We start from the raw sequence: 111,826 nt of genomic DNA, 5'->3' as shown, positions 1-111,826 counted from the left end.
CTGGCGGCAGTACTACGGCAACCTCAACTACACCCTGGCCATCGACGACGAGCAGAGCCTCAACTTCGACTTCAACCTCTACCGCACCAACGACCATGGCGAGGCCCTGGCCGGCGAGATCGACAACACCACCTTCAGCCTGGCGGCGGTGTACAGCATCGGTGCCCACTCCTTCGCCCTGGCCTACCAGAAGGTGGATGGCGACACGCCCTTCGACTATGTCGGCGGCGACTCGATCTACCTGGCCAACTCGGTGCAGTACTCCGACTTCAACGGCGCCCACGAGAAGTCCTGGCAAGCGCGCTACGACCTCGACATGTCCAGCTTCGGCGTGCCCGGCCTGAGTTTCATGGCGCGCTACATCACCGGCGACAACATCGACGGAACCCGTGCGGAACAGGGCGGCGCCTACAACCCCTTCGACGAGGACCTCGGCGAGTTCGTGCCGCTGCAGGGGGCCGACGGCAAGCACTGGGAGCGTGACCTGGAGGTGAGCTACGTGGTGCAGGAGGGGGCGGCCAAGGACCTGTCGTTCCGCGTGCGCCAGGCGACCCATCGGGCCAACGCCGACCAGGGCGAGGGCAGCATCGACGAAGTGCGCCTGATCATCGAGTACCCCCTGGAAATCCTCTAGACCGCCCGCCGCCGGATGGCGGCGCTCCACCACGGCAAACGCCTTAGCTCGACCGAGGAGCTGCAATGAACCCGATCGTCAGACTTGCCCCGGACTTCTGTGCCGACCCCACCAACGCCTACACGCTGCCCGCGCCCTATTACACCGACGCGGGGGTGTTCGAGCGGGAGAAGGAACGCATCTTCGCCAACAGCTGGGTCTGCGTGGGGCACCGCAGCGAGGTGGCCGAGAACAACGCCTACATCACCCGCGAGTTCATCGGCGAAAGCATCATCATCGTGCGTGGCCGCGACGCCGAGCTGCGCGCCTTCTACAACGTCTGCCCGCACCGTGGCCACCAACTGCTGCAGGGCGACGGCAAGGCCAGGAACGTGATCACCTGCCCCTACCACGCCTGGACCTTCAAGCTCGACGGCGAGCTGGCCCACGCGCGCAACTGCGACCAGGTGGCCGACTTCGACAAGGCCAATTCCAGCCTGGTGCAGCTGCGCGTGGAGGAGTACGCCGGCTTCATCTTCGTCAACATGAACCAGGACGCCGGCCCGGTGGCGGAGCAGTTGCCCGGCCTGGAAGCGCGTTTGCGCCAGGCCTGCCCGGTGGTGGACGACCTGCACCTGGCCGCGCGCTTCGTCAGCCAGACCCCGGCCAACTGGAAGTCCATCGTCGACAACTACCTGGAGTGCTACCACTGCGCCCCGGCGCACCCGGGCTTCTCCGATTCGGTGGACGTCGGCCAGTACAGCCACAGCCTGCACGGCAACTGGTCGTTGCAGTACGGCGTGGCCAAGCCGTCGGAGAAGTCCTTCAAGTTCGACGAGTCGGTGAAGGACCCGTCCTTCGCCGGTTTCTGGGCCTGGCCCTGCACTATGTTCAACGCGCCGCCCGGCGGCAACTTCATGACCGTGATCTACGAGTTCCCGGTGAGCGCCGAGGTGACCCTGCAGCACTACGACATCTACTTCCTGAACCAGGACCTCACCGCCGACCAGCAGTCGCTGATCGAGTGGTACCGCAACGTCTTCCGCCCGGAGGACCTGCGCCTGGTGGAGAGCGTGCAGAAGGGCCTGAAGTCCCGTGGCTATCGCGGCCAGGGCCGGATCATGGTCGATCACCAGCGCAGCGGCCTCAGCGAGCACGGCATCGCCCACTTCCACCACCTGGTCGCCCAGCAGCACCAGGACTGAGCCCAGCGGAGACGAACATGAACAACCTGCAGCAGATTATCGCGGTGCGTGTGGCCGCGGTGGAACAGATGACTCCGCAGATCAAGCGCTTCACCCTGGCGGCCTGCGATGGCCGCCCCTTGCCCGGCTTCACCGGCGGCAGCCACGTACTGGTGCAGATGACCCAGGGCGAGCGGCGCTTCACCAATGCCTATTCGCTGATGAGTTCGCCGGCCGATACCCGCCACTACCAGATCGGCGTGCGCCGCGAGGAGAACTCCAAGGGCGGTTCGGCGTTCCTCCACGAACAGGTGGCGGTGGGCAGCGAGCTGCGCATTTCCCTGCCGAGCAACCTCTTCGCCCTGGCGCCCGAGGCCGGTCACCATGTGCTGGTGGCCGGGGGCATCGGCATCACGCCCTTCCTTTCGCAGCTTCACGACCTGCGCCGCCTGGGCGCCAGCTATGAGCTGCACTATGCCTTCCGCGCGCCGGAGCATGGGGCCTTCCGTGAGGAACTTGTGGCCGGGCATGGCCCGCAGTGCCGCTTCTACATCGACAGCGAAGGCCAGCGCCTGGACCTGGACGCGCTGTTGGACGGCATGGCTCCCGACGCCCATGTCTACGTCTGCGGCCCGCGCCCGCTGATCGATGCGTTGATCGAACGGGCCCGCGCCAAGGGGATCGAGCAGGCGCGGGTGCACTGGGAGCAGTTCGCCGCCACGCCGGCCGAGGGGGGCGCCTTCACCCTGGTGCTGGGTCGCTCCGGGCGCGAGCTGCAGGTGGAGGAGGGCAGCAGCATTCTCCAGGCCATCGAGCGCAGCAACGCCGCCCAGGTGGAGTGCCTGTGCCGCGAAGGCGTCTGCGGCACCTGCGAGACGCGCATTCTCGAGGGCCAGGCGCAGCACTTCGACCAGTACCTCACCGACGAGGAGAAGGCCGCGCAGCAAAGCCTGATGATCTGCGTCTCCCGGGCGGCGGCGGGCAGCCGGCTGGTGCTGGACTTGTAGGGAGCTGGCCTCTTCTCGGCCGGGCGGGGCTGTTCGTCCTGGTTGCCTTCGCTGTACCGTGCATGCCCATGACCGACTCCTCCTGGCAGGGGGCGTTCTGGCTGGCCGGCGATTTCTGCCTGATCGCCGGTGCCAGCGGCGCCACCCATTCCCATGCCCACTACGCCCACCAGGTCCTGCTGGCGCGGGACGAGCCCCTGCACCTGCAGGTGGAAGGGAAACCGGTGAGCGGTCGCGTGGTGTATGTGGAATCGATGCGCAGGCACGCGCTGGCCGATGCCAGCCAGCCCATGGTGGCGGTCTATGCCGAGCCATTGGCATTCAGCCTGCCGAGCTTGCGGGAGGCCCTCGACCCGGCCGGAACGGACCTCCAGGAACTGGCCGAGCGCCTGCTCCATGCACCCAGGCAGGCGCTGGATGGACGCGTCGCCCGGGCGCTCGAGGCCGTGGACCTGCTGCTGGCGGAGAAGGTCAGCGCGACCGCGCTGGCGCAGGAGGCGTGCCTGTCCCTCAGTCAGCTGGAGCGGCTGTTCGGCGAACAGGTCGGTCTGTCGGTCCGCCGCCTGGTGCTCTGGCGTCGGCTGCGGCTCGCCCTGAAGCTCGCCATGGCCGGGGAGACGCTCACCCGTGCCGCCCATGCCGCCGGCTTTGCCGATGCCGCGCACTTCTCGCGGACCGTGCGCGCCACCTTCGGCGTGCGTGCCGATCGGACCCTGCGCAACTTTCAGCTAAGGCTGCTTTAGCAAAGCATCCGGCGCGCTGGGGCTGGGCTGCCCTGGCTCTTCCGCCTGGAAGGGCGCAACCAGTTGGGCGAGGTAGGCGCTCGGGTAGTCGGGCTGGCTGCCAATGCCCAGGTCATCACCGCCGATGCGGTAGTTCGGGTTGTAGAAGGCAGTCCCCAGCAGCCTGTCCCAGAAACTGAAGAACAGGGCGAAATTCACATCGCCTGCGGTGCCGTATTTCATGTGGTGAAAACGGTGCACGGGCGCCCAGGCGAAGAGGTGGCGTAGCGGGCCGATGCGCATGTCGACATTGCTGTGCTGGAGCAGGAGCTGGATGGCGATGGCGAAGGCCAGCAGCGCGGCCACTTGCGTCGGTATGCCGAGGATCAGCAGCGGCGTGATCGCGGCGATGGTTTCCACGGCCAGGTGCAGCGGGTGTTTCATCAGGCCGTTGAAGCCGTACATGCGCCGCACGCTGTGGTGAATCGCGTGCAGGCGCCAGAGCCAGGGCAGGCGGTGGCTCAGCAGGTGCATGAGGGTCAGCCCCAGGTCCGCCACCACCACGCTCACCAGCAATTGCAGCCACAGGGGCCAGGCATGGGGCCAGAGGCCGGTATCCGGGAGCAGGGCGGCCAGCAGGGGAACGGCCAGCAGGCCGAGCGCGCTCAGCCCTTCGTTGACCAGGGCATGCAGGGCGTCGCGCCAGCGGTCGTCATGGTCATGGTTCCAGTCCGGGCGGTAGGGCAGCCAGGCTTCGGCCAGGAAGGACAGCCCTATGGCCAGCGCCAGCAGCACCAACAACCAGCCGGGTTGCTGCGGGTAGGCCTGGGCCAGGCCGAGCGCGAGGGCGATGAAGCCGAACAGAAAGCAGGGGGCGAAAAGCCGGGCGATGAGAATACGCATGAGGCACTCCTGATGTGGGGTGCCTCAGCTTCTCTTCGATGCGGAACAGGGGCTTGAAGAAACGGCGCAAACTCAGTCGGCGGCCGGCAGCTCCAGCTCGGCCAGCGCATCGGGCTGGTTCTTGAAGGCCCGGGCGAAGGTATCGCGGTGCTTGGCCATGAAGATGCCGATGTCTTCCACCTGCTGCTCACTCAGGGAAGGCACCGCCTTGTGCAGGACCTCGCCCAGGGACTCGGCCAGTTCGAGCATCTTGTCGTAACGGTCGGCTTCGGCCTTATCCATGAACAGGCGCTCCGGATCGCGGCTGCTGCGGTACACCACTTCGACGGCCATTCATCACCCCTCACCTTTGATCATTGGGTTAAAAATACTGGATGCGCGTACAGTATTCGGAATGATGGCAAATGGAAATAGCCCGTCGGAAATTTCCATTCGCCGACTGTGCCTCGCGTTCGTTGCGAATCGGTCAGAAACCCGCTGGAAACCAAGCATAGCCCGTGCCCGAACCCCTGCGACATCCTGCCTCGTAGCGCCGGGGCGGTTGCGGCCCCCATCCTGCATAACCCCACTGTCACCTTGCCCCATTACCGTCGGGGCCGTCGTCGCAAGGAGTTTTATCGTGAAGATCAACTGGGCTGAAAGACTGCGCGAGAACGTGCATGGCCTGGCCGAGTCGCTGGGAAATCTGCTGGTGGAGAGCTTCCACTACCTGGCGCTGTTCGCCATCGGCGGGATCACCGCCTGGGCTGCGGTGGTGGCCTTCCTGGGGATGGTGGAGAAGGGGCACATCACGGTCGATGACATCCTGCTGCTGTTCATCTACCTCGAACTGGGTGCGATGGTCGGCATCTACTTCAAGACCAACCACATGCCGGTGCGCTTCCTGATCTACGTGGCGATCACCGCGCTGACCCGCCTGCTGATTTCCGATGTGTCGCATCACCACCGGCCGGACCTGGGCGTCGTCTACGTCTCGGGCGCCATCCTGCTGCTGGCCCTGGCGATCCTCGTGGTGCGTTATGCGTCCTCGCGCTTCCCTTCGGTGCAGACCGACGCCCCGCCGCGCCGACGCAACCCAGGTCCTCAGGTCGAGGCGGAAGAAGAGGCCTGACCCCGTGCACGGTTAGCGTGCATCAGATGCGCGCTATCCGTGCAACGTTGACCTGGCCGGAGCGTACCGGCGCCACGTGGCCGCCGGTCATGCTGGTGAGCAGTTCCCCGACCTTGTGGCCGTTCTCGATGGCTATCCCCAGGCGGATGCTCTCGATCACCCGCTTCAAGCGCACCGGGTCGTTGCGCTGGGCCGCACTGATCATGCGTCGCGCCACCACGCCGCGGTCGTTGGTGAGGGTCAGCATGATGTTGCCACCCGGGCCTTCAAGGCTGAGGTTGACGCGGTATTCGGCCTGGAAAGCGTCGGTGAGGATCTCGAAGGGGTTGTACATGGCCATTCACCTGGTTGGTCGAGCGATGAGTCGATGGACGCCAGAACAATTGCAAAGTTCGAACCGCAATGACCGACGGAGCCACGTTGCCCCGACCAACTGTCGCGGACAGGCGTGATCGGGGTCGTACCGCACGGGCCGATAGAAATTCTCTGTTGCAATCCGAGTGGGCATGTAAATAATTCTCAGAATTATTTCCCGGATTCCTTCGCCTCGTCGGACAAATGGCCGACAGAGGCTTCCTCGACCAAGGTAGCAACGTGAGCAAAGCCAAGACTTCCACGCGCTGGGACCTGACCGCGCGCGTGCTGGCGGCGATTCTCGGTGGCTACGCGGCGGCCTATGCGGCCACCGCGTTCCTTTCCGTCTATCTGCCGCTGATGCGCAGCGACCGGGTGGTGTTCGCCAGCCTGGCCTGCTTCGTCGTCTACACCTTCGCCATCATCTACGCATTCGCCGCGCGCTCGGCCCTGCGCGTCTGGCTGGTGCTGGCCGGGGCGACCGCCTTGATGGCCCTGGCGGCCTACCTGCCCAGCGACTTCGGAGTACGCCCATGAGCCTGCGTCAATCCATGGCGGGACTGCACACCTGGGGCGGCCTGCTGCCGTCCTGGCTGTTGTTCGTGATCTTCTTCGCCGGCAGCATCGCCTGCTTCGACAAGGAGCTGGAGCGCTGGATGCGCCCGGCCGTTCACGAACCCGCCGGCCACAGCCTGAGCCTGGACCAGGTGCGCGACATCCTCCTGGCCAAGGCGCCGGACGCCCACGCCATCTGGATCCGCCCGCCGAGCGAGCGTGAACCCTTCTTCTGGGCGGGCTATGAGCCGGCCGACGAAAGCGAGTTCGTGCGCCTGGCGCTGGACCCGGCCACCGGTGAAGTCATGCCGGAAACCGTCGGCGGGCTGTTCTTCTTCACCCTCCACTACGACCTCAACGCCGGCATGATCGGCATGTACATAGTAGCCATCGCCGCCATGTTCATGCTGGTGGCGCTGATCAGCGGAATCATCATCCATCGGCGCATCTTCAAGGACTTCTTCACCCTGCGCCCGGACGCCAACGGCCAGCGCGCCTGGCTCGACGCCCACAACCTGTTCGGCGTGGTGGGGCTGCCCTTCCACCTGCTGATCGCCTACACGGGCCTGGCGATCTTCGTCGTCTTCTATATGCCCGCCGCCATCCAGCAGGCCTACAAGGGCAACGCCGAGGAGTTCTTCCGCGACGTGATGGGCGCCTACGAGCGCGAGGATGTGAAGCGCCCGGCACCGCCGGCGGCTTCCCTCGACGCCCTGGTGGCCGAGGCCCATCGCCACTGGGGCGGCAACGAGACCGGCTGGCTAAGCGTGCATCACCCGGGGGACGAGGCGGCCGTGGTGGATATCCGCCGCTACAACCGCTCCCAGATAGTGGACTTCCAGTGGACCTTGTCCTTCGACGCCGCCAGCGGCGAACTGCTGCATGAGCAGAAGCCCTACAGCGCCGGCTACGCCAGCTATGCCTGGTTGACCAACCTGCACATGGCGCAGTTCGGCGGGCAGATAGTCCGTGCCCTGTACCTGCTGCTCGGCCTGATGGGCTGCGCCATGCTGGTGTCGGGCCTGCAGGTCTGGCTGCGCAAGCGCGAGGCGCGCGGCGGCTACGGCATCGGCCTGGTGCGTGCGCTCAACGGCGCGGTGGTCGGCGGCCTGCCGGTGGCCAGCCTGGCGCTGCTCTACGGCAACCGGCTGATCCCGGCGGACATGGCGGCGCGGGGCAGCGCGGAAACCTGGGTCTTCGTCGGTGCCTGGCTGCTGGTGGCGGTCTGGGCGGTGCTGCGTCGCAACAGCGGCAAGGTGGCCCGCGACGTGCTGCTGGCGCTGGCGGTCCTGGCCCTCGGCCTGCCGCTGCTCAACGCCCTGGTCACCCCCCAGGGCAGCCTGCTGACGACCCTCGGTCGTGGCGACTGGGACCTGGCCGGGATCGATCTCGTCCTGCTGTTCTCCGGCGTGGTCTGCGCGCTAGCGGCCAGGCGCCTGTCGCTGCCGCAGGTGGAAAAGGCACCGCGTCGCCGCCGTCTGGTGGAGGAGAGCGCGTGATGCTGGTCCTGAGTTTCGCCTTCTGCTACCTGGCCATGGTCTGCCTGGCCCTGGCCATGTCGCGCCAACACAAACTGGTGTTCAGCGGCGCGCCGAGCGAGTCCCGCAGCCGTCTGCTGCGTATCGGCGCGGTCCTGGCCATGGCCGTCGGCCTGGCCCTGGCCATGGTCCAGCTCGGCGGCGAGATCGGCGGCGTGATCTGGCTCTGCCAGCTGATGCTCGCCGGCCTGCTGCTGGTTGCCCTGCTGGCCTGGAAGGCCCGCTGGGTGCTGCCGCTGGTGGCCGTGCTGCCAGTGACCGGTGGCCTGCTGGCGCTGGTCTGAACCACCCGCCTGAAGCTGCTTTCCGTTCGCATTGGCAGGCGTACACTGACCCTGGCGGTGCCCCGCATCACCGTCAGGAGGTGTTCCATGCGACCCACGTTGCTCCTCGTCGTGCTCGCCGTGGTGATTATTTCCCCGGCCGCGCTGGCAGCCACCACCGAGGTCAGCTTCACCCATCCGGAGAAATTCACTGACGCGCGCCTGAACCGCGACCGTGGCCGTGGCGCTGACGATTTCGTCCTGAAGGACCTCAAGGCGCATATCGAGAAGCTGGGCGGTCGCTACCTGCAGCCGGGGCAGACCCTCAAGGTGGATATCCGCGACATCGACCTGGCCGGCCAATACGAGCCCTGGCGGGTGAACTTCCAGGATGTGCGTGTGCTGCGCGGGGTGACCTGGCCGCGCATCAAGCTGCATTACAGCCTGGAGCAGGATGGCAAGGTCCTGTCGAGCCGGAATGTCGCGGTGATCGACCAGACCTACCTGCAACGCGCCAACCGTTACTTCAGCAACGACCGCCTGCGCTACGAGAAAACCATGCTGGATGACTGGTTCCGCTGGAACATCGGCCCGCAGCGTCGCACGGCTGCCTATTGATTGAGGAGGGGCCTGTAGGTTGTGGCTGAGCCATGCGAAGCCCAACGTTCGGCCTGGCCGGGAATCGTTGGGTTTCGCTGCGCTCTACCCAACCTACAGTACTCATGACCACGGCCTAGCGACGTAGGATGGGTTGAGCCTGCGATACCCATGCTGTTCGTTGGAGCCGATGGGTATCGCTGCGCTCAACCACATCCTACGAGTCGCACCCGGATAGCTGGCAACTCACTCGTCACATCCACCAACGGAGTCGAGCTGATCTCCGAATGGTGGACAGGAAAGCCGCGCACACCGGGCGCGATGCCCGTCAGAACTCCAGGCTGTAGCTCAGGCTGTAGGTACGGCCGCGACCACGGTAGTCGAACAGTTCGGCGGGGATGTTGGCGCTGTAGAACACCTGCGCACGTTGGCCCCAGACGGTGGTGTAGTCCTTGTCCAGCAGGTTCTGGATGCCGAAGTTGAGGGTGCCCACCGGCAGGGCGTGGCTGCCCAGCAGGTCGAAGGTGGCGTAACCGTCGATCTTGTGGTCCTTGCCGTCGAACTGGCCGTTGGCGAGCACGTTGCCGTCGTCGGAGAGGTTGAAGGTGCGCACGCCCTGCAGGCGCAGGCTGGTGTCGCCGCCCTGCCAGCCGACGAAGGCGGTCAGCTTGGAGGGGCTGGCGGCGGTCACGTCCTGCTTCTGCCAGCGGTCATCCACCTTTTGCTGGGAGCGGATGGCCAGGGCGCTGGTGCCCACCTGCCAGTTCTCGGTCAGCCAGTAGTTGGCCTGGCCTTCCAGGCCGTAGTTGCGCTTCTTGTTGTCCAGCTGTTCCACCAGCAGGGTGGTGCGGTTGTAGGTGATGCTCTTGTCGGACCAGGCATAGAAGGCCGCCAATTGGGCGTCCAGGCCGCCGTCGTAGTGGCGCCAGCCCAGTTCCACCTGCTTGGTCTTGATGCCGTCCAGGGCCGAGTCCTTCACGTTGACGCCGCGCTGCAGCACCCAGTGACCGTTGACCGGTGCCGCGGAATAGCTGCCCTGGCCGTAGTACTTGGCCGGGTCGGGCAGCTCGAAGCCTTCGGAGTAGTTGGCCCAGACCTGCTGCGCCTTGTTCAGCTTGTACACCGCGCCGAAGTTGTAGAGATCGACCTGGTAGTCCTTCTCGCCGCCGGGGATGGCGTCGGCGCTGGTGCCGTTGCCCTTGCTGATCTGGATCTGCTGGGCGGCCGCGACGAAGTCGCCGACTTCGTTGTTGGTGCGCTGGCGGCGTACGCCACCGGACAGGGTGAGGTCGTCGGTGGCTCGCCAGCTGCCCTGGGCGAACAGCGAGTTGCTGTCGGTGTCGATGCCCGGGTAGCGGCCGACCTTGGCGTACTCGTCAGCAACCAGGCCGCCGGTCTGGGCGGCGGTGCCGAGGTCGAACAGGGCCTGGTCGGAGTCGAAGCTCTCCCGCTCGATGTCGGCGCCGTAGGTCAGGGTGAAGCGGTCCCACTCCTTCACCAGCACCGCTTTCAGCCCGTAGTAGTCGGTGTCCTGCTGGGACGCGGAGTAGTAGGAACGGCTCGGGTTGATGGCACCGGCGCCGGTGAAGACGATGTTCGGGTAGGGCTGGAAGGCCATTTCCTCGCTGCGGTAGTAGGCCTGCAGGTAGAGGTCGTGGCCGAGCACTTCGGGGGCGTGGTAGGTGGCGTTGAACTGGCTGCGCTCGGTGCGCGGCTCGCGGTCGAAGCTGGCGCCGCCGCTGATCTCGAACGGCTGCTCGCCGCGCAGGGCGGAGAAGTTGCGGCCCATGTCGACACCCTTGTCACCGTCGTAGCCGGAGTCGTACCACTGGGCGCCCAGGCTCAGGCTGTGGCCGTTGGCGAAGGCGAAGTCGAGGCTGCCCATGACATCCACCGCCTGGTTGTACTGCAGGTCGGTCTGGGTGATGTCGAGCATCACCTGGTCGCCGTTGCCATCGTAGGCGGCGCCGTTGTTCTGGTAGGCCACCGAGGCGCGGCCCTTGAGCTGCTCGCTGCCGCCACTGACCGACTGGGCCACGCGCCAGTCGTGGTCCTGGCTGGATTGGAAGCCGCTGCGCACGCCCACTTCGCTGTTGAACCGCGCCGGGCCTTCTTCGCCCTTCTTGGTGACGATGTTGATGATGCCGCCGGTGGCGCCGCCACCGTAGACAGCGCTGGCGCCGGACAGCACTTCGATGCGCTCGACGTTGAACGGGTCGATGGAGTCGAACTGGCGGCTGATGCCACGGGAACTGTTCAGGGACACGCCGTCGATCATCACCAGGGCACTGCGGCCGCGCATGTTCTGGCCGAAGTTGGTCCGGCCCTGGGGGCCGATGTCCAGGCCCGGGATCAACTGGCCCAGGGCTTCCTTGAAGGGCACGCCGGCCCGGGTCTGCTCCTGCAGCTGGGGCGCGTCGATGATCCACACGGTGCCCGGCAGCTCGCTGATGCTGGTGGGCGCGCGGGAGCCGACCACCACCTGGCGGTCCACCACCAGGGCGGCGCCGGTGGATTGCAGGCTGTAGCCGCCGTCCTGGGCCGTGGCATCCAGGCCGCTGCCGGCCAGCAACTGGCGCAGGCCGTCGTCGATGCCGAACTGGCCATGCAGGCCCTGGGTCGTGCGGCCGTCGGTCAGCTCGGGGCTGAAGGACAGCAGTACGCCGGCTTCGCGGCCGAACTGGTTGAGCGCGGCTTCCAACGGCCCGGCCGGGATGTCGAAGGCCTGGCGCTGGCTCTGCGCGCCTATTTCCAGCGGGGCGGCGAAGCTCTGGGCGGGCAGGGCGGCAGCCAGGCCAAGGCCCAGCAGCAGGGCGCGGGCGAGGGGCGTGCGGGTGAAGGGGCGGAGGCGTTGCGGGTACTGCATGGCGGTGTCTCGCAAGTGAAAAGGGAGGGTCTCTGCCTGCCTTGTCACGCGAGGTCGGAAAAAAGGCTCAGCTTTCGCAAAAAAATTTGAGGCGTTCAATCGTAGGGTGGATGGCGCTTTGTCCATCCACCAATGTGTTCAGCCTCGGCACCGCTGGTGGATCGGTGAAGCGTGATCCACCCGATCCCAGTCGGCTCGGTCAACCCGTCGCGCGCGGATGCACCTTGACCCAGTAGCGGGTCAGGCTGTGCACCTCCACCGGCAGCGCCTTGGGCAGCATGGCGAGGATGCGTTCGGTGTGGTCCAGGGGATAGCTGCCGGAAATCAGCAGCCCCGCCACCTGTGGGTCGCAGCCGAGGTGGCCGCGACGGTAGCGGCCGAGTTCGGCGAGGAAGTCGTCCAGGCGCATGCCGCTGGCCACCAGCATGCCCTGGGTCCAGGCGACGCTGTCCTCGCTGGCGCTGCCCGCGGTTTCGATGCGCATCGGACTGAGGTTGGCCCGCTGGCCGGGTCGCAGCGACTGGCGCTGGCCGTCTTTGATCAGGTCGGCGTCGCCGTCGAACAGGCTGACCTGGCTGCTGCGTCCGAGGATGCGCACGTTGAGGCGGCCGCCCATGGTCTCGATCAGCCCTTGGGGGGTGTGGATGCGCAATGGGCGCGAATCCCTGGCGCCGTCGAGGAGGATTTCGCCCTGGCGCATCTCGATCCAGCGCTGGCCGGCATCGAAGCGGATATCCACGGCGCTGGCGGTGTTCAGCTCCAGCCGCGAACCGTCCAGCAGGCGCAGGGCGCGGCGCTCGCCGACGTCGGTGGCTTCGTCGCTGCGCAGGGCCAGCAGGGGCTCGCTGTCGCGCAGGCCGATGACGCCGCCACCGGCCAGGGCGCAGAGCATCAGCAGCTTCAGGGCATCGCGGCGGCTGCGGCGCGCCGGCGCGCCGAGGGCAGCCATGGCGAGCGTTGTATCCAGGCCGCGCAGGCCACGGTTCACCGACTCGATGCGTTGCCAGGCGCGTTCGTGTTCGCTGTCGGCTGCGCGCCACTCCTGCCAGGCCTGGCGGCGGGGCTCGCTGAAGTCGCCGCTCTGCTGTTCCACCAGCCACTCCACCGCCTGTTCGGCCGCGGCCGGGGCGATGCGGCTGCGATCCACTGCGTGCAGGCTCATCTCAGCAGCTCTCCGCGAAGTAGCAGCGCTGCGCGGCCTTGACCATGTGGCGCTTGACGGTGGACAGGGAGATATCGAGTTGCTCGGCGATTTCGGCGTAGGTCATGCCATCCACCTGGGCCAGCAGGAATACGCGCTTGGCCACGGCGGGCAGGCCATCGAGCAGACGGTCGAGCTCCACCAGGGTTTCCAGGACGATGGCGCGCTCTTCCTCGCTCGGGGCCAGGATTTCCGGCTGCGCGGCGAGGGCTTCGAGGTAGGCGCGTTCGATGTCCTGGCGGCGGTAGTGGTTGGCCAGCACGCGCTTGGCCACCGTGGTGAGGAAGGCGCGCGGCTCGAGGATGACCGGCTTCTCCCGTGCCAGCAGCACGCGCAGGAAGGTGTCCTGGGCGAGGTCGGCGGCATTCTGCGGGCATCCGAGGCGCCGCCGCAGCCAGCCCGTCAGCCAACCGTGGTGGTCGCTGTAGAGGCGGTGCAGGGAGTCGGCCGGCGGGGGCGGCAGGGCGTCGGCGCCGTGATTCAAGAGTTGGACTCGGAAGCAAATGGGAATGTTTCGCATTCTATAGTTGCCGGCCGGCATTCAGCAACCAGCAGCGGAACGCGACGAATTCCACAGCTTCAGCAGATCGCTGGAACCGTGCAAAACGCCCTGTGGTCTATTGCGGACAATTCTGGAGAAACCACCATGCTCACACCTTCCTGCAACCGCCGCCTTGCCTCCCTGCTGATCGCAAGCCAGTTCGTCTTTCTTGCCCAGATGCCCATGGCACAAGCCGCCATGATTGGTACGCCGCAAGCCGTGGAGGCGCCGCAGGCGGCGCAGCAGCAGCCGGTGGACCGCGAGCAGCTGCGGGCCATGCTCGATGACCGGGCGGTACAGCAGAAGCTCGAATCCCTCGGCGTCCCGCGCGAGCAGGTCGAGGCGCGGATCGCCAGCCTGACCCCGGCCGAACTGCAGCAGTTCAACCAGCGCCTGGAGCAGGAGCCGGCGGGTGGCTGGGTCGGCATCATCGTGCTGTTCCTGGTGATCTTCATCATCACCGACATGCTCTGCGCCACCGATATCTTCAGCTTCATCAAGTGCATCAATTGATGCGCGTCTGGCTCGCCGTGCTGGTTCTGGCGCTGGCGGGCTGCGCCGGGCAGGGTCCCATGCTGCCCGCCGATAGCGAGCGGCTGCCCGAGCGGGTGGAGCTGACGCAGACGCCGTTCTACCCCCAGGAGATCTACCAGTGCGGCCCGGCCGCACTGGCCACCCTGTTGGTCCAGCGCGGGGTGGATACCTCGCCCGAGGCGCTGGTGCCCAAGGTCTACCTGCCGGGACGCCAGGGCAGCCTGAAGCTGGAACTGGTGGCGGCGGCGCGTCAGAACGGGATGCTGGTGTATCCGCTGGAACCCGAGCTGGATGCCTTGCTGGCCCAGGTGGCGGCGGGCAACCCGGTGCTGGTGATGCAGAACCTCGGCCTCGATTGGCTGCCCCGCTGGCACTTCGCGGTGGTGGTGGGCTATGACCGGGCCAAGGGCGAGCTGGTGCTGCGTTCGGGCACGGAGAAGCGCTGGGTGACCGACCTGCGCAGCTTCGACCGCACCTGGCAGCGTGCCGAGCGCTGGGCCGTGGTGACCTTGCCGCCGGAGCAACTGCCGGCCGAGGCGCGCCTGGAACCCTGGATCAAGGCCGCCAGCGACCTGGAGGAAACGGCCCAACGGCCGGTGGCCGAGCGCGCCTACCGTACGGCGGCGAAGCATTGGCCGCAGGAACCGTTGCCGCTCTTCGCCCTGGCCAATGCCCGCTATGCCGACGGCGACCGCGACGGCGCCGAGCGCGCCCTGCGGGAAAGCCTGGGACGCAAGCCGGATTACGCCCTGGGCTGGTTCAACCTGTCCGAGTTGCTCAACGAGAAGGGTTGCGCGGCCCAGGCCGGCCAGGCCCGAGCTTGTGCGCGGCAGCTGGCGCCGAACGATCCGCGCATGGCCGCTCCCCTGGGGGCAACGCCCGCGGGCAAGGCGCAGTGCCAGGCAGTGCCGGTGTGCGGGTTGACGCCCTTGTAGGTTGGTGCTGAGCCTGCGAAGCCCAACGAGGGACTATGCCTGGCTTTGTTGGGCTTCGCTTCGCTCAGCGCCAACCTACCGGGACGGAAACGAAAAAGCCCCGCGAATGCGGGGCTTTTTCATGGGGCGGGGCGCTTACAGGCGCAGGCCGCCGTCCAGTTCCAGGACACGACCGGTGTAGTAGTCGTTTTCCAGGATGTAGGCCACCGAGTGGGCGATTTCCATCGGTTTGCCCAGGCGACGCAGGGGGATACCGGAGGTCATCTTCTCCAGGGCTTCGGGTTTCATGCTGGCGACCATGTCGGTCTCGATGAAACCGGGAGCCACACCCGCCACGCGGATGCCGTAGCGCGCCAGTTCCTTGGCCCAGACCACGGTGTCGGCGGCGACCCCGGCCTTGGCCGCGGAGTAGTTGGCCTGGCCCATGTTGCCGGCGCGGGAAATGGAGGAGATGTTGATGATCGCGCCCTGGTTCTCCAGTTCGATCATCTTGGCGGCCACTTCACGGGTGCAGAGGAACACGCCGGTCAGGTTGACGTCGATCACCGCCTGCCACTGGGCCAGGCTCATCTTGGTCATTTCGCCGTCCTTGACCTTGATGGTCAGGCCGTCGCGCAGGATGCCGGCGTTGTTCACCAGGCCATTGATGGCACCGAAGTCCTCGGCCACCTGGGCGACCATGTGGGTCACCTGCTCTTCGTTGGCCACGTTGCACAGGTAGGCACGGGCGTCGCCACCGGCGGCCTTGCAGGCGGCCACGGCCTCATCGAGCTTCTCCTGGTTCAGGTCCACCAGGGCGAGTTTCGCGCCCTTGGCCGCCAGGTATTCGCCCATGGCGCGGCCGAGGCCCTGGCAACCGCCGGTGATGATGATGACCTTGTCTTTGAGTTGCATGAGTGTCCCCCTCGAATAACTGTCGCTTTGCCCCCGCTGGCGCCGTTAAACCGCTATTCTGGGCGCTCGTCCGTTTTCGACGGATTCTTTGCGAGGAGTCATAAGGTGAGCGTGAAAGCCGCAAAGCATGCACGAGAATTGCTGCTCAAGGAATACCAGGGGGTGCTCTCCACCCACTCCAAGGCCATGCCGGGCTTCCCTTTCGGATCAGTGGTGCCCTACTGCCTGGATGCCGAAGGACGGCCGCTGATCCTCATCAGCCGCATCGCCCAGCACACCCATAACCTGCAGAAGGACCCGCGCTGCTCCCTGCTGGTTGGCGAACGCGGCGCCGAGGACGTGCAGGCCGCCGGCCGCCTGACGCTGCTGGCCGAAGCGCGGCAGATCAGCGCCGCCGACGAAGTGGACGCCGCCGCCAGCCGTTACTACCGCTACTTCCCCCAGGCGGCGGACTACCACAGCACCCATGATTTCGATTTCTGGCGCCTGGAACCGGTGCGCGCCCGCTTCATCGGCGGTTTCGGCGCCATCCACTGGGTTGACCACCTGGTGCTGGCCAACGCCTTCGCCGGCGACGCCGAAATCAGCATGATCGAGCACATGAACAGCGACCACGCCAACGCCATCGCCCACTACGTGGAGCTGGCCGGGCTGCCCCGGGAGTCGGCGGCGGAGATGGTCGGGATCGACACTGAAGGATTCCACCTACGTATCGGTCAGACAGTTCATTGGCTGCCCTTCCCAACATCCTGTAACAACCCTGGCGCAGTCCGTCAGGCCTTGGTACAGCTGGCGCGCGCTGAAGTCTGGCCGACCAGTGGCGATGCCGTGGCTTGAATTGGGCCGTGGGCGGCTTCATGTAATGGATTATCGGAAGCCGTTCTTCCGCCAAGGAAACCCCTGATGCGCGCGTTCCTCTTTCTGTTCCTGCTCTTTCCGCTGATCGAGCTGGCCGTCCTGATCCAGGTCGGCAGCGTGATCGGCGTTCTGCCGACCCTGTTGCTGGTGGTCGGTACCGCCGTGCTCGGCAGCGTGCTGCTGCGGGTGGCTGGCGTGGCCACCGCCTGGCGGGCCCGCGAGCGCCTGGCCCGTGGCGAAGTCCCCGAGCAGGAAGTGCTCGAAGGCCTGCTGATCGCCGTCGGTGGCGGCCTGCTGTTGCTGCCGGGCTTCATCAGCGACATCTTCGGCCTGCTCTGCCTGATTCCCTTCACCCGCCGCCTGTTCATCCGCAATCTGCGCCAGCGGGCCCAGGACCAGGCCTTGCGCCAGCGCGCATTCGCCGACGACCTGGCTGCGCGAACCGGCCAGACCCGCCCGAATGTGATCGAAGGCGAGTACGAGCGTCGCGACCGATAAAGTGCATTTATTTTGCGGTCGACCCTTGAAATGCCTCCTGGCGCCCCTATGTATCGGTCACCGCAAGGTTCCTGTTCAACGACAGGTCTGATTCCAGCGGCGCGCCTGATGCGCCGCAACCGGCTCCGCCGGACATTACCAACCCACCGGTGCACGCACCGGCCGAAAGACAACACTATTGGGAGAGATCGACAATGAAGCTTCGTCCTCTGCATGACCGCGTCGTCATCCGTCGCAGCGAAGAAGAGACCAAAACCGCTGGCGGCATCGTGCTGCCGGGCTCGGCCGCCGAGAAGCCGAACCGTGGCGAAGTCGTCGCTGTAGGCACCGGTCGCCTGCTGGACAACGGCGAAGTACGTGCGCTGGCCGTCAAGGTCGGCGACCAGGTTGTGTTCGGCCCGTACTCCGGCAGCAACACCATCAAGGTCGATGGCGAAGAGCTGCTGGTGATGGGCGAGAGCGAAATCCTCGCTGTCGTCGAAGCCTGAGTTCCGCGAATCTCCGCCCAAATACCAAAGAATTGAGGATCAGTTAAATGGCTGCTAAAGAAGTCAAATTCGGCGATTCCGCCCGCAAGAAAATGCTGGTTGGCGTGAACGTACTGGCTGACGCCGTCAAGGCCACCCTCGGCCCGAAAGGCCGTAACGTGGTTCTGGACAAGAGCTTCGGCGCTCCGACCATCACCAAGGACGGCGTTTCCGTTGCCAAGGAAATCGAGCTGAAAGACAAGTTCGAGAACATGGGCGCCCAGCTGGTGAAAGACGTTGCCTCCAAGGCCAACGACGCTGCCGGTGACGGCACCACCACCGCTACCGTTCTGGCCCAGGCCATCGTCAACGAAGGCCTGAAGGCCGTTGCCGCCGGCATGAACCCGATGGACCTGAAGCGCGGCATCGACAAGGCCACCATCGCCATCGTTGCCCAGATCAAAGAGCTGGCCAAGCCCTGCGCCGACACCAAGGCCATTGCCCAGGTAGGCACCATCTCCGCCAACTCCGACGACTCCATCGGCAACATCATTGCCGAAGCCATGGAGAAAGTTGGCAAGGAAGGCGTGATCACCGTTGAAGAAGGCTCGGGCCTGGAAAACGAACTGTCCGTCGTTGAAGGCATGCAGTTCGACCGCGGCTACCTGTCCCCCTACTTCATCAACAAGCCGGACACCATGGTCGCCGAGCTCGACGGCCCGCTGATCCTGCTGGTGGACAAGAAGATCTCCAACATCCGCGAAATGCTGCCGGTCCTGGAAGCAGTCGCCAAAGCCGGCCGCCCGCTGCTGATCGTCGCTGAAGACGTCGAAGGCGAAGCCCTGGCTACCCTGGTTGTGAACAACATGCGTGGCATCGTCAAAGTCGCAGCTGTCAAGGCTCCGGGCTTCGGCGACCGCCGCAAGGCCATGCTGCAGGACATCGCCATCCTGACCGGCGGCACCGTGATTTCCGAAGAAGTCGGCCTGTCCCTGGAAAGCGCCTCCCTGGAGCACCTGGGCAACGCCAAGCGCGTTGTGCTGAGCAAGGAAAACACCACCATCATCGACGGCGCCGGCGCCCAGGCTGACATCGAAGCCCGCGTTGCCCAGATCCGCAAGCAAGTCGAGGAAACCACCTCCGACTACGACAAGGAAAAACTGCAAGAGCGTCTGGCCAAGCTGGCCGGCGGTGTTGCCGTGATCAAGGTCGGTGCGGCTACCGAAGTCGAGATGAAAGAGAAGAAAGCCCGCGTTGAAGACGCCCTGCACGCTACCCGTGCCGCCGTCGAAGAAGGCGTGGTTCCTGGCGGTGGCGTAGCCCTGGTACGTGCTCTGCAGGCCATCGAAGGCCTGAAGGGCGACAACGAAGACCAGAACGTCGGTATCGCCCTGCTGCGTCGCGCGGTAGAAGCTCCGCTGCGCCAGATCGTCGCCAACGCCGGTGACGAGCCGAGCGTGGTAGTCGACAAGGTCAAGCAAGGTTCCGGCAACTACGGCTTCAACGCCGCTACCGGCATCTACGGCGACATGATCGAGATGGGCATCCTGGACCCGGCCAAGGTCACCCGTTCCGCGCTGCAAGCCGCTGCCTCCATCGGCGGCCTGATGATCACCACCGAGGCCATGGTTGCCGAAGTGGCTGACGACAAAGCCGGTCCGGCCATGCCGGACATGGGCGGCATGGGCGGCATGGGCGGCATGATGTAAGCCACCCGGCCATCCGGTCTGAAGAAGCCCCGCCTTGTGCGGGGCTTTTTTATTGGTTTTTTGCGGAGAGGGCCCGATGCGCACTAATCACTTGCAAGCCTGCTGTTCGTAGGATGGGTTGAGCTTGCGATACCCATCAGCCCTGTCCGCATGGGTATCGCTCCGCTCCACCCATCCTACGAAGTGATGCCCAAACCGGCCTGATATCGAGCAGGAAAGATGACGCCGCGCTAACCGCCCCTTCGCGGCGGCCCCGGAGCAGGGATGGAAGGAGGGTACCCGGCGAAGCCGGGCCGGATGTCGGGGCAAGCGGTTTTGGTTACTTTTGCCGGGGCCGGCCATCCCGCGATTGGCAAAAGTGACTCGCCCGGGAAGGCGAAACAGAAACCCGCAGCCCGCTCGGCAATGAGCTGGGCGAACAGGCCTCAGGCTGAATCCCGCAATGCCGCTTTTCTTGCCCGCGAGAATGCGCGACTTCACATGGCATGGGTATGATCGGGAGTCTGCGCCGACGGGAACCGTAAGCTGACTCCCGGTCAAAAGGTGCTCAGCCTGGCAACTGGTCATCCGCCGTTTGATGAATGGAGTTCACCCGATGCGCATCCTGCTGGTCGAAGACAACAACGACATCCTGGCCAACATGGTCGATTTCCTCGAACTCAAGGGCTACAGCGTCGATTGCGCACGGGACGGCCTGTCCGGCCTGCATCTCGCCAGCAGCGAGCATTTCGACCTGATCGTGCTGGACATCATGTTGCCGGGGCTGGATGGCTACAACCTGTGCCGGCGCCTGCGCGAAGAGGCGCGGCGCGATACCCCGGTGATCATGCTCACCGCCCGCGATGCCCTGGACGATCGTCTGCAGGGCTTCAAGTCCGGCGCCGACGACTACCTGCTCAAACCCTTCGCCCTGTCCGAACTCGCCGCCCGCATCGAGGCGGTTCTGCGTCGCTCCCAGGGCGGCGGCAAGCGCAGCCTGCAGGTGGCCGATCTCAGCTATGACCTGGACACCCTGGAAGTCAGCCGGGGTGGCAAGTCGCTCAAGCTCAACCCCATTGGCCTCAAGCTGCTCGCCGTGCTGATGCAGAAGAGTCCCCACCTGGTGCGTCGCGAGGCGCTGGAAGAGGCCTTGTGGGGCGACGACTGCCCCGACAGCGACAGCCTGCGCAGCCACATCCACCAGTTGCGCCAGGTGATCGACAAACCCTTCGCCAAGCCGTTGCTGCATACCCTGCACGGGCTGGGCTATCGCCTGGCGGAGTCCGCCGATGGAGTTTAAGCAGAGCCTGGCACGACGGATCCTCATCGCCTTCGTGCTGATGACCACCCTGGTGGCGGGCGCCTTCGCCGTGGGCATCATCGCGGTGGTGCACCTGATCGAAGAGCAGTTGATCTCCCGTGACCTGAACAACGAACTCAACCGCGTGCTCACCCAGAACATCGCCCAGGGCCGGCCGCCGAGCCTGGACAGCGACACCCGCTTCTACAGCAGCGAGGGGCCCGCCGGCCATGCCATACCGGCCAACCTGGCGAATCTGGCGCTGGGTTTCCACGAGGTATTCGAGGGCGAGAGCTCCTATCACGCGCTGGTGCGCGAGGTGGACGGCCGTCGTTATGTGATGCTGCAGGACCAGAGCGAGTTCGAGGCCCGCGAACAGGTCCTCTATCGGGTGGTGATGGTGGGCTTCGGGCTCAGCGTGGTCCTGGCCCTGCTGTTGGGCTGGGTCCTGGCGCGCAAGGTGATAGAACCGGTGGTTCGCCTGGCCGGCCAGGTACGCCACCGCGACCAGCTGCTGGGCATGGCGCCACCGCTGGCGCCGGACTACGCCTCCGATGAGGTCGGGCAACTGGCCCTGGCCTTCGATGACACGCTGGGTCGTTTGCACGAGGTGCTCCATCGCGAGCGACTGTTCACCAGCGACGTCAGCCATGAGTTGCGTACGCCGCTGATGGTCCTGGCCAGCTCCTGCGAACTGCTGGTGGAGAACCCCGGCCTCGACGCCCGTGGCCGTGCCCAGGTGCAGCGCATGGCCCGTGCCACCGAAGAGATGCGCGACCTGGTGCAGACCTTCCTGTTCCTCGCGCGTTCCCAGCACGAAGAGGTCAGCGCGGCGCCCCAGGCGAGCCTCAGCAGTGTGGCCGACGAGCTTGCCAGCTAGTGGCGCGATGCCATCGAGCGCAAGGGGCTGCATTTCGAGTACCAGCCCGGCCCACGCCAGGAGCAGCGTTACAATGCCTCCTTCCTGCGTTCGGTGTTGGGCAACCTGCTGCGCAACGCCCTGCACTACACCGACAGCGGCAGCATTCGCCTGGTGCTCACGGACCAGGGCTTCGTGGTGCAGGACAGCGGCGTGGGCATTCCCGAAGAGGACCGCGAAGCCATGTTCCGGCCCTTCGTCCGTGGGCCGGCCAGGCGCGGTGATGGCCTGGGGCTCGGGCTTTCGCTGGTACAGCGGATCTGTGACAACCAGGGCTGGAAGGTTGGCTTGAGTGCGGTGGAGCCCACCGGTTGTCGCTTCGAAGTGCTGCTGAAGGGCCGACCGGGGGCTTGACGTTTTTTTCACCTGAACTTGACCACTTCTTGACCAGGCGCTGGTTAATTTAATGACCATCTTCAATCCGGAGGTGGTCCATGACCCGCCCGATCAATCTCGAATTCTCCGACAAATACGACCGCCAGCACGCCGAAGCCTACTTCCGCAAACACCAGGCCGGCCTGTCGCGGCGCTTGTCCAACTGGCGCGACCTGCAGCTGGCGCGGCGTGCCCTGGCGCTGGCCGACGAGCCAGGCCTGGTACTGGACCTGCCGTGCGGCGCCGGCCGTTTCTGGCCGCTGCTGGCCGAGAAACCGAACCGGGTGATCATCGGCGCAGACAACTCCGAGCAGATGCTGCGGGTGGCCGCCGAGTTCCAACCGCCGGAAGTGGTCAGGCGGGTGCGCCTGCTGCAGACCTCGGCCTTCTCCATCCAACTGCCCGAGAACGCGGTGGACAGCATCTTCTGCATGCGCCTGCTGCACCACATCGGCGAGCCCGCCAACCGCCTGACGCTGCTGCGCGAGTGTCACCGGGTCACCCGCGACAGCCTGATCGTTTCCCTCTGGGTCGATGGCAACTTCAAGGCCTGGCGCCGCCAGCGCCTGGAAAACCGGCGTCAGGCACGGCGCAAGGAGCAGGGCTACCAGAACCGCTTCGTGCTGCCGGTGGCCACCGTCGAGGCGGAGTTCCGCGAGGCCGGTTTCGAGATCCAGGAGCACCTGGACTTCCTGCCGTTCTATGCGATGTGGCGGGTCTACGTGCTGCGCAAGGTGCCAGGCCATGGCCGTTGATTGGCTGGGTTCGGTCGAGCCCCGGGCGGACGAGGAATTCCGCCGTTTCTGGTCGCTGCGGGGCGACTGGGTGGAGGCGCCCAATCGTCGCCGTGGTGGTGTGAGCGGTGTGCAAAGGGTCCAACTGATGGACGGTCGGCAGCTGTATCTCAAACGCCAGGTCGGGCACCTCTACCGCAGCCTGCGCCATCCCTTCGGCCGACCCACCGCGCTGCGCGAACGGGACGCCCTGCTCGCCATCGAAGGCCTGGGCGTACGGGTACCACATCTGGTCTATGGTGGCGCCAGCCATCGCCCCGGCAACGGCTGGCAGGCGCTGCTGGTGACCGAGGCGCTGGAAGGCTTCATCGAGTTCGGCAGCTGGTACGCCTCGCAGCCCGACGAACGGGCCAGGCACCTCGTTTTGCAACAATTGGCCGTTACCCTCTGCCGCCTGCACCAGGGTGGCTGGCAGCACGGTTGTCTCTACGCCAAACACGTTTTCGTGCGCCCGAAAGGGGAGGGCGGCCTGCCTGAAATAGCCCTGCTCGACCTGGAAAAAGCCCGGCACCGGCTGTCGAGCAAACGGGCGGCGAGGCGCGACCTGTGGCAGTTTAGGCGCCACTCGTCGCTGAGTGAGGCGGATTGGAAGTGTCTGATCTACGGTTATGAAGCAGCGTTTGGCAGCGCTATCAAGGGGTTGCGATCATGAAGTTAGAAGTAACGCGAGCTTTGTTTCTCGTCGGTGCACTGGGGGTGGCCTCCCTCGCAGCGGCTGCCTGGCATGAGCCTTCACCCTCTGTGGTTAGCGTCAATGGCCTGGGTTACTGCCCCCTGCCGCCCAATGCGCGGCTGAAAGCGCAGATCCAGCCGGACCAGAACCTGTTGCTGGTCATGTTCGGCCTTTCCCAGGGACTACGAGGCCAGGAATGAGCACAGGAACCACAGGAAACCCCGCGAGAGCGGGGTTTTTTGTGGGCGCGCGATTTGCGTAGGTTGGTTGCCGAGCGCAGCGAAGCCCAACGATTCACGGGCCAGTCGCCCCGGGGGCATGAAGCACCAAAGAAAAGCCCCGCAATCGCGGGGCTTTCTTCATCGGGCCGGGGCTCAGTGGCTGGCAGCCGTTTCGCCGGTCGGCTGCGGGTCCTTCTTCGCCAGTAGCGTGTAGACGCAGGGCAGGACGAAGAGGGTGAACAGCGTGCCGATGGACATGCCGGTGGCGATCACCAGGCCGATGTCGAAGCGGCTGACCGCGCCGGCGCCGGTGGCGAGGATCAGCGGCACCATGCCGAACACCATGGCCGCGGTGGTCATCAGGACCGGGCGCAGGCGGATGGCGGCGGCTTCTTCCACGGCCTCGCGGGGCGAGAGTCCCTTGTCGCGGCGCAACTGGTTGGCGAACTCCACGATCAGGATGCCGTGCTTGCTGATCAGGCCGATCAGGGTCACCAGGCCCACCTGGGTGTAGATGTTCATGCTCGACCAGCCGAGGAACAACGGGATCAGCGCGCCGCAGATCGACAGCGGCACCGTCACCAGGATCACCAACGGGTCGCGGAAGCTCTCGAACTGCGCCGCCAGCACCAGGAAGATGATCGCCAGGGCCAGGGCGAAGGTCACGTAGAGCGCGCTGCCTTCCTGCACGTACTGGCGCGAGGCGCCGGCGTAGTCGAAGCCGTAGCCCCGTGGCGCTTCCTCGCGGGCGATCTGGGCCACGGTTTCGATGGCGTCACCCATGCTCACCAGCGGGAAGCCCTCGATGATGGCCGAGTTGAGCTGCTGGAACTGCTTCAGACGGGTCGGACGGGCGCTGTCATGCACGCTGATCAGTGTGGAGAGCGGCACCATGGCGCCACTCTCGCTCTTCACGTAGTAGTTGCTCAGCCAGCCTGGGTTGTCGCGGTAGGCGCGTTCCACCTGGGCGATGACCTTGTAGCTGCGGCCGTCGATGGTGAAGCGGTTGATCTCGCCCTCGCCCAGCAGGATCGCCAGTGTCGAGCCCAGGTCCTCCATGGACACGCCCATCTGCGCGGCCTTGGCCCGGTCGATGTCCACCACCACTTCCGGCTTGTCGAAGGCCAGGTCGACGTTGAGGAAGGCGAACTTGCCCGACTCCATGGCGCGGGCCTTGATTCGCTCGGTCACCTGCAGCAACGACTCGTAGTCGTTGGGGGTGTTGATCACGAACTGGAACGGCAGACCCTCACCGGTGCCCGGCAGCGACGGCAGGTTGAAACCGAAGATCTGCAGTCCGGGGATCTCGTTGAGCTTGCCCTGGACCTCGTGGAGCAGCTCCATCTGGGTCCGCTCGCGCTCGTCCCAGGGTTTCAGCAGGAAGCCGCCGATGCCCGATTGCACGCCGTCGAAGCCGTTGATCTGGAACGACGAGTAGTACTCGGGGAACTCCTTGAAGATCTTCACGAATTTTTCCGTGTAGGCGTTCAGGTAGTCCAGGTTGGTCGGCTGCGGCGCCTTGGCCATGATGAAGACGATGCCCTGGTCTTCGTCCGGGGCCAGTTCGCTCTTGGTGAACTTCAACAGCACCGGGATCAGCAGCAGCACGATGAGGGCGAACACTACCACCACCGGCCGCGTGTTCAGGGTGCCGTGCAGGGCACGCTGGTAACGGCGCTTGAGGCGATCGAAGATCATGTCCAGCTTGTGCGCCAGGCCCGAGGGGTTCTCCTCGTGGCGCAGCAGCTTGGAGCACATCATCGGCGACAGGGTCAGGGCGACGATGCCGGAGATGATCACCGCGCCGGCCAGGGTCAGGGCGAACTCGCGGAAGAGGGCGCCGGTCAGGCCTTCGAGGAAACCGATGGGGGCGTACACCGCGGCCAGGGTGATGGTCATGGAGATCACCGGCACGGCGATCTCGCGGGCACCCTCGATGGAGGCGTCGAACGGTGTCTTGCCTTCCTCGATGTGCCGGTGAATGTTTTCCACCACCACGATGGCATCGTCCACCACCAGGCCGATGGCGAGCACCATCGCCAGCAGGGTCAGCAGGTTGATGGAGTAGCCCATCAACTGCATGAAGAACAGCACGCCGATCATCGACAGCGGGATGGTGATCACCGGGATCAGCACCGAGCGGAAGGCGCCGAGGAACAGGAACACCACCACTATCACGATCAGCACCGCCTCGATGAGGGTCTTCACCACTTCGTCGATGGAGGCCTGGATGAAGCGGGTGGCGTCGTAGGCGATGGACACCTTGAGGTTCGGCGGCAGCTGTTCCTCCAGCTCCGGCATGATCGCGCGCACATGCTTGATCACGTCCAGCGGGTTGGCGCTGGGAGTGCCCTTGATGCCGATGTAGACCGAGGGGATGCCGTCGAAGGAGCTGATGGAGTCGTAGTTCTCCGCGCCCATTTCCACCCGCGCCACGTCGCGCAGCAGTACCCGGCTGTCACCCACCGTCTTCACCGGGATGGCGCCGAAGGCCTCGGGGGACTTGAGGTCGGTGCTGGCGTTGATGCTGGTGACCACGTACTGGCCCTTCACCTCGCCGGCGGCGGAGAGGAAGTTGTACTTGCGCACCGCGTCGTTGATGTCGTTGGCGGTGATGCCGTAGGCCGCCATCCGCACCGGGTCCAGCCACAGGCGCATGGCGAAGACCTGGTTGCCGAGGATTTCCGCCTCGGCCATGCCCGGCAGGGTGGCCAGCTTGGGCTGGATCACCCGCGAGAGGTAGTCGGTGATCTGCGGGTTGGACAGCTCATCGCTGTAGAAGCTGATGTACATCAGCGCCGAGGCGTCGGCCGCTTCCTTGGAAAGCACCGGGTCTTCGGCGTCCTGGGGCAGCTGGTTCTTCACCTCGTTGGCCTTGGCCAGCAACTCGGTGAACAGGCGGTCGGAGTTGGCGCCGATGCGCGCGTAGATCTGGATGACCGACATGTTCTGCTGGCTCGACGACGTCATGTAGTCGATGCCTTCGGCACTGGCCAGGCTCTGTTGCAGCGGCTGGGTGATGTAGCCCTGGATGGTCTCGGCGTTGGCGCCCGGGTAGGCGGTGGTGACCGTGATCAGGGCGTTTTCCATCTGCGGGTACTGGCGGATCACCAGCTTGCTGAAGGCCTGGAAGCCCAGCAGCACGATCAGCAGGCTGACCACGGTCGCCAGCACCGGGCGACGGATAAAGGGATCTGTGAAAGCCATGTTCCATTCCTTCGCGCGGGTAACGCTTACTGGGCGCGGGCTTGATTGTCCGGGTCGCTGGACAGGGTCTGGTCGGGCGCGATGGCGACGTGGGAGCCGTTGTCCAGCTTGAGCTGGCCGGAAGTCACCACCTGTTCGCCGGCCGTCAGCCCCTTGAGGACCACGACCTTGCCATCACGACGCTCGCCGGTTTCGACGAAGCGGCGTTCCACCACCAGCTGCGGTTGGCCGTCCTGGCCTTTCTCGGGCTGACCTTCGGCGTTCTTCTTCTCGCCGATCACGTACACCGAGTTGCCGTAGAGGGTGTAGGTGATGGCGCTTTCCGACACCACCACGCGCTCCTGGGCGCCCGGCAGCAGCACCTCGAGGTTGGCGAACATGCCGGGCAGCAGTTTGCCGTCCGGGTTCGGCAGCACGGCGCGCACCTGCAGGTTGCGGGTGGCTTCCTCGACCTTGGGGTTGAGGGCGGCGATGTCGCCCTCGAAGTGCTCGCCGGGGAAGGCCGCAACGCTGATGCGGACCTTCTGGCCCACGGCCAGCAGCGGCGCGGACTGTTCCGGCAGGAAGAAGTCGACGAACAGGGTGTTCAGGTCCTGCAGGGTGGCGATGATGGTGCCCGAGGAGAGGAAGTCGCCGACGTCCACCTGGCGGATGCCGATGGTGCCGGCGAAGGGCGCGATGATGCGCTTCTTGTCCATCAGGGCCTTGAGCTGGGCGACCTTGCCGGTGGCGGCCTGGAGCTCCGAGGACAGGCGGTCGAACTCGCTCTTGGAGATGTTCTGCCGGCTGACCAGGCTGCGGCCGCGCTCGAACTCGACGCGGGCCAGGGACAGTTCGGCTTCGGCGGTGGCCAGGGTGGCGCGTTCCACGTCGCTGTCCATCTGGATCAGCGGTTGGCCCAGCTTGACCTTCTCGCCGGAGAGGAAGAGCACGTCCTGGACGGTACCGCTGGCTTCCACGGTGAGGTCCACGCCCTGGAAGGCCTTCAGGGTGCCGATGGCCGGCAGGAGGCTTTGCCAGGGCTGCTCGGTGGCCTTTTCGGCGGACACACTGATGGGAGGCTGGGGCGCAGAGAACTGCTGGACCTGCTTATAGATGGAGAATCCTTTGTAGGCGGCGAACGCGATTACAACAACGGCGACCGCGCCAAGCATGATGAGCATGCGGCGGAGCAACATATTCCGGTTCCTTGGCAGGGATTGAGTGGCCTGGGAATAGGCAAGGGATGCACCTTAGTACCACTGCCAGACGCAAGTCAAAGCCTAGAAATGTCAGAACATTGCATCCAGGTCGGTAGGCCTTCTACTGGACGGTTGATCGACGGAGATCGAGAAAGTTCGGCAGATTTCGCCAAGCGGTACCTTGGCCTTTCCTGATTGGTGGGGCAGGTCTGCGGGGCACGTCCCTGTGCCCTCGGCGGATCACGCGTGCAGGCGCGCCGTGAGCTGGTTGAGTTCGCCGGAGAGGCCGTGCAGGTGCTGGCTGGCGCCTTGGGTGCGCTGCACGTTGCCCTCGTTGGTGGTGGCGATGGCGGTGATCTCGGTGAGGTTGCGCGAGATGTCCTCGGCCACCGAGGTCTGTTCCTCGGCGGCGGTGGCGATCTGCCGGTTCATGTCGCGGATGGCTTCCACGGCATCGGTGATGCGCTGCAGCATGGCGCCGGCCTCGGTGACCTGGGCGACGCTTTCCTCGCTGCGGTTCTGGCCGCTTTCGATGGCGCGCACGGCGTTGACGGCGCCGGTCTGCACGGTGTCGATGATCAGGTGGATCTCGGCGGTGGATTCGGCGGTGCGCTGGGCCAGGGTGCGCACCTCATCGGCCACCACGGCGAAACCACGACCCTGGTCGCCCGCGCGGGCGGCCTCGATGGCGGCGTTGAGCGCCAGCAGGTTGGTCTGCTCGGCGATGCCACGAATCACTTCCAGCACCTTGCCGATGCGCCCGCTGTCGCTTTCCAGGCGGCGGATGACCTCGGCGGTGTTGGCGATCTCGCTGCGCATGCCGGTGATGCTGAGGATGGTCGCCTGCATCACCGCGTCGCCCTGTTGCGCCGAATGGTCGGCCTGGTCGGCGGCGCCGGCGGCTTCGGCGGCGTGACGCGCGACTTCCTGGGCGGTGGCGGACATCTCGTGCATGGCGGTGGCCACCTGGTCGGTGCGCGAGAACTGTTCGCGGGTGCCTTCGGCCATCAGGCTGGCGATGGCGTGGAGCTCGCCGCTGGCGCTGTCCAGCTGGACGGTGCTCTGCTTGAGGCGGTTGAAGGTGTCGGCGAGGAAGTCGCGCAGGGTATTGGCGGCCACGGCCAGGCGGCCCAGCTCGTCCTGGCGGCTGGCATCCACGCGCTGGCCGAAGTTGCCCTGGCTGAGCTGGGCGATGTGCTCGATCAGTGAGCCGATGGGGGCGATCAGGTTGCGGTTGATCAGCCACAGGCTGAACAGGCCGATACCCAGGCTCGACAGCAGCATCGCCAGGATGCCGAGACTCACCGTGCGATCGGCGCTCGCGCTGATGGCGTCGGACTGCTGCTGGCCACGGGCATGGAGTTCGGCCACCAGGGCGCTCATCTGCTCGCTGGCGGCGCGGTCGATGCCCTTCACCGCGTTGTCGCCGGCCACCGGGTCGGCCCCGGCGGCGATGAAGGCGTCGCGGCCCTTGCGGTAGGCGGTGCCGAGGTTGCGGTGCTCGGTCCGCAGGCTGTCCACCTTGGTCTGCAGGCTCTGGTCCTCCAGGTCATGCGCCTTGTCCAGCAGCTTGCCGAGCACGGCCTGGACCTTGGCCTCCTGGCTCTCGAACTGGCTCCAGTACTTGTTCAGGTTCTCCTGGTCCTTGCCGCGCAGGAGCACGTTCTTCCATTCCTGGACCTGCACCTTGAACTCGAGGTTGGCTTCGTCCACCAGGCTGGAGGCTGCGAGCGTGCCGTTCACCAGGGCGCGGTAGGACTGCACGCCGCCGGACAGGAAATGGAAGCAGGCGAGTGCGCTCAGCAGGAGCAGCAGCAGGCTGCCGCCGAGCAGGGTGAGGATCTGGCCACGCAGGGAGCGTTGCAGAGACATGGTATTGCGCCTCTTGGAGAAGGAAAGGGACAGGGCTCGTCTACCAGTCGGATATTGCAGTTTCGTGACGATTCGACTGCGGCGGGAGCAACCGCTGGATTCCCCCATCTAGTCGGCATCCGGGGCCAGCGCTGAAGGGCTTCGGGAGGGAAAATGTGGGGTACGGGAGTGCCAGTAGAGCCCCGGCTGGCGAGGCTTTGGCGGTGCGTCCGCGAAGGTGCTGCGAGGGGCTTTTGTAGGTTGGCGTAGAGCGCAGCGAAACCCAACATTTCGGTGCTGGGGCTGTCGTTGGGTTTCGCAGGCTCTACCCAACCTACGGATTAGGCGGCTCGGATGTTCAGGCCAGGTGCAGGTGGTTGTCCCAGAAGCTTGCCGGCAGTTGCAGCGGGGTCGCCGTGAACTGCTCGCCACGGCAGTCGTAGAGGCGGCAGCGGCCCTGGCCGGAGGTGACCACGAAGCCGTCCTTCACTGCGCCGACACCGGCGCAGTCCGGCAGGGGCGCGTCCAGGCGCACGGCGCCGCTGTCCAGGTCCCAGATGAAGAAGCGATTGCCCCGTGGTGCGGTCAGGGCCACCAGGCGCAGCTCGTCGTGGATGGCGACGCTGGCGGTGTACTGGACCATCGCCAGGCGCTGCTCGTCTTCCAGCGGGAAGGGCTGGAAGGGCTGGCCGGGACGCTTGATGGCGAGCAGGTCGGCGCGATCGGTGGAATCGCCCATGTACTGCTGGCCGGCGACTATGGTGCCGTCGGCGCCGATGGCCAGGTGGCGGACGCTGTTCATCTGCTGCGGCAGGGTTTCCTTCGACAGCAGGCTGCCGTCGCGGCGCATCAGCACCAGGCTCGGCTCCATGGCGTGGAGGTTCATTTCCACCCGGCTTTCCGCCTCGGTGCGAATGCCACCGTTGGCCACCACCAGGGTTTCGCCGTCGGGCATCCAGGACACCTGGTGCGGGCCCAGGCCATGGGTGGATATCTCGCCTTCGTGGTGCAACAGGCCACCCTGGTAGCGATAGCGGCCGAGCACGCCACGTCCGGGGTCGGTGGTGTCGTTCTCGGTGGCGTAGAGCCATTCGCCACCGCGGTGGAACACTCCGTGGCCGTAGAAGTGGCGATCCTGCTGCGAAGTCAGGGTCTGCAGCAGGCGGCCGTCACGTAGGTCCACCAGGTAGCTCTCGGTGCCCGGACGGCGGGCGACGAAGAGCGCCACGGGCTCGCTGGGGTGCTCGACTATGTCATGGCAGCGCTGGGCGACGCGGGTGGCGAACACCTGGGTGCCGTCCAGCCGGTAGCCCACGGCGTAGTGCTGGCCGTCGGCGTCGTCGCGGGCGGAGAGCAGCAGGGGCGTGGCGCCCTTGCGGCTCAGGGTCCAGCCGCCCAGGCCGACGGCACCGAGCAGCAGGCTGGCGAGCGTGAGGACCTGGCGTCGGAGCATTTCAGTCACCGTCGTTGGCGTTGAAGCCGAGCTGGACGCCGAGGGCCTTGGCCAGTTCGCCGGAGTGCAGGCGCTGGACGCGGTCGAGGCTGTCGTAGAAGTCGTTGACCTGCTTGCTGCCTTCTTCGCTGGCCAGCAGCACGCCGAGCGGCTGCTTGAGTGCGTCGAGCTTGCCGCGCGCCTCTAGGTAACCGGCGTCGATCTTCTCCGCCAGGGCCTTTTGGTCGTCGCCCAGCAGGCTGCGGATGCCGTGCTTGTCGGCGCCCAGCCAGAGGCTTTCGGCGCTGGCCAGGGCGGCGGCGACGTTGTCCAGGGAGGTGTCGCTGCGCCAGGACTCGGCCTGCATCGGTTGCGGCAGGCCCTTGGTCTGGCGGCCCAGCGGGGTGCCGAGCTTCTTCTTCAGGGTATCCAGGGCGGTGACCTGGACCCGCAGCAGTTCGGAGATGGCTTCGTGGGAGTCGGCATAGCGCTGGTTGGGGAAATTGCTCAGTTGGTCGAGCATGCCGTCCTTGCTGTTCCAGCGGGCGAGGATCTCCTCGGCCAGGCCCTTCTGGCGCTCGCCGATGGCTTGCAGCAGCGGGCAGTAGCGCGCTTTCTGGGCGCTGTCGGCCATGTCCAGGTTGCTGTCGAAGAGGATGTATTCGTAGGCGGAGAGGCCTTGCACCACCACGCTGGCCTTGGCCAGGGATGCGGCGTCGACCTGCGGCTGGGCCTTGACCAGTTGCTCCACCTGGCGGCCGACGAGGTTCTTCTTGTCCGGCCAGAACTGCACCTGCCAGGCGCGGTTGCCTTCGGCCAGCGGGCCGACCATCAGCGGCTGCAGCTCGGCCCAGGCCTTTTGCGCGGCAAGGAAGTCGGCGCGGGCCTTGTCCAGGTCCGCCTTGCCTGCGCAGAAGGCCAGGGCGCTGGCGGCCAACTGGCGGTCGGCGTCGACCCAGCGGCTGTAGGTCGGCAGGATCACGTCCTTGGCCAGCGCGGCGGCGGTCTGCGCCTGCTGGTCCTGCGGGGCGCAGGCGCCCAGGGCGAGGGCGGCGAGGCTGGTGAACAGCAGTTTGGGACGGAACATGCGGGGCTCCTTATAGGGAATTCAGGAAGGCCAGCAGCGCGTCGCGCTGCCCGGCGTCGTAATTCAGGACCTTCTGCTTGGCGGCTTCTGCTTCACCGCCGTGCCAGAGAATGGCTTCCAGCAGGTTGCGTGCGCGGCCGTCGTGCAGGAATTGGGTGTGTCCGCTCACCGTTTCGGTCAGGCCGATGCCCCAGAGCGGCGGCGTGCGCCAGTCACGGGGGCCGGCCTGGAATTCGGCGCGGCCATCGGCCAGCCCGTCGCCCATGTCGTGGAGCAGCATGTCGCTGTAGGGGCGGATCAACTGGTTGGCGAGTTCGGGTTCGGCGGCATCGCCAGCCGTGGTGAAGCTCGGCGTATGGCAGCCCTGACAGCCGGCCTGGTGGAACAGGCCCTTGCCCTCCAGTACCTGCGCATCGGCCACCTGGCGCCTGGCCGGTACGGCCAGGTTGCGGGTATAGAACAGCACCAGGGAGAGGATGTTGTCGCTGACTTCCGGCTCGCCACCGTTTACCGCGGCCTTGCAGGCGGTCTGGGCCGCCGTGCAGTCGTCCTTCGGCAGGAAACTGGTGGTCAGGCCCATGTCACCAGAGAAGGCGTGAAAATTCTGTTGGTTCAGATTGGGCTGGCCGGCCTTCCAGCCGAAGCGGCCGAGCACCGGCTTGCCGGCGATATCGTCCCAGACCAGGTTGGCGCGACCGCGAATGCCATCGCCGTTGGCGTCCTCGGGGTCGGCGTTGGCCAGCAGCGCCGCTTCGGGAATCGCCTCCAGCAGGCCCAGGCCGATCATGGGCGGCGCGATGCGCGCGGAGTACAGGGTGTCCGGGTGCATCGGGCCATAGCCGAGCTGGGTGATTTCCAGGCGCGGCTTGCGCAGCTCGACCGTGGTGCCGTCGGCGAAGCGCACCGGGACGGCGTCGTAGCTGACCCGCACCTTGCCTTCGGGCTCGACGCCGGGAATCGACACGTCCTGCAACTGGCCGCCGTAGACCGGCTCGGGCACCACCCCCAGGCGCTGCAGCTGGCGCGCGTGCTCCGCCGAGGCGTCGGCCGGGATCGACAGGCGTACCAGCATCGACACGGCGTTGTTCGCACCGGGCGCGGGCGGGTGGCCGCGACCGTCCTTCACATGGCAGTTCTGGCAGGCGTTGGTATTGAGCAGCGGCCCCACGCCGTCGCGTGCGGTGGTGGTGGCGGGGGCGATCACCCAGGGATTGCGGAAGAAGCTGTTGCCCACGCTGAAGTCCAGGCGGCGCGAGGGCGTCAGGTTGGCCGAGGGCATGGAGAAGGCGTTGTGGTCGAACTGGCGGACCGTCGCGGCGCCACCGGAGAGATGCTCGCCGGGCTCGGCCTGGGTGAATCGCGGTGCGTCGTCACAGGCACTGAGGCTGATGGCCAGCAGCAGGGGCGACAGGCGGCGAAGGGCCGGCGAAGCGAGCATTGGCGGGGTCCGATAGGCGAAAACAGGCGGGCAAGCTTATCAGGACTGGGGTTTCTGAATAAGAGGGATTTGCGTTTGGGTAGGAATCCGTTTACTGGGCCCGGCCGGCTGGTGTGGGGGCGATTTCAATCGCCAAGCAGGACGAAGTCCTGCCGGGAAGGCCCGTACGGGGGCGGCTGCGCCACCTTTGGCGAATGAATTCGCCCCTACAAGGGAATGCGAAATCCCGGGCATGAAAAAAGCGGATGCGGCACTGGGCCGCATCCGCTTCGGGTTACCGCTGCGTCGATCAGAACTGGTGGTCGGCGTTGTCCGGCTTCAGGTCGGTGATGCCGATCTTGCCGGCGGCTTCTTCGATGGCGCCGGTCTGCTTGACCAGGGCGGCGATGGCGTCGCGTACCAGTTGCTGGCCGGCGGCGTTGTCGGCGGCGATCAGCTGGTCGAAGTGCACGCCCTTGTTGGCGCTGTCCACCAGGGCTTGCATCTTGCCTTCGGTGGCTTCCAGGTCGGCCTTCACGGTGCTGTCGGTCTGGGCGTCGATCTTGGCCACCAGGGCGGACAGGCTCGGGCCGGTGAGGGTGGTGCCGTCGACCTTCTTGTACTCGCCCAGGTAGACGTTGCGGATGCCCTTGGCGTTATAGAAGTGCGAGTTGTGGGTGTTGTCGCTGAAGCAGTCGTGCTCGTCTTCGGTGGAGTTGGCTTCCAGGGCGACCTTCATGCGCTCGCCAGCCAGCTCGCCGAGGGACAGGCTGCCCATGCCGAAGAGCATCTTGCGCAGGCCGGATTCGGCCGATTCGGCTTCCAGCTTGGCGCGGTAGTTGTCGGCAACGCCCGATTTCCACTGGCCAACCATGTACTCCAGGTCGGAAACCAGCAGGTCGGTGGCGGCCTTCAGGTACTGGCGGCGACGCTCGTTGTGGCCGCCGGTGGCGCCTTCGCCCACCTTGAAGTCGCTGGCCGGACGGTTGCCGGCGCCCGGGCCGGTGCCGTTCAGGTCCTGGCCCCAGAGGAGGAATTCGATGGCGTGGTAGCCGGTGGCGACGTTGGCCTCGGAACCGCCCAGCTCGTTCAGGCTGGCCAGCTTCTCACCGGTGATCTCGGTGACGTCGATCTTGTCTTCGCCGATCTGGATGGTGGTGTTGGCGATGATGTTGGCGGTGGCGCCGGGGTTGCCCAGGGCGTGCTGGTAGTCGCCGGCGACGTAGTCGATCAGGCCTTCGTCCAGCGGCCAGGCGTTCAGCTGGCCTTCCCAGTCGTCGACCACCGGGTTGCCGAAGCGGAACACTTCGGTCTGCATGTAGGGCACGCGAGCGGCCAGCCAGGCTTCGCGGGCGGCTTTCAGGGTGTCGTCGTTGGGGTTGGCGAGCAGGGCGTCGACGGCCTTCTGCAGGGCTACGCCAGTGGTGTGGGCGTCGGTGAAGACGGCCAGGGCCAGGTCGGCGTAGTGGGCAACGACTTTCTTGGCCTCGGCTTCGTCGACCTTGGCGGTTGCAGCCGGAGCGGCAGCGGTGCTGGTTGCGGCCGGGGCGGCGGCTTGCGTTGCTGCAGCTTCTTTCTTGTCGTCACCGCAACCTGCGAGGGAGATGGCGACGGCGAGCAGGCTGGCGGTGGCCAGGGGCATACGAATCATGGGCGAGGTCCTTTGCTTCTGGATGATGGCAATGTGAAGTTGCGCATGGGAGAACCGGCACATAATGCGAAAGATTTTCATTTTTGGAAAGGTGGAATTCGGGCGTTTTACACGGGCTGCGCACGAGATCTCCACAGCCCTTGGCAAACGCCTCTAGAATCGCCGAAGCCTTTACCCCGCAGCCTGAAGGAGAAGCCTGCATGAGTTTGACCAGCGTCGCCCTGATCGTGGTCCTGTTGCTCGTCGCCGCCTATGCGGTGGTCCTCTACAACGCGCTGGTGCGCCTCAAGCACGGGGTCGGCAAGGCCTGGTCGAACATCGAGGTGCTGCTCAAGCAGCGTCACGACGAGCTGCCCAAGCTGGTGGAAACCTGCAAGCAGTACATGCAGCACGAGCGCACCACCCTGGAACGGGTGATCGCCGCCCGCAATGCCGTGGCCAGCGCCCGCGAGAAGGGTGACGTCGGCGCCCTCGGCCAGGCCGAGAGCGGCCTGCGTGCCGGCCTCGGGCAGCTGTTCGCCCTGGCCGAGAACTACCCGCAGCTCAAGGCCAACGAGAGCTTCCAGTTCCTCCAGCAGCGCGTCGCTGGCCTGGAGAACGGCATCGCCGACCGCCGCGAGCTGTACAACGAGGCGGTGAACCTGAACAACGTGCGCATCGAGCAGTTCCCGGACCTGATCATCGCCGGCCTGTTCGGCTTCAAGGCGGCCGAACTGCTGGAGTTCAGCGAGGCCGAGAAGGCCGACGTCGACCTCAAGACCCTGTTCAGCTGATATGCAGGTGGATATCGCCGGGCTGGCCATCAGCCTGGGGTTCAGTCTCGGCGCCTTCGCCGGTGGTGGCTGGTGGTGCCTGCGCCGGCTGGCCCAGGCCCGGCTGCTGCTGGATACCCCCACCTCGAAGATCCGCTCCGCCGCCCAGGGCTATGTGGAGCTCTACGGCATGCTCCATGTCCAGGGCGACAGCCAGCTGAGCGCGCCCCTGACCGGCAAGCCGTGCCTCTGGTGGCGCTATCGCATCGAGCAGTACAGCGAAAGCGGCAAGAACAAGAGCTGGCGCGTGGTGGACAGCGGCGTCAGCGATGCCTGGCTGCGTCTGGCCGACGCTACCGGCGAATGCCTGATCGACCCCCGTGGCGCCGAGGTGCGCCCGGCCAGCCGCGAGGTCTGGAAGGGCAGCGCCCGCCATCCCCGCGCGGGCCAGGTGCAGGGGGCGCTGGGCGGCTGGCTGTCCAGCGGTGAATACCGCTACACCGAGGAACGCCTGCACGCCGGCGAGCCGCTCTACGCCATCGGCGATTTCCGCACCAGCGGCGGCGGCAGCCAGGGGCTGGACCTGGCGTCGGCCCAGGGGGCGGTGGTTCGCGAATGGAAGAGTGATTTCTCAGGTCTCCTGCGGCGCTTCGACAGCAACGGCGACGGCCAGCTGGACGAGGCCGAATGGGGCCGCGTGCGCCTGGCCGCCCAGCTGGAGGCCGAGGACCGCCATCGCCACACCAGCGCGGCGCCCGCCATGAACCATCTGCGCCGTCCGCGCGAAGCACAGCCCTTCCTGCTTTCCAGCCACGGCGAGGATGTCCTGGCCCGGCAGTTCCGCTGGCAAGCGCTGTTCGGCGCGCTCCTGTGCGTGGGCGGCGCGGTGGCGACCGTCTATGTGCTCAAGGCGACCGGCCTGATGCAGTAGGTTGAGGCTGAGCTACGCGAAGCCCAACACCTGTCGCACGCCATCGTTGGGCTTCGCTGCGCTCTGCCCAACCTACGCGCTGGCCCGGCAGTTCCGCTGGCAGGCGCTGTTCGGTGCGCTCCTGTGCGTGGGCGGGGCGGTGGCGACCGTCTATGTGCTCAAGGCGACCGGCCTGATGCAGTAGGTTGAGGCTGAGCTACGCGAAGCCCAACACCTGTCGCACGCCGACGTTGGGCTTCGCTGCGCTCTGCCCAACCTACTTGCTGATGTAGGGAGTTCGCAGCGGAGGCCCCGCACCGGCTCAGAGCGTGGCGGGGTTGGAGGCGGCGTTGGTCAGCCGGCGGGCCTGCTTGAGGTAGAGGGTCAGTTCGCGGGCCGGCAGGGGCTTGCTGTAGAGGTAGCCCTGACCTTCGTTGCAGCCCTGGGAAATGATGTAGGCCTCCTGTTCGGCCGTTTCCACGCCTTCGGCTATCACTTGCATGCCGAGGCTGCGCGCCAGCTGGATGATGGCGCGGACGATGGTGGCGTCGTCCTCGTCTTCCAGCAGGTCCTGGACGAAGCTCTTGTCGATCTTGATCTTGTCCAGCGGCAGGCTCTTCAGGTAGCTCAGTGAGGAGTAGCCGGTACCGAAGTCGTCGATCGCGATCAGCGCACCGGAGCGGCGCAGGCTCAGCAGGTGCTGGGCGGCGGTGGAGATGTCTTCCATCAGGCCGGTTTCGGTGACTTCCAGCTCCAGGCTGCGCTGGGGCAGGCGGTAGACCTGCAGCAGGTTGTTCACCACCCGGGGCAGCTCGGCGTGGTGCAGCTGCACGGTGGACAGGTTGATGGCCATGCGCAGCTCGCTGAAGCCCTGGTCGTGCCATTCGCGCAGTTGGCGGCAGGCCTGGTCCAGCACCCATTCGCCAATCGGGATGATCGAGCCGTTCTGCTCGGCCAGCGGGATGAACAGGTCCGGCGGCACGAAGCCGTGCTGCGGGTGCTGCCAGCGCAGCAGCGCTTCGACGCCCACCACCCGGTGGTCGCGATAGTCCACCTGGGGTTGGTAGACCAGGTGCAGCTCGCCGCGGTTGAGGGCTTCGCGCAGGTCCTTTTCCAGCTCGCGGCGGCGGCGCATCTCGCTGTCGACGCTGGCGATGTAGAACTGGTAGCGGTTGCGCGACCGGCTCTTGGCCAGGGTCATGGTCTGTTCGGCTTTCTGCAGCAGCTTCTCGGTGCTGTCGCCGTCTTCCGGGAAGAGGGTGATGCCGATGGTGGCGCGCAGGCGCACTTCCTGTTGTTCCAGGGAGAAGGCGACTTCCAGGTCGTCCAGCACGTTCTGGGCCAGCTCGGCGGCCTCGTAGGGCTGCTCGATATCGGCCTGGACCAGGGCGAACTGGTCGCCGCCCAGCCGCGCCAGGGCACCCAGGCGGCCGCTGTGGCCACGCAGGCGGTCGGCCAGGGCGATCAGCAACTGGTCGCCGGTCTGGTAGCTGAACTGTTCGTTGACCCCCTTGAAGTCGTCCAGGCCGACGCAGAGTACCGCCACGCGGCGCTGCAGGCGGCCGGCGTCTTCGAGGATCTGGTCGAGCTGCTGTTGCAGTTGCTGGCGGTTCGGCAGGCCGGTGAGGAAGTCGTACTGGGCCATGCGCAGCAGGCTGTTCTCGGCTTCACGGCGTAGATGGGTGTTGCGCTCGATGGAGGCCAGCAGGTCGTTGGCGGTGTTTATCCACAGGCCCAGTTCGTTCTTCTCGTTGCCCTTGAGCATGGGCAGCTTGTGTTCGCTGGGGCGGTCGGGGTTGATGCTGGAGAGGTGCTCGATGATCTTCGACAGCGGCTTGGTCAGCAGCCAGTGGTAGACGAGGTAGAGCACCAGGCCCATGGCCAGGGCGCGCAGTACGCCGGAGATGAAGATGATCACCGAGCTGGTGACGAAGTCTTCGCCGTAGGGGGCGGTGTCGAGGGTGATGCTGAGGTCGCCGTAGTACTCGCTGTAGGGGCTGCGGCCGACCAGCTGGGTGGTGAAGGTCTGTTCCTTGCCGAGGATCGGGTCGGTGAGCCAGCGGGTGGGCAGCTCGGTCAGCGGCCTGTCCTTCTCCGCCAGCATGGGCTCGTTGGGATGACCGATGGAGGCGTGGCGCACCGATTCGTGCTGGAACAGGCCTTCGATCACCTGCATGCCCATCTCGCGATCCAGGCTGTAGACCGCCTGGGTCGAGGGATCGCGGAACATGCCAAGGATGCGGTTGGCGTCGTTGGACACCGCCTGCCGCGTCTTGTAGACATCGAACACGATCTGCGCGCAGCTCAGCACCACACCGACAACCAGTGCGGATAGCAGCACCACGCGCAGCAGCTTGAGCGACAAGCTGTGTTTGAGATCCAGCTTCAAATGAAGATTCCTTGTTCGATGCCGCCAGGCGTCAGACGGGTGTGAGTATTGGCAAACAGGCCGTGGCCGTCAAAGGGCCAGTATGTGAATGCCACTATTCATTGCGTTGGTCCAGAGCCGGCGACCCACGTTCGATCTCCCTCTATCTGTGTCGGTTCGAACTGGACCGAGCTTGAGAGAGATGTCCGACAATTTTTCCCTTGTACTCCGATAAGGCGACGAACGACGCGCAAAAATGAAGAAACCCGGCTAATGGCCGGGTTTCTCGTTCATCCGAAGCTGGTTCAGGCTGCGTAGTTCTTGGCTACGAAGTCCCAGTTGACCAGGTTCCAGAAGGCCTCTACGTACTTCGGACGCAGGTTGCGGTAGTCGATGTAGTAGGCGTGTTCCCAGACGTCGCAGGTCAGCAGCGGGGTGTCGCCGCTGGTCAGCGGGCAACCGGCACCAATGGTGCTGGCCAGGGCCAGGGAGCCGTCAGCCTTCTTCACCAGCCAGCCCCAGCCGGAGCCGAAGGTGCCGATGGAGGTCTTGCTGAACTCTTCCTTGAACTTGTCGAAGGAACCGAAGGCGGCGTTGATGGCGTCAGCCAGGGCGCCGGTGGGCTGGCCACCGCCGTTCGGGCTCAGGCAGTTCCAGTAGAAGGTGTGGTTCCAGATCTGGGCCGCGTTGTTGAAGATGCCGCCGGAAGAGGTCTTGATGATGTCTTCCAGGCTCTTGCCTTCGAACTCGGTGCCCGGAACCAGGTTGTTCAGGTTTACCACGTAGGCGTTGTGGTGCTTGCCGTGGTGGAACTCCAGGGTCTCGGCGGACAGGTGCGGTTCGAGGGCGTTCTTCTCGTAAGGCAGCGGCGGCAATTCGAAAGCCATGTCTATCTCCTTCATCAGGTCGGGATTTTTGCGCCAGGCGCGGGGCCGTTCACGGTCGGCCGAAGAAAGCGGCTGCGAGTTCAGACTCTTTTTTGCCGCGAAGTCCGGATCATAGCACCGGGCATAGGGCTTAACCACGCAGCAAGTGTGTGGTTAAGCCTTGTCCTACGGCCTTGGCGAGCCGTTCTCGTGTGACCCCGTGAGCTCAGATCCCGTTCAACAATTGCCCCGCCATGGCGAACATCATCAGTGCCACCGCCAGGTCCAGCAGGCGCCAGGTGGCCGGTCGCGCTAACCAGGGCGCGAGCCAGGCGGCGCCCAGCGCGAGGGCGAAGAACCACACCAGGGATGCGCTGGCGGCGCCCAGGGCGTAGGCGCCGGGAGCCGTCTGCTGGGCGCCGAGGGAGCCGATCAGCAGCACGGTGTCGACGTATACGTGGGGGTTGAGCAGGGTCACCGCCAGTGCCGCCAGCAACACCGCCCGGCGTGAGCGCGGCCCGGCCTGGGCGGATTGGTCCAGGGCGGCGGGACTGATGGCCCGGCGCAACGCCTTGATGCCGTACCAGAGCAGGAAGGCGAACCCGCCCCAGCGGGCGATGCCCAGCAGCACCGGGTTCTGCGCCAGCAGGGTGGCCAGGCCGAAGACTCCGGCGCTGACCAGCAGCGCGTCGCACAAGACGCAGAGCGCGGCCACCGGCAGGTGGTGTTCGCGGCGCAGGCTCTGGGCGAGGACGAAGGCGTTCTGCGCGCCGATGGCGATGATCAGGCCGGCGGCCATCAACAGGCCGTTCAGGTAGCTCTGCCACATGGTGCTTACTCCGCTTGGGCGTTGGCCGCCAGGGCCCGCAGGGTGGAGAGGGCGCGTTCGGCGTCCTTGCTTGCGACGAACAGGTGGTCGTGGAAGTAGCCAGCGACCACGTTGCAGCTGATCCCGGCCTGGGCCAGGGCGGCGGCGAAGGCGGCGGTCAGGCCCACGGCGCTGAGGGAGGAGTGCACCTCCAGGGTGATCCAGGCGGCGTGATAGTCGTAGGCCAGGCCGAGGCGGTCGGCTTCGCCGCGTTCGAGTATCGCGGTCAGGCCTTCGCGCTCACGGAAGCTGCCCAGGGGCTCGCAGCCCTGTAGTTGGGCGGCGCTTTCCAGGGTGCAGAACACGTAGCTGCCGGGGTTGAGGATCGGCGACATGTCGCGGATCAGGAGGGAGAGAGTGGTTTCGCCGGCCATGGTGCTGTCCTTCGAGCGGATTCGGATGTGGCGAGTCTGGAGGTGGGCGCTGTATAAGGAAAACGAATCTTCCTGATCTGGCATTAGGAGAACTGATGTTCGACTACAAATTGCTTTCGGCCCTGGCGGCCGTGGTGGAGCAGGGCGGCTTCGAGCGCGCCGCGCAGTTGCTCGGCCTTTCGCAGTCGGCGGTGTCCCAGCGGATCAAGTTGCTGGAGGCGCGGGTCGGCCAGCCGGTGCTGGTGCGGGCCACGCCGCCGGCACCCACCGAGGTCGGCACGCGCCTGCTCAACCATGTGCAGCAGGTGCGCCTGCTGGAGCGCGACCTGCAACGCCAGGTGCCGGCGCTGGAGGAGGGTGGCATGCCGGAACGCCTGCGTATCGCCCTCAACGCCGACAGCCTGGCCACCTGGTGGGCCGTGGCGGTGGCGGATTTCTGCGCCGAGCAGCGGGTGTTGATGGAGTTGGTGGTGGAAGACCAGGAGGTGGGCCTCAAGCGCATGCGCGCCGGCGAGGTGGCGGCCTGTGTCTGCGGGGCCGAGCGGCCGGTGGCCGGCGCCCGCAGCCTGCCGCTGGGCGCCATGCGCTACCGCGCCCTGGCCAGCCCGGCCTTCATCGCGCGGCACTTTTCCTCGGGGGTGACGGCCCAGGCCCTGGCCCGTTCGCCGGCCATCGTCTTCGGCCCGGACGACTCGCTGCAGCACCGCTACCTGGCGACCCTGGGCGTGGAGGGTGGCTTCGTCCACCACCTCTGCCCGTCATCCGAGGGTTTCGTGCGTATGACCGAAGGTGGTCTCGGCTGGGGCCTGGTGCCGGAGCAACAGGTGAGCGCGCAGCTGGCCCGTGGGGTGTTGCGCGAGCTGATTCCCGACCGGCCCATCGATGTGCCGCTCTACTGGCACCACTGGCGCCATGGCGGCGAGTTGCTCGGCCTGTTGACCGACCACCTGCTCGGGGCGGTCGGCCGCTGGCTGGTACCCCTGCAACGCTGAGGCTCAGGAGTCGATACGGATCTTGCTGGAGCCGGGGAGCTGTTCCACGCAGCGCTCGCCCAGCAGTTGCGATGGCGTGAAGTAGCCCCCGGCGCCCTGGTAGTCCAGCAGGTGGCGCACCGCGTGGAGCACGCCATGCATCGTCACCTGGTAGCCGTTGGCGGTTTCCAGGCGGGCCGTGCGCCGTTCGCCGGCTGCGTTGCGTGCTTCGCCCCAGACCCAGGTGGGACGATTCTCGCGGGTGGCCTGGTCGGGTCCGATGAGACGCCGGGCCGCCAGTTCCTTCAGCTTGCGCTGGACCCAGGCGCCACCCAGGAGGCCGCGCAGCGGATCGGCCAGGCGCATGCCCAGGGCGACGGCGGCAGGGGTCGGCAGGTAGACCTCGATATTGGGGATACCGGTGGAATAGAAGGCCGTGGCGACATCGCCCCAGGGGATGGTCACGGCGTCCTTCGGTCCACGGCCGAAGTCGATTTCGCGTCGCCTGTGGCCCAGGGGAACCGGGCGCAGGCGACCGTTCTCGCGCACCTGGCCGCCCATGGCCAAGGCCTCGATGCTGGTCTTGGCGGTACCCGGCGAGAGGCCGCTGTCGCTGTCGAAGCCCAGGGCCAGGTGGCTGGCGTCGGGCAGGGCGGCCTTGAGGCAGGCGGCCACGCAGTCGGTGGGAATCACATCGAAGCCGACACCGGGACAGACCACGATGCCGGCTTTTTTCGCGGCGGCATCCTGGGCATGGGCCAGCGCGAACACGCTGATTTCGCCGGTGATATCCAGGTAGTGGGTGCCACTGGCGAGGCAGGCCTGGAGCATCGGTGTGCTGGTGGCGGAGAAGGGGCCGGCGCAGTGGGCGACCACCTTCACGCCCTCCAGGCGTTCGGCGGCGTGGGCGGGTGTGTCCAGGTCGAAGACCCGGGTCGGCAGGCCGAGGCGCGAGCCCAAGGCCTCCACCTGGGCCGGGTCGCGACCGGCGAGAATCGGCGTCAGCCCCTGGCGCAGGGCCTCTTCGGCCACGAGCTGGCCGGTGTAGCCGTAGGCGCCGTAGATCATCCAGGTGTGTGTGCTCACTGCGTATTCCCTCGGCGGTGGATTCGCAGACAACCTTAGCCCACGGCACCCCGGCGGGGCGGGAACGAAGCGCCACGGCAGCGTTCAGAGTCGTTCTATTGGCTCGCGATGCCACACCTGGCGGCCGCCGGGGCTGCTAGAGTCGCGGGCATTACAAGGCAGACCAAGGGGCCATTGATGAAGATTCTGGTGACGGGGGCGAGTGGATTCATCGGCGGGCGTTTTGCCCGTTTCGCTCTGGAGCAGGGACTCGACGTGCGGGTGAACGGCCGCCGTCCGGAAGGTGCCGAGCATCTGGTCAAGCGCGGCGCCGAGTTCATCCAGGGCGACCTGTCGGATCCGGAGCTGGTGCAGCAGTTGTGTCACGACGTCGATGCGGTGGTGCATTGCGCCGGCGCCGTGGGCGTCTGGGGCAAGTACGAGCACTTCCACCAGGCCAACGTCCAGGTCACCGAGAACGTGGTGGAAGCCTGCCTGAAGCAGCGGGTGCGGCGCCTGCTGCACCTGTCCTCGCCGTCGATCTACTTCGATGGCCGTTCCCATGTCGGGATCAACGAAGAGCAGGTACCCAAGCGCTTCTCCGATCACTACGGCGCCACCAAGTACCTGGCCGAGCAGAAGGTCTTCGCCGCCGAGGAATTCGGCCTGGAGGTCATGGCGTTCCGCCCGCGCTTCGTCACCGGCGCCGGCGATACCAGCATCTTCCCGCGCCTGATCGCGATGCAGCGCAAGGGCCGCCTGAAGATAGTCGGCAACGGCCTGAACAAGGTCGACTTCACCAGTGTGCAGAACCTCAACGACGCGCTGTTCAGCGGCCTGCTGGCCACCGGCCCGGCGCTGGGGCAGGTCTACAACATCAGCAACGGCCAGCCCGTGCCGCTCTGGGACGTGGTCAATTACGTGCTGCGCAAGCTGGGTGAACCCCAGGTGCGCCGACATGTGCCCTATGGGGTGGCGTACAGCGCGGCGCTGCTCAACGAGTCGGTCTGCAAACTGCTGCCGGGGCGCCCGGAGCCGTCGCTCTACCGCCTGGCCGTGGCGGTGATGGCCAAGGATTTCTCCCTGGATATCAGCCGCGCGCGGCAGTACCTGGAGTACGACCCGAGGGTGAGCGTCTGGACCGCCTTGGACGAGTTCTGTGCCTGGTGGGGCGCGCAGCAACCCTGACGTCGGTCAGCCCCGTAGCGGCCCTGCGTACTGGGTGTACTTGCGGATCAGTTCCTCCTCGCTGAGCACCGGCGCCTTCAGGCGCACGCCGGTCAGTTCGCTGAGGCGCTCACCCAGTTCGCGCGTGGCGCCCTGCCGGGATTCGGCACAGGCGTTGAGCATGGACAGGATGGCGTCGGGCTGGCTGAGGCGAATATCCACAGCCTGTTCGTCACGAAGCTGGCGTCGCAGCGTCTGCATGCAATCCAGCACAGCCTTGGTCAGTTCCACTCCTTCTTCCCCCCATCGTCGGTTGAAGAGGGCCCCGACCCCACCTCCTGAGGTGCGGAGCCCAGCGCAGCACGGGCTGCGTCTGGTAATGGCCCCGTGCCGGGGCTGGCAAGTGGCTAGCAAGCCCCGTACCAGGCCGCAAGCCCCGGAACCGTTGGGCCCTGGCGTGGTCAATGAAGGGGTGCTGCTCTCCCGCGGTGCAACCCGCACCGCCCTGGCGCGACGCTGAACACTGTCGTGCGAACCGGTATACTCCCGGCCATTCGCGGTTCTGCGTTTCCCTCCAAAGGTCCCCCCATGCGTAATGACGCTCTCGACGAAGTGGATGATGTCCCCAGCCTGAAAACCGATGCCCGTGATCGCGAGGAGTTCGGTCATCAATCGGCGGCCGAGCCGCTGCATCGCCACGCTGGCTATGCCCCGGCCCCGCAAAAGGCCAAGGGTGCCAGTACCGGTGCGCTCTGGGCGCTGGTGGTGGCCCTGCTGGTGGCGCTGTGCGGCCTCGGCTGGTGGAGCTTCCAGCAGATCAGCCTGATGGAGCAGCAACTGGTCGCTACCCAGGAAAGCTTCGCCCGCATCAGCGAGGAGGCTGCCGGTCGCATCCAGGACATCTCCGGCAAGGTGGTGGCCACCGAGTCCAACATCACCAGCGGCAGCGAGTCCCTGAAGCTGCAGCTCAAGCAAGTGCAGGCCAAGCTGGCCGAACTGAGCAAGCAGCAGCAGAGCGCCAGCGCCCAGCTGGGCAGCCAGGGCAAGCGCGTCGAGCAACTGGCGGCCGAGCTCAAGACCACCCAGGGCGCCGCCACCCAGTTGGGTAGCCAGCTGGGCAGCAAGCTCGATGGCCTGGTCGCCGAGCAGGGCAAACTGAAGGCCGCCCAGGGCGATATCAGCCAGCTCGATGGCCGCCTGAAGGGCCTGGGCAGTGATGTCGAGGCGCTGAAGAAGCAGGGCAACCCGAGCCAGGCGATCAAGAGCCTGGAGCAGGACCTGCTGGTGCTGCGTAGCGAGCTGGACAACCGCCCGGCACCGTCCCAGGGCGCCAGCACCGCGGAGTTCGACGCCTTCCGCGCGCAGATGACCCGCAATATCAGCACCCTGCAGAGCCAGGTGCAGAACCTGCAGCAGCAGATCAATATGCGCTGATTGGTCGCTTGAATGAAAAAAGCTCCTGCATTCAGGGGCTTTTTTGTGGGCGATTGTCGGGGTGGGGGATGAAGGGGGTGTGAGCAGCGGTACAAGGGTGGATGTCGCTTTTCACATCCACCATCGGTGCTTGGCCGAACCTCGCTTGGTGGACCGATGAAGCGTGGTCCACCCTTGGCTGAAACTCCGTGAAGTGAAGTTCAGAACCTGACGACATAGCTCATGTAGAAGCGCTCGGCGTTATGGGTGATGATCCCCGCCGGACCGCGAGAGCTGAAGGTGCGGCGCTCGCCATCCGGCACGCCCTTGGTGTGGAACTCGTTGTGCAGCCAGGCCAGGCTCAGGCCTTTCAGGGCGCCGGTGAAGTTGTATTGCACCAGGCTCTGGAATTCGCGCCGGGAGAACCCGTCATAGCCGTCGGCATGGTCGGAAAATGCATAGTGGACATCCAGCCTTAGTTGCGGGACACCCAGCATCGCGAAGTTGGTTCCGCCCATCAACTTGAACATCTCTTCGTCTTCCAGGCCGAAGTAATAGAACAACTTCGCGCTGCTGTTCCAGGTGCCGTGGTCCTTGCTGAAGAACAGTCTGTCGAAGTCATCGCCGCGAACTTTGTTGTAGGTCATGCCCACATATTGGTTTTCCGTGCGGAACTTGGCGGACAAGTCGGTATATCGGGCATGGTGGGACTTTTCCGCTTCATAGAGCCCGGGTACGCCGGCGTGATCGAACAGGTCACCGGCGTCCTGCTGCATGCCTTCGGTGGCATAGAGCTCGATGGAGCGCCCGGCGTCCAGGGCGATGCTGTGTTCCAGTTTCAGCGAGGCGACCCGCAGGTAGTCCCTGGACTCGGCGTACTCGGCCAGCAGGCGGCTGCCGAAGGGGAGCTGGTAGCCGAGGGCGAAGAGTTGCAGGTTGTCGATGCGCTCGCCGCTGAAGTTGGTCAGTTCGTCGCCCCAGCCGTTCTCGTTGCGCGGGCTGAAGCGGTCGATGTGGCTGTAGCGCAGGGTGAGGTCGCTCAGGCGGTAATCCAGGTCCAGGCCCTGGGTGGCGGCGGGCAGGATGCGGGTGGCGTCATCGGCGTATTGGGCGTAGCGGCGGACCTTCTTGCCGCCGCCCATCACCAGTTCGCCGGCGTCGCCAGCCAGGCGTCCGCGCAGGTAGGCCTCGATGGGCTTGGCCAGGCCGTGGGGCGATTGCACCGAGCCGTCGGGTTGCAGGTTGCTCAGGCTGTTGGCGTCGTCGCCGATGCGCAGGTCGTTGGCCAGACCGTAGCTGTAGTCCAGGCCGAGCATGTCCTTGTACCAGCCGGAGTTGAAACTGAACTGCGTGGCCTGGACCCATTCATCGCGGGTGGGGCCGGTGCCGCCGCCGTCGTTCTCCTTCCAGTAGAACTGGCTATAGCGCAGCGAAGTCAGGCTGTCTTCGAGGAAACCCTGGGCGGCGGCACTCCCGGCCAATAAGCACATGGCAATCCCGGCCAGGTGCCTGCTACGAACTTTGCACATCTCATCACCTTTTATTCTTGTGTTATGACGACAAGGCCGATGTTCGGGCCGGGACCTATTGTCGAATCACGGGAATAAAGGGCAATTCAATTGGGTTCCACACTATGGAATATGGATTCCACTGAAAAAGTGCGCGCAAAGTTGCCGCCGGAATGGTCCGGCGGCAACTTGCAGGTTGTATCGAGGCGTATTCAGACGAGGCTGTTCTGCAACTGGCTGACGGTGGCGGCCAGGCTGCCGAGGTGGCGCTGCTGGACGTTTTCGACGCTGTCGGCGTCCCGTGGCCAGTGCAGGGCGATGCTGCCCACCAGGCGGTCCTGGCTGAGCACCGGCAAGGCGACGGCGCGGATCAGAAAGGGCAGGCGTACCGCGTATTCCCAGCTGCCCTCGGTGCGTTCGCCAAAACCCTGGGTGTGGGTCTGCTCATGGGCCCGCAACAGGTCGTCGCCACTCATGCGGTGGCGCTGGGCCAGGCGCTGGACCTCGGCACAGTCGAGCTCGCCGAGGCAGGCCTTGCCCATGGCCGAATGGAACAGGCTGGCCTGCTGGCCCATGACCAGGCGATTGTTCGGATAGCGCTTGCGCAGCACGTCGGGAATGGCGCTCTCCATCACATGCAGGTCGTCACCGTCGAAGAACGACAGGTCCGCCACCAGCCCGGTGCGCTCGGCCAACTCGCGCAACAACGGTGCGGCCTGTTCCACCAGGTGGCGGCTGAAGCGCTGGTCGGGAGTGCCGAACAGCCGCCGCGCCCGCAGGCGGTAGCGGCGGTCGCACAGGCCACGGTAGATCCAGTCCTGCTCCAGCAGTGTGTGCAGCAGGCGCGACACCGTGGCCTTGGGCAGGCCGGTGAGGTAGTGCAGTTCTTCCAGTCCAAGCTCGTGGTGCTCGCCCAGCAGCTCGACTATGGCCAGTGCCCGTTCCACCGAGCGGACCGTGCCACTCTCGTCTTTGCCCTGCATCTCCGCCCCCTGGTGCGCCGCGCCTCGATCGACCGCAAGCATATTGCAAGATCGGGACCCGAACGCGCCGGGGGCGATTGCCTGCGGCCTAGCCGGCATCATTGAGCAACGGTGGCGGGCAGTTGCGCACCCACTGGGTGAGCTGTTCGTGGGCGTGGGCCAGTTGCAGCACCGCCAGGTCGGCCTGCGCCGGGCCCATGATCTGCAGGCCCATGGGCAGGCCGGAAGGGTTGAAGCCCACCGGCACGCTCATGGCCGGGATGCCGGCCAGGGTGGCGCCGATCACCACTTCCATCCAGCGGTGGTAGGTGTCCATTTCGCGTCCGGCTATGGCTTTTGGCCAGTGCAGCCGTGCATCGAAAGGAAACACCTGTGCGCTGGGCAGGAGCAGGAAGTCGTAACGTTCGAAGAGTTTTTCCACCGCGCGGTACCAGTCGCTGCGATCCAGGCTGGCCCGGAAGACGTCCGCCGCGCGCAGGCCCAGGCCGCTTTCCACTTCCCAGACCGCCTCGGGCTTGAGCAGGGCACGCTTGGTCGGATCGGCATGGGCCGCCGCCAGGTTGCCGGCCACCAGCCACTGGCGATGGACCAGCCAGCAGTTCCACAGGCGCTCCATGCTGTATTCCGGCTGGCAGTCCTCGACCAGGCAGCCGAGGTCGCGAAAGTCCGCCAGGGCGCTTTCGCAGAGGGCCAGCAGGCCGGGCTCCATGGGCAGGTAGCCGTTGAAGTCGCCGAGCCAGCCGATGCGCGCGCCGGCGAAGTCGCGCTGCAGCGGGCCGACCAGGTCCGCCGTGCTGGACAGGGCCAGGGGCGCGGCGCGATGGGGGCCGGCCTGGGTGCGCAGCAGCGCCGCCACATCGGCCACGCTGCGGCCCATGGGGCCCTCGGTGCCCAGTTGCTGGACGAACAGCTCCGGCGTCGGCCCGAAGGGCACGCGGCCCTGGGACGGGCGCAGGCCGTAGACGTTGTTGAAGGCCGCCGGGTTGCGCAGCGAGCCCATCATGTCGCTGCCGTCGGCCACCGGCAGCAGGCGCAGGGCCAGGGCCGAGGCCGCGCCGCCGCTGCTGCCGCCGGCGCAGAGGCCGGGAGCGTAGGCGTTGCCGGTGGTGCCGAAGACGCTGTTGTAGCTCTGCGAGCCGAGGCCGAATTCCGGCACGTTGCTCTTGCCAATGAAGATCGCTCCGGCGGCGCGTACCCGCGACACGGCGATGGCGTCGTGCCGGGCCATCTGCCCGGCGAACAGCGGCGAGCCCATGCTGGTGGGCAGCCCGGTGCAGGCGGCGAGGTCCTTCACCGCCTGGGGCATGCCGTGCATCCAGCCCAGGTACTCGCCCCGGGCCAACTGGCGGTCACGCTCATCGGCTTCGGCCAGTAGTTCCTTGGCCGGGCGCAGCGCGACCAGTGCGTTGACCGCCGGATTGAAGCGCTCGATCTGTTCCAGGTAGGCCTGCATCACCTCGCGGCAGGACAGCTGGCGGCTGCGGATCGCCTCCGACAGCGGCAGGGCCTCGAGGGCGACGATTTCCTGCTGCGGCGAGGTGGAGCGGGGTAGGGCGTTTTCGAAACGGGTCATTCACAGGCTCCGAGCGGAAGTGGCGAGCAGGTTGCGGCGTTTCTCCAGGGCGGCGGGGGCGCCTTCGCGCAGGAAGCCGATTGCGGTCAGGCCGATCAGCGAGGCGAAGAGCACGTAGAAGGCCGGGGCCACCGGCGTGCCGGCCGCCTGGGTCAGCCAGGTGACGATGAAGGGCGCGAAGCCGCCGAACAGCATCACTGCCACGTTGTAGGCGAGGGCGAGGCCGGTGGAGCGCACGCGGGTGGGGAACTGCTCGGCCACGGCGGTGGGCGCCGGACCGTAGGAGACGCCGATCATGGTGCAGAGCAGCAGTTGCATCACCAGCAAGCGTTCGATGCTGGGGGCCTGGGCGACCCAGGAGAACAGCGGGTAGACCAGCAGGAAGAAGGCCAGGGTGCCGGCGAACAGCACCGGGCGCCGGCCAATGCGGTCGGACAGGGCACCGGCCAGGGGAATGATGACGGTCATCAGTGCCACCGCCAGCATCTGCACCATGAACACCTGGTCCAGGGGCAGGCCGAGCTGCTTGTGGGCGAAGGTGGGCATGTTCACCAGCACCACGTAGAAGGACACGGTGCCGCTGATGGTGCTGCCCATGGTCACCAGCACGGCGCGGCGGTGCTCGCGCAGCACCTGCATCAGGCTGAAGGACTCGCCCTTGTGGGCTTCGCGGGCGTCGAGGAAGGCCTCGGTCTCTTCCATGTGGCGGCGCATCCACAGCCCCACCGGGCCGATCAGCAGGCCGAGGATGAAGGGCACGCGCCAGCCCCAGCTGTCCAGCGCTTCGGGCGTCAGCATATGGGTGACCAGGGCGCCCATGCCGGCACCGGCGAACACCGCCAGGCACTGGCCGAACAGCTGCCAGGCGCCGTAGAGGCCGCGGCGGTTGTCGGGCGCGCTTTCCACCAGGAAGGCGGTGGCGCTGGCGTACTCGCCGCCGGTGGCGAAGCCCTGGAGCATGCGTGCCACCACGATCAGCAGCGGTGCGCCGAGGCCGATGGCGGCGTAGTCGGGGGCGAAGGCGATCATCGCGATGGCCAGGGTCATCAGCAGGATGATCAGCTGCATGGCCGCCTTGCGGCCCTTGCGGTCGGCATAGAGGCCGAGCAGGACGCCGCCCACCGGGCGCATGAAGAAGCCGACGCCGAAGGTGGCGAGGGCCATCAGCAGCGAGGTGTATTCACTGTCGGAGGGGAAGAACAGCCGGGCGATGATGCTGGACAGGAAGCCGTAGACGATGAAGTCGTACCACTCGAGGGCGTTGCCGATGACGGCGGCGGTCACCTGGCGGGAACGCGGGGTTCCGCTCTGGGAAGCGTGCATGGGAATTCTCCGGAGACTGGGACGTTAGGCGGCAGTGGCAGAAGCCTGGGAAAGCACCGGCGGAGTCTGGAACCAGGTTTCCGTCAGCGCGGCCCAGTACGCGGCGCCGCGTACCAGGATGTCGTCGTTGAAGTCGTATCCGGGGTTGTGGACCATCGGCCCGCCGGTACCGTTGCCGATGAACAGGTAGCTGCCGGGGCAGCGCTCGAGCATCCAGGCGAAGTCTTCGCTGCCCATCACCGTGGGGGCGTCCTGGACCTGCGCGGCGCCCACCAGTTCTTCGCCCACGCGGCGGGCGAAAGTGGTCTGTTCAGGGCTGTTGACCAGCACCGGGTAGGCCGGTCGGTGGCTGATGCTGGCGCGGCAGCCGTAGCTCTCGGCCTGGCTGTGGATAATTGCCCGCACCCGTTCCAGCACCAGCTCGCGTACCCCCGCGTCGAGGGCGCGCAGGCTCAGGCGCAGCAGCGCGCTCTGGGGAATCACGTTGGCTGCTTCGCCAGCCTGCAGGGCGCCTACCGTCACCACCGCCGCCTGCTGCGGGTCGACGTTGCGGCCGACCACGGTCTGCAGGGCCATCACGGTGCTGGAGGCGGCTACCAGCGGGTCCACCGACAGGTGCGGCATGGAGCCGTGGCCGCCAACCCCTTCGATCACCACTTCCAGCAGGTCCTGGGATGCCATCAGGGGCCCTTCGCGGAAGCACAGGTGGCCGGCGGCGAGGCCGGGCATGTTGTGCATGCCGAACAGGGCCTCGGAGGGGAAGCGTTCCAGCAGGCCGTCGGCGAGCATCGCCTCGGCGCCGCCCTGGCCTTCCTCGGCGGGCTGGAAGATCAGGTTGAGGGTGCCCTGAAAATTGCGGGTGGCCGCGAGGTAACGCGCGGCGCCGAGCAGCATGACGGTGTGGCCGTCGTGGCCGCAGGCGTGCATGCAGCCGCTGTGGCAGCTGCTGTAGGGCAGGTCGGTGGCTTCGATGATGGGCAGGGCGTCCATGTCGGCGCGCAGGCCCAGGCTGCGCGTGGCGTTGCCGTTGCGCAGCACGCCGACCACGCCGGTGCGGCCGATGCCGCTGTGTACCTCGTAACCCCATTCGGTCAGCAGACGCGCCACCAGGGCGGCGGTGCGCTGTTCCTCGAAGCCGAGTTCGGGGTGGGCGTGGATGTCCTGGCGCAGGGCCTTGAGTTCACCGGCGATGTCGTCGAGCCAGGCGTCGATATGGGCGTAGCGGGCCATTGTTGTTGTTCTCCTCGTTGGGGGCGGCTGGACGTCAGCTAACCGCGCGGGTGAGAGGAGGACAATCGAAGGTGGTTCCACTGGGTGGAACAGGGGGCGGGGGCAGGCGTGAGTGACCCCTCTCCCGCGTGCGGGAGAGGGGTCGAGAAAGCGGCTTTCAGGGCAGCGGATCGGCCTCCGGCAGCAACTGGCAGCCCTGCCTCGGGCCGAGCCAGGCGGCGGTGCTGCTGCGGCCCAGGCCGCTGGCGGTCACGCGCTTGCGTTCGGCATCGTCGAGGAAGCCGCTGGTGGGCACGTACTGCTTCACATAGCCCTGGCAGTAGTCGGCGGCGTTGTCCATGACGTAGCGGCAGGAGCAGTACTCCTTGGCCGTGTAGGCGCTGATGATGCCGGGGAAGGCGGCCAGGTAGGTACGGTTCTGCCAGGCCGTGGCGGCCAGCAGCACCAGGGCCAGCACCAGCAGGCTGCGGATGGGGCGGCGGGCGATCATTGCGGCATCTCCGGGGCGAACGCGGCCAGGGCCAGCTTGAGGAAGTCGTTGTGCCGGTAGCTGCCGTCGCGGTCGTCGGCGTAGCGCACGATCACCAGTTTCTGGCTGGGCAGCACGTAGAGCGCCTGGCCCCAGTGGCCGAGGGCGGCGAAGGCGTCTTCCGGAGCGTCCGGCCAGGGCTTGGCGGCGCCGGCCAGCTGGGCGTTGAGCCACCAGTGGCCGCCGGGGACGGCCTCGCCGGGCTTGGCCGGGTCGGGCTGGTAGTCGGCGAAGGGCTTGCGGTTGAACGCGACCCAGTCGGTTGGCAGCAGCTGGCGCTCGCCCCAGCGGCCGTCGCGCTGCATCAGCAGGCCGACGCGGGCCAGGTCGCGGGCGGTCAGGTAGCTGTAGGAGGAGCCGACATAGGTGCCGGCGGCGTCGGTTTCCCACACCGCCGAGCGGATGCCCAGGGGCTCGAACAGCGCGTTCCACGGATAGTCCGCGTAGGCCGCGTCACCGACCATGCCGCGCAGGGCGGCGGAGAGCACGTTGGTGTCGCCGCTGGAGTAGCGGAAGCGCTTGCCGGGCATGGCGTCCAGCGGGTGGTCGGCGGCGAAGGCGGCCATGTCGCCGCGGCCACGGGTGTAGAGCATGGCCACCACCGAGGATTTCAGCGGCGCGTATTCGTAGTCTTCCTGCCAGGCGAGGCCGGAGGCCCAGTGCAGCAGGTCTTCCAGGTGCACGTTGGGATGGCCGGCGAAGCCCGGGTAATAGCGCGCGACCGGTTCGTCCAGCTTGAAGCGCTGCTCGCCGTAGGCGACGCCCAGCACCGAGGCCAGCAGGCTCTTGCTTACCGACCAGGTGAGGTGCGGGGTTTGCGCGCCGGTGGGGCCGGCGTAGTGCTCGTAGATCAGCTCGCCATCGCGGATCACCACCACCGCATCGCTGCGCACGCCCTTGCGCTCGGCATCATCGCGCTGGGGGAAGGCGTAGCGTTCGAAGGCCTGCACGGCGGCGCCACTGGGGGCGGGGCCGCTCTGCCAGTCGGCGGCGGGCCAGGTCTCGGCCCGGGCCAGGCCGGCGACCAGGGCGAGGGCCAGGCCCAGTGGGCGGATGAAGGGGATGGGCATCGGCGGGCCTCTTGTGCTTATTGGAGGGCGCAACCTAGCACGGGCCATATGACGGTAAAAAGCGCCGAACGCGCCGGCTTATGGGGTTATTCGGCGCGATAGGTCAGTCAGCGCGGCAGTCGGTAATCCTCGGGCCCGAGCAGGTCGATGCCGCATTCCAGGTTCTCGATCCAGTAGAGGAAGGCGCTGATCATTTCCTTGCCGACGAAGGGCCGGCCGTGCTGCGGGACGATCATCTCCACGTCCATGCCACGCACCATGTCGGCCCAGAGCCGGCAGACCTTGTTGCTGGCCATGTAGCGGCGGTGGAAGCCTTCCATGTTCGGCACGTGGTTGACGAAGTCGCGCACCGGCGAGGCGTCGTCCACGAGGGAGGCGCCCATGTCGCCGGAAAAGAGGATGCGGCTGATCGGGTCGTAGATCTGGAAGTTGCCCACCGAATGGAGGAAGTGCGCCGGCACCGCCTTCAGCTGGCACTGGCCGAGGGTGATGGACTGGCCACGGTCGGGCAGGGCGATGATGCGGTCGTAGGTGGAGATGCCGTGGCTGATGGCCAGGTAGTTGGCCGTGAGGTGCGGCAGGAAGCGCGCCCAGAGCTTGGAGCAGATCACCTGGGCGCGGGTGTGCAGCAGCCACTTGTCCAGGGAGGCGATGATGTCCGGGTCCTGGTGCGAGGCGAAGATGTAGGTCAGGTCCTGCACCGGCATGTGCTTGGACAGTTCCAGCGACAGCGGGGTGTAGGTCAGGTCGCCGCCCGGGTCCAGCAGCAGGTACTGTTCATGGTCGGTGATCAGGAACTGGTTGGACTGCACGCCGTCGCCGCTGACCAGATCGTCGAACATCAGGCATTGGTGGGGGCCGTTATCGAACAGCACGATGGGGTCGCGACGCATGGAAACCTCTGTAGGAATTGCGACGCGCAGATGTAAGGCATTTCCCTCCGATACACCCTGACGTGGATCAAGACACAGGCTATACGCATGCAGCAGAACGTAGGATGGGTCGGGCGGCGTTCCGCTGAGCCTGCGAAACCCATCGAACCGTCCGCATGGGTATCGCTTCGCTCAACCCATCCTACGCGCGTACCGCTCGCAATCAGGCGATGCCCAGCGCCGCCAATGCCTTTGCCAGGCGCTTGGCCCGCGGGCCGCTGGCGATTTCCAGCACGCCCTGGTCGCGCTTCCAGAGCTCGGCCCAGTGCGCCGGGCCGCTGGCGAAGGCGGCGTCCAGCTCAGGCTTGAGCGTCTTGAACTCGGCGAACAGAGCGGCCAGCAGCAGATGCATGGTCGGGGTGGTCGCGCATTGGCGGGAAACCTCCGCGGCGCCGGCGAGCAGGCCCAGCAGGCGCAGTTGCAAGGCCTGGGGCCAGGCGCAGTCGCGGCCGACGCCATAGAGCCAGGCCACCAGGGCGGCGAGGACGTGCAGGTCCTCGATGCTGCGGAAGGGCTTCACGTAGGCGTCCCAGCCGTCCCCGGCCAGGCGCTCGCAATGGGCAGCCTCCAGGTGCAGGCGGGCGTGGGGCACGTCGGGCATCAGCGGCAGCGGCTTGAGCGTTTCGATGCGCACGCCGGGGTCGCCATTGCGCACCACGGTCAGCGCCAGGCGTGGCGCGTCGCCACCGGCTTCCTCGCGGGCCGCCACCAGCAGCCAGGCGGCGGAATCGCCTGCGGTGACGAAGTCCTTGCGTCCGTTGAGGCTGAGCCCGCCCAGCCGGGTCTGCATGTCCGCCGGGCGCACGCTGCGGTTCTCGGTGACGCACAGGGCTCCCAGGCTCAGCGGTGCCGAGGGCCAGAGCAGGCGCAGCGCGCCCTGGTAGCCGGCGAGGAAGGCCAGGCCGGGGGTGGCGGCCAGCTTGCCGCCGAGCACCGCCAGGTCGAAGGGGGTGACCTCGTCCAGGCGTTCCAGCAGGGCGCTGTACCAGTCTTCCAGGGATTGGCCGGAGGGCAGGCGGGCGGAGGCGTCGAGCAGGCGTTGCCAGGGCATTGGAGGCTCCTTGGGGGTTGTCATGCAAGCATCACGGGACCGTCACGGTGGTGACACCGGGTCTACCTAGCCTGAGCTTGCACAACAAGATCATCCGGCTGCAACCGGGATCGAGCCGGCCTACGGAGGCTTATTCATGACCCAGATCGCCATGACCCGCGACAGCGTCGCACCCAACGGGAAGAGTCCTCGCCGTCTGCACGCCGAACGCCTGGATGGCGTTGCCGCGCTGCGCGAGGCGCAAGCCCTGCGTTTCCGTGTGTTCAGCGCCGAGTTCGATGCCAAGCTGCAAGGCGCCGAGTTCGGCCTCGACATGGATGACTACGATCCGCACTGCCAGCACATCGGCGTGCGCGACCTGGACAGCGGCGAGCTGGTGGCCACCACTCGCCTGCTGGACCACCAGGCCGCCCACGACCTGGGCCGCTTCTACAGCGAAGAGGAATTCAGCCTGCACGGCCTTGGCGAACTGCAGGGGCCGGTGCTGGAGATCGGCCGCACCTGCGTCGACACGGCCTACCGCAACGGTGCCACTATCGCCGTGCTCTGGGGCGAACTGGCCGAGGTGCTGAACCAGGGCGGCTACCGCTACCTGATGGGCTGCGCCAGCATCCCCATGCAGGATGGCGGCATCCAGGCCCAGGCCATCATGCAGCGCCTGCGCGAGCGCTACCTGTGCACCGAACATTTGCGCGCCGAGCCGAAGACCCCGCTGCCGACGCTGGAACTGCCCGGCAATGTCATCGCCGAGATGCCGCCGTTGCTCAAGGCCTATATGCGCCTGGGGGCGAAGGTCTGCGGCGAACCCTGCTGGGACCCGGACTTCCAGGTGGCCGACGTGTTCATCCTGCTCAAGCGCGACGAGCTCTGCCCGCGCTACGCCCGCCACTTCAAGGCGGCGGTCTGAGCCCATGCTGCAGTCCCTGCGTTTCTACGGGCGGGTCGCCCGGTTGTTGGCGGTGATTGGCCTCGGCGTGCTGCTGGCGCTTTGGGTCGGGCTGCGCGAGCGGGCCGGCGCGGGTGACCTGATGGTGAGCCGGCAGCGCCTGACCCGCTGGTTTCTCGCCCGCCTGACCGGCGCCCTGCCGTTCCGCGTGCGGGTCAGCGGCCGTGTGCCGGAGCAACCGATGCTCTGGGTCGGCAACCATGTGTCCTGGACCGATATCCCGCTGCTGGGTGCCGTGGCGCCGCTGTCGTTTCTGTCCAAGTCCGAGGTGCGGGCCTGGCCGGTGGCCGGGTGGCTGGCGCACAAGGCCGGTACCCTGTTCATTCGCAGGGGCTCGGGAGACAGCGGCCTGGTGGGGCAGCAACTGGCCCGTCACCTGGGCCACGGGCGCCACCTGCTGATCTTTCCGGAGGGCACCACCAGCGATGGTAGTCACCTGAAAACCTTTCATAGCCGGCTGCTCACCAGTGCGGTGGAAACCGGTGTGCCGGTGCAGCCGGTGGCCATCCGTTACCTGCGTGACGGACAGCGGGACGAGATCGCCCCCTTCATCGGCGAAGACGACCTGCTTTCCCATCTGGTGCGCCTGTTGCGCAGCGACCTGGCCGAGGTGGAAATCCAGTTGCTGGAGCCCATTCCCAGCCAGGGCCTGAGCCGCACGATGCTGAGCCAGAAAGCGAAGAGCGCCGTGCAACAGGCGCTCTTCGGTGAGGTGCGGGACGAGGCCCTGGCCGCCTGAGTGGCGGTCAGGCCGGGTTGTGGTCCGGCCAACGGATCGGCGGCACGGCGAGTATGTCGCAGTCCAGTTCGCGCATGGCCGCATCGGCCACGCTGCCGATCAGTACCCGCTTCATGCCCGTCAGGCCGCGCGTGCCCATCACCAGCAGGTCGATCGGTTCGCGCTCCAGCACCCGACGCAGTGCCGTCATGGGTTGGCCTTCTTCGATCAGGCGCTCATCGATGACCGACCCCAGTTCTTCGTGCAGCAGGAACTCATCCAGCGCGGCGGTGGCGCGGCGACGCTCTTCCACGGCGTAGTCGCCCGGAATCATCCCGGCGCCCGCGCCGGCCGCCAGCAGCATGGCGCCGCCCAGCGGGTCGAAGGCGTGCAGCGCCTTGGCGCCGGACCTGGGCAGCAGACCCAGTTCATGGGCGGCGCGCACGGCCTGGGCCGAGGCGGGAGAGCAGTCCAGGGCCAGCAGGGGCATCAGGTAGTCGTCCTCGGCGGTCTTGTTCACCAGCAGGATGGGGACATGGCTGGTGCGCAGCAGGCGCTCCAGGGTAGTACCGACGAAGATGTCGCGTAGCGGGTTCTTGCGGTGGCTGCCCACCACCAGCAGGTCGATTTCGGCCCAGCGGGTGCAGTCGGCGATGTGCTTGGCCGGGTCGCCCACTTCCACCCAGATTTCCGGCGCGCGGCCGGCCAGCTCGGTGAAGAACGGCTGCTGTTCGTTCAGGTAGCGCCGGACCTGTTCCAGCTCCAGCTCCACGCGCAATTGCGGCTGGTCTTCGTCGACCACATGAAGGATGAACCAGGGACAGTCGAACTGCCGGGCCAGGCGTGCGGCTCGACGCAGGGCTCGATCGGAACGATTGGATAAATCTGTCGCCAGCATCAGGGCTTTCATCGGGCACCTCCGGTAAAGGTCGTACCCTGATTGCACTCCAGTTGTAGGAATTGGCCCTTGATACAGGTCAAGCGAGGCTTTTTTGTCTGTCGGCGAAATCCTGCAGTTCTGGGTAAAACTGACGGAAGTCATCGCTCAGGGGCTGGTAAAGGGCTTCCAGCTCGGCCATGGCGCCGGCCAGTGCATCGGGCCGTGACAGCCGTCGCGCCATGCCGGCGATCACCAGCTCGAGGGTGTCGAATTCACGGTAGCTGCCGAGCCAGTCCTGGGCCGCCATGCGCGGGGCGATCAGCGCCAGGCGCTCGGGCAGTCGCGGCTCGGTCACCAGCACCTGGTAGACCTGTCGGGTGAAGGCATCCAGCGGTTCGGCGGCATACAGCCCCCAGTCGCGGGCCAGGCAGTGGTCGAAGAAGACGTCAAGCAGGATGCCGGAGAAGCGCCGTCGTTCGGCAGGGAAACGCAGCCTGGCCTGGGTGACCAGTGGGTGGCTGTCGGTGAACGCGTCGATGCGTCGGTGCAGGCGGATACCGGCCTCGATTTCCGCCGGCCAGCGCCCGGCCAGAGGCCCCTTGACGAAGTCGCCATAGAGGCTGCCGAGCAGTTGCGCGGGCTGCGGACCGCCGAGGTGGAGATGGGCCAGGTAGTTCATCGGCTGAGCTTAACCCAGGGCGGGTTCTATCATGTCGGTTGATGAAGACTATCGGTCGAAACGATCCTGTATCGTCTTTGATCGATATAAAGTTCGCTCCATTCCGATATACGAATCCCGGCCATGAACACATCCATCGACCTCGACGAAATCATCAAGGCACTCGCCCACCCGATGCGGCGCGAGATGCTGCAGTGGCTCAAGGAGCCGGAGAAGTACTTCGTCGAGCAGGACCACCCCTTCGAGATCGGCGTCTGCGCCGGCAAGTTCGACCAGCGCTGCGGGCTGTCCCAGTCCACCGTTTCCGCGCACCTGGCGACCTTGCAGCGTGCCGGCCTGGTGACCAGCCGCAAGGTGGGCCAGTGGAACTTCTTCAAACGCAACGAGACCGTCATCGCTGAATTTCTTCGCCAGATGAGCGACGAGCTGTAACCGCAGCACCTGCCTACAACCCTAAACCTTCCAGGAGCAGGCCAATGCCTACTGCGCTTCTCGTCCTCGCCTTGTCCGCATTTGCCATAGGCACCACCGAATTCGTCATCATGGGGCTGTTGCCCGAGGTGGCCGCCGACCTTGGCGTATCGATTCCCGGTGCCGGCTGGCTGGTCACCGGCTACGCCCTCGGCGTGGCCATCGGTGCCCCCTTCATGGCCATGGCCACCGCCCGGCTGCCGCGCCGGGGCGCCCTGCTGGTGCTGATGGGGGTGTTCATCGTCGGCAACCTGCTGTGTGCCATCGCCGCCAACTACGGCCTGCTGATGCTCGCCCGGGTGGTCACCGCGCTGTGCCACGGTGCTTTCTTCGGCATCGGTTCGGTGGTGGCGGCCAGCCTGGTGCCGGCCAATCGCAAGGCATCCGCCGTGGCCCTGATGTTCACCGGCCTGACCCTGGCCAACGTGCTCGGCGTGCCCCTGGGCACCGCCCTCGGCCAGGTCGCCGGCTGGCGCTCCACCTTCTGGGCGGTGACCCTGATCGGCGTTGCCGCGCTGATCGGCCTGTGGCGCGTACTGCCGCGCCAGGCCGACGAGGAGGCCACCGACATCCGTGCCGAGTTCGCCGCCCTGCGCGGTGCCGGGCTCTGGCTGGCGCTGTCCACCACCGTGCTGTTCTCCGCCGCGGTGTTCTGCATCTTCACCTACGTGGCGCCGCTGCTGGGCGAGGTGACAGGCGTTTCGCCCCGTGGCGTGACCTGGAGCCTGCTGCTGATCGGCCTGGGCCTGACCCTGGGCAACATCATCGGCGGCCGCCTGGCCGACTGGAAGCTGGCGCAGACCCTGATGGGCGTGTTCGTCGCCCTGGCGGTGGCCTCCAGTGCCCTGACCTGGACCAGCAGCGCACTCATACCCACCGAGATCACTTTGTTCCTCTGGGCCACGGCCGCCTTCGCCGCCGTGCCGGCCCTGCAGGTCAACGTGGTGAATTTCGGCAGTGCCGCACCGAACCTGGTCTCCACCCTGAACATCGGCGCCTTCAACGTCGGCAATGCCCTGGGCGCCTGGATCGGCGGCCTGGTCATCAGCCAGGGCTACGGCCTCACCACTGTCCCCATGGCCGCTGCCGTGCTGGCGATCCTCGCCCTGATAGCGACCCTGCTCACCTTCAGCAACCGTAATCCCGAGCTGCAACCGGCTCTCGACTGACCCGAGGTAATACGACATGCCCACGCTCTTCGACCCGATCAAGATCGGCGACCTGGAACTCGCCAACCGCATCATCATGGCGCCCCTGACCCGCTGCCGCGCCGACGAGGGCCGCGTGCCCAACGCCCTGATGGCCGAGTACTACACCCAGCGCGCGTCCGCCGGGCTGATCATCAGCGAAGCCACCTCCGTCACCCCGCTCGGTGTCGGCTACCCGGACACCCCCGGCATCTGGTCCGACGAGCAGGTCAAGGGCTGGAGCAACATCACCAAGGCCGTGCACGGCAATGGCGGCAAGATCGTCCTGCAGCTGTGGCACGTGGGCCGTATCTCCGACCCCAGCTACCTGGACGGCGAAGCCCCGGTGGCGCCCAGCGCCATCGCCGCCAAGGGCCATGTCAGCCTGCTGCGCCCGCTGCGCGACTACCCGGTGCCGCGTGCCCTGGAGACCGAAGAGATCGCCGATATCGTCGAGGCCTACCGTGTAGGTGCCGAGAATGCCCAGGCCGCCGGTTTCGACGGGGTGGAAATCCACGCCGCCAACGGTTACCTGCTGGACCAGTTCCTCCAGGACGGCACCAACAAACGCAGCGACCAATATGGCGGCTCCATCGAGAACCGCGCTCGCCTGTTGCTGGAAGTCACCGATGCGGCGATCAAGGTCTGGGGTGCCGGCCGTGTCGGCGTGCACCTGGCGCCGCGCGCCGACTCCCATGACATGGGCGACTCCGACCTGGCCGCGACCTTCGGCTATGTGGCCCGCGAACTGGGCAAGCGTGGCGTGGCCTTCATCTGCGCCCGCGAGAAGGAAGGCGCGGACAGCCTGACGCCGCAACTGAAGGAAATCTTCGGTGGCGTGTTCATCGCCAACGAGCGCTTCACCAAGGCCAGCGCCAACGCCTGGCTGGAAACCGGCAAGGCCGACGCCGTGGCCTTCGGCATTCCCTTCATCGCCAACCCAGACCTGCCGGAGCGCCTGCGCCAGGACGCGCCCCTGAACGAACCGCGTCCCGAGCTGTTCTACGCCCAGGGGCCGGTGGGCTACATCGACTATCCGCGACTGTAAGCCGGCGCTGCTGAAGCCAAGGCCCCGTCCCGCAAGGACGGGGCCTTTTCATTTGGCCTTGGGAAACCGACCCTACGGTGGGGCATGGATGTTCGCTTCGGGCTGGCGGGCCTCCTGCGGATGCGCATGAATTCGCACCTGGAGGTTTTACGCGGAGCCACCAATGGGCTTTCCTCTGGTAGCGTTGCACCCATCCCTCGCCCGGCTCGTGGCGGAACTCGGGCGGTGATCCGTGTGACCAATGGAGCTCGGCTAGAGTCTTTGCGCCGACAGCGACATGCCAAAGGAAGCCTGCATGCACAAATCGATACGCCCCGTCATTGCCCTGCTCGGCGTCCTGGCCCTGCCCGTGCACGCCAGTTGGTACCTGGACAACGAGTCGTCGCGGATCTCCTTCATCTCCACCAAGGCCGGCAGTATTTCCGAGGTGCACCGCTTCCTCACCCTGCACGGCAAGATCGGCAAGGATGGCAAGGCGAACCTGCGGGTGGAACTGGAATCGGTAAGCACCGGGGTGCCGCTGCGTGACCAGCGCCTGCGGGATCAGTTCTTCGAGATCGCCAAGTACCCCGAAGCCGAGATCACCGCCCAGCTCGACCTGCGCCCGATCACCGACCTCGCCCCCGGCGCCCAGCTGGAGCTGGGCCTGCCGCTGACGCTGAAGATCCGCGACAAGCAACAGCAGTACCGCGCCGAACTCCTGGCCACGCGCCTGGACGACCATCGCTTCCAGGTGGTGACCCTGGCCCCCCTGGTGGTGCAGGTGGAGGACTTCGGCCTGACCACGGCGCTGGACGGGTTGCGCAAGCTGGCCGGCGTGCCGGGTATCAGCCTGTCGGTGCCGGTGGGTGCGGTGCTGATCTTCACGGAGCGCTGATGGGGCCGATATTCCCCTGGAAGGCCGGCAACCGCTTCGAGCTGTTGATCGATGGGCCGCAGTTCTTTCCGATCATGCTCACCGCGATTGCCAGGGCCGAGTACCAGGTTGCGCTGGAGCTCTACCTGGTGGAAGACGGCAAGTGCAGCGAGGCGCTGGTGGATGCCCTCTGTGTTGCCGCCGTGCGCGGCGTGCGGGTGCGCTGCCTGTTCGACGACTTCGGCAGCCGCGGCCTGGGCGCCGTGGCGCGCCAGCGTTTGCAGGATGCCGGGGTGCTGCTGCAGTTCTACAACCCGCTGCGCTGGCGCAGCGGCTTCCGCAACTTCTACCGCGATCACCGCAAGATCCTGGTGGTGGACGACCGCCAGGCCTTTGTCGGCGGCACCGGCTCCACCGACGAATTCTGGGACCCGACCCAGGAGGCCAGTCACTGGCATGAGGTGATGGTGGCCATCGAGGGGCCGCTGGTGGCGCACTGGCAACTGATCTTCGAGTACCAGTGGCTGGCCAACCTCGGCCGGCATCCCTGGAAGCCGGGGGAGGCGCCGGGCCTGGCCCATCTGCCGCCCTATCCGGCGGTGGGGGAGGGGCTGGGACGGTTGGCCTATGCCGACGCCAGCCAGCATCGGGACATCGTTCAGTCGCTGGTGCGCAGCATCCGCATGGCGCGCAGTCGCATCTGGCTGGCGACGCCCTATTTCCTGCCCAGCTGGAAGGTACGCCGTGCCCTGATCAAGGCGGCGCGACGCGGCGTCGAAGTGCGCCTGCTGCTCACCAGCCGGCACACCGACCATCCGCCGGTGCGTTTCGCCGGCCAGCGTTACTACCCGCGCCTGCTGCGTGCCGGGGTGCGGATATTCGAGTATCAGCGGCGCTTCCTGCACCTGAAGATGGCGCTGGTGGACGACTGGGTGAGTGTCGGCTCCTGCAACTTCGACCACTGGAACCTGCGCTTCAACCTGGAAGCCAACCTGGAGGCCCTGGACCCGAGCTTCACCGAGTCGGTGGGGGCCTGCATGCGCCAGGACTTTGCCGATAGCCGCGAGATCAGCATGGACGACTGGCATGCACGCCCCCTGCACAAGCGTCTGCGCCAGCGCCTCTGGGGCTGGCTGGACCGCCTGGTGGTGAACCTGCTCGACCGCCGTCGCTGAGCGTCATCCCTCTCCTGTAGTAGGGGCCTATTACCTGCGGGCCAGGGTACCTGGGGATAATTGGCTACCCTTTGAAGCCCGAGGGCTTCCAATCCAGGAGCATGAGCAATGGCCGCGAAGAAGATTCTGATGCTGGTCGGCGACTACGCCGAAGACTACGAAACGATGGTGCCCTTCCAGGCGCTGCTGATGGTTGGCCACACCGTGCATGCCGTGTGTCCGGACAAGATCGCCGGGCAGACCGTGCGCACCGCCATCCATGACTTCGAGGGCGACCAGACCTACAGCGAGAAGCCGGGCCACAACTTCGCGCTCAACTTCGATTTCGCCAAGGCCCGGGAGGCGGACTACGACGCCCTGCTGATCCCCGGTGGCCGCGCCCCGGAATACCTGCGCCTGAACGCCGCCGTACTGGAGCTGGTAAAGGCTTTCGACAAGGCCGGCAAGCCCATCGCCGCCGTCTGCCACGGTGCCCAGTTGCTGGCTGCCGCCGGTGTGCTGGCAGGCCGCGAATGCAGCGCCTACCCGGCCTGCGGACCGGAGGTGAAGCTCGCCGGTGGCCAGTATGTGGATATCCCGGTAGACGCCGCCCATACCCAGGGCAACCTGGTGACGGCCCCAGCCTGGCCGGCGCATCCCGCGTGGCTGGCCGCTTTCCTCAAGCTGCTGGGGACAAAGATCGAGCTCTGACCGTAGGTTGTGGCTGAGCTGTGCGAAGCCCAACACCAAGCGGCGAAATGTTGGGCTTCGCTGCGCTCTGCGCCAACCTACCCGGATTGCATCCGGGCTACCGGGAGGCCGGCGCATCCCGCCTGGCTGGCCGCTTTCCTCAAGCTGCTGGGGACAAAGATCGAGCTCTGACCTTAGGTTGTGGCTGAGCTGTGCGAAGCCCAACACCAAGCGGCGAAATGTTGGGCTTCGCTGCGCTCTGCGCCAACCTACCCGGATTGCATCCGGGCTACCGGGAGGCCGGCGCATCCCGCCTGGCTGGCGGCCTTCCTCAAGCTGCTGGGGACAAAGATCGAGCTCTGACCTTAGGTTGTGGCTGAGCTGTGCGAAGCCCAACACCAAGCGGCGAAATGTTGGGCTTCGCTGCGCTCTGCGCCAACCTACCCGGATTGCATCCGGGCTACCGGGAGGCCGGCGCATCCCGCCTGGCTGGCGGGTTTCCTCAAGCTGTTGGGGACGAAGATCGAACTCTGACCGTAGGTTGTGGCTGAGCTACGCGAAGCCCAACATCAGGCGCCGACATGTTGGGCTTCGCTGCGCTCTGCGCCAACCTACCCGGATTGCATCCGGGCTACCCATCGTCCCGCAATCGCGAAGGAATTCGCCCCCACGGATTTATCCACAGCTCAGGAGGCCCGCCATGTGCGAGCTCTACGTCAAGGCTGATCCCATCCTCTACGAGTCCCGCTCGCGCTCGCTGCGCATTCGCGGGGTGGTCACCACCCTGCGCCTGGAGAACCAGTTCTGGGACATCCTGCGGGAAATCGCCGAAGTGGACGGCATGACCACCAACCAACTGATCACCAAGCTCTACGACGAGGTGATGGACTACCGGGGTGAGGTGGTCAACTTCGCCTCTTTCCTGCGGGTCAGCTGCACCCGCTACCTGGCCCAGCGTCGCGCCACGGTGGTGGAGCTGCCGAAGGCGCGGGCGCAGAAAAGTAGCAGCCCCGCGAGCTAGAGCGAGACAAGGCATAAACAGCCGAGGAAGCGGACTGGGCTCGCACGCGAGTTTACGACTGTAAATGAGCATTCCGAGGTTGTTTATAACGCCGTATCGCCGACGCGCAGCAGGCTGCATCAGCAGACCTGCTCGACCCAGTCGTTGAGGTTGTAGTAGTTGGTCACGCGGGCGATCTTGCCGCAGTGGATATGGAAGAAGGCCCCTGCCGGCAGCACGTAGGTCTGGCCCTGGGCCGGCGGCAGGCCCTCGTCGTTGGCCAGGTACTGGCCATGCACCACGAACTCGGCGGCGGCGCGGCTGCCGTCGGCGCTCTGCATGACCACTATGTCGGACAGCCGCTCCTTGTAGCAGCGGTTCATCTTGTCCATGAAGGCCGCGAAGGCCGCCTTGCCCATTTGCCGATCACCCTGGTTGATGTCATGCACCACGTCCTCGCTGAGCAGGGCGAGGAAGGCAGGCATGTCCCCGGCGTTGAAGGCGTCGTAATAGGCTTGCACCAGTTCGGTAGCGGTCATGGTTGGGTTCCTGTCGCAATGGGGTCATTCGGTCCGTGCACGGCATGATAGGGTCTTGAGTCGGGCCCGGCTTAGCCAGGGGCGTCATCCACATCGCCAGAGCGACCGCTCCCATGCAGATACGCCTTCTCCAGGGCGCCGCCATCGCGCCCCATATCGAAGACCTTGCACACCTGAGGCTGACGGTGTTCCGCGAGTTTCCCTACCTGTACGACGGCACGCTGGAATACGAAGCGCGCTACCTGTCGACCTACGCCGATTCGCCGGAGAGCCTGTTCGTCCTGGCCCTGGATGGCCAGCGTGTCGTCGGCGCTGCCACGGGCCTGCCGATGGCGGATGAAACGGACGAGTTCAAGCGGCCGTTCCGCCAGCAGGGCTGGGACCCTGCGCGGATCTTCTATTTCGGCGAGTCGGTGCTGCTGGCCGAGTATCGCGGCACGGGGCTGGGCGTGCGCTTCTTTGCCGAGCGCGAGGGCTATGCGCAGGAACTGGGGCGTTTCAGCCATTGCGCCTTCTGCGCCGTGGAGCGTCCGGCGGACCATCCCCGACGTCCCCCTGCGTTTCAGCCACTCAACGCGTTCTGGGCGCGGCGTGGCTATCGCCATCACCCGGAACTGCGCACCGAGTACCAGTGGCGCGATCTCGACGAGGATGCGGAGTCGGCCAAGCCCATGTCCTTCTGGCTCAAGGAGATCGCGCCATGATCAGGATCGCCGCCTGCCAGTACGCCATCGAACTGCATGAAAGCTGGGCTGCCTACGCCGAGCACCTGGAGACCCTCTGTGCCGAGGCGGCGGGGCAGGGCGCGCGCCTGCTGGTGCTGCCGGAATACGCCGGCCTGGTGCTTGCCGGCCAGCTAGCGCCGGAAGAGCGCGGCGATCTGCAGGCGTCCATCGCCGGCATCCAGCCGCTGCTGCAGGACTGGCGCACCCTGTGCATCGGCATCGCCGCCAGGCTTGGCGTCTACCTGCAGCCCGGCAGCCTGCCGGTGCGCGACGCCGACGGTATGTACCGCAACCGCGCCTGGCTGTTCGGCCCCGGTGGCGAGCTGGGCCATCAGGACAAGCTGATCATGACCCGCTTCGAGCGCGAGCAATGGGGCATCGCGGCTGGGCAGGGGCTCAAGGTGTTCGACACCAGCCTGGGGCGGCTGGGCATCCTGATCTGCTACGACAACGAGTTCCCCCTGCTGGCCCGCACCCTGGCCGCAAGCGGCGTTGACCTGATCCTCGCCCCCAGCTGCACCGACACCGAGGCCGGCTACCACCGCGTACGCATCGGCGCCCAGGCCCGCGCCCTGGAAAACCAGATCGCCGTGCTGCAGGCGCCCACCGTGGGCCTGGCACCCTGGTCGCCGGCGCTCGACGAAAACATCGGCCGCGCCGGCCTCTATGTGCCGCCGGACCATGGCATGCCGAGCAACGGGGTGTTCGCCGAAAGCGCCGAGTTGTGCCCGGCCGCCAGCCAGTGGCTGATCTGCGACTTTGACCTGGAAGCGGTGCGCCGGGTGCGCGCCGAGGGCCAGGTGTTCACCCGCCGGGACTGGCCGGAGCAGTTCGAAAAGGCAAGGCTCTGCTGACTTTGTAGGATGGGTCGGGCGGCGTTCCGCGAGCCTGCGAAACCCATCAGCGATGTCCGATGGGTTTCGCTCCGCTCTACCCATCCTACGGCGGGCGCAAAACGAAAAAGCCCGGCACAAGGCTGGGCCGTTTCATGCAACGTTCAGGGGGGCTGACCCTGCTTTGTATCCGTAATGAGTAACGACCGACTACTATCCCGGACTCAATTCACCGCGAGGTACGGACGCCCGATGAAGTACGCCTGTCTATTGCTATCCCTGCTGGTTCTGGCCGGCTGCAAATCCCTGACTGGTCTCAACCTGGAAGACGACTACCGAGGGGACGATGTCGGTCATGTCGTGATCGGCCTGGGTGGGACGGCCGGCGCCCAGTACTACAGCGTTGCGCTCTACTACAAGCGTTCCATGTTCAATGCCGGCAAGCTGGACGAACTCAGTCGCTTCGTCTACCCGCCGCTATTTGAGCTCGTCTCCAAGCCGGACTACGTGACCGAGCAGGAAGAGGGGCGTGTGCTGACTGCCAAGCTCGCGCCAGGCGAGTACGAGTTCGTGAACTTCCACGCGACTATCTACAACCAGGTCGTCTACTCCGCTGGTGCACCATTCTCCATACCCTTCACCGTGCGCGCCGGTGAAACCACCTACCTGGGCAATTACCGCGCGGTCGCCTCTGAAGGACAGGGGCCGATGGGGGGCGTGAAGGGCACACCGCTCTTCCTGTTGCAGGATGAGGCGGAACGGGATCTGGCCTTGGCGCGTAAGCGTGAGCCAGGCTTGTTCAAGACCGTGCAGAACGCCACGCCCAAGGCCGCCTGGATCAAGCGTGAGTTCTTCGTGGATGAGCTTCCCACCGAGGTCGTGCAGAAGCAGCGTGGACGAATGAGCATGCAGGAAATGCTCTGGGGAGGTTGATCCATACCCGTCCGAGCGGACGATGGAAACGAAAAAGCCCGGCACAAGACCGGGCTTTTTCATGCAGCGCTGGAGGCTTACTTCACTTCCACCGCCAGGTTCTCGGCGATCTTCTGTTGCCAGATCGCCGGGCCGGTGATGTGCACCGATTCGCCCTTGGTGTCGACGGCGACGGTGACCGGCATGTCCTTCACTTCGAACTCGTAGATGGCTTCCATGCCCAGTTCGGCGAAGGCCAGGACCTTGGACTTCTTGATCGCCTGGGCCACCAGGTAGGCGGCGCCGCCGACGGCCATCAGGTAGACGGCCTTGTTGTCCTTGATCGCGTCGATGGCGATGGGGCCACGCTCGGACTTGCCGATCATGCCCAGCAGGCCGGTCTGCTCGAGGATCTGGCGGGTGAACTTGTCCATGCGGGTCGCGGTGGTCGGGCCAGCCGGACCAACCACTTCGTCGCCAACCGGATCGACCGGGCCGACGTAGTAGATGAAGCGGCCCTTGAGGTCCACCGGCAGGGTTTCACCCTTGTTCAGCATGTCGACCATGCGCTTGTGCGCAGCGTCGCGGCCGGTGAGCATCTTGCCGTTGAGCAGGACGGTTTCGCCCGGCTTCCAGCTCTGCACTTCTTCCGGGGTCAGGGTGTCGAGGTCGACACGGCGGGCCGAGGGGCCGGCTTCCCAGACGATTTCCGGGTAGGCGTCCAGCGGCGGCGCTTCCAGCTCGGCCGGGCCGGAGCCGTCGAGCACGAAGTGGGCGTGACGGGTGGCGGCGCAGTTGGGGATCATGCACACCGGCAGGGAAGCGGCGTGGGTCGGGTAGTCCATGATCTTCACGTCGAGCACGGTGGTCAGGCCGCCCAGGCCCTGGGCACCGATGCCCAACTGGTTGACCTTGTCGAACAGTTCGAGGCGCATTTCCTCGATCTTGTTCTGCGGGCCGCGGGCTTTCAGCTCATGGATGTCGATGGACTCCATCAGCACTTCCTTGGCCATCACCGCGGCTTTCTCGGCGGTGCCGCCGATGCCGATGCCGAGCATGCCCGGCGGGCACCAGCCGGCGCCCATGGTCGGGACGGTCTTCAGGACCCAGTCGACGATGGAGTCGGACGGGTTGAGCATGGCCATCTTCGACTTGTTCTCGGAGCCGCCGCCCTTGGCCGCCACGTCCACTTCCACGGTGTTGCCGGGAACGATGGAGTAGTGGATGACCGCCGGGGTGTTGTCCTTGGTGTTCTTACGGGCGCCGGCCGGGTCCGCCAGGATGGAGGCGCGCAGGACGTTTTCCGGCAGGTTGTAGGCGCGACGCACGCCCTCGTTGATCATGTCGTCCACGCTCATGGTGGCGCCGTCCCAGCGAACATCCATGCCGACGCGGACGAACACGGTGACGATACCGGTGTCCTGGCAGATCGGGCGGTGGCCGGTGGCGCACATGCGCGAGTTGATCAGGATCTGCGCCATGGAGTCGCGCGCGGCGGGCGACTCTTCGCGCAGGTAGGCCTCGTGCATGGCCTGGATGAAGTCGAGGGGGTGGTAGTAGGAAATGAACTGCAGGGCGTCGGCGACACTCTGGATCAGATCGTCTTGCTTGATCACGGTCATGGAGGCGCTCCTCTTGGAGGGAACATCAGAGCAGCGCCGAGCCACGGCCCGGCGCGCTTGCGGGCTAAAAAGGCGCGGCAGTATAGCGCGTGCTACCGGCGTGGCACAGTCGCCGGTAGTCGACCTTGGTCGGTAGCCGGACACTTGGCACGTACTAGGCAATTTGTGATCACAAGCGTACATTGGAGGCATGGTGCCATTACGGGAAGGAGCCCATGAGCCCATCGAGCCAGCGGATCACCCATAGATCCTTGCAGAGTCTGCTCCTGAAGCGCTTTGGCATGGCCGTGGCCACCTATTCGATGGTCGTGCTGCTGTGCTGGGTCGCCTTGTTCGGCGGCCTGTTCCGCGTACCGGCGAGTGTCGCGCTGCTGGGCACCGGCCTGGTGGCGTTGTCCCAGCTGGTGCTGTTGTGGCTGTTCGTCAGCGGTCGCAACCTGCGCTTTTCCGACCCCAGCCTGACCGAATTCCAGGTACTGCTGGCCCTGGGCTGGAGCACCTGGCTCATGTCCATGGCCGATAACGCCCGGGGCACGCTGCTGACGGTCTATGCGCTGATCATGCTGTTCGGCGTGTTCCAGCTCAAACCCCGGGTGTTCACCCGTTGCGCGGCGATAGGCTTCTTCGCCTTCTGCGGGCTGAACCTCGTCGAAGCCTACCGGATGCAGCTGTCCAATCCGGCGCTCGCGCTGCTGCAGGTCTGCGTGCTGTTCGTGCTGATGGTCTGGCTGAGCCTGTTCGCCAGCTATGTCCAGGCCCTGCGCCAGCGCATGCGCCAACGCCGCTTTGCGCTACAGGCGCACCAGGACACCCTGCGCGGCATGATGCGCCAGCTGGAAGACCTGGTCGCCACTGATGAACTGACCGGCCTGTACAACCGCCGACATTTCCTGCGCCTGGCCGGCCGCGAGCTGGACAACCTGGCGGGTAACCGCCGCCACGGCCTGGCGCTGATCGACCTCGACCATTTCAAACGGATCAACGACGTCCACGGCCACGCCGCCGGCGACCGGGTGCTGCAGACCTTCGCCGCCGTGGCGCGGGCCTGCCTGCGCGACGGCGATGTGCTGGCGCGCTATGGCGGCGAGGAGTTCGTCCTGTTGCTGCCCAATTGCGATGCCGATCGTCTCACCGCCTGTTGCGAGCGCCTGCGCGAGGCCTTCGCCAGTGCCGAGCCGGTGGGGGTGCAGGTGGAGCGGCTGAGCCTGTCGGCCGGGATGACCCTGCTGGTCGCCGGCGACGAGCTGGATGATGCGCTGCAACGCGCGGATCAGGCACTCTATCGAGCAAAGCGCGGCGGACGTAACCGTTGCGACGCCGCCTGGGAGGGGCAGGGTGCCTGAACTCGAAGTAGCCGGAAGACGCTGGACGGTGACGCCCGCCAGCAACCTGCTGGATGCCCTCAACGCCGGCGGTTGCAAGGTGCCCTACAGCTGTCGTGCCGGGAGTTGCCATGCGTGCATGGTGCGTTGCCTGTCGGGCGAGCCGGCGGACGCCATGCCAGACGCCCTGGACCGCTTCCAGCGTGCCGAGGGCTGGCGGCTGTCCTGCCAGTGCCTGGTGGTGCAGGACCTGGTGGTGGAAGTCTTCGACCCTGCCCGCGATGGCCTGGAAGCCGAGGTGCTGGATATCCATTGGCCGGCTGCGGACGTTCTGCGCCTGCGCCTCATGCCGCGAAGGCCGTTGCGCTACGCCGCCGGCCAGCACCTGCTGCTGTGGAACGAGGCGGGCGTCGCCCGGCCCTATTCTCTGGCCAGCGTGCCCGGCCTTGACGACTACCTGGAGTTCCACCTGGATTGCCGCAAGCCGGGTCTGTTCAGCGACAGCGCCCGCCGCCTGGTTCCGGGCGATGCGCTGCGCCTCGGGGAACTCCATGGCGGCGCCTTGCACTACGACCCCGACTGGGACACCCGGCCTCTGCTGTTGCTCGGCTCGGGCACGGGCATGGCGCCGCTCTGGGGGTTGCTGCGCGAAGCCCTGCGCCACCATCACCAGGGCCCGATCCGCGTCATTCACCTGGCCCATGAGCCTGGCGGCCATTACCTCGCCGAACCCCTGGCGGAACTGGCTGCGGCCCATCCCGGCGTGGATGTCCGGCTGATCACGGCGGCCGAGTTGGCGGAGGTTTTGGCGCAATTCCGTCTTGTCTCCCGCCAAACCATCGCCTTACTCTGCGGCCATCCCGCCAGCGTCGAGGAGTTCGCACGCCGGCTGTACCTGGCCGGCCTGCCCCGCAACCAGTTGCTGGCCGATACCTTCCTGACCCGCGACGCCTGACGCCACGGGCACATTCCACTCGAGGATTCCCCATGAGCGATCACATTCAGGTCGAGCGCGAGCAGGGCCTGCTGACGCTGCGCATGAACCGTCCGGACAAGATGAACGCCCTGACCCGCGAAATGTACAGCGGCATGGCCGAGGTATTGGAAGGGGCCCGGGAAGATGCCAGCGTCCGCGCGGTGCTGATCACCGGCAACGAGACCTGCTTCACCAGCGGCAACGACATCGTCGATTTCCTCCAGGAGCCGCCGAGCGGGATGGACAGCCCGGTGTTCAGGTTCATGCGCGCGCTGTTCGACTTCCCCAAACCCGTGGTGGCCGCCGTTAGCGGCCCGGCGGTGGGCATCGGCACGACCCTGCTGCTGCACTGCGACCTGGTCTATGTAAGCAGCGACGCCAAGCTGAAGATGCCCTTCGTCAACCTCGGCCTGTGTCCAGAATTCGGTTCCAGCCTGATCCTGCCGCGCCTGCTGGGCCATGCCAAAGCGGCTGAACTGCTGCTGCTGGGCGAAGGTTTCAGCGGTGAGCAGGCGGCCAGCTGGGGCATCGCCAACGCCTCCCTGGAGAACGGCGCCGCCACCTTCGCCCGTGCCCGCGAGGCCGCACTGCGCTTCCTCGATCTGGCACCCTCGGCGCTGGAAGTGAGCAAGCGCCTGATGCAGGCGCCGGATCGCGAGGCACTGCGCAAGGCGATCATGGAGGAGGGCGAGCTGTTCACCCAGCGACTGCGGTCGCCGGAAGCGCTGGAAGCACTGTCGGCCTTCACCCAGCGGCGCAAACCGGATTTCTCCAGATTTGTCTAATTGCCGTAGGTTGGTTTGAGCGCAGCGAAGCCCAACGTCGTCTGGCCGTGGTTCGCCTGTTGGGCTTCGCGTCGCTCAGCCACAACCTACGCCAAGGTGGCAACGCGGCCTGTTTCGCGAATGAATTCGCTCCTGCAAGGTTGTGCCCGCCCATGAAAAAGCCGCCCCGAAGGGCGGCTTTTTTCATTCCAGGCCAGGTCAGACCAGCAGGTCGCCCACGTGGAGGATCTTCATGGTGTTGGTGCCGCCCTGGGTGGTGTAGCTGTCACCCTTGGTCAGGATCACCCAGTCACCCTTGGTCACCACGCCACGTTGCAGCAACTCGTCCACGGCCATCTGGCTGACCTTCTCCGGCGGCAGCGCGGCTGCGTCGAAGGGGATGGTTTCCACGCCACGGAACAGTGCCACGCGGGCCTGGGTTTCGCGGTGGGGCGAGTAGGCGTAGATCGGCACCGAGGAACGGATGCGCGACATGATCAGCGGGGTGTAGCCGCTCTCGGTCAGGCAGATGATCGCCTTGATGCCGGGGAAGTGGTTGGCCGCGTACATGGAGGCCAGGGCGATGCTTTCGTCGCAGCGCTCGAAGGTCTTGCCGATACGGTGGCTGGAGCGGCGGGTGTCCGGGTGCTTCTCGGCGCCCTGGCAGATGCGCGCCATGGCCTGTACCGCTTCCAGCGGGTATTCGCCGGCGGCGCTTTCGGCCGAGAGCATCACGGCGTCGGTGTAGTCGAGCACGGCGTTGGCTACGTCCGACACTTCCGCGCGGGTCGGCATCGGGCTGTGGATCATGGACTCCATCATCTGGGTCGCGGTGATCACGGCTTTGTTGTAGCGGCGGGCGTGCAGGATGATCTTCTTCTGGATGCCCACCAGCTCGGCGTCGCCGATTTCCACGCCGAGGTCGCCACGGGCCACCATCACCGCGTCGCTGGCGCGGATCAGGCCGTCCAGGGCGTCGTCGTCGGCCACGGCTTCGGCGCGTTCGATCTTGGCCACCAGCCAGGCCTTGCTGCCGGCTTCGTCGCGCAGGCGGCGGGCCAGTTCCATGTCGGCGGCGTCACGGGGGAAGGAGACGGCCAGGTAGTCCAGCTCCATTTCCGCGGCCAGCTTGATGTCGGCCTTGTCCTTGGCGGTCAGGGCCGGGGCGGTCAGGCCGCCGCCGCGACGGTTGATGCCCTTGTGGTCGGACAGCGGGCCGCCGATCAGCACGCGGCAGTGCAGTTCGTCGGCGCTGGTGCTTTCGACACGCATCACCACGCGGCCGTCGTCCAGCAGCAGTTCATCGCCTACGCCGCAGTCCTTGATCAGGTCCGGGTAGTCGATGCCGACCACGTCCTGGGTGCCGGCGTCGCGGGGGTGGGTGACGGAGAAGCGGAAGCTGTCGCCTTCCTTCAGCTCGATGCGCTTGTTGGCGAACTTGGCGATACGGATCTTCGGACCTTGCAGGTCGCCGAGCAGGGCGACGAAGCGGCCATGCTTGGCGGCCAGCTCGCGGACCAGGCGGGCGCGCGCCTTGTGTTCCTCAGGGCTGCCGTGGGAGAAGTTCAGGCGGGCGACGTTGAGTCCGGCAACTATCAGTTGCTCCAGGACTTCCGGGGAATTGCTGGCCGGGCCGAGGGTGGCGACGATTTTGGTACGGCGGAAGGGCATGCGAAGACTCCATTTTTCAAGCAGAGCCCGAGGCTACTACGCGTGGGCACTGTAGTCATGGTTACTTTTCACTACCCGCTGAATTGATTCAGGTGGCCCGCCAAACGGTGGCGGAACCGCTTGTGTCTGGCGCCGGCGAGGTCAATCGGAGGTTATGCTTGTTCGTCGTCCAGCGGTCTGAAGAAGTAGCGGACTCGGCCGATATCCAGATGGACGGAGGAAATACCCATGCGCATCCTGATCATCCTCACGCTGCTGGTTGCCACGGCCGGCTGCACTCGCTGGTCCCTCGACCGCAACCTGAACAACGCCTACCGCTCCTACGAGCGGGGCGATTGCGCGGACGTGATGCTGCAGCTCTCCAAGGCCGAGCGCCGGAGCCGCTCGCGCCAGTACCTGCAGCCGGAAATCTCCCTGCTGCGCGGCCAGTGCCTGGAGCGCCAGAGCCTGTTCGTCGACGCGGCGCAGACTTACCAGTTCATCATCAGCCGCTTCCCCACCAGCGAGTACGCGTTCCGCGCGAAGGCGCGCCTGGAGACCTTGCAGCAGCTCGGCCGGATCGACGCCAGCGCAACCAGGACCAGCGCCGCGCCACTCTGACCCCTAACCCGGCCGTCGGTCGTTGCCCGCTTGAGCTGCATTGGCCGGGGGCTAAGCTGAGCCTCTATTCGAGGAGCCATGGAATGCGCCACCTGTTTTGTTGCCTGTTGCTGATGCCGCTTGTCGCCAACGCGCAGATCTACCGCTGGACCGATGCCGAAGGGCGGGTGCATTTCAGCGCGACGCCACGGGAAGGCGCCGAGCAGGTGACGGTAAAACCCCAGGTAGTGGACCGCGACGAAGCGACCCGCGAGCGTGAGGCGCGGACCGCGAAGTTCTACGACGCGCGGCGACAGGAGCAGGAAGCCGAAGACAACCGAGCCGCCCAGGCGAGGGAACAGCAGCAGAAGAAATGCGGTGAGTTGCGGGAGAAGCGCGACCAACTGACTCATAGCGGACCCTTCTACCATCTCGACGAGCGTGGCGAGCGTCAGTACTACACTGATGCAGAGATCGAGTCCTTCAGGAGCAAATTGGACGGTGATCTGGCCAGAGCCTGCAATTGAAGGTTGGTCGTTGGCGACAACGAGTCCATACTAGCGTCACATTAATAGCGATTTGATATCATGCCTACCAAGCGCCGAATCGAACGCCATCAGTTGCCGTACTACCTGAAGGTGTTCAATCGAATCACCGACAAACCCATGGGTTACCTGGGCAATGTGTCCATGGACGGCATGATGCTGATCAGCCAGCTGCCGATACTGGTGGGCGCGCGCTTCGACATGCGGCTGAAGATTCCGGGCAAGGACGGCCAGCTGCATTTCATCGACTTCTATGCCAATTGCCAGTGGTGCCACGAGGATGTGACCCCCGGGCACTATGATTCCGGTTTTTCCCTGGTGACCCCGCCGTCGGAATACGCCGACCTCATCGATGCCCTGCGTTTCTATTTCAGCTTTCGCCCTCTGGCCGCCTCGGCCTGAATCTGTCTGACGAACGGCGACCGGCTCTTTGCTGAAATTCCATCGTTTGCGAAGATCCAATAAAAAAGGCGCCATATGGCGCCTTTTTCGTGGGGGATGGCTTCAGGGGCGGATTTCGATCAGGGTGCCGTCCTTCACCAGGCTCCAGATCTCCTGCATGTCCGAGTTCTTCATGGCGATGCAGCCTTCGGTCCAGTCAAGGGAGTGGAAGTACCACTCGGGGTATTCCTCATCCAGCGGGGTGCCGTGGATCATGATCATGCCACCGGCGGAGACGCCCTTTTCCCGGGCCTTGGCGGCATCGCGAGCGTTGGGGTAGGAGATGTGCAGGGCGAGGTTGAACTTGTCGCTGGTCTTGCGCCAGTCGATCCAGTAGAAGCCCTCGGGAGTGCGCATGTCGCCCTCGCGCAGCTTGGGGCCCACCGGCTGCTTGCCGAGCGAGATGCGGTAGGACTTGAGGATGTCCCCCCGATTCATCAGCAGCAGCTTGCGCTCCGATTTCACCACCATGACCTTGTCGATGGGCTTGCTGCCCAGTGTCGGCGTGGTACTCGCCTGGGCGAGAGCGGCAAGGCTCATGGAAAGTACAAGTAGCAACCAGCGCATCGGTACGACATCCCCAGAGTGTTCAAATAAGCAGAATAGCGTTCAGGTTTTTTTGTAATAGGCCAGCAAGGGTGCCAGCGGCTCGTTGCGCACGGGGAAGTCCTGCCCGGCACGGTCGGCGAAGTAGCATTCTAAGGTACGGCCCACGGTCGGAAAAGCCAGCTCCGACCAAGGAATCTCCCGTTCGTGGAACAGGCGTACTTCCAGGCTCTCATCGCCGGCGGCGAAGTCCAGGTCCACCAGCTCTGCGCGGAAGAAGGTGTAGACTTGGCTGATGTGCGGCAGGTCGAACAGGGTATAGAGGCTGAGGTCGCGTACCCGCGCGCAGGCTTCTTCCAGGGTTTCCCGGGCGGCGGCCTGGGCCATGGTCTCGCCGTTCTCCATGAAACCGGCGGGGAGGGTCCAGTAACCACGGCGCGGTTCGATGGCCCGGCGACAGAGCAGTACCTGCTCGCCCCAGACCGGCAGGCAGCCGGCGACGATGCGCGGATTCTGATAGTGAATGGCATGGCAGCTGTCGCAGACATGGCGCAGGCGATTGTCGCCTTCGGGGATGCGCTGGACGACGGGGCTACCGCACTGGCTGCAGAATTTCATCGAAGCTCCTCGGAGTCAGGGGCCCATCTTGGCGCGGCATGCTGTCGCACGGCAAGCGGCCCACCACGCGAGGCGCAAGGGCGAGCGGGGTGCGACCTGTCGGTACGGGGCTTGGGTGGCCCCAAGGTTCATGCCATGATGCCCGGCAGTCGAAAACAACGAGAACGTCCATGCTGGATGACCTGCTCCGTCGTGTGCAGAGCTACTCCCCGAGAACCCTGGAGACCGATCACGACTTCCCCGAAGCGGCGGTGCTGGTGCCCATCACCCGCAGCGACGAGCCCGAACTGGTCCTGACCCTGCGCGCCAGCGGCCTCTCCACCCATGGTGGTGAAGTGGCCTTCCCCGGCGGTCGCCGCGATCCGGAAGACCAGGACCTGGTCCGCACCGCCCTGCGCGAGGCGGAAGAGGAAGTCGGCCTGCCCCCGGGCCTGGTGGAAGTCATCGGGCCGCTCAGCCCGCTGGTTTCCCGCCACGGAATCAGGGTCACTCCTTATGTGGGGCTGGTCCCGGACTTCGTCCAGTACAAGGCCAACGACGGGGAGATCGACTCGGTGTTCAGCGTGCCCCTGGCGTTCTTCCGCGACGATCCGCGCCAGGTGACCCATCGCATCGACTACCTCGGCCGCAGCTGGTACGTACCGAGCTACCAGTACGGCGAATACAAGATCTGGGGCCTGACCGCGATCATGGTCGTGGAACTGGTCAACCTGGTCTACGACGCGGGCATCGACATGACCCGCGCGCCCACGCACTTCATACAACTCAAGTAAGCCCCGTTCGAGGAGCGCCTGATGAAATACCGCCTTGGAACCGCCCAGGTCGAAGCCCATCCCGACAGCTGGACCGCTCCCACTGCCACCCTGGTGGGCAAGGTACGCCTGGACGCCGGTGCCAGTGTCTGGTTCGGTGCCGTGCTGCGCGGCGACAACGAGCTGATCCATATCGGCGAGAACAGCAACGTCCAGGACGGCACGGTGATGCACACCGACATGGGCTATCCGCTCAGCATCGGCCGCAGCGTCACCATCGGCCATAACGCCATGCTGCACGGCTGCTCCGTGGGCGACTTCAGCCTGATCGGCATCAACGCCGTGGTGCTCAACGGCGCCAAGATCGGCAAGTACTGCATCATCGGCGCCAACGCGCTGATCCCCGAAGGCAAGGAGATCCCCGACGGTTCGCTGGTCATGGGCTCCCCCGGCAAGGTGGTGCGCGAGCTGACCGAGCAACAGAAGAAGATGCTCGAGGCCAGCGCCGCCCACTACGTGCACAACGCCCAGCGCTACGCCCGCGACCTCGCGGAGCAGGACGACTGATGGACGCCGAACGCCCCGTCCGCTCGCCCTGCGTGCAGGTCTGCGTGCTGGACGACCATGACATCTGCAGCGGCTGCCAGCGCAGCGCCGACGAAATCACCCGTTGGGGCCGCATGGACAATGCCGAGCGCCGTGAGGTCCTGGCCCGCTGTTTCGAGCGTGCCAAGGCCGGCGGCCTGTTCCTGAACAGCCCCTCCCAGGCTTCCTGACTCCCCGAGGAAACACCATGCCCCGTATTGGAACCCCCTTGTCGCCCAGCGCGACCCGTGTACTGCTGTGCGGCTCCGGCGAACTCGGCAAGGAGGTGGCGATCGAGCTGCAGCGACTGGGCTGCGAAGTGATCGCCGTCGATCGCTATGCCGACGCCCCGGCCATGCAGGTTGCCCATCGCAGCCACGTGATCAGCATGCTCGACGGCGCCGCCCTGCGTGCGGTGATCGAGCAGGAGAAACCGCACTACATCGTGCCGGAGATCGAGGCCATCGCCACCGCCACCCTGGTGGAGCTGGAGGCCGAGGGCTTCACCGTGGTGCCCACCGCCCGCGCCGCCCAACTGACCATGAACCGCGAAGGCATCCGCCGCCTGGCGGCCGAGGAGCTGGGGCTGCCCACCTCGCCCTATCACTTCGCCGACAATTTCGAGGACTACAGCGCCGCGGTGGCCAGCGTCGGCTACCCCTGCGTGGTCAAGCCGATCATGAGCTCCTCCGGCAAGGGCCAGTCGGTGCTGAAATCGGACGCCGACCTCAAGACCGCCTGGGACTATGCCCAGGAAGGCGGCCGTGCCGGCAAGGGCCGGGTAATTGTCGAAGGCTTCATCGACTTCGACTACGAGATCACCCTGCTCACCGTGCGCCATATCGACGGCACCAGCTTCTGCGAGCCCATCGGCCACCGCCAGGTGAAGGGCGACTACCACGAGTCCTGGCAGCCCCAGGCCATGAGCCCGAAGGCCCTGGCCGAATCCGAGCGCATCGCCCAGGCGGTGACCGTGGCCCTGGGTGGCCGCGGCCTGTTCGGCGTCGAGCTGTTCATCAAGGGCGACCAGGTGTGGTTCAGCGAAGTGTCGCCGCGTCCCCACGACACCGGCCTCGTGACCCTGATCTCCCAGGACCTCTCCGAGTTCGCCCTGCACGCGCGGGCCATCCTCGGCCTGCCGATCCCGGCAATCCGTCAGCAGGGGCCCTCGGCTTCCGCGGTTATCCTCGTGGAAGGCACATCCCGCCAGGTCAGCTTCGGCAACCTGGGCGCCGCCCTGGCCGAGCCGGACACCGCGCTGCGGCTGTTCGGCAAGCCGGAAGTGGATGGCCAGCGGCGCATGGGGGTGGCCCTTGCGCGGGACGAATCCACCGACCTGGCGCGGGCCAAGGCAACCCGTTCCGCCCAGGCGGTCGACGTCAAGCTGTGACCCGCCTGGCCGGGCTGTGCTGGTGGGCGGCGGCGTTGCCGCTGCTGCCCCTGGCGTTGCCCATGGCCGTGCATACCCGGCGTACCGCCTTGCGCCTGGCGCCCGCCGCCGGGCCGGAGCGCGGCCTTGCCGGTGGCGAACTCAATGGCGAGCCCCTGCGTCTGCTGCTGATCGGTGAGTCCACCGTGGCTGGCGTCGGCGCTTCCTGCCTGGACTTCGCCCTGGCCGGCCAAATGGCCCGAGCGCTGGCCGCTCGCCTGGGGCGTCCGGTGGCCTGGCGGGCCTGTGGCGAGAACGGCATCACCGCCGGCGAAGCCCTGGAGCGCCTGTTGCCGCAAGTGGCGGATGAGCCCGCCGACCTGGTGCTGCTGGTTTTCGGCGTCAACGACACCACGCATTTCAGTTCCGACCAGCGCTGGCAGGCGTCGCTCCAGGGGCTGGCCCGGCCGTTCGTCGGGCGTGGCGCGCGGGTGACCCTTGCTGGCGTACCACCGCTGGAACACTTCAGTGCCTTGCCCTGGCTGCTGCGCCAGCTGCTGGGTTGGCGTGCGCGCCTGCTGGACCGCCAGCTGCGCGAGCTGGCCGAGCGAGAAGGCCTGGAGGCCTTCGACACCCGCCTCGAAATGCGTCCGGAGTTCCTCGCGCTGGATGGCTATCACCCGTCGACCCTGGGCTATCGCACCTGGGGCGAGTCGCTGGCCGAGTGTTTCACCGCTCCAGCTCCGCCGCCTGGCGAGGCGGAGGAGCTGGCACAAGGCCTCAGCGCGTCAGGTTGAGGTCGCTGTCGCGGGTTTCCTTCAGGCAGAGCACCGCCAGCAGGCTGATCGCCGCCGCCACCGACACATAGCCGCCGACCCAGCTCAAACCGCCCATGGTCACCAGCTTCTGGGCGAAGAAGGGCGCCGCCGAGGCGCCGACTATGCCCCCCAGGTTGTAGGCCGCCGACGCGCCGGTGTAGCGCACCCGCGTGGGGAACAGCTCCGGCAGCAGGGCGCCCATGGGGGCGAAGGTCACACCCATGAGGAACAGCGAGAGGCAGAGGAACAGCGCCACATCAAAGACCGAGCCCTGGGTCAGCAGCGGCTCCATGGTGAACCCGGAGAGGATCGCCAGGATGGCGCCGCCGATCAGCACCGGCTTGCGCCCCAGGCGATCGCTGAGCCAGGCCGAGATCGGCGTGGCCAGGGCCATGAAGAGTACGGCGAAGCAGAGCAGGGCGAGGAAGGTCTCACGGCTGTAGCCCAGGGTGGCCACCCCGTAGCTCAGGGAGAACACCGTCGAGATGTAGAACAGCGCGTAGCACACCACCATGGCCATGGCGCCGAGCAGCACGGGTTTCCAGTGGCCGGAGAAGGTCTCCAGCAGCGGCACGCGGACTTTCTCCTGGCGTGCCATGGCTTGGGCGAAGACCGGGGTTTCTTCCAGTTTCAGGCGTACGTAGAGGCCGACCAGCACCAGTGCCGCGCTGAGCAGGAAGGGAATGCGCCAGCCCCAGCTGCGGAACTGTTCGTCGTCCAGCAGCATGGCCAGGGCGAGGAACAGGCCGTTGGCGGCGAGGAAGCCGATGGACGGGCCGAGTTGGGGGAACATGCCGTACCAGGCGCGTTTGCCGGGAGGGGCGTTCTCGGTGGCGAGCAGAGCCGCGCCGCCCCATTCGCCACCCAGCCCCAGGCCCTAGCCGAAGCGCAGCACGCAGAGCAGGATGGGCGCCCAGGCGCCGATGCTCGCGTAGCCGGGCAGCAGGCCGATCAGGGTGGTGGACACCCCCATCAGCAGCAGCGACGCCACCAGGGTGGATTTGCGCCCGATGCGGTCGCCGTAATGGCCGAACAGCGCCGAGCCCAGCGGCCGGGCGAGGAAGGCGATACCGAAGGTGAGGAAGGCCGAGAGCATCTGCGCGGTGCTGGATGTCTGCGGGAAGAACACCGGGCCTATCACCAGCGCGGCGGCGGTGGCGTAGACATAGAAATCGTAGAACTCGATGGCGGTGCCGATGAAGCTGGCGGTGGCCACGCGGGTCGGGGAATTGGCCGGCGTGGTGGCCGGTGTGTCGCTCAGGGCGGCGCTGGACATGGGGTGGTTATCCCTTGGCGTGGATCGGGGTCGCTTCCTGCGGGAAGGTCGATGGTCGTTGGCTGCTGAGGGGCGGGGATGATGCGGAGGGTGGCCGGCATCAGGGGCTGCGGGCGGGTGGCCGCTGCAGGTGCTTCTCAGGGAGCCGCGCAGGGCGGCGGTTGGCGCGGCGTCGCGGGTGGCGACTGGGCCGGGGAGGGCGGGGTAGGCCTCGACCGATTATAGGGAGGCGTCTGGTGCGCGGCCACTAGGCCTTTGGTGTAAGTCCGGCGCGCCAGGCGAGCACCCGTTGCACGCGGTTTTCGCCGGACTGGAGGATTTCCAGGCGGTAGGGGCCGACCTTGAGGCAGACGCTGCAGTCGGGAATCTGCTCCAGGGCTTCGGTGATCAGGCCGTTGAGCGTCTTCGGGCCGTCGCAGGGCAGGTGCCAGCCGAGCACGCGGTTCAGTTCGCGCAGGTGCAACGCGCCGTCCAGCTCATAGCAACCGTCTTCGCGGGGCTGGATACCGGGATTGGGGGCGAAGTCTTCCAGGCTGCCGAACTCGCCCACCAGCTCCTGGAAGATGTCCTCCAGGCTGACCAGGCCGACCACATCGCCGTATTCGTCCACCACTATGCCGAGGCGGCGTTGCTGCTTCTGGAAATTGACCAGCTGGGTCAGCAGTGGCGTGCTTTCCGGCACGAAGTAGGTTTCCCGGCTCACCGCCAGCAGCGCCTCGGCCCTGGGCGGGCCCTCGGCCAGCAGGCGCGGCAGCTGGCGCAGGTGCAGGATGCCTTCGATCTGGTTGATGTCCTCGCGGTACAGCGGCAGGCGCGTGTGGGTGGCGTTGTGCAGCTGGGCGAGGAGCTCCTCGGGCGAGGTGGCCAGGTCGATGCCCTGGATCTCGCTGCGGGGAATCATGATGGCGCTGATGGTGACCCGTTGCAGGGCATCGGACACCGCGACCGGGAGGCGGGATTGCGGCTGGATCTCGACGCCGTGGCGGCGTCGGCTCGCCAGCCAGGCTACCAGCGCGCCGGCTACCAGGGAGAGGGTGATTCCGAGGAGAAGGCCGGCGAGCAATCCGTGCATGGGGTGGTCAGACGTGAAGGATGAATTCGCGGACCAGCTTGCTGCCGAAGTAGGCCAGCATCAGCAGGCAGAAGCCCGCCAGGGTCCAGCGGATCGCCTTGTGCCCGCGCCAGCCGAGTTGATGACGGCCCCAGAGCAGCACGCTGAACACTATCCAGGCGATACAGGAAAGAATGGTCTTGTGCGCCAGGTGCTGGGCGAACAGGTTGTCGACGAATACCCAGCCGGAGATCAGCGACAGCGACAGCAGGCACCAGCCGGCCCAGAGGAAGCCGAACAGCAGGCTTTCCATGGTCTGCAGGGCGGGGAAGTTCTTGATCAGCCCGGAGGGATGCTTGTGCTTGAGCTGGTGGTCCTGCAGCAGCAGCAGCAGGGCCTGGAACACCGCCATGGTCAGCAGGCCGTAGGCCAGGATCGACAGCAGGATATGGGCGAGGATGCCCGGCCCCTCGTTGATGGCCTGGGACGTGCCGCCCGGTACCAGGGCCGCCGCCAGCACCGTCAGGGCGCCGAGGGGCATCAGCAGGAGCAGCAGGTTCTCGATGGGGATCCGTGCGATGGCCACGATGGTCAGCAGGATCACCGCGGCGGCGATCAGGCTGGCCGCATTGAAGAAGTCCAGGTAAAGCCCCGCAGGGGTCACCAGCTGGAACAGGAGTGCGGTGCAATGGGCGAGCAGGGCCAGGCCGCCGCCGAGGATCAGCAGGCGCTTGTCCGGCGTGATGCGCTGGCCAAGGCGAAGGCCCTGGTAGCCAGTGGTGCCCGCGTAGAGGAATGCAGCCAGGAGGCTGGGCAACAGAGGGTGCATAAGTCCTTGTAAGGCAAGCCCGAAAGGCAGTGAGTTTGGCATACAAGCCCTGCCGGTGAAAGACCGCTGGCGGTGTCGGCGGCGCCTACAGTTCGTTATACTCCGCCGCCTGCCGCAAGCTCAGCCGGGGCTCACGAAAGCCCGAAAGGAACGCGCATGTTTGAAAACCTTACCGACCGCCTCTCACAGACGCTGCGCCATGTCACCGGCAAGGCCAAGCTGACCGAGGACAATATCAAGGACACCCTGCGCGAAGTGCGCATGGCCCTGCTCGAGGCCGACGTCGCCCTGCCGGTGGTGAAGGACTTCGTCAACAAGATCAAGGAACGTGCGGTCGGTACCGAGGTTTCCAAGAGCCTGACCCCCGGCCAGGCCTTCGTGAAGATCGTCCAGGCCGAACTGGTGGAGCTGATGGGCGCCGCCAACGAGGACCTGGCGCTGAACGCCGCCCCGCCGGCGGTGATCCTGATGGCCGGCCTGCAGGGCGCGGGCAAGACCACCACCGTGGGCAAGCTGGCGCGCTTCCTCAAGGAGCGCAAGAAGAAGACCGTGCTGGTGGTGTCCGCGGACGTCTACCGCCCGGCGGCGATCAAGCAGCTGGAAACCCTGGCGAACGACATCGACGTCACCTTCTTCCCCTCCGACAACAGCCAGAAGCCAGTGGATATCGCCCAGGCGGCGATTCGCGAGGCCAAGCTCAAGTTCATCGACGTGGTGATCGTCGACACCGCCGGTCGCCTGCACGTCGATGCCGAGATGATGGACGAGATCAAGCAGGTCCACGCCGTCATCAAGCCGGTGGAAACCCTGTTCGTGGTCGACGCCATGACCGGCCAGGACGCCGCCAACACCGCCAAGGCCTTCAATGACGCCCTGCCGCTGACCGGCGTGGTGCTGACCAAGGTCGACGGCGACGCCCGTGGCGGTGCCGCCCTGTCGGTGCGCGCCATCACCGGGAAGCCGATCAAGTTCCTCGGCATGGGCGAGAAGACCGAAGCCCTCGACCCCTTCCACCCGGACCGCGTGGCCTCGCGCATTCTCGGCATGGGCGACGTGCTCAGCCTGATCGAGCAGGCCGAGCAGACCATGGATCGCGAGAAGGCCGAGAAGCTCGCGAAGAAGATCAAGAAAGGCAAAGGCTTCGACCTCGAAGACTTCCGCGACCAGCTGCAGCAGATGAAGAACATGGGCGGCCTCGGCGGCCTCATGGACAAGCTGCCGATGCTCGGTGGCGTCAACCTGGCGCAGATGGGCAACGCCCAGGGCGCCGCGGAGAAGCAGTTCAAGCAGATGGAGGCGATCATCAACTCCATGACCCCTGCCGAACGTCGCGACCCCGAAGTCATCAGCGGCTCGCGCAAGCGCCGTATCGCCCTCGGCTCCGGCACCCAGGTGCAGGACGTCGGCCGCCTCATCAAGCAGCACAAACAGATGCAGAAGATGATGAAGAAGGTCACCGCCAAAGGCGGCATGGCCAAGATGATGCGCGGCATGGGGAGCATGTTCCCCGGCGGCATGCCGAAGATGTAAACGCTGGCCACCGACCGGTGGCCAGTAAAAGAGATTTGCAATCGGCCGGATAATCTTTAGAATATGCGGCCTTTCGGGCCCATGGCCCATGCTTGAAAAGCACTGACTATAGGAACGAAGTTCAATGGTAACCATCCGTCTTGCCCGTGGCGGCTCCAAGAAGCGCCCCTTCTACCACCTGACCGTGACCAACAGCCGCAACGCGCGCGACGGTCGCTTCGTAGAGCGCATCGGTTTCTTCAACCCGGTTGCTCAGGGTGCTGAAGTCAAGCTCTCCGTAAACCAGGAACGCGCTACCTACTGGCTGAGCCAGGGTGCCCAGCCGTCTGAGCGCGTTGCTCAGCTGCTGAAGGAAGCTGCCAAGGCTGCAGCCTAAGCCTTCTTATGAGCACGACGCCGGCCCCCGCCGACGAACTCATCGTTCTCGGCAAGATTTTCTCGGTGCATGGCGTACGTGGCGAGGTGAAGGTGTATTCCTTCACCGATCCGCTGGATAACGTGCTCGATTACACCCGTTGGACGCTCAAGCGTGACAACGAGGTGAAGCAGGTTGAAGTCGCCAGTGGACGTGTGCACGGCAAGGTCCTGGTGGTGAAGCTGAAAGGGTTGGTCGACCGCGAAGTCGCCCGTACCTACGCAGGATTCGATATCTGCGTTCCCCGCAGCGAACTGCCGGATCTCGACGAAGACGAGTTCTACTGGCACCAGTTGGAAGGTCTCAATGTGATCAACCAGGACGGGCAACTGCTCGGCCGCATCGATCACCTCCTGGAGACCGGCGCCAACGATGTGATGGTGGTCAAGCCCTGCGCTGGCAGCCTGGACGAGCGTGAACGCCTGTTGCCCTACACGGAGCAGTGCGTACAAGCGATCGACCTTGAAGCCGGCGAGATGCGGGTGGAATGGGACGCCGATTTCTGAGGCCCTGACATGAAGAACATGCAGGTCGAAGTCATCAGCATCTTTCCCGAGATGTTCGCCGCCATCAGCCAGTACGGCATCACCAGTCGTGCGGTGAAGCAGGGGCTGCTCAAGCTCAACTGCTGGAATCCGCGGAGCTTCACCGAGGACCGCCACCAAACGGTGGACGACCGTCCCTTCGGTGGTGGCCCTGGAATGGTGATGAAGATCCAGCCCCTGGAACGGGCCCTGGCGGCAGCCAAGGCAGCGACAGAGGGCAAGGCGAAGGTGATCTACCTCTCGCCGCAGGGGCGCCAGCTGAAGCAGGCGGCCGTGCGCGAGCTGGCGAACGAGGAGGCATTGATCCTCATCGCCGGGCGCTACGAAGGCATCGACGAACGCTTCATTGAGGAGCACGTCGATGAGGAATGGTCGATTGGCGACTACGTCCTGTCCGGCGGTGAGCTGCCGGCCATGGTGCTGATCGATGCGGTGACGCGGTTGCTGCCCGGAGCGTTGGGCCACGCGGACTCCGCCGAGGAGGACTCCTTTACGGATGGCCTGCTCGATTGCCCGCATTACACCCGACCGGAGTTGTATGCAGGCAAGCGTGTTCCCGAGGTGCTGCTCAGCGGCAACCACGAACACATCCGGCGATGGCGTTTGCAGCAGGCGCTTGGGCGCACCTGGGAACGTCGGGTCGATCTTCTGGATTGCCGCTCGCTTTCTGGAGAAGAGAAAAAGCTGCTGGAGGAATACATCCGCCAGCGGAACGATAGTTAACGTATCGATGGCACGCCCAGAAGGCCTGTCTTAGGAGCATAGCGATGACCAACAAGATCATTCAGCAGATCGAAGCTGAACAAATGTCCAAAGAGATTCCGGCTTTCGCCCCCGGCGACACCGTAATCGTTCAAGTAAAAGTGAAGGAAGGCGACCGTGCTCGTCTGCAGGCCTTCGAAGGTGTGGTCATCGCCAAGCGTAACCGCGGCCTGAACAGCGCCTTCACCGTACGCAAGATCTCCAACGGCGTTGGCGTTGAGCGTACCTTCCAGACCTACTCCCCGCTGGTTGACAGCCTGAGCGTCAAACGTCGCGGCGACGTGCGCAAGGCCAAGCTGTACTACCTCCGCGAACTGTCCGGCAAGGCAGCTCGTATCAAGGAGAAGCTGGTCTAATCGACCCGGCTTTCCAGAAAAACCCGCCCAGGTTCGCCTCGGCGGGTTTTTTGTTGCCCGGCTGCGGGGGATAATCCGCGCCCCGCCGGCCGCCCCGGACGGAAGCATTCCTGCCTATCCGGCAGCGCAGAACAAGTACAAGAGTCGCCGCACGAGTGGCAGCCACAGGTATTCGATTCAGGTAGTAGTGGCATGACCCCGAGAGAGCAAGAGATCGCCCGCCGGACCGCATTGTCCGAGAGCCGGGTGACCAAGGCGGTATTCCCGCCCAGCACCAACCATCACAACACCCTGTTCGGCGGCACCGCCCTGGCCTGGATGGACGAGGTGTCCTTCATCACCGCCACGCGCTTCTGCCGCCTGCCGCTGGTGACCGTCTCCAGCGATCGCATCGACTTCAAGCACCCGATCCCGGCAGGCTCCATCGTCGAACTGGTGGGCCGCGTGGTGAAGGTGGGCAACACCAGCCTCAAGGTCGAGGTGGAGGTGTTCGTCGAGGACATGTACAGCGCGAGTCGCGAGCGGGCCATCAGCGGCCTGTTCAGCTTCGTCGCCATAGACGAGGAGAAGCGCCCGGTGCAGGTACTGGCGGCCTTCCCCGATGTGGTCAGCGCGGCCTGAATGCACAAGGCACCCAGCGGGTGCCTTGTTCGTTTCAGGCGTTTCTCAGTGCGAGTGCGCCAGGGCCTGGTCAGCGGAAGCGGCGAGCGGCGCTTCGGCCTCGATCAGCGATACCAGGGTCCAGTCCTTTTCCGGCGTGAAGTCCAGCGGTTGGGTAGCCACGTGCACCCAGCCGCGCGGGTCGCGTGCCAGCAGCAGGGTGGCGCGGTTGCCGTGCAGCGCCTGGTATTCCTCCCAGCCGAAGGCCGCGGTCAGGGTGGTGGTACGCACATCGGCCCCCTTGGCCAGGTAGCTGGCGAACTGTGGGTAACTCAGCGGCGCACCGCCCAGGGGGCGGCCGCGCACGGTGTCGCTGGCACGGTGCTTGTCGCTGCGCCGGCTTTCGTGGCCGGCGGGGAGGGTGAAGCGGCGCTGGCGGCCGAACTCGTGGCGCAGGTGCATGCAGGCCAGGGCATTGAGTTCGCTGGAGGGGGAGAGCGCCAGCAGGTGGCCGAGCCCCACGAGGTCCAGGTGCGCCTCGGCGTGCTGGGAGGTGGGGTTGCCGAAGTAGGTGGGCAGGTTGTCCATGCGTGCGGCGCGCACGTTCTCCCAGCTGGAATCGGTGAGCAGCACCCGGTTGCCGAGGTTCTGCAGGGCCTTGCCCAGTTCCCTGGCCACCGGATTGGCTCCGATGATCAAGAAGCCCGAGGGCGCCGGCTCCGCCACCTTCAGCAGGCGCGCCAGGGGGCGGGCGGTGGCGCTTTGCAGCACCACGGTGCCTATGATCACCAGGAAGGTCAGCGGCACCAGCAGATGCGCCCGGTCGTGGCCGGCCTCGTGCAGGCGCAGGGCGAACACCGCCGACACCGCCGCCGCGACAATGCCGCGCGGGGCTATCCAGGCCAGCAGCGCGCGTTCCCGCCAGCTCAGGCTGGAGCCCGCGGTGCTCACTGCCACGCAGAGCGGCCGCGCGACGAACTGGATCACCGCCAGCAGCAACAGGGTGGCCGGGCCCATGGCCAGCAGCGCGTTGAAGTCCAGGCGCGCCGCCAGCAGGATGAACAGCCCGGAGATCAGCAGCACGCTGAGGTTTTCCTTGAAGTGCAGGATCTGCCGTACATCCACTGCGCGCATGTTGGCCAGGCACATGCCCATGACCGTCACCGCCAGCAGGCCGGACTCGTTCACCAGCAGGTTGGCGGCGATGAACACGCCCAGTACCGCCGCCAGGGCGGCGAGGTTCTGCAAGTACTCCGGTAGCCAGTGACGGCGCAGTACCTGGCCGAACAGCCAGCCGCCGATGGCGCCCAGCACCACGCCGCAAGCGATCACCGCGGCGAAGGTGGCGAGGCCCGCGCTCAGGCCGCCACCCTGGCCATCGCGGCTGACGATCAGGCTGAACACCACCACCGCCAGCAGCGCACCGATGGGGTCGATGACGATGCCTTCCCAGCGCAGGATGTTGGCGATCGACGGCTTGGGCCGCACCACCCGTAGCATGGGCACTATCACCGTGGGGCCGGTGACCAGCGTGAGGGTGCCGAACAGCAGTGCCAGGTCCCAGGAAAAATCCAGCAGCCAGTGGGTGGCCAGGGTGATCACCGCCCAGGTGAGCAGGGCGCCGATGGTCACCATGCGCTGTACCACGCGGCCGATCTCGCGCCATTCGGAGAAGTGCAGGGTCAGGCTGCCCTCGAACAGGATCAGCGCCACCGACAGGGAAATCAGCGGGAACAGCAGCGGGCCGAACAGCGCCTGCGGGTCCAGCAGGCCGGTGGCCGGGCCGGCGATGATGCCCGCCAGCAGCAGGAAGAGGATCGCCGGCAGGCGCAGGCGCCAGGCCAGCCATTGGCAGAACAACGCCGCCGCGCCGATGCCGCCCAGGCCGAGCAGGATATGGTGTTCGCTCATCTGGATTCCTTTCAGGGATGAAACGCTCTTAGCGCTATGAAAGACTAGTGCGCTGCACAGTCAAGGCCCGACCCCATGCCCGCTCTGGACCACCCTCTGATCGACCGCTTCCTCGATGCCCTCTGGCTGGAGAAGGGGCTTTCGGCGCACACGCGATCCGCCTACCGCAGTGATCTCGCGCACTTCAATGCCTGGCTCGACGAGCGCGGCCTGGCCCTGGACAAGGCCGGACGCGACCTGATCCTCGACCACCTCGCCTGGCGCCTGGAACAGGGTTACAAGGCCCGTTCCACCGCGCGCTTCATCTCCGGCCTGCGCGGCTTCTACCGCTTCCTGCTGCGGGAGAACCTGATCACCGAGGACCCGACCTTGCAGGTGGACCTGCCGCAGCTCGGCCGGCCGCTGCCCAAGTCGTTGTCCGAGGCCGATGTGGAGGCGCTGCTGGACGCGCCGGAGCTGGACGACCCCATCGGCCTGCGCGACCGCGCCATGCTCGAGGTGCTCTACGCCTGCGGCCTGCGGGTCACCGAGCTGGTGAGCCTGACCCTGGAGCAGGTCAACTTGCGCCAGGGCGTGCTCAAGGTCTTCGGCAAGGGCAGCAAGGAGCGCCTGGTGCCATTGGGTGAGGAAGCCATCGCCTGGCTCGAGCGCTACCAGCGCGAGGCGCGGCCCTTCCTGCTCGACGGCAAGCCCAGCGACGTGCTTTTCCCCAGTCTGCGCGGCGAGCAGATGACCCGCCAGACCTTCTGGCACCGCATCAAGCACCAGGCCCAGGTGGCCGGCATCAGCAAATCGCTGTCGCCGCATACCCTGCGCCACGCCTTTGCCACCCACCTGCTCAACCACGGCGCCGACCTGCGCGTGGTCCAGATGCTGCTCGGCCACAGCGACCTCTCCACCACCCAGATCTACACCCACATCGCCCAGGCCCGCCTGCAGGAACTCCACGCTCGCCACCACCCTCGCGGGTGAGCCCTGCCACCGGCCGGACGCCCGCCGTATCCGCCGGGCGTCCGACGTCTGCGCGCCAGGGCTTCTGTGTTAGGCTTGAGCGGTTTCCGTACGTCCGCCGCTCGACAGGAGTACCCATGCGCGTGACTCGCCTCATCGCCGGCCTGGCCCTTGGCCTGGCCAGCACCATCAGCCTCGCCGACGACCCGGACCAGGCCATCCGCAAGACGCTCGACGCCCTGCAGCTGGGCCTGCCCATCGAGTCCATCGGCGAAAGCCCGATGTCCGGCATCTACCAGGTCCAGCTCAAAGGCGGGCGCATGCTCTACACCAGCGCTGACGGCCAGTACCTGATGCAGGGCTACCTCTATCACGTGAAGGACGGCAAGCCGGTGAACCTCACCGAGCAGGCCGAGAGCCGTTCCATCGCCAAGGAAATCAACGCCGTCCCCACCAGCGAGATGGTGGTGTTCTCGCCCAAGGAACCGGCCAAGGCCCATATCACCGTGTTCACCGACACCGACTGCGGCTACTGCCAGAAGCTGCACAGCGAAGTGCCCGAGCTGAACCGTCGCGGTATCGAAGTGCGCTACATGGCCTTCCCGCGCCAGGGCATCGGCAGCCACGGCTACAACAGCCTGGTCAGCGTCTGGTGCAGCAAGGACCGCCAGGCCGCCATGGACAAGGCCAAGTCCCGCGAGGAACTGCCGCCTGCGACCTGCGCCAACCCGGTAGCCAAGCAGTTCGAGCTGGGCCAACTGATCGGCGTCAACGGCACCCCGGCCATCGTGCTGGGCAATGGCCAGATGATCCCGGGTTACCAGCCTGCTCCGCAGCTCGCGAAAATCGCGCTCGAAGCCAAGTAATCCGGGCGCGCCGCCTTGATTGACCAAAATTCAGCCGCTTCGTAAAGTGCGGCTCTTTTCCTCGGCCGGGGCGTCCCCGGCCGTATTCGCAGTGATGATGGGGAGTTCAGCGTGAAGCCGGTAAAAGTAGGCATCTGTGGCCTGGGGACCGTCGGTGGCGGCACCTTCAACGTACTCAAACGCAACGCCGAGGAGATTGCCCGCCGTGCCGGGCGCGGAATCGAAGTTGCACAGATTGCCGCCCGTCGTCCGAACCCGAAGTGTGAAACCGGCGCTACCCCCATCACCGCCGACATCTTCGAAGTGGCCAACAACCCGGAAATCGACATCGTCATCGAGCTGATCGGCGGCTACACCCTGGCCCGCGAGCTGGTGCTCAAGGCCATCGAGAACGGCAAGCACGTGGTCACCGCCAACAAGGCGCTGATCGCCGTGCATGGCAACGAAATCTTCGCCAAGGCCCGCGAGAAGGGCGTCATGGTCGCCTTCGAAGCCGCCGTGGCCGGTGGCATCCCGGTGATCAAGGCGATCCGCGAAGGCCTCGCGGCCAACCGCATCAACTGGCTGGCCGGCATCATCAACGGCACCGGCAACTTCATCCTCACCGAAATGCGTGAGAAAGGCCGCGCCTTCGAGGACGTGCTCAAGGAAGCCCAGGCCCTGGGCTACGCCGAGGCCGATCCGACCTTCGACGTCGAAGGCATCGATGCCGCCCACAAGCTGACCATCCTCGCGTCCATCGCCTTCGGCATCCCGCTGCAGTTCGACAAGGCCTACACCGAAGGCATCTCCAAGCTGACCAGCGCCGACGTCAACTACGCCGAAGCCCTGGGCTACCGCATCAAGCACCTGGGTGTGGCGCGCCGCACCGACAGCGGCTTCGAGCTGCGCGTGCACCCGACCCTGATCCCGGCCGACCGCCTGATCGCCAACGTCAACGGCGTGATGAACGCGGTGATGGTCAATGGCGACGCCGCCGGCAGCACCCTCTACTACGGCGCCGGTGCCGGCATGGAGGCCACCGCCTCCGCCGTGGTCGCCGACGTTGTCGACGTGGTTCGCGCCCTGACCACCGACCCGGAAAACCATGTGCCGCACCTGGCCTTCCAGCCGGATTCGCTGTCCGACCACCCGATCCTGCCGATCGAGTCCTGCGAGAGCGCCTACTACCTGCGCATCCAGGCCAAGGACCACCCGGGCGTGCTGGCCCAGGTCGCGACCATCCTGTCGGAGCGCGGCATCAACATCGAATCCATCATGCAGAAAGAAGTCGAAGAGCAGGACGGCCTGGTGCCGATGATCCTGGTTACCCACCGGGTCGTCGAGGCGCGCGTCAACGACGCCATCGCCGCGCTGGAAGCTCTTGAAGACGTGGTAGGCAGCGTCGTGCGTATCCGCGTCGAGCAACTGAACTAAGCAGCAGTCGGGGCCGGTGCCGTTGCCAGGGGCGATCCCCCGGGGCGACGCGCCTGGCCCGGCCGCTCGAAACCAAGGTTTTAAGACATGCGCTATATCAGTACCCGCGGCCAGGCACCGGCCCTGAACTTCGAAGACGTGCTGCTCGCTGGCCTGGCCAGTGACGGCGGCCTCTACGTACCGGAAAACCTGCCGCGCTTCACCCAGGAAGAAATCGCCTCCTGGGCCGGCCTGCCCTACCACGAACTGGCCTTCCGCGTGATGCGCCCCTTCGTTGCCGGGAGCATCAATGACGCCGACTTCAAGAAGATCCTCGAGGAAACCTACGGCGTCTTCGCCCACAACGCCGTGGCGCCGCTGCGCCAGCTGAACGGCAACGAGTGGGTGCTTGAGCTGTTCCACGGCCCGACCCTGGCCTTCAAGGACTTCGCCCTGCAACTGCTCGGCCGCCTGCTCGACCACGTGCTCTCCAAGCGCGGCGAGCGCGTGGTAATCATGGGCGCCACCTCCGGTGACACCGGCTCGGCCGCCATCGAAGGCTGCAAGGCCTGCGAGCACGTCGACATCTTCATCATGCACCCGCACAACCGTGTGTCCGAGGTGCAACGCCGGCAGATGACCACCATCCTCGGCGAAAACATCCACAACATCGCCGTGGAAGGCAACTTCGACGACTGCCAGGAGATGGTCAAGGCGAGCTTCGCCGACCAGGGCTTCCTCAAGGGCACCCGCCTGGTGGCGGTCAACTCGATCAACTGGGCGCGGATCATGGCCCAGATCGTCTACTACTTCCACGCGGCCCTGCAGCTCGGCGGCCCGGCCCGTTCCGTGGCCTTCTCGGTGCCCACCGGCAACTTCGGCGACATCTTCGCCGGCTACCTGGCGCGCAACATGGGCCTGCCCATCAGCCAGCTGATCGTGGCCACCAACCGCAACGACATCCTGCACCGCTTCATGAGCGGCAATCAGTACGTCAAGGACACCCTGCACCCGACCCTGTCGCCGTCCATGGACATCATGGTCTCGTCCAACTTCGAGCGCCTGCTGTTCGACCTGCACGGCCGCAACGGCGCCGCCATCGCCAACCTGATGGACACCTTCAAGCAGGGTGGCGGTTTCAGCGTCGAGGACGACCGCTGGACCGAAGCGCGCAAGCTGTTCGACTCCCTCGCCGTTTCCGATGAAGCCACCTGCGAAACCATCGCCGAAGTCTTCAACGAGTGCGGCGAGCTGCTCGACCCGCATACCGCCATCGGCGTGCGTGCCGCCCGCGAGTGCCGCCGCAGCCTGGCCATCCCCATGGTCACCCTGGGCACCGCCCACCCGGTGAAATTCCCCGAGGCGGTGGAAAAGGCCGGCGTTGGCCAGGTCCCGGCGCTGCCGGCGCATCTCACCGACCTGTTCGAGCGCGAAGAGCGTTGCACCGTGCTGCCGAACGACCTGAAGCAGATCCAGGCCTTCGTCAGCCAGCATGGCAACCGCGGCAAGCCGCTGTAAGCCACGCGCCTGAAACGAAAAGGCCGGCTCCCGCAAGGGGCCGGCCTTTTTTGTTGCACGTCGATCATGTGCGAACCCTGTAGGGGCGAATTCATTCGCCAAGGACAGCGCAGCTGTCCCCCAACGTCCCATCTGGCAGGCCTTCGGCCTGCTTGGCGAATGAATTCGCCCCTACACAGGCCTCTCTCAGGACCTCAGATCGCCCCACCCGCCTTCAACGCCGCCACCTGCTCGGCGCTGTAGCCCAGGGCAGCCAGCAGCTCGGCGTTGTGCTCGCCGAGCTCCGGCCCGATCCATTCGCTGGAGCCCGGCGTGTCCGAGAGCTTGGGCACGATGCCCGGCATCTTGAACGGCTTGCCGTCCGGCAGCTTGGCCGAGAGGAACATCTCCCGGGCGAGGAATTGCGGGTCGGCGAACATGTCCTCGGCGGAGAAGATGCGGCTGGCCGGCACTTCGGCGCGGTTCAGCAGGGCCAGAACTTCCTCCAGCGGCAGCGAACCCACCCAGCGGTCGATCACGCCGTAGAGCTCGTCGCGCCGTGCGTCGCGGCCATCGTTGCTGGCAAGCATAGGATCGTTGGCCAGGTCGTCGCGGCCGATCGCCAGCATGAAGCGCTTGAAGATCGCGTCGCCATTGGCGCCGATCTGCACATGGCGGCCATCGGCGGCGGTGTGGATGGAGGAGGGCGTGATGCCCGGCATGATGTTGCCGCTGCGCTCGCGGATGAAACCGAACACATCGAACTCCGGCACCATGGACTCCATCATGGCGAACACCGCCTCGTAGAGCGCCACATCCACCACCTGGCCCTGGCCGCCGTTCACCTCGCGATGACGCAGCGCCATCAGCGCGCCGATCACGCCCCAGAGGGCGGCGATGGAGTCGCCGATGGAAATCCCCGTGCGCACCGGCGGGCGATCCTCGAACCCGGTGATGTAGCGCAGCCCGCCCATGGACTCGCCCACCGCGCCAAAGCCCGGCTGGTCCTTGTAGGGGCCGCTCTGGCCAAAGCCGGACAGGCGCACCATCACCAGCTTCGGATTGAGCGCGTGGAGTACGTCCCAGCCCAGGCCGAGCTTTTCCAGGACGCCGGGGCGGAAGTTCTCGATCAGGATGTCTGCCTCGGCGAGCAGCTTCTTGAGAATCTCGCGGCCTTCGGCGTGCTTGAGGTTGAGCGTCAGCGACTTCTTGTTGCGCGCCTGCACGAACCACCAGAGCGAGGTGCCCTCGTAGAGTTTTCGCCATTTACGCAGCGGGTCGCCGCCGTCGGGGGACTCGATCTTGATCACCTCGGCACCGAATTCGGCGCACAGGCGCGAGGCGAAGGGGCCGGCGATCAGCGTGCCGAGCTCGATCACTTTGAGGCCGGCGAGGGGTTTGGCAGGAACGTTCATCTGGATGTCCATGGACCAGGCAATGGCGGCGACTCTACTCCCTGGGGGCCTGCCACGAACAGTCCGGATTGCCGCTGGCGCACCCCTCCGGGGAGACTTAAAGTGCTTGGCAGGAACCTGATTTGCGCGCGCCGAACCTCATGCCAACACAACCTGCCCGCGTCTGCCGCTCGTCGCCCGGTACGCGCCGGAAGGAGGGACCATGCAGCTGAACGTCCCCACCCTGGTGCTTGTGGATATCTACATCCTCGCCCTGGTGGGCATCCTCATGCTCCATGCCTGGCGCCGTGGCCGGCGCGAGCCGACCCTGGGCTACCTGGCCGCCGCGCTGCTGCTGGGCGTGCTGGGCACGGTGCTGGTGAGCGCCCTGCGCGGCGTCGGCATGGACGTCGTGCCGCTGGTGCTGGGCAACATGGTGCTGCACTTGAGCGCGGCCATGACCTGGACTGCCCTGCGCGTCTTCACCGGGCGCCAGCCGCACCTGCCGGGCATCTGCGCCGGCGCGGCGATCTGGGCGCTGCTGTGCCTCAACCCGGCGTTCTACGAATCCCTGACGGTGCGGGTGGCGGCCAGTTCGCTGATCACCGTGAGCTACACCGGGCTCGGCGCTTTCGAGCTCTGGCGCAGTCGCAAGAACCTGGAAGTGGCCTACCTGCCGGCCCTGGTCCTCACTCTCTTCCACATGGCCTTCTACCTGGTACGCATCGTCGTCGACCGTGGCATGCCCTTCGACCATGCCCTGGCCAGCAGCGGTGACGGCGCCAGCTTCTTCTCGCTGCTGATATTCGAGACCCTGCTCTACGCCATCGGCATCGCCTTCGTCACCCTGGCCATGGTGAAGGAGCGCGCCGAGCTGAAGTTCCGCGCCGCCGCCTACTGCGACCCGCTCACCGGCGTCGGCAACCGCCGCGCCTTCATGACCACCGGCGAATACCTGGTGGAAAGCTGCGAGCACCGCAAGGAACCCGTGGCGCTGCTGCTTTGCGACCTGGACCACTTCAAGCGCCTCAACGACAACTATGGCCACGCCTCCGGTGACGAGGCCCTGGTGGCCTTCACCCGGATTGCCGTCGGCAGTATGCGCAAGCAGGATGTGTTCGGCCGCATCGGCGGCGAGGAGTTCGCCTGCCTGCTGGCCGATGCCGACGACGAAGCCGGCGCCCAGGTGGCCGAACGCATCCGCCGGGAGTTCGCCGAACTGCCGTTCCAGGCGCCCGGCGAACTCAGCGTGAGCATCGGCATCGTCAGCTCCAAGGAGGGCGGCTACGACCTGTTCAACCTGCTCGCCCTGGCCGACGACGCGCTCTACGCCGCCAAGGACAAGGGCCGCAACCGTATCCAGCGCTATCCCGCCGATTAGCCGGATGGCCCAGCCAAGGCAGGCGATTCAGGGTAGACTTGCCGCCCTCCGCGAATCATCAAGAAGCCCGCCATGGCCCTCCAAGCGACCCCCTACAAAGTCGACCTCAACCTCACCGACCTGGACCGCAACGTCTACGAGAACCTGCGTTTCACGGTTGCCAAGCACCCGTCGGAAACCGAGGAACGCCTGGCCGTACGCCTGATCGCCTACGCCCTCTGGTACCACGAGCAACTGAGCTTCGGCCGTGGCCTGTCGGACGTGGATGAGCCGGCCCTGTGGGAAAAGAGCCTGGACGACCGCGTCCTGCACTGGATCGAAGTGGGCCAGCCGGACGCCGAGCGCATCACCTGGTGCTCGCGCCGTACCGAGCGCTTCAGCCTGGTAGCCTACGGCAACCTGCGGGTCTGGCAGACCAAGGTCCTGGACAGCGTGCGCACCCTGAAGAACATCAACGTCGTCGCCGTCGGCCAGGAAGCCCTGGAAGAGCTGGCCCGCGACCTGCCGCGTTCGATCAGCTGGAGCCTGATGATCAGCGACGGCTCGCTGTTCGTCACCGACGAGCGCGGCCAGCATGAAATACCGCTGGAGTGGCTGGCCGGGGAACGCTGAGAACCTGCTTACGGTCTGCTGCGCGTCGGCCCTGCGGCGTTAGAAACAGGCTCGGAATGCTCATTTACAGTCGTAAACTCCGCTTCCTCGCCTGTTTCTGCCTTGCATGGCTCTAGCTCGCGAGACCGTAAACAGGTTCTGCTCCGGACACCCACCAAGCCCTCTCCCGGATGGGGGAGGGGAACACGAGTCAAAGATCGGATCTGCCATGCGTATCGAACACCGTGCCCTGCCCGATGTCCTGCCCGACCTGGGCGACCTGCCGCCACTGCTGGCGCGCCTCTATGCCTCCCGTGGCGTGCAATCGGCGGAGGAGCTGGACAAGAGCCTGGCGCGGTTGATCCCCTACCAGCGACTCAAGGGCATCGAGGGTGCGGTAGAGCTGCTGGTGGACGCCCTGGAGAAGCGCCAGCGCATCCTCTATGTCGGTGACTTCGACGCCGACGGCGCCACTGCCAGCACCGTGGGCGTGCTCGGCCTGCGCATGCTCGGCGCCTTCCACGTCGACTACCTGGTACCCAACCGCTTCGAGTACGGCTACGGCCTGACCCCGGAAATCGTCGCCGTGGCCCTGGAGCGCCGGCCCGAGCTGCTGGTGACCGTGGACAACGGCATCTCCAGCGTCGAAGGCGTGGCCGCGGCCAAGGCCGCCGGGCTCAAGGTACTGGTCACCGACCACCACCTGCCCGGTCCGGAACTGCCGGCGGCGGACGCCATCGTCAATCCCAACCAGCCGGGCTGCGAGTTCCCCAGCAAGTCCCTGGCTGGCGTCGGCGTGATCTTCTACGTGCTCCTGGCCCTGCGCGCGCGCCTGCGCGAGCTGGACTGGTTCGCCCGCGCCGGCCTCAAGGAACCCAACCTGGGCGACCTGCTCGACCTGGTGGCCCTGGGCAGCGTGGCCGACGTGGTACCGCTGGACGCCAACAACCGCATCCTGGTCCACCAGGGCCTGGCGCGCATCCGCGCCGGCCGTGCGCGGCCCGGTCTCAAGGCGATCCTCGAAGTCGCCGGGCGCCAGGCGGGGCGCATCACCTCCACCGACCTCGGCTTCATCCTCGGCCCGCGCCTGAACGCCGCCGGCCGCCTGGACGACATGAGCCTGGGCATCGAGTGCCTGCTCTGCGAAGACGAAGCCCTGGCCCGCGACATGGCGGTGCAGCTGGACCAGCTCAACCAGGACCGCAAGGCCATCGAGCAGGGCATGCAGCGCGAGGCCCTGGCCCAGCTGAAGAACCTGCCCATCGAGGACATGCCCTTCGGCCTCTGCGTCTTCGAGGCGGACTGGCACCAGGGTGTGATCGGCATCCTCGCCTCGCGCCTGAAGGAGCGTTACCACCGGCCCACCATCGCCTTCGCCGACGCCGGCGACGGTCTGCTCAAGGGCTCGGCGCGCTCGGTTCCCGGCTTCCACATCCGTGATGCCCTGGACGCCGTGGCCGCCCGCCATCCGGGCCTGATCAGCAAGTTCGGCGGTCACGCCATGGCCGCCGGCCTGTCCCTGCCTGTGGAAAACTTCGGCGCCTTCGCCGCCGCCTTCGACGCGGAGACCCGCCGCCAGCTGCACGAAGACGACCTCACCGGGCGCCTGCTCTCCGACGGTCAGCTGAGCATCGAGGAATTCCACCTGGAACTGGCCCGCGCCTTGCGCCTGGCCGGCCCCTGGGGCCAGCACTTCCCCGAGCCGCTGTTCCATGGCGTGTTCCAGATCGTCCAGCAGCGCCTGGTCGGCGAGCGCCACCTGAAGCTGGTGCTGAAAAGCGAATGCGGCTCGCTGCAACTCGACGGCATCGCCTTCAACATCGACCGCGAACAGTGGCCAAACCCCACCGTGCGCTGGGCCGAGGTGGCCTACAAGCTCGACGTCAACGAGTACCGTGGCCAGGAAAGCGTGCAATTGATGGTCGCGCACATCGCCCCGCGCTGAATTTCACATCCCTGTAAGAGCGAATTCATTCGCGAATGAATTCGCTCTTACGGTCCCCGCCCTCATACCGCTCGCCCGTCACCCCACCCACGCAAGTCCTCCATCCGGGTCTACGCTGATCCCGCCCAGTCCTGCGAAAAAAATTCGCGCCCTCTGTCGATCCTGTGCGCTGCCCAGCGACCAATAAGCACAGCCAGCGGGCAAGGGCCCGGGCCAACCACAAGGAGAACGACAATGCGTTTCATGGTGATCGTCAAAGCTACCCCGGAATCGGAAGCCGGCATCATGCCCAGCACCGAACTGCTCACGGCCATGGGCCAGTACAACGAGGAACTGGTGAACGCCGGCATCCTGCTCGCCGGCGAAGGGCTGCACCCCAGCGCCAAGGGGGCGCGGGTGCGTTTTTCCGGCAAGGAGCGCAGCGTGATCGACGGCCCCTTCGCCGAAACCAAGGAGCTGATCGCCGGCTTCTGGCTGTTCAAGGTGAACTCCCTCGAGGAGTGCATCGACTGGGTCAAGCGCTGCCCCAACCCCATGCTGTCGGATTCGGAGATCGAGATTCGCCAGGTGTTCGAGGCGGAGGATTTCGGCGAGGAGTTCACCCCTGAACTGCGCGAGCAGGAACAGCGCGTCTTCGACAAAGCCCGCCAACAATGAGGACACCGTCATGAAGATCGATCCCTACCTCACCTTCGACGGCCAGTGCGGTCCGGCCTTCCAGTTCTACGCCAAGGTGCTCAACGGCACCCTGGAAGCCTTCATGTCCTTCGCCGAGAGCCCGGCCTGCGACGATGTGCCGGAGGAGTTCCGCGACAAGATCATGCACGCGCGCCTGGCCGTGGGCGACCAGGTGATCATGGGCTCGGACTGCCCGCCCCAGGCGCCCTTCGAGGGCATCAGCGGCATCTGCATCTCGATCAACGTCGACCGTATCGTCGAGGCCGAGCGGGTATTCAACGCCCTGGCCGAGGGCGGCCAGGTGCAGATGCCCCTGGAGAAGACCTTCTGGGCCGAGCGTTTCGGCATGCTGATGGACCGTTTCGGGGTGCCCTGGATGATCAACTGTGAGAAGGATGCCTGAGTCGTAGACCGTAGGATGGGTCGGGCGGCGCTCCGCTGAGCGGAGCGATACCCATCAGCCTTGCCCGCATGGGTATCGCAAGCTCAACCCATCCTACCTGGCTACAACGAACGCCAGATGTCGGCCTAAGCTTCTGGGGTCGAACTCCGGACGACTCCCATGCAGCTTCTGCCCTGGCTCCGCGAACGCATTCCGCGCTTCCACTACCGCCGCGAATGGCTCCGCACCGATCTGGCGGCGGGGCTGTCGGTGGCCGCGGTGCAGATACCCACCGCCATCGCCTATGCGCAGATCATTGGCTTTCCCGCCCAGGTGGGTCTCTATGCCTGCATCCTGCCGATGCTCATCTATGCCCTGGTGGGTGGCTCCCGGCAACTGATGGTCGGGCCGGACGCCGCCACCGCGGCCATGGTCGCGGCCTCCATCACCCCGTTGGCGGCGGGGGACCCGCAGCGCCTGGTGCACCTGTCGATGATAGTGGCGGTGATGGTGGGCGGCCTCTCCATAGTCGCCGGCCTGATCCGCGCCGGCTTCATCGCCAGCTTCCTGTCGCGGCCGATCCTGGTGGGTTATCTCAATGGCATCGGCCTCAGCCTGCTCGTTGGCCAGCTGGGCAAGCTGCTGGGTTACCAGAGCGAGACCAGCGGCTTCATCCCCGGCCTGCTGGCGATGCTGCGCAACCTGGCCAGCAGCCACCTGCCCACCCTGGCCCTCGGCGCCTCGGCCTTGGCGCTGATGGTGCTGTTGCCCCGGCGCTGGCCGCGACTGCCGGTGGCCCTGGTGGCGATGGTGCTGGCCTCGCTCGCCGCCGCCTGGTTGCACCTCGACCGCCACGGCGTGGCCTTGCTGGGCAACGTGCCCGCCGGCCTGCCGGAGCTGAGCTGGCCGCGCGCCGGTTACCAGGAGCTGCTCAGCCTGCTGCGCGATGCCACCGGCATCACCATTGTCAGTTTCTGCAGCGCCATGCTCACCGCCCGCAGCTTCGCCGCCCGGCGTGGCTACATGGTGGACGCCAACCACGAGTTCATCGCCCTGGGCATGGCCAATATCGGCGCCGGGGTGTCCCAGGCCTTCGTCATCAGCGGCGCCGACTCGCGCACGGCGGTGAACGACCTGGTGGGCGGCAAGACGCAGATGGTCAGCGTGGTGGTGGCCCTGGTGATAATCGCCGTGCTGGTGTTCCTTCACGACGCCTTGGGCTGGGTTCCCATCGCCGCCCTGGGGGCGGTGCTGATGCTGGCCGGCTGGGGACTGATCGACTTCCGCTCGCTGAAGGCGTTCTGGCGCCTCAGCCGCTTCGAGTGCAGCCTCTGCCTGCTGACCACGGTGGGCGTGCTGGGGGTTGGCGTGCTGCCCGGCATCTTCGTCGCCGTGTCGCTGGCACTGCTGCGCCTGCTCTACCTCACCTATCGCCCGAGAGACGCCGTGCTGGGCTGGGTGGAAGGCGTGGACGGGCAGGTGGAACTGGGGCGTTATCCACAGGCCAGCACCTCGCCCGGGTTGCTGATCTACCGTTTCGACGCGCCGTTGCTGTTCTTCAATGCCGACTACTTCAAGCAGCGCCTGCTGCACCTGGTGGAGCAGGCCGAGCGGCCCCGTGCGGTGCTGCTCAACGCGGAAACCATGATCAACCTCGACCTCACGGGCCTGGCCACCCTGCGCGAAGTGCAGCAGACCCTGGCGGCCAAGGGCATCTACTTCGGCTTCGCCCGCCTGTTCGGCCCGGCCTATGACCTGCTGCTGCGCTCCGGCGAGCTGGGTGAGCTGAAGCCACCGCTGGTGTTCAGCTCGGTGCGCGCGGGGATCAGCGCCTACCAGCGCTGGCTGGCGAAGCAGAACGCCGAACCCGAGGCGCCGTCCGCTACGCCATAGGCTGACCGCCGTCCGCTCAGAAGCCGCTTTCGCGCAGCAGCACCGCCGCCACATGGGTCAGGCCCTGGCCCAGCAGGCTGCGGCGGTTGCCTTCGATCTGCAGGTGTCCACGGGTTTCGCGCAGGCTGGGCGGGGCCTGTTCCAGCTGCACCAGCACGTGGAACAGGGGCGGTGTCGGCACCAGCTCCTTGCCCTGGTTGCTGGTGGTCAGCGGGCCGCCGAAGCGCGAGGCGAGCATGGGGTGCTCGAGCTGGCTGACACGGGTGCTGCCGATGGTCACGACCTTGCCAGCGATAGGGGTGGGCTGGCCCTCGGGGTAGAAGCGCACCGCGCCGCCCTGGATCAGGCGTTGCACGTCGTCCTGATCGACATAGGCGTCCACCTGCCAGCTGCCCGGGTCCACCAGCATGCCGATGGGCTCGCGGCTATGCACCCACTGGCCGGGGCGCCAGTCCGGGTCCAGGTCCAGCCATTGCCCGGCGAAGGGGGCCTGGAGCTTGAGTCGGGCGATTTCCGAGCGGGCCGCCTTGACCTCCTCGAACTGCACCCCCAGGCGCTGGCGGGTGGCCAGGGCCTGCTCGGCGCCGCTGGGGTCGGCGATCAGGCCGCCCAGGCGCGCCTCGTAGCTCCTCACGTTGGCCTCGCTGCTGCTCAGGCGCGAGGCGATGTCCGGTTCGTCCAGGGTCACCAGGGTGCTGCCGGCCTCCACCCGGCCGGCGGGGTGGATGGCCACCAGTCGCGCCGGGTAGGGCGCGAAGACCCGTAGCTGGTGTTCGGCGCGGGCCACGCCCAGGGCGTGCACCTGGCTGCGCCAGGGCACCGCCAAGAGCAGCAGGACGACCGCCAGCAGGCCCAGCCAGGCGCGCCGGCGGCTCGTGGGGATGGCGCTGCGGTTGGCCCACCAGTGTTTCAGTTCGCGCCAGATCGGCATGAGGATGAACCAGGAGATTTCCACCACGAAGAGCAGTATCCCGAGCAGTTTGAAGAACAGCAGGTAGACCGCCACCGCGATGCCGAGGAACAGCACCAGGCGGTAGACCCAGGTGACCATGGCGAAGGCCACCAGGGTGCGGCGCTTGCCGGTGGGGAAGCTTTCCGGCCAGGGTTCGTCCAGCCCCAGCAGGGCGCGCCGCAGGGTGACCCGCGCCAGGGCCGAGGAGCGCTCGTGGAGGTTGGGGAAATCCAGCAGGTCGGAGAGGATGAAGTAGCCGTCGAAGCGCATGAACGGGCTGGCGTTCAGTGCCAGGGACAACACCCAGCTGGTGGTCGCCAGGTAGAGCAGGGCGTTGCGCAGCGGGCCGGGGTCCGAGAGCGCCCAGCCGAGGGTGGCCAGCCCCGCCAGGCCCAGCTCGGTGAGGATGCCGGCGGAGGCGATGGCCAGGCGTTGCCGGGAGCTGCGCAGCTTCCAGCTCTCGCCGGTGTCGGTATAGAGCATCGGCCAGAGCACCACGAAGGCGATACCCATGTGTCCCACCCGCAGGCCCAGGCGCGTGGCCACCAGGGCATGGCCCAGTTCGTGGAGGGTCTTGGCGACGATCAGCGCCAGGGCGAAGCTGACCAGCCCGGAGGCCGAGAAGGACTCCACCACCGCCGTGGTGAAGGCATCCCATTGCTGCAGCACCAGCAGCACGCCGATCACGCCCAGGGTCACCACCAGGACGGCGGTGGCGGGACGGAACAGCCAGTCCAGATGGCCGGCCAGGCGCTGCAAGTGGCGCTGCGGCCGCAGCAGCGGCACGCGGAAGAACAGGTAGTGGTGCAGCCACCAGCGCCAGTTCAGCCAGGCATTGCCTTCGCTGCGCTTGGCCAGGCGGGCGGCGGCGTCGGGCGATGGACGCAGCAGCTGGTGCTGGTCGAGGAACTGGCGGAACTCCAGCACCTGCTCCACGTCCGGGCGCAGCGGTGTCCGGGCCTGGATGTCCTGGCAGATCCGCTCCGGGGTCTGTTCCCAGCGCAGCAGGCATTCGAACTCCAGCCAGCCTATGCGGTAGAAGCGATTGACCACGGTGTCCTGGATCACCCAGGCCGGCTCGCCGTCGCTGCTCGGCGCGCTTTCCAGCAGGCGCAGGTCTTCGCGCAGCGGCGGCAGCGGCATGGCGGCCGCGTTCGGTATCACAGCCCGGTCCAGGCGCGCAGCGCGGCGAAGGGCCGGCGCAGCAGGTAGTAGCCCAGCACCACGCGTTCGCCGTAGAGCTTGGCGGTGCCGTGCAGGCCCAGGCGGGCGTGCTCCGGCTGGCCCTCGACGCTGGCCAGCAGGCGGTAGGCCACCACGCCTTCCTCGCTGGCGTGTGCCTGGTAGCTGGTCTCCAGCACCTTTCCCTTGAGGGGCGAGAGGGGGTACGCGGTGAGGAACAGGGTGACCTCCGCGCCGGGGTCCAGGGCGATGGCGTCGGCCACCGGCAGTTTGATCAGCATCGCCGGCTGCGCCGGGTCGGCCACCTGGAGGATGCGCTCGCCGGTCACCACCGGCTTGCCGATCCAGTCATTGGGATCGCTGTACACCGCGACGCCCGCCCGGGGCGACAGCACCCGGGTACGTCGCAGCTGGGCCTGCACCGCCGCGAGCTCGGCCCGGCGCTGCAGGACGCGGCCGTTGAGCAAGGTGAGCTCGCTCTTGCTCTGGGGGTTGTCGAAGGCCCTCTGGCTCGCCGCCATCAGTTCGGCGTCGGCCACGGCCACCTCCTTGCCGAGCACCTCGGCGCGGCTCTTCAGGGTGGTCTCGTCGAGGGTGAAGAGCAGGGTGCCTTCCTCCACGGCCTGGTTCGGCCGGACCTCCATGCGCTGGATCACGCCGTCGATGGGGGAACTGACGATCAATGCCTGGCGCGAAACGATCTCCGCCGGCGCCAGCGCGGTCTGCCGTACCGGCACCAGCAGCAGTGCCGCGGCCACCGCCAGGGCCAGCAGGACCTGGCGCTTGCCGGGCCGCCAGCCGAGCAGCCGGCGGCGCTTGCCGAAGGCGGCCCAGCAGTGCGCCCAGGTCTGCCAGACGCCGTCCAGCAGGGGCGCTACCTCGTCGGCCGGGGACGCGTCGAGGAGGAACAGCACCAGCCCCAGGCGCTGGCCATCGCGGTCGTGCAGGGGCACGCACCAGAGCCCGCTGGGCCACCATTCGGCCCAGCCTTCGGCGATGTCCGCCGGCGGCTCCAGTTCATCGCGGGGCAACCAGCGCGGCCGGGCGTCGGGCAACTGCTGGGCGAGCCAGCGGCTGGCGCGACGCAGCCAGACCAGGTAGGGCGAGTCCTCGCTGGGCCGCGCCAGGCCGGACACGCAGAGCAGTTCCAGGTCGGCACCGCGCTGGGCGAACACCAGCGCCTGGTGGTAGCGCAGCAGGGCGTAGCCATCGTTGGCCATGGAGAACGCCAGGGCGTTCAGCGAGTCGGCGGCCAGGGCGCGGTCGCGCAGGGCGGCCAGGGCCAGCAGCAGCTGGGGGTGGGGCAGGCGATCAGTCATGGGGTTGCGGGAAGCGTGCGGTGCCGCTCATGCCGGCGATCAGTTCCGGGTGCTCGGCATCGAGGCGTGCCTCCAGTTCCACGGTCTGCGCCACGGCATCCACCCGCGAGTTGACGGCGCTGATGTGGGCGTCGTAGTCCTTGCCGGTTTCCAGGATGCTGACCTGCAGCGCCTGGCCGGCCTTGAGCCGGGGCAGCAGGCTGGACGGCACGTTGAGGCGCACCTTGAGGGCGCCGTCGCTGACCAGGTCGAACAGCGGCATGCCGGCGGCCACGGTCTGGAAGGGTTTCACATGGACCTTGGCGACCCGCCCGGAAAACGGCGCGCGCACCTGGCAGTAGCCGCTCTGGGCCTGGGCCAGCGCCCGTGCACCTTCGGCCTTCTGCACCTCGGTATTGGCCATGGCCACTTCCAGGTCGCCCACCGCGTCCAGCTTGCGCAGGTTGCGCTTGGCGTCGAGGCTTTGCCGGGCCATGGTCAACTCGGCGGCGGCCACCTTGGAGCGGGCCAGTGCCTCGTCGCAGTTGAGCTGGGCCAGCAACGCGTCCTTGGCCACCTGTTGGCCGAGGGACGCCTTGAGCTCGCCCAGGGTGCCGTTCATCTGGCTGGACAGGGTGGTTTCCAGTTCTGCGGCCAGCAGTACGCGGATGGCGCCGGGTTCCTCCACGGCGCCGGGTTGCGGGGCGTCCTCGGCCAGGGCCGGGAGCGGAGGGAGGCATAGCGCGAGGGGCAGCAGGAGGAGCAGCAGACGACGATCAACGGTGGACGACATTCGGTGTTCCTTGCGTGCTGGTAAGGAGCTTGCTGCTTTCCTGTTCACCCAGGGTTTGCTGGATCTCGCGGGCCAGGGTCTGGATGTCGTGCTGCTCGATCTGCTCGGGGAGGATGTCCAGGCCGACGGAGTTGTACAGCCGCCCCCAGGCCGCCTGGGCGCTGGAGTACGCCGCCTCGCGCTGGTAGCGCGAGAGCAGGTAGCGGCCCTCGGCGCGGATCAGTTCCAGCTCCGAGCCATAGGAGGTGCTGCGCGCCGCCTGGGCGTAGTCCAGCAGGCTCTGGTCCACCCGCAGGCTCTGGTCGGCGAACTCCACTTCCTGGCGCGCCAGCTGGTAGCGCAGCGCGCCCACCCTGACCTGGGTGAGGATGGCCATGGACAGCGCCACCCGGCGCATGTCGTCGGTCTTGCCCTGGGACTCGGCGGCCTCGTTGAGGTCGGGCAGTTGCAACAGGCGCAGCAGGTTCAGCGACACCTGCAGGCCGGTCTCGGTCCAGTGGCTGTTGTAGAGGAACTTGTTGGAGTCGTACTTGTAGCCGAAGTCCAGGCTGACGTTGGGCCAGAGCTGGGCCTTGGCGATCTTCAGGTCGTTCTCGCTGACCCGTTTGCGGTACCACTCCTCCATGATTTCCGGGCGGTTTTCCAGGGACAGCTGCTCCAGCCGGTTGATCTCCTGGCTGAGCTCCGGCAGCGCGGGCTCGGCCTGGTCGGCGAGGATCAGCTTCGAGCCGGGCGGCAGGGACATGAGCGCCGACAGCTCGGACTGGGCGAACTCCAGGTCCTGGCGGCGCACGGTGAGCAGGTAGATGGAGTCGAGCAGGGCGCGCTGGTAGGCCAGCACTTCCTGGCGTGGCAGCAGCCCCTTGGTCTCGGCTTCGCGGGCCGACAGCAGGGCCTGGTGGGTGCGTGCCAGCAGGCGGTCGACCTGGGGCATCAGGCGCTGGGCGCCCACCGCGCGCCAGTAGGAGTTGCGCACGTCCTGCAGGACGTTCTGCGCCACCTTGCGCCGGCGCTCCTCGGCCATATGGACCTGGTCGCTCTTCTGCTGGGTGCGGTAGTAGGCCACGCCGAAGTCCAGCAGGCTCCAGGACAGGCCCAGGCCGTAGAGCTCGCGGTAGCGTTCTTCCGAGGTGGAGGCGCGCAGGCTCTGTTCGCGGTCCTCGATGCCGATGGAGGTGCCGCCGGAATCGTTGTTGCGCCCGGCGTAGCCGGCCGAGGCCACCAGCCGCGGCAGCATCTCGTGGCTGGAGACGTCGCGCAGGTCCGACGCCAGGGCGCTTTCCATGAGCTTGAGGCGGTAGTCGAGGTTGTACTTCAGGGCGCGGGCGGCGGCCTCGTAGAAGGTGATGGGGGCGGTCACCGGTTCCTGGTCGGCGTACATCTGCGCCTGGTCGCGAATGATCCGCTGGCGGCCTTCCTCTTCCGTGTAGGTCGGGGTCTTCGTGGCCGAGCAGGCACCCAGCAGCAGGGCTGAGGCGATGGCGGCACCGAGGAGCGTAAGTGGCGGTCTTGGCATGGGCATTCCTTGTTTGCTGCTTATTCGCTGGTGCCATTGCCGAGGGCGCGCAGGCGCTCTGCGGCTTCGCGTAACTGGGCGCGGAAGCCGGGGGCGGTGCGGCTGTCGGATGGCGGTGGCAATTGGGTGTCGCCTTGGGTGAGGTTCTCCGCGTTGGTGGCGAATACCGAGGGATCGGCCAGCAGGCCGTCCGCGGTGAGGTCGATGCGGCTATGGCGGCCGAGGATCCAGGCCAGGTCCTGTGCGCTTTCCGTAGCGCTCTGGTTCACGGCGCGGCCGACGAACTGGCCGGGCCCCATGCCCAGGCGCGCGAGCAGGGTTTCGCTCTCGATCTGCATCGGGCTGGCCAGGCGCAGGTCGCTGCCGTCGGCCTCCCAGTCGGAAAGCTGGAGCAGCCGCTCGTTGCGTTCCACCACCGGGCCCACGTAGACCACCGGGTCCACCCCCGGCAGTCGCGGGCGGGCGAAGGGATCGAGGTCTTCGCGGTCCTCGAATGGGCCGATGGGGTCGCTATCGGGCGCGGGAATGAAGGGCGCGGCGATGTCCAGGTCGATCACCAGCTGCGCCAGGTCCGTCGCCCCGGCGAGGTCGCTCATGGTGTAGGTGAACACGTCCTGCAGCACCCGGCCGAGGCCGGCGGCGGCGAGCACCTCGGGGTTGGTCAGGTCGATGCTGTAGGTGTAACTGCCGTCGGCGTTGAGCACCAGGGTGCCGTAGCGGCCCTGCAGGGGTTGCCCGACCGCGCCGGTGGTGCCGCTGCCGGTCTCCAGGCCGGTGCGTACGCCCACCACCTGCAGGCCGTCGCCGGCGTCGATGTCGCTGTCGTTGGGCAGCACGTTGCCACTGGCCTGGGGCGCCACCGTCTGGTCGCTGGCGACGTTGCCGTCATCGCGGGCCACCGGCGCGTCGTTGGCGCCTTCGATGAGGATGTTCAGGCGCGCCACGGACTGGGCGCCTTCGGCATCGCGCAGGGTGTAGGTGAAGCTCTCGCGCAGGGTGTTGCCCGCCGTGCGCAGCGCCTGCACCGTCGGGTTGCTGTTGTCCAGCAGGTACTGGTAGCTGCCGTCGGCATTGAGGATCAGGGTGCCGTAGCGCCCCACCAGGGCCTGGCCGGCGGCGGCGCTGTTGCCCAGCTCGCTGGTGGCCGAGAGCACCTGTTTGGTCTCGCCATTGGCCACGGCATCGACGTCGGTGTCGTTGGTCAGCACGTTGCCGGTCGGGTCACTGCCCGGAGTGCCGTTGTCCCTGCCTCCGGCCTCCACGGCCGTGGCGTCGTCGTTGGCGGCGATCGGCGTGTCGTTGCGGCCGTCGATGGTGATGCGCAGTTCCGCGGTGTCGTCCGCCCCGTTGGGGTCGGCGACGGTGTAGGTGAAGGTATCCACCAGCGTCTGGCCGCTGATGCGCAGCGCCTGTACCGCCGCCAGGCTGTTGTCGACGATGTAGGTCCAGCTGCCGTCGGCGTTCATCGTCAGGGTGCCGTAGAGGCCGCGCAGCGAAGTGCCCAGGGTGCCGCCGGTGCCAGTGGCGGTTTCCGCGCCGGTACGGATCGCCGTGACCGTGAGCGGGCTGTTTTCCAGGTCGCTGTCGTTGTCCAGTACGTTGCCGCTGGGGTTGAGGCCCGGGACGTTGTTGTTCAGGCCGCCCGCCTCGATCGCCCTCGCCACGTCGTCGACGCCGTCCGGCGCATCGTTGCGGCCGATGATGACGATGGTCAGCTGGGCCAGGTCGCTGAGCCCACCACGGTCGGTGGCCTGGTAGGTGAAGGTGTCGCGCACGGTCTCGAACAGGTTGAGGGCCAGGACCTCCGGATTGCCGGTATCGAGGATGTAGTGGTAGCTGCCGTCGGCGTTGAGGATCAGGGTGCCGTACTGGCCGACCAGCACGTTGCCCACGCTGCCGGCGGTACCGGTGCCGCTTTCGGCGCCGGTGCGTACCGCGGTGACGGTGAGCTGGTCGCCCTGGTCGACGTCGGTGTCGTTGGGCAGCACGTTGCCGGTGGGGTTGAGCACCAGGCCGTCGCCGTTGTCGGCCACCGCGATATTGATGTCGTTGTTGGCCACGGGCGCGTCCCAGGCGCCCTGGATGGTGATGGCGATCCGGGCGATGCTGAGGGCGCTGGCGGTGTCGCGCATGCGGTAGGAGAACACCTCCCGTAGCGTATCGCCGGGCTTGAGGGCTTGTACCGCCGCCAGGGCGTTGTT

At 66.4% G+C, this 111,826-nt stretch carries 108 protein-coding genes and 2 pseudogenes (2 of these 110 only partly in view); 64 read left to right on the top strand and 46 right to left on the bottom strand.

Features of this window, described 5'->3' with window-relative positions:
• From PCA10_RS23450 to PCA10_RS23435, 4 genes are all read left to right on the top strand, one after another.
• Positions 1-634 carry the final stretch of an OprD family porin gene (locus PCA10_RS23450; protein WP_016494581.1) on the top strand. 698 nt of this gene lie to the left of the window's left edge, so 634 of the gene's 1,332 nt are visible here — the last part of the coding sequence; its start codon lies beyond the left edge, outside the window; the stop codon is at positions 632-634.
• A gap of 65 nt (positions 635-699) precedes the next feature.
• Positions 700-1,818, top strand: coding sequence for an aromatic ring-hydroxylating oxygenase subunit alpha (locus tag PCA10_RS23445; RefSeq protein ID WP_016494580.1), 1,119 nt, complete (start codon positions 700-702; stop codon positions 1,816-1,818).
• 17 nt (positions 1,819-1,835) lie between these two features.
• Positions 1,836-2,804 (top strand): PDR/VanB family oxidoreductase, encoded by a 969-nt coding sequence (locus PCA10_RS23440; protein WP_016494579.1) that lies wholly within the window; start codon positions 1,836-1,838, stop codon positions 2,802-2,804.
• 68 nt (positions 2,805-2,872) lie between these two features.
• Positions 2,873-3,547, top strand: coding sequence for a helix-turn-helix domain-containing protein (locus PCA10_RS23435; RefSeq protein WP_016494578.1), 675 nt, complete (start codon positions 2,873-2,875; stop codon positions 3,545-3,547).
• On the opposite strand, the gene PCA10_RS23430 is transcribed toward PCA10_RS23435, so the two are convergent.
• The gene (locus PCA10_RS23430; RefSeq protein WP_016494577.1) at positions 3,533-4,429 is read right to left on the bottom strand and encodes a sterol desaturase family protein; all 897 of its coding nucleotides are present in this window, start codon (positions 4,427-4,429) and stop codon (positions 3,533-3,535) included. The two genes, PCA10_RS23435 and PCA10_RS23430, sit on opposite strands and share 15 nt — an antisense overlap.
• Positions 4,430-4,501: 72 nt before the next feature.
• Entirely contained in the window at positions 4,502-4,762 is a 261-nt protein-coding gene (locus PCA10_RS23425; protein ID WP_016494576.1) for a YebG family protein, read from the bottom strand.
• A 286-nt stretch (positions 4,763-5,048) separates the two neighbouring features.
• On the opposite strand from PCA10_RS23425, the gene PCA10_RS23420 reads away from it, so the two are divergent.
• Complete coding sequence (locus tag PCA10_RS23420) at positions 5,049-5,540, top strand: phosphate-starvation-inducible protein PsiE (protein WP_016494575.1); 492 nt, start codon at positions 5,049-5,051, stop codon at positions 5,538-5,540.
• Between the two features lie 22 nt (positions 5,541-5,562).
• Here the strand turns inward: PCA10_RS23420 and PCA10_RS23415 are convergent, their stop codons facing one another.
• Complete coding sequence (locus PCA10_RS23415) at positions 5,563-5,874, bottom strand: DUF3509 domain-containing protein (RefSeq protein WP_016494574.1); 312 nt, start codon at positions 5,872-5,874, stop codon at positions 5,563-5,565.
• A gap of 260 nt (positions 5,875-6,134) precedes the next feature.
• On the opposite strand from PCA10_RS23415, the gene PCA10_RS23410 reads away from it, so the two are divergent.
• From PCA10_RS23410 to PCA10_RS23395, 4 genes are all read left to right on the top strand, one after another.
• A complete protein-coding gene (locus tag PCA10_RS23410; RefSeq protein ID WP_041770949.1) occupies positions 6,135-6,431 on the top strand; it encodes a DUF3649 domain-containing protein in 297 nt (98 codons plus the stop codon).
• On the top strand, positions 6,428-7,948 hold the full coding sequence (locus tag PCA10_RS23405; RefSeq protein ID WP_016494572.1) for a PepSY-associated TM helix domain-containing protein: 1,521 nt from the start codon (positions 6,428-6,430) through the stop codon (positions 7,946-7,948). Before PCA10_RS23410 ends, PCA10_RS23405 begins: the two co-directional genes overlap by 4 nt.
• The gene (locus tag PCA10_RS23400; protein WP_016494571.1) at positions 7,948-8,271 is read left to right on the top strand and encodes a DUF3325 domain-containing protein; all 324 of its coding nucleotides are present in this window, start codon (positions 7,948-7,950) and stop codon (positions 8,269-8,271) included. Before PCA10_RS23405 ends, PCA10_RS23400 begins: the two co-directional genes overlap by 1 nt.
• Positions 8,272-8,358: 87 nt before the next feature.
• Positions 8,359-8,868 (top strand): DUF3016 domain-containing protein, encoded by a 510-nt coding sequence (locus tag PCA10_RS23395; RefSeq protein ID WP_016494570.1) that lies wholly within the window; start codon positions 8,359-8,361, stop codon positions 8,866-8,868.
• A gap of 307 nt (positions 8,869-9,175) precedes the next feature.
• Here the strand turns inward: PCA10_RS23395 and PCA10_RS23390 are convergent, their stop codons facing one another.
• The 3 genes from PCA10_RS23390 to PCA10_RS23380 form a co-directional block, all read right to left on the bottom strand.
• Positions 9,176-11,713, bottom strand: coding sequence for a TonB-dependent receptor (locus PCA10_RS23390; RefSeq protein ID WP_016494569.1), 2,538 nt, complete (start codon positions 11,711-11,713; stop codon positions 9,176-9,178).
• 199 nt (positions 11,714-11,912) lie between these two features.
• On the bottom strand, positions 11,913-12,875 hold the full coding sequence (locus PCA10_RS23385) for a FecR domain-containing protein (protein WP_016494568.1): 963 nt from the start codon (positions 12,873-12,875) through the stop codon (positions 11,913-11,915).
• Between the two features lies 1 nt (position 12,876).
• A complete protein-coding gene (locus tag PCA10_RS23380) occupies positions 12,877-13,398 on the bottom strand; it encodes a sigma-70 family RNA polymerase sigma factor (protein ID WP_016494567.1) in 522 nt (173 codons plus the stop codon).
• A gap of 162 nt (positions 13,399-13,560) precedes the next feature.
• Here PCA10_RS23380 and PCA10_RS23375 point away from each other — a divergent pair, with 162 nt between their 5' ends.
• Positions 13,561-13,968 (top strand): PA2779 family protein, encoded by a 408-nt coding sequence (locus PCA10_RS23375; RefSeq protein ID WP_016494566.1) that lies wholly within the window; start codon positions 13,561-13,563, stop codon positions 13,966-13,968.
• Complete coding sequence (locus PCA10_RS23370) at positions 13,968-14,924, top strand: PA2778 family cysteine peptidase (RefSeq protein ID WP_016494565.1); 957 nt, start codon at positions 13,968-13,970, stop codon at positions 14,922-14,924. Before PCA10_RS23375 ends, PCA10_RS23370 begins: the two co-directional genes overlap by 1 nt.
• Positions 14,925-15,059: 135 nt before the next feature.
• Here the strand turns inward: PCA10_RS23370 and PCA10_RS23365 are convergent, their stop codons facing one another.
• The gene (locus PCA10_RS23365; protein WP_016494564.1) at positions 15,060-15,818 is read right to left on the bottom strand and encodes an SDR family oxidoreductase; all 759 of its coding nucleotides are present in this window, start codon (positions 15,816-15,818) and stop codon (positions 15,060-15,062) included.
• A gap of 105 nt (positions 15,819-15,923) precedes the next feature.
• Here PCA10_RS23365 and PCA10_RS23360 point away from each other — a divergent pair, with 105 nt between their 5' ends.
• From PCA10_RS23360 to PCA10_RS31320, 9 genes and pseudogenes are all read left to right on the top strand, one after another.
• On the top strand, positions 15,924-16,655 hold the full coding sequence (locus tag PCA10_RS23360; protein ID WP_016494563.1) for a HugZ family pyridoxamine 5'-phosphate oxidase: 732 nt from the start codon (positions 15,924-15,926) through the stop codon (positions 16,653-16,655).
• 66 nt (positions 16,656-16,721) lie between these two features.
• On the top strand, positions 16,722-17,174 hold the full coding sequence (locus tag PCA10_RS23355) for an FxsA family protein (protein ID WP_016494562.1): 453 nt from the start codon (positions 16,722-16,724) through the stop codon (positions 17,172-17,174).
• 194 nt (positions 17,175-17,368) lie between these two features.
• On the top strand, positions 17,369-17,662 hold the full coding sequence (locus PCA10_RS23350; protein WP_016494561.1) for a co-chaperone GroES: 294 nt from the start codon (positions 17,369-17,371) through the stop codon (positions 17,660-17,662).
• Positions 17,663-17,709: 47 nt separating this feature from the next.
• The gene (groL, locus tag PCA10_RS23345) at positions 17,710-19,350 is read left to right on the top strand and encodes a chaperonin GroEL (protein WP_016494560.1); all 1,641 of its coding nucleotides are present in this window, start codon (positions 17,710-17,712) and stop codon (positions 19,348-19,350) included.
• A gap of 595 nt (positions 19,351-19,945) precedes the next feature.
• Positions 19,946-20,629: a response regulator transcription factor gene (locus tag PCA10_RS23340; protein WP_016494559.1), complete on the top strand. Its 684-nt coding sequence runs from the start codon at positions 19,946-19,948 to the stop codon at positions 20,627-20,629.
• Positions 20,619-21,902 (top strand): annotated as a pseudogene (locus tag PCA10_RS23335) (sensor histidine kinase). The gene PCA10_RS23340 and the pseudogene PCA10_RS23335 overlap by 11 nt, the downstream one beginning before the upstream one ends.
• An 80-nt stretch (positions 21,903-21,982) precedes the next feature.
• The gene (locus tag PCA10_RS23330; RefSeq protein ID WP_016494556.1) at positions 21,983-22,678 is read left to right on the top strand and encodes a class I SAM-dependent methyltransferase; all 696 of its coding nucleotides are present in this window, start codon (positions 21,983-21,985) and stop codon (positions 22,676-22,678) included.
• Positions 22,668-23,369, top strand: coding sequence for a lipopolysaccharide kinase InaA family protein (locus PCA10_RS23325; protein ID WP_016494555.1), 702 nt, complete (start codon positions 22,668-22,670; stop codon positions 23,367-23,369). The genes PCA10_RS23330 and PCA10_RS23325 overlap by 11 nt, the downstream gene beginning before the upstream one ends.
• Before the next feature lie 89 nt (positions 23,370-23,458).
• A complete protein-coding gene (locus PCA10_RS31320) occupies positions 23,459-23,590 on the top strand; it encodes a hypothetical protein (protein ID WP_394296607.1) in 132 nt (43 codons plus the stop codon).
• Positions 23,591-23,764: 174 nt separating this feature from the next.
• Here the strand turns inward: PCA10_RS31320 and PCA10_RS23315 are convergent, their stop codons facing one another.
• From PCA10_RS23315 to PCA10_RS23285, 7 genes are all read right to left on the bottom strand, one after another.
• Positions 23,765-26,818: a multidrug efflux RND transporter permease subunit gene (locus PCA10_RS23315; RefSeq protein ID WP_016494553.1), complete on the bottom strand. Its 3,054-nt coding sequence runs from the start codon at positions 26,816-26,818 to the stop codon at positions 23,765-23,767.
• Positions 26,819-26,844: 26 nt separating this feature from the next.
• A complete protein-coding gene (locus PCA10_RS23310; protein WP_016494552.1) occupies positions 26,845-27,996 on the bottom strand; it encodes an efflux RND transporter periplasmic adaptor subunit in 1,152 nt (383 codons plus the stop codon).
• A gap of 243 nt (positions 27,997-28,239) precedes the next feature.
• Positions 28,240-29,871 carry a methyl-accepting chemotaxis protein gene (locus PCA10_RS23305; protein ID WP_016494551.1) on the bottom strand — a complete coding sequence of 544 codons (1,632 nt, stop codon included), beginning with the start codon at positions 29,869-29,871 and terminating at the stop codon, positions 28,240-28,242.
• 337 nt (positions 29,872-30,208) lie between these two features.
• A complete protein-coding gene (locus PCA10_RS23300) occupies positions 30,209-31,303 on the bottom strand; it encodes a DUF1513 domain-containing protein (RefSeq protein ID WP_016494550.1) in 1,095 nt (364 codons plus the stop codon).
• Between the two features lies 1 nt (position 31,304).
• Positions 31,305-32,369: an imelysin family protein gene (locus PCA10_RS23295; RefSeq protein WP_016494549.1), complete on the bottom strand. Its 1,065-nt coding sequence runs from the start codon at positions 32,367-32,369 to the stop codon at positions 31,305-31,307.
• A 10-nt stretch (positions 32,370-32,379) separates the two neighbouring features.
• Positions 32,380-33,807, bottom strand: a complete 1,428-nt coding sequence (locus tag PCA10_RS23290; protein ID WP_016494548.1) for a di-heme oxidoreductase family protein — start codon at positions 33,805-33,807, stop codon at positions 32,380-32,382.
• A gap of 289 nt (positions 33,808-34,096) precedes the next feature.
• Positions 34,097-35,437: an imelysin family protein gene (locus tag PCA10_RS23285; RefSeq protein ID WP_016494547.1), complete on the bottom strand. Its 1,341-nt coding sequence runs from the start codon at positions 35,435-35,437 to the stop codon at positions 34,097-34,099.
• Between the two features lie 200 nt (positions 35,438-35,637).
• Here PCA10_RS23285 and PCA10_RS23280 point away from each other — a divergent pair, with 200 nt between their 5' ends.
• Both PCA10_RS23280 and PCA10_RS23275 read left to right on the top strand, forming a co-directional pair.
• Complete coding sequence (locus PCA10_RS23280) at positions 35,638-36,210, top strand: LemA family protein (protein WP_016494546.1); 573 nt, start codon at positions 35,638-35,640, stop codon at positions 36,208-36,210.
• 1 nt (position 36,211) lies between these two features.
• The gene (locus PCA10_RS23275; protein ID WP_016494545.1) at positions 36,212-37,120 is read left to right on the top strand and encodes a GIDE domain-containing protein; all 909 of its coding nucleotides are present in this window, start codon (positions 36,212-36,214) and stop codon (positions 37,118-37,120) included.
• A gap of 301 nt (positions 37,121-37,421) precedes the next feature.
• Here the strand turns inward: PCA10_RS23275 and PCA10_RS23265 are convergent, their stop codons facing one another.
• The 4 genes from PCA10_RS23265 to PCA10_RS23250 all read right to left on the bottom strand — a co-directional run bounded on the left by PCA10_RS23265 (position 37,422) and on the right by PCA10_RS23250 (position 41,575).
• Positions 37,422-39,488, bottom strand: a complete 2,067-nt coding sequence (locus tag PCA10_RS23265; protein ID WP_016494543.1) for a putative bifunctional diguanylate cyclase/phosphodiesterase — start codon at positions 39,486-39,488, stop codon at positions 37,422-37,424.
• A gap of 284 nt (positions 39,489-39,772) precedes the next feature.
• Positions 39,773-40,354, bottom strand: coding sequence for a superoxide dismutase (locus PCA10_RS23260; RefSeq protein ID WP_016494542.1), 582 nt, complete (start codon positions 40,352-40,354; stop codon positions 39,773-39,775).
• 205 nt (positions 40,355-40,559) lie between these two features.
• Positions 40,560-41,162 carry a LysE/ArgO family amino acid transporter gene (locus PCA10_RS23255; protein WP_016494541.1) on the bottom strand — a complete coding sequence of 201 codons (603 nt, stop codon included), beginning with the start codon at positions 41,160-41,162 and terminating at the stop codon, positions 40,560-40,562.
• Positions 41,163-41,167: 5 nt separating this feature from the next.
• Complete coding sequence (locus PCA10_RS23250; RefSeq protein WP_016494540.1) at positions 41,168-41,575, bottom strand: ACT domain-containing protein; 408 nt, start codon at positions 41,573-41,575, stop codon at positions 41,168-41,170.
• 95 nt (positions 41,576-41,670) lie between these two features.
• Between PCA10_RS23250 and PCA10_RS23245 the strand changes: the two genes are divergently transcribed.
• On the top strand, positions 41,671-42,567 hold the full coding sequence (locus PCA10_RS23245) for a LysR family transcriptional regulator ArgP (protein ID WP_016494539.1): 897 nt from the start codon (positions 41,671-41,673) through the stop codon (positions 42,565-42,567).
• A gap of 3 nt (positions 42,568-42,570) precedes the next feature.
• Here PCA10_RS23245 and PCA10_RS23240 read toward each other — a convergent pair whose 3' ends face one another.
• Entirely contained in the window at positions 42,571-43,614 is a 1,044-nt protein-coding gene (locus PCA10_RS23240; RefSeq protein ID WP_016494538.1) for a saccharopine dehydrogenase family protein, read from the bottom strand.
• Positions 43,615-43,809: 195 nt separating this feature from the next.
• Here PCA10_RS23240 and PCA10_RS23235 point away from each other — a divergent pair, with 195 nt between their 5' ends.
• Positions 43,810-44,799, top strand: a complete 990-nt coding sequence (locus tag PCA10_RS23235; RefSeq protein WP_016494537.1) for an NAD-dependent epimerase/dehydratase family protein — start codon at positions 43,810-43,812, stop codon at positions 44,797-44,799.
• A 6-nt stretch (positions 44,800-44,805) separates the two neighbouring features.
• Here the strand turns inward: PCA10_RS23235 and PCA10_RS23230 are convergent, their stop codons facing one another.
• Positions 44,806-45,069 (bottom strand): hypothetical protein, encoded by a 264-nt coding sequence (locus PCA10_RS23230; protein WP_016494536.1) that lies wholly within the window; start codon positions 45,067-45,069, stop codon positions 44,806-44,808.
• 297 nt (positions 45,070-45,366) lie between these two features.
• Between PCA10_RS23230 and PCA10_RS23225 the strand changes: the two genes are divergently transcribed.
• Positions 45,367-46,212, top strand: a complete 846-nt coding sequence (locus PCA10_RS23225; RefSeq protein ID WP_016494535.1) for a hypothetical protein — start codon at positions 45,367-45,369, stop codon at positions 46,210-46,212.
• Between the two features lie 200 nt (positions 46,213-46,412).
• On the opposite strand, the gene PCA10_RS23220 is transcribed toward PCA10_RS23225, so the two are convergent.
• The 9 genes from PCA10_RS23220 to PCA10_RS23180 all read right to left on the bottom strand — a co-directional run bounded on the left by PCA10_RS23220 (position 46,413) and on the right by PCA10_RS23180 (position 56,390).
• Positions 46,413-47,720, bottom strand: a complete 1,308-nt coding sequence (locus PCA10_RS23220; RefSeq protein ID WP_016494534.1) for an OprD family outer membrane porin — start codon at positions 47,718-47,720, stop codon at positions 46,413-46,415.
• Positions 47,721-47,911: 191 nt separating this feature from the next.
• Entirely contained in the window at positions 47,912-48,682 is a 771-nt protein-coding gene (locus PCA10_RS23215; RefSeq protein ID WP_016494533.1) for an IclR family transcriptional regulator, read from the bottom strand.
• A gap of 88 nt (positions 48,683-48,770) precedes the next feature.
• Positions 48,771-50,255: an amidase gene (locus PCA10_RS23210; protein ID WP_016494532.1), complete on the bottom strand. Its 1,485-nt coding sequence runs from the start codon at positions 50,253-50,255 to the stop codon at positions 48,771-48,773.
• The gene (locus tag PCA10_RS23205; protein ID WP_016494531.1) at positions 50,256-51,578 is read right to left on the bottom strand and encodes a citrate-proton symporter; all 1,323 of its coding nucleotides are present in this window, start codon (positions 51,576-51,578) and stop codon (positions 50,256-50,258) included.
• A gap of 24 nt (positions 51,579-51,602) precedes the next feature.
• Complete coding sequence (locus PCA10_RS23200) at positions 51,603-52,808, bottom strand: M20 aminoacylase family protein (protein ID WP_016494530.1); 1,206 nt, start codon at positions 52,806-52,808, stop codon at positions 51,603-51,605.
• 157 nt (positions 52,809-52,965) lie between these two features.
• Positions 52,966-53,298, bottom strand: coding sequence for a hypothetical protein (locus tag PCA10_RS23195; protein ID WP_016494529.1), 333 nt, complete (start codon positions 53,296-53,298; stop codon positions 52,966-52,968).
• A complete protein-coding gene (locus PCA10_RS23190) occupies positions 53,295-54,407 on the bottom strand; it encodes a serine hydrolase domain-containing protein (protein WP_016494528.1) in 1,113 nt (370 codons plus the stop codon). Before PCA10_RS23190 ends, PCA10_RS23195 begins: the two co-directional genes overlap by 4 nt.
• Before the next feature lie 107 nt (positions 54,408-54,514).
• Positions 54,515-55,300: an oxygen-binding di-iron domain-containing protein gene (locus PCA10_RS23185; RefSeq protein WP_016494527.1), complete on the bottom strand. Its 786-nt coding sequence runs from the start codon at positions 55,298-55,300 to the stop codon at positions 54,515-54,517.
• A gap of 202 nt (positions 55,301-55,502) precedes the next feature.
• Positions 55,503-56,390, bottom strand: coding sequence for an acyl-CoA dehydrogenase middle domain-containing protein (locus PCA10_RS23180; protein WP_016494526.1), 888 nt, complete (start codon positions 56,388-56,390; stop codon positions 55,503-55,505).
• A gap of 136 nt (positions 56,391-56,526) precedes the next feature.
• On the opposite strand from PCA10_RS23180, the gene olsB reads away from it, so the two are divergent.
• Entirely contained in the window at positions 56,527-57,297 is a 771-nt protein-coding gene (olsB, locus tag PCA10_RS23175) for an L-ornithine N(alpha)-acyltransferase (RefSeq protein ID WP_016494525.1), read from the top strand.
• 4 nt (positions 57,298-57,301) lie between these two features.
• Complete coding sequence (locus PCA10_RS23170) at positions 57,302-58,075, top strand: lysophospholipid acyltransferase family protein (protein WP_016494524.1); 774 nt, start codon at positions 57,302-57,304, stop codon at positions 58,073-58,075.
• A gap of 7 nt (positions 58,076-58,082) precedes the next feature.
• Here PCA10_RS23170 and PCA10_RS23165 read toward each other — a convergent pair whose 3' ends face one another.
• Positions 58,083-58,964 (bottom strand): universal stress protein, encoded by an 882-nt coding sequence (locus tag PCA10_RS23165; RefSeq protein WP_016494523.1) that lies wholly within the window; start codon positions 58,962-58,964, stop codon positions 58,083-58,085.
• A 67-nt stretch (positions 58,965-59,031) separates the two neighbouring features.
• Positions 59,032-59,613 carry an acyl carrier protein phosphodiesterase gene (locus PCA10_RS23160; protein WP_016494522.1) on the bottom strand — a complete coding sequence of 194 codons (582 nt, stop codon included), beginning with the start codon at positions 59,611-59,613 and terminating at the stop codon, positions 59,032-59,034.
• A gap of 123 nt (positions 59,614-59,736) precedes the next feature.
• Between PCA10_RS23160 and PCA10_RS23155 the strand changes: the two genes are divergently transcribed.
• The 7 genes from PCA10_RS23155 to PCA10_RS23125 all read left to right on the top strand — a co-directional run bounded on the left by PCA10_RS23155 (position 59,737) and on the right by PCA10_RS23125 (position 66,040).
• Entirely contained in the window at positions 59,737-60,045 is a 309-nt protein-coding gene (locus tag PCA10_RS23155; protein WP_016494521.1) for an ArsR/SmtB family transcription factor, read from the top strand.
• 44 nt (positions 60,046-60,089) lie between these two features.
• Positions 60,090-61,253 (top strand): MFS transporter, encoded by a 1,164-nt coding sequence (locus tag PCA10_RS23150; protein WP_016494520.1) that lies wholly within the window; start codon positions 60,090-60,092, stop codon positions 61,251-61,253.
• 16 nt (positions 61,254-61,269) lie between these two features.
• Complete coding sequence (locus tag PCA10_RS23145; RefSeq protein ID WP_016494519.1) at positions 61,270-62,319, top strand: alkene reductase; 1,050 nt, start codon at positions 61,270-61,272, stop codon at positions 62,317-62,319.
• 295 nt (positions 62,320-62,614) lie between these two features.
• Positions 62,615-63,196: a YceI family protein gene (locus PCA10_RS23140; protein ID WP_016494518.1), complete on the top strand. Its 582-nt coding sequence runs from the start codon at positions 62,615-62,617 to the stop codon at positions 63,194-63,196.
• A complete protein-coding gene (locus PCA10_RS23135) occupies positions 63,193-64,350 on the top strand; it encodes a phospholipase D-like domain-containing protein (RefSeq protein ID WP_041770418.1) in 1,158 nt (385 codons plus the stop codon). The genes PCA10_RS23140 and PCA10_RS23135 overlap by 4 nt, the downstream gene beginning before the upstream one ends.
• 108 nt (positions 64,351-64,458) lie before the next feature.
• On the top strand, positions 64,459-65,040 hold the full coding sequence (locus PCA10_RS23130; protein WP_016494516.1) for a DJ-1/PfpI family protein: 582 nt from the start codon (positions 64,459-64,461) through the stop codon (positions 65,038-65,040).
• 679 nt (positions 65,041-65,719) lie between these two features.
• Positions 65,720-66,040, top strand: a complete 321-nt coding sequence (locus tag PCA10_RS23125; protein WP_016494515.1) for a ribbon-helix-helix domain-containing protein — start codon at positions 65,720-65,722, stop codon at positions 66,038-66,040.
• A gap of 119 nt (positions 66,041-66,159) precedes the next feature.
• On the opposite strand, the gene PCA10_RS23120 is transcribed toward PCA10_RS23125, so the two are convergent.
• The gene (locus PCA10_RS23120) at positions 66,160-66,558 is read right to left on the bottom strand and encodes a nuclear transport factor 2 family protein (RefSeq protein WP_016494514.1); all 399 of its coding nucleotides are present in this window, start codon (positions 66,556-66,558) and stop codon (positions 66,160-66,162) included.
• 113 nt (positions 66,559-66,671) lie between these two features.
• Here PCA10_RS23120 and PCA10_RS23115 point away from each other — a divergent pair, with 113 nt between their 5' ends.
• The 3 genes from PCA10_RS23115 (at position 66,672) to PCA10_RS23105 (ending at position 69,049) form a co-directional block, all read left to right on the top strand.
• Positions 66,672-67,262: a hypothetical protein gene (locus PCA10_RS23115; protein WP_016494513.1), complete on the top strand. Its 591-nt coding sequence runs from the start codon at positions 66,672-66,674 to the stop codon at positions 67,260-67,262.
• The gene (locus PCA10_RS23110) at positions 67,259-68,137 is read left to right on the top strand and encodes a carbon-nitrogen hydrolase family protein (RefSeq protein WP_016494512.1); all 879 of its coding nucleotides are present in this window, start codon (positions 67,259-67,261) and stop codon (positions 68,135-68,137) included. Before PCA10_RS23115 ends, PCA10_RS23110 begins: the two co-directional genes overlap by 4 nt.
• Positions 68,138-68,368: 231 nt before the next feature.
• A complete protein-coding gene (locus PCA10_RS23105) occupies positions 68,369-69,049 on the top strand; it encodes a hypothetical protein (protein ID WP_016494511.1) in 681 nt (226 codons plus the stop codon).
• Positions 69,050-69,126: 77 nt separating this feature from the next.
• On the opposite strand, the gene PCA10_RS23100 is transcribed toward PCA10_RS23105, so the two are convergent.
• Entirely contained in the window at positions 69,127-70,650 is a 1,524-nt protein-coding gene (locus PCA10_RS23100; RefSeq protein WP_016494510.1) for a fumarate hydratase, read from the bottom strand.
• 215 nt (positions 70,651-70,865) lie between these two features.
• Here PCA10_RS23100 and PCA10_RS23095 point away from each other — a divergent pair, with 215 nt between their 5' ends.
• The 3 genes from PCA10_RS23095 to PCA10_RS23085 are packed head-to-tail and all read left to right on the top strand — an operon-like array spanning position 70,866 to position 73,733.
• Positions 70,866-71,993 carry a GGDEF domain-containing protein gene (locus PCA10_RS23095; protein ID WP_041770416.1) on the top strand — a complete coding sequence of 376 codons (1,128 nt, stop codon included), beginning with the start codon at positions 70,866-70,868 and terminating at the stop codon, positions 71,991-71,993.
• Entirely contained in the window at positions 71,986-72,927 is a 942-nt protein-coding gene (locus tag PCA10_RS23090) for an iron-sulfur-binding ferredoxin reductase (protein WP_041770415.1), read from the top strand. The genes PCA10_RS23095 and PCA10_RS23090 overlap by 8 nt, the downstream gene beginning before the upstream one ends.
• 32 nt (positions 72,928-72,959) lie before the next feature.
• Positions 72,960-73,733 (top strand): enoyl-CoA hydratase, encoded by a 774-nt coding sequence (locus PCA10_RS23085; RefSeq protein ID WP_016494507.1) that lies wholly within the window; start codon positions 72,960-72,962, stop codon positions 73,731-73,733.
• 198 nt (positions 73,734-73,931) lie between these two features.
• Here the strand turns inward: PCA10_RS23085 and pyk are convergent, their stop codons facing one another.
• Positions 73,932-75,383 carry a pyruvate kinase gene (pyk, locus tag PCA10_RS23080; RefSeq protein ID WP_016494506.1) on the bottom strand — a complete coding sequence of 484 codons (1,452 nt, stop codon included), beginning with the start codon at positions 75,381-75,383 and terminating at the stop codon, positions 73,932-73,934.
• Between the two features lie 228 nt (positions 75,384-75,611).
• Here pyk and PCA10_RS23075 point away from each other — a divergent pair, with 228 nt between their 5' ends.
• From PCA10_RS23075 to PCA10_RS23065, 3 genes are all read left to right on the top strand, one after another.
• Positions 75,612-75,983, top strand: a complete 372-nt coding sequence (locus tag PCA10_RS23075) for a tetratricopeptide repeat protein (RefSeq protein WP_016494505.1) — start codon at positions 75,612-75,614, stop codon at positions 75,981-75,983.
• 83 nt (positions 75,984-76,066) lie between these two features.
• Positions 76,067-76,489, top strand: coding sequence for a DUF4124 domain-containing protein (locus PCA10_RS23070; protein ID WP_016494504.1), 423 nt, complete (start codon positions 76,067-76,069; stop codon positions 76,487-76,489).
• Between the two features lie 60 nt (positions 76,490-76,549).
• Positions 76,550-76,909, top strand: a complete 360-nt coding sequence (locus PCA10_RS23065) for a PilZ domain-containing protein (RefSeq protein WP_016494503.1) — start codon at positions 76,550-76,552, stop codon at positions 76,907-76,909.
• 102 nt (positions 76,910-77,011) lie between these two features.
• On the opposite strand, the gene PCA10_RS23060 is transcribed toward PCA10_RS23065, so the two are convergent.
• Complete coding sequence (locus PCA10_RS23060) at positions 77,012-77,515, bottom strand: L,D-transpeptidase family protein (RefSeq protein WP_016494502.1); 504 nt, start codon at positions 77,513-77,515, stop codon at positions 77,012-77,014.
• Between the two features lie 42 nt (positions 77,516-77,557).
• Positions 77,558-78,112 (bottom strand): NUDIX hydrolase, encoded by a 555-nt coding sequence (locus tag PCA10_RS23055; protein WP_016494501.1) that lies wholly within the window; start codon positions 78,110-78,112, stop codon positions 77,558-77,560.
• Positions 78,113-78,282: 170 nt separating this feature from the next.
• On the opposite strand from PCA10_RS23055, the gene PCA10_RS23050 reads away from it, so the two are divergent.
• Genes PCA10_RS23050 through PCA10_RS23030 form a run of 5 tightly spaced genes read left to right on the top strand, consistent with a single transcriptional unit; the run spans position 78,283 to position 81,615 of the window.
• On the top strand, positions 78,283-78,885 hold the full coding sequence (locus PCA10_RS23050; protein ID WP_016494500.1) for a CoA pyrophosphatase: 603 nt from the start codon (positions 78,283-78,285) through the stop codon (positions 78,883-78,885).
• A 21-nt stretch (positions 78,886-78,906) separates the two neighbouring features.
• Complete coding sequence (locus tag PCA10_RS23045; protein ID WP_016494499.1) at positions 78,907-79,431, top strand: gamma carbonic anhydrase family protein; 525 nt, start codon at positions 78,907-78,909, stop codon at positions 79,429-79,431.
• On the top strand, positions 79,431-79,640 hold the full coding sequence (locus tag PCA10_RS23040; RefSeq protein WP_016494498.1) for a DUF1289 domain-containing protein: 210 nt from the start codon (positions 79,431-79,433) through the stop codon (positions 79,638-79,640). The genes PCA10_RS23045 and PCA10_RS23040 overlap by 1 nt, the downstream gene beginning before the upstream one ends.
• A gap of 17 nt (positions 79,641-79,657) precedes the next feature.
• The gene (gene purT, locus PCA10_RS23035; protein WP_016494497.1) at positions 79,658-80,839 is read left to right on the top strand and encodes a formate-dependent phosphoribosylglycinamide formyltransferase; all 1,182 of its coding nucleotides are present in this window, start codon (positions 79,658-79,660) and stop codon (positions 80,837-80,839) included.
• On the top strand, positions 80,836-81,615 hold the full coding sequence (locus PCA10_RS23030) for an SGNH/GDSL hydrolase family protein (protein WP_016494496.1): 780 nt from the start codon (positions 80,836-80,838) through the stop codon (positions 81,613-81,615). Before purT ends, PCA10_RS23030 begins: the two co-directional genes overlap by 4 nt.
• Here the strand turns inward: PCA10_RS23030 and PCA10_RS23025 are convergent.
• The 3 genes and pseudogenes from PCA10_RS23025 to PCA10_RS23015 all read right to left on the bottom strand — a co-directional run bounded on the left by PCA10_RS23025 (position 81,599) and on the right by PCA10_RS23015 (position 84,792).
• Positions 81,599-82,912, bottom strand: a pseudogene (locus PCA10_RS23025) (MFS transporter). The gene PCA10_RS23030 and the pseudogene PCA10_RS23025 sit on opposite strands and share 17 nt — an antisense overlap.
• 247 nt (positions 82,913-83,159) lie before the next feature.
• On the bottom strand, positions 83,160-83,984 hold the full coding sequence (locus PCA10_RS23020) for a transporter associated domain-containing protein (RefSeq protein ID WP_016494493.1): 825 nt from the start codon (positions 83,982-83,984) through the stop codon (positions 83,160-83,162).
• Positions 83,985-83,991: 7 nt separating this feature from the next.
• Positions 83,992-84,792, bottom strand: a complete 801-nt coding sequence (locus PCA10_RS23015) for a cytochrome C assembly family protein (RefSeq protein ID WP_016494492.1) — start codon at positions 84,790-84,792, stop codon at positions 83,992-83,994.
• Positions 84,793-84,948: 156 nt separating this feature from the next.
• Between PCA10_RS23015 and ffh the strand changes: the two genes are divergently transcribed.
• From ffh to PCA10_RS22985, 6 genes are all read left to right on the top strand, one after another.
• Positions 84,949-86,322, top strand: coding sequence for a signal recognition particle protein (gene ffh / locus PCA10_RS23010; protein WP_016494491.1), 1,374 nt, complete (start codon positions 84,949-84,951; stop codon positions 86,320-86,322).
• Between the two features lie 124 nt (positions 86,323-86,446).
• Positions 86,447-86,698, top strand: a complete 252-nt coding sequence (rpsP, locus tag PCA10_RS23005) for a 30S ribosomal protein S16 (RefSeq protein WP_016494490.1) — start codon at positions 86,447-86,449, stop codon at positions 86,696-86,698.
• Between the two features lie 8 nt (positions 86,699-86,706).
• The gene (gene rimM, locus PCA10_RS23000) at positions 86,707-87,243 is read left to right on the top strand and encodes a ribosome maturation factor RimM (protein ID WP_016494489.1); all 537 of its coding nucleotides are present in this window, start codon (positions 86,707-86,709) and stop codon (positions 87,241-87,243) included.
• A 9-nt stretch (positions 87,244-87,252) separates the two neighbouring features.
• Positions 87,253-88,005 carry a tRNA (guanosine(37)-N1)-methyltransferase TrmD gene (gene trmD / locus PCA10_RS22995; RefSeq protein WP_016494488.1) on the top strand — a complete coding sequence of 251 codons (753 nt, stop codon included), beginning with the start codon at positions 87,253-87,255 and terminating at the stop codon, positions 88,003-88,005.
• A 44-nt stretch (positions 88,006-88,049) separates the two neighbouring features.
• Positions 88,050-88,400 carry a 50S ribosomal protein L19 gene (rplS, locus tag PCA10_RS22990; protein ID WP_016494487.1) on the top strand — a complete coding sequence of 117 codons (351 nt, stop codon included), beginning with the start codon at positions 88,050-88,052 and terminating at the stop codon, positions 88,398-88,400.
• 192 nt (positions 88,401-88,592) lie between these two features.
• The gene (locus PCA10_RS22985; protein WP_016494486.1) at positions 88,593-89,021 is read left to right on the top strand and encodes an acyl-CoA thioesterase; all 429 of its coding nucleotides are present in this window, start codon (positions 88,593-88,595) and stop codon (positions 89,019-89,021) included.
• A 45-nt stretch (positions 89,022-89,066) separates the two neighbouring features.
• On the opposite strand, the gene PCA10_RS22980 is transcribed toward PCA10_RS22985, so the two are convergent.
• Positions 89,067-90,911, bottom strand: a complete 1,845-nt coding sequence (locus PCA10_RS22980; protein ID WP_016494485.1) for a cation:proton antiporter — start codon at positions 90,909-90,911, stop codon at positions 89,067-89,069.
• A 75-nt stretch (positions 90,912-90,986) separates the two neighbouring features.
• On the opposite strand from PCA10_RS22980, the gene xerD reads away from it, so the two are divergent.
• From xerD to thrC, 4 genes are all read left to right on the top strand, one after another.
• Positions 90,987-91,883 (top strand): site-specific tyrosine recombinase XerD, encoded by an 897-nt coding sequence (gene xerD / locus PCA10_RS22975; protein WP_016494484.1) that lies wholly within the window; start codon positions 90,987-90,989, stop codon positions 91,881-91,883.
• Between the two features lie 116 nt (positions 91,884-91,999).
• Positions 92,000-92,728, top strand: a complete 729-nt coding sequence (locus PCA10_RS22970; protein ID WP_016494483.1) for a disulfide isomerase DsbC N-terminal domain-containing protein — start codon at positions 92,000-92,002, stop codon at positions 92,726-92,728.
• Positions 92,729-92,839: 111 nt separating this feature from the next.
• A complete protein-coding gene (locus PCA10_RS22965; RefSeq protein WP_016494482.1) occupies positions 92,840-94,144 on the top strand; it encodes a homoserine dehydrogenase in 1,305 nt (434 codons plus the stop codon).
• Positions 94,145-94,231: 87 nt separating this feature from the next.
• A complete protein-coding gene (gene thrC / locus PCA10_RS22960) occupies positions 94,232-95,641 on the top strand; it encodes a threonine synthase (protein ID WP_016494481.1) in 1,410 nt (469 codons plus the stop codon).
• Between the two features lie 194 nt (positions 95,642-95,835).
• Here thrC and PCA10_RS22955 read toward each other — a convergent pair whose 3' ends face one another.
• Positions 95,836-97,035 carry a CaiB/BaiF CoA transferase family protein gene (locus PCA10_RS22955; RefSeq protein ID WP_041770939.1) on the bottom strand — a complete coding sequence of 400 codons (1,200 nt, stop codon included), beginning with the start codon at positions 97,033-97,035 and terminating at the stop codon, positions 95,836-95,838.
• Positions 97,036-97,237: 202 nt separating this feature from the next.
• On the opposite strand from PCA10_RS22955, the gene PCA10_RS22950 reads away from it, so the two are divergent.
• The 6 genes from PCA10_RS22950 (at position 97,238) to PCA10_RS22925 (ending at position 103,884) form a co-directional block, all read left to right on the top strand.
• Entirely contained in the window at positions 97,238-98,395 is a 1,158-nt protein-coding gene (locus tag PCA10_RS22950; RefSeq protein ID WP_016494479.1) for a GGDEF domain-containing protein, read from the top strand.
• Between the two features lie 72 nt (positions 98,396-98,467).
• Complete coding sequence (locus tag PCA10_RS22945; RefSeq protein ID WP_016494478.1) at positions 98,468-99,007, top strand: YaeQ family protein; 540 nt, start codon at positions 98,468-98,470, stop codon at positions 99,005-99,007.
• 208 nt (positions 99,008-99,215) lie between these two features.
• Positions 99,216-100,931: a single-stranded-DNA-specific exonuclease RecJ gene (recJ, locus tag PCA10_RS22940; RefSeq protein WP_016494477.1), complete on the top strand. Its 1,716-nt coding sequence runs from the start codon at positions 99,216-99,218 to the stop codon at positions 100,929-100,931.
• A 234-nt stretch (positions 100,932-101,165) separates the two neighbouring features.
• Complete coding sequence (locus tag PCA10_RS22935) at positions 101,166-101,588, top strand: YciI family protein (protein ID WP_016494476.1); 423 nt, start codon at positions 101,166-101,168, stop codon at positions 101,586-101,588.
• 10 nt (positions 101,589-101,598) lie between these two features.
• Positions 101,599-102,012, top strand: a complete 414-nt coding sequence (locus tag PCA10_RS22930) for a VOC family protein (protein WP_016494475.1) — start codon at positions 101,599-101,601, stop codon at positions 102,010-102,012.
• 159 nt (positions 102,013-102,171) lie between these two features.
• Complete coding sequence (locus PCA10_RS22925) at positions 102,172-103,884, top strand: SulP family inorganic anion transporter (protein ID WP_016494474.1); 1,713 nt, start codon at positions 102,172-102,174, stop codon at positions 103,882-103,884.
• Positions 103,885-103,900: 16 nt separating this feature from the next.
• Here PCA10_RS22925 and PCA10_RS22920 read toward each other — a convergent pair whose 3' ends face one another.
• The 5 genes in view from PCA10_RS22920 to PCA10_RS22900 are tightly spaced (at most 20 nt apart) and all read right to left on the bottom strand, a layout consistent with a single transcriptional unit that may run on beyond the window.
• Positions 103,901-105,997: an HlyD family efflux transporter periplasmic adaptor subunit gene (locus PCA10_RS22920; RefSeq protein ID WP_041770937.1), complete on the bottom strand. Its 2,097-nt coding sequence runs from the start codon at positions 105,995-105,997 to the stop codon at positions 103,901-103,903.
• Positions 105,997-107,337, bottom strand: coding sequence for an efflux RND transporter periplasmic adaptor subunit (locus tag PCA10_RS22915; RefSeq protein ID WP_016494472.1), 1,341 nt, complete (start codon positions 107,335-107,337; stop codon positions 105,997-105,999). Before PCA10_RS22915 ends, PCA10_RS22920 begins: the two co-directional genes overlap by 1 nt.
• On the bottom strand, positions 107,330-108,109 hold the full coding sequence (locus PCA10_RS22910; protein WP_016494471.1) for an efflux RND transporter periplasmic adaptor subunit: 780 nt from the start codon (positions 108,107-108,109) through the stop codon (positions 107,330-107,332). Before PCA10_RS22910 ends, PCA10_RS22915 begins: the two co-directional genes overlap by 8 nt.
• Positions 108,093-109,625, bottom strand: coding sequence for a TolC family protein (locus tag PCA10_RS22905; protein WP_016494470.1), 1,533 nt, complete (start codon positions 109,623-109,625; stop codon positions 108,093-108,095). The genes PCA10_RS22910 and PCA10_RS22905 overlap by 17 nt, the downstream gene beginning before the upstream one ends.
• A 20-nt stretch (positions 109,626-109,645) precedes the next feature.
• Positions 109,646-111,826: the end of a VCBS domain-containing protein gene (locus PCA10_RS22900; protein ID WP_016494469.1), read on the bottom strand. The gene runs 9,276 nt beyond the window's last position; only the last 2,181 of its 11,457 coding nucleotides appear in the window; its start codon lies beyond the right edge, outside the window; the stop codon is at positions 109,646-109,648.

Source organism: Pseudomonas resinovorans NBRC 106553 (assembly GCF_000412695.1).
GTDB lineage: Bacteria > Pseudomonadota > Gammaproteobacteria > Pseudomonadales > Pseudomonadaceae > Metapseudomonas > Metapseudomonas resinovorans_A.
The sequence above is the reverse complement of the archived record's forward strand: the minus strand, read 5'-3'. Positions and strand labels throughout refer to the sequence as shown.

Coding starts and splice junctions, on each gene's coding strand:
- PCA10_RS23170 (WP_016494524.1), top strand. CDS start 57,302: ATGCTGCAGTCCCTGCGTTTCTACGGGCGGGTCGCCCGGTTGTTGGCG.
- PCA10_RS23180 (WP_016494526.1), bottom strand. CDS start 56,390: ATGCCCTGGCAACGCCTGCTCGACGCCTCCGCCCGCCTGCCCTCCGGC.
- PCA10_RS23205 (WP_016494531.1), bottom strand. CDS start 51,578: ATGCACGCTTCCCAGAGCGGAACCCCGCGTTCCCGCCAGGTGACCGCC.
- PCA10_RS23285 (WP_016494547.1), bottom strand. CDS start 35,437: ATGATTCGTATGCCCCTGGCCACCGCCAGCCTGCTCGCCGTCGCCATC.
- PCA10_RS23120 (WP_016494514.1), bottom strand. CDS start 66,558: ATGACCGCTACCGAACTGGTGCAAGCCTATTACGACGCCTTCAACGCC.
- PCA10_RS22925 (WP_016494474.1), top strand. CDS start 102,172: ATGCAGCTTCTGCCCTGGCTCCGCGAACGCATTCCGCGCTTCCACTAC.
- PCA10_RS23295 (WP_016494549.1), bottom strand. CDS start 32,369: ATGTTCCGTCCCAAACTGCTGTTCACCAGCCTCGCCGCCCTCGCCCTG.
- PCA10_RS23150 (WP_016494520.1), top strand. CDS start 60,090: ATGCCTACTGCGCTTCTCGTCCTCGCCTTGTCCGCATTTGCCATAGGC.
- recJ (WP_016494477.1), top strand. CDS start 99,216: ATGCGTATCGAACACCGTGCCCTGCCCGATGTCCTGCCCGACCTGGGC.
- PCA10_RS23040 (WP_016494498.1), top strand. CDS start 79,431: ATGGACGCCGAACGCCCCGTCCGCTCGCCCTGCGTGCAGGTCTGCGTG.
- PCA10_RS23210 (WP_016494532.1), bottom strand. CDS start 50,255: ATGACCCGTTTCGAAAACGCCCTACCCCGCTCCACCTCGCCGCAGCAG.
- PCA10_RS22985 (WP_016494486.1), top strand. CDS start 88,593: ATGACCCCGAGAGAGCAAGAGATCGCCCGCCGGACCGCATTGTCCGAG.
- PCA10_RS23220 (WP_016494534.1), bottom strand. CDS start 47,720: ATGTGCAAAGTTCGTAGCAGGCACCTGGCCGGGATTGCCATGTGCTTA.
- PCA10_RS22930 (WP_016494475.1), top strand. CDS start 101,599: ATGAAGATCGATCCCTACCTCACCTTCGACGGCCAGTGCGGTCCGGCC.
- PCA10_RS23240 (WP_016494538.1), bottom strand. CDS start 43,614: ATGATCTACGGCGCCTACGGCTACACCGGCCAGCTCGTGGCCGAAGAG.
- PCA10_RS23250 (WP_016494540.1), bottom strand. CDS start 41,575: ATGGCCGGCGAAACCACTCTCTCCCTCCTGATCCGCGACATGTCGCCG.
- PCA10_RS23165 (WP_016494523.1), bottom strand. CDS start 58,964: ATGAAAGCCCTGATGCTGGCGACAGATTTATCCAATCGTTCCGATCGA.
- PCA10_RS23395 (WP_016494570.1), top strand. CDS start 8,359: ATGCGACCCACGTTGCTCCTCGTCGTGCTCGCCGTGGTGATTATTTCC.
- PCA10_RS23125 (WP_016494515.1), top strand. CDS start 65,720: ATGTGCGAGCTCTACGTCAAGGCTGATCCCATCCTCTACGAGTCCCGC.
- PCA10_RS23215 (WP_016494533.1), bottom strand. CDS start 48,682: ATGCAGGGCAAAGACGAGAGTGGCACGGTCCGCTCGGTGGAACGGGCA.
- PCA10_RS23255 (WP_016494541.1), bottom strand. CDS start 41,162: ATGTGGCAGAGCTACCTGAACGGCCTGTTGATGGCCGCCGGCCTGATC.
- PCA10_RS23100 (WP_016494510.1), bottom strand. CDS start 70,650: ATGACCGTGATCAAGCAAGACGATCTGATCCAGAGTGTCGCCGACGCC.
- PCA10_RS22945 (WP_016494478.1), top strand. CDS start 98,468: ATGGCCCTCCAAGCGACCCCCTACAAAGTCGACCTCAACCTCACCGAC.
- PCA10_RS23105 (WP_016494511.1), top strand. CDS start 68,369: ATGAAGTACGCCTGTCTATTGCTATCCCTGCTGGTTCTGGCCGGCTGC.
- PCA10_RS23095 (WP_041770416.1), top strand. CDS start 70,866: ATGAGCCCATCGAGCCAGCGGATCACCCATAGATCCTTGCAGAGTCTG.
- olsB (WP_016494525.1), top strand. CDS start 56,527: ATGACCCAGATCGCCATGACCCGCGACAGCGTCGCACCCAACGGGAAG.
- PCA10_RS22915 (WP_016494472.1), bottom strand. CDS start 107,337: ATGACTGATCGCCTGCCCCACCCCCAGCTGCTGCTGGCCCTGGCCGCC.
- PCA10_RS23065 (WP_016494503.1), top strand. CDS start 76,550: ATGCCTACCAAGCGCCGAATCGAACGCCATCAGTTGCCGTACTACCTG.
- PCA10_RS23370 (WP_016494565.1), top strand. CDS start 13,968: ATGCGCGTCTGGCTCGCCGTGCTGGTTCTGGCGCTGGCGGGCTGCGCC.
- PCA10_RS23330 (WP_016494556.1), top strand. CDS start 21,983: ATGACCCGCCCGATCAATCTCGAATTCTCCGACAAATACGACCGCCAG.
- ffh (WP_016494491.1), top strand. CDS start 84,949: ATGTTTGAAAACCTTACCGACCGCCTCTCACAGACGCTGCGCCATGTC.
- PCA10_RS22950 (WP_016494479.1), top strand. CDS start 97,238: ATGCAGCTGAACGTCCCCACCCTGGTGCTTGTGGATATCTACATCCTC.
- PCA10_RS23200 (WP_016494530.1), bottom strand. CDS start 52,808: ATGGCCCGCTACGCCCATATCGACGCCTGGCTCGACGACATCGCCGGT.
- PCA10_RS23020 (WP_016494493.1), bottom strand. CDS start 83,984: ATGCACGGATTGCTCGCCGGCCTTCTCCTCGGAATCACCCTCTCCCTG.
- PCA10_RS23015 (WP_016494492.1), bottom strand. CDS start 84,792: ATGCACCCTCTGTTGCCCAGCCTCCTGGCTGCATTCCTCTACGCGGGC.
- xerD (WP_016494484.1), top strand. CDS start 90,987: ATGCCCGCTCTGGACCACCCTCTGATCGACCGCTTCCTCGATGCCCTC.
- PCA10_RS23435 (WP_016494578.1), top strand. CDS start 2,873: ATGACCGACTCCTCCTGGCAGGGGGCGTTCTGGCTGGCCGGCGATTTC.
- PCA10_RS23400 (WP_016494571.1), top strand. CDS start 7,948: ATGCTGGTCCTGAGTTTCGCCTTCTGCTACCTGGCCATGGTCTGCCTG.
- purT (WP_016494497.1), top strand. CDS start 79,658: ATGCCCCGTATTGGAACCCCCTTGTCGCCCAGCGCGACCCGTGTACTG.
- PCA10_RS23160 (WP_016494522.1), bottom strand. CDS start 59,613: ATGAACTACCTGGCCCATCTCCACCTCGGCGGTCCGCAGCCCGCGCAA.
- PCA10_RS22955 (WP_041770939.1), bottom strand. CDS start 97,035: ATGAACGTTCCTGCCAAACCCCTCGCCGGCCTCAAAGTGATCGAGCTC.
- PCA10_RS23385 (WP_016494568.1), bottom strand. CDS start 12,875: ATGAGCCTGCACGCAGTGGATCGCAGCCGCATCGCCCCGGCCGCGGCC.
- PCA10_RS23355 (WP_016494562.1), top strand. CDS start 16,722: ATGCGCGCGTTCCTCTTTCTGTTCCTGCTCTTTCCGCTGATCGAGCTG.
- PCA10_RS23055 (WP_016494501.1), bottom strand. CDS start 78,112: ATGAAATTCTGCAGCCAGTGCGGTAGCCCCGTCGTCCAGCGCATCCCC.
- PCA10_RS23390 (WP_016494569.1), bottom strand. CDS start 11,713: ATGCAGTACCCGCAACGCCTCCGCCCCTTCACCCGCACGCCCCTCGCC.
- PCA10_RS23310 (WP_016494552.1), bottom strand. CDS start 27,996: ATGTTGCTCCGCCGCATGCTCATCATGCTTGGCGCGGTCGCCGTTGTT.
- groL (WP_016494560.1), top strand. CDS start 17,710: ATGGCTGCTAAAGAAGTCAAATTCGGCGATTCCGCCCGCAAGAAAATG.
- PCA10_RS23045 (WP_016494499.1), top strand. CDS start 78,907: ATGAAATACCGCCTTGGAACCGCCCAGGTCGAAGCCCATCCCGACAGC.
- PCA10_RS23060 (WP_016494502.1), bottom strand. CDS start 77,515: ATGCGCTGGTTGCTACTTGTACTTTCCATGAGCCTTGCCGCTCTCGCC.
- PCA10_RS23195 (WP_016494529.1), bottom strand. CDS start 53,298: ATGATCGCCCGCCGCCCCATCCGCAGCCTGCTGGTGCTGGCCCTGGTG.
- PCA10_RS22905 (WP_016494470.1), bottom strand. CDS start 109,625: ATGCCAAGACCGCCACTTACGCTCCTCGGTGCCGCCATCGCCTCAGCC.
- PCA10_RS23405 (WP_016494572.1), top strand. CDS start 6,428: ATGAGCCTGCGTCAATCCATGGCGGGACTGCACACCTGGGGCGGCCTG.
- PCA10_RS23115 (WP_016494513.1), top strand. CDS start 66,672: ATGCAGATACGCCTTCTCCAGGGCGCCGCCATCGCGCCCCATATCGAA.
- PCA10_RS22980 (WP_016494485.1), bottom strand. CDS start 90,911: ATGAGCGAACACCATATCCTGCTCGGCCTGGGCGGCATCGGCGCGGCG.
- PCA10_RS23280 (WP_016494546.1), top strand. CDS start 35,638: ATGAGTTTGACCAGCGTCGCCCTGATCGTGGTCCTGTTGCTCGTCGCC.
- PCA10_RS23445 (WP_016494580.1), top strand. CDS start 700: ATGAACCCGATCGTCAGACTTGCCCCGGACTTCTGTGCCGACCCCACC.
- PCA10_RS23325 (WP_016494555.1), top strand. CDS start 22,668: ATGGCCGTTGATTGGCTGGGTTCGGTCGAGCCCCGGGCGGACGAGGAA.
- trmD (WP_016494488.1), top strand. CDS start 87,253: ATGAAGAACATGCAGGTCGAAGTCATCAGCATCTTTCCCGAGATGTTC.
- PCA10_RS23145 (WP_016494519.1), top strand. CDS start 61,270: ATGCCCACGCTCTTCGACCCGATCAAGATCGGCGACCTGGAACTCGCC.
- PCA10_RS23315 (WP_016494553.1), bottom strand. CDS start 26,818: ATGGCTTTCACAGATCCCTTTATCCGTCGCCCGGTGCTGGCGACCGTG.
- PCA10_RS23245 (WP_016494539.1), top strand. CDS start 41,671: ATGTTCGACTACAAATTGCTTTCGGCCCTGGCGGCCGTGGTGGAGCAG.
- PCA10_RS23190 (WP_016494528.1), bottom strand. CDS start 54,407: ATGCCCATCCCCTTCATCCGCCCACTGGGCCTGGCCCTCGCCCTGGTC.
- PCA10_RS23275 (WP_016494545.1), top strand. CDS start 36,212: ATGCAGGTGGATATCGCCGGGCTGGCCATCAGCCTGGGGTTCAGTCTC.
- PCA10_RS23430 (WP_016494577.1), bottom strand. CDS start 4,429: ATGCGTATTCTCATCGCCCGGCTTTTCGCCCCCTGCTTTCTGTTCGGC.
- PCA10_RS23225 (WP_016494535.1), top strand. CDS start 45,367: ATGCGTAATGACGCTCTCGACGAAGTGGATGATGTCCCCAGCCTGAAA.
- rplS (WP_016494487.1), top strand. CDS start 88,050: ATGACCAACAAGATCATTCAGCAGATCGAAGCTGAACAAATGTCCAAA.
- PCA10_RS23375 (WP_016494566.1), top strand. CDS start 13,561: ATGCTCACACCTTCCTGCAACCGCCGCCTTGCCTCCCTGCTGATCGCA.
- PCA10_RS23350 (WP_016494561.1), top strand. CDS start 17,369: ATGAAGCTTCGTCCTCTGCATGACCGCGTCGTCATCCGTCGCAGCGAA.
- PCA10_RS23085 (WP_016494507.1), top strand. CDS start 72,960: ATGAGCGATCACATTCAGGTCGAGCGCGAGCAGGGCCTGCTGACGCTG.
- rpsP (WP_016494490.1), top strand. CDS start 86,447: ATGGTAACCATCCGTCTTGCCCGTGGCGGCTCCAAGAAGCGCCCCTTC.
- rimM (WP_016494489.1), top strand. CDS start 86,707: ATGAGCACGACGCCGGCCCCCGCCGACGAACTCATCGTTCTCGGCAAG.
- PCA10_RS23155 (WP_016494521.1), top strand. CDS start 59,737: ATGAACACATCCATCGACCTCGACGAAATCATCAAGGCACTCGCCCAC.
- PCA10_RS23415 (WP_016494574.1), bottom strand. CDS start 5,874: ATGTACAACCCCTTCGAGATCCTCACCGACGCTTTCCAGGCCGAATAC.
- PCA10_RS23260 (WP_016494542.1), bottom strand. CDS start 40,354: ATGGCTTTCGAATTGCCGCCGCTGCCTTACGAGAAGAACGCCCTCGAA.
- thrC (WP_016494481.1), top strand. CDS start 94,232: ATGCGCTATATCAGTACCCGCGGCCAGGCACCGGCCCTGAACTTCGAA.
- PCA10_RS23070 (WP_016494504.1), top strand. CDS start 76,067: ATGCGCCACCTGTTTTGTTGCCTGTTGCTGATGCCGCTTGTCGCCAAC.
- PCA10_RS23305 (WP_016494551.1), bottom strand. CDS start 29,871: ATGTCTCTGCAACGCTCCCTGCGTGGCCAGATCCTCACCCTGCTCGGC.
- PCA10_RS23290 (WP_016494548.1), bottom strand. CDS start 33,807: ATGCTCGCTTCGCCGGCCCTTCGCCGCCTGTCGCCCCTGCTGCTGGCC.
- PCA10_RS22970 (WP_016494483.1), top strand. CDS start 92,000: ATGCGCGTGACTCGCCTCATCGCCGGCCTGGCCCTTGGCCTGGCCAGC.
- PCA10_RS23340 (WP_016494559.1), top strand. CDS start 19,946: ATGCGCATCCTGCTGGTCGAAGACAACAACGACATCCTGGCCAACATG.
- PCA10_RS23440 (WP_016494579.1), top strand. CDS start 1,836: ATGAACAACCTGCAGCAGATTATCGCGGTGCGTGTGGCCGCGGTGGAA.
- PCA10_RS23300 (WP_016494550.1), bottom strand. CDS start 31,303: ATGCTCCGACGCCAGGTCCTCACGCTCGCCAGCCTGCTGCTCGGTGCC.
- PCA10_RS23365 (WP_016494564.1), bottom strand. CDS start 15,818: ATGCAACTCAAAGACAAGGTCATCATCATCACCGGCGGTTGCCAGGGC.
- PCA10_RS23130 (WP_016494516.1), top strand. CDS start 64,459: ATGGCCGCGAAGAAGATTCTGATGCTGGTCGGCGACTACGCCGAAGAC.
- PCA10_RS23140 (WP_016494518.1), top strand. CDS start 62,615: ATGCACAAATCGATACGCCCCGTCATTGCCCTGCTCGGCGTCCTGGCC.
- PCA10_RS23075 (WP_016494505.1), top strand. CDS start 75,612: ATGCGCATCCTGATCATCCTCACGCTGCTGGTTGCCACGGCCGGCTGC.
- PCA10_RS23110 (WP_016494512.1), top strand. CDS start 67,259: ATGATCAGGATCGCCGCCTGCCAGTACGCCATCGAACTGCATGAAAGC.
- PCA10_RS23185 (WP_016494527.1), bottom strand. CDS start 55,300: ATGCGTCGCGACCCCATCGTGCTGTTCGATAACGGCCCCCACCAATGC.
- PCA10_RS23425 (WP_016494576.1), bottom strand. CDS start 4,762: ATGGCCGTCGAAGTGGTGTACCGCAGCAGCCGCGATCCGGAGCGCCTG.
- PCA10_RS22935 (WP_016494476.1), top strand. CDS start 101,166: ATGCGTTTCATGGTGATCGTCAAAGCTACCCCGGAATCGGAAGCCGGC.
- PCA10_RS22910 (WP_016494471.1), bottom strand. CDS start 108,109: ATGTCGTCCACCGTTGATCGTCGTCTGCTGCTCCTCCTGCTGCCCCTC.
- PCA10_RS23050 (WP_016494500.1), top strand. CDS start 78,283: ATGCTGGATGACCTGCTCCGTCGTGTGCAGAGCTACTCCCCGAGAACC.
- pyk (WP_016494506.1), bottom strand. CDS start 75,383: ATGCCCTTCCGCCGTACCAAAATCGTCGCCACCCTCGGCCCGGCCAGC.
- PCA10_RS23235 (WP_016494537.1), top strand. CDS start 43,810: ATGAAGATTCTGGTGACGGGGGCGAGTGGATTCATCGGCGGGCGTTTT.